The 113,235-nt window shown below is 68.6% G+C and carries 107 protein-coding genes, 3 tRNA genes, 1 pseudogene and 1 riboswitch (1 of these 112 running past the window's edge); of the genes and pseudogenes, 44 read left to right on the top strand and 67 right to left on the bottom strand.

The annotated features are described in order from the left end of the window. The 3 genes from msrA to ASG69_RS02625 all read right to left on the bottom strand — a co-directional run. Window positions 1-245: the beginning of a peptide-methionine (S)-S-oxide reductase MsrA gene (gene msrA, locus ASG69_RS02635; RefSeq protein WP_056447231.1), read on the bottom strand. The gene continues 292 nt to the left of window position 1, outside the view; only the first 245 of its 537 coding nucleotides appear in the window; it begins with the start codon at window positions 243-245; the stop codon falls past the left edge of the window. Between the two features lie 98 nt (window positions 246-343). Then, on the bottom strand, window positions 344-1,144 hold the full coding sequence (locus tag ASG69_RS02630; protein ID WP_235578816.1) for a GAF and ANTAR domain-containing protein: 801 nt from the start codon (window positions 1,142-1,144) through the stop codon (window positions 344-346). Window positions 1,145-1,253: 109 nt separating this feature from the next. Next, window positions 1,254-1,769: a winged helix-turn-helix transcriptional regulator gene (locus tag ASG69_RS02625; RefSeq protein ID WP_056447228.1), complete on the bottom strand. Its 516-nt coding sequence runs from the start codon at window positions 1,767-1,769 to the stop codon at window positions 1,254-1,256. Window positions 1,770-1,849: 80 nt separating this feature from the next. Here ASG69_RS02625 and ASG69_RS02620 point away from each other — a divergent pair, with 80 nt between their 5' ends. Then, a complete protein-coding gene (locus tag ASG69_RS02620; protein ID WP_056447225.1) occupies window positions 1,850-3,223 on the top strand; it encodes an MFS transporter in 1,374 nt (457 codons plus the stop codon). A gap of 185 nt (window positions 3,224-3,408) precedes the next feature. Here the strand turns inward: ASG69_RS02620 and ASG69_RS02615 are convergent, their stop codons facing one another. Genes ASG69_RS02615 through ASG69_RS02580 form a run of 8 tightly spaced genes read right to left on the bottom strand, consistent with a single transcriptional unit; the run spans window position 3,409 to window position 11,822 of the window. Beyond that, a complete protein-coding gene (locus ASG69_RS02615) occupies window positions 3,409-5,034 on the bottom strand; it encodes a dipeptide ABC transporter ATP-binding protein (protein ID WP_056447222.1) in 1,626 nt (541 codons plus the stop codon). Then, a complete protein-coding gene (locus tag ASG69_RS02610; RefSeq protein ID WP_056447219.1) occupies window positions 5,031-5,915 on the bottom strand; it encodes an ABC transporter permease in 885 nt (294 codons plus the stop codon). The genes ASG69_RS02615 and ASG69_RS02610 overlap by 4 nt, the downstream gene beginning before the upstream one ends. Next, a complete protein-coding gene (locus ASG69_RS02605) occupies window positions 5,908-6,879 on the bottom strand; it encodes an ABC transporter permease (RefSeq protein WP_056447215.1) in 972 nt (323 codons plus the stop codon). Before ASG69_RS02605 ends, ASG69_RS02610 begins: the two co-directional genes overlap by 8 nt. A gap of 1 nt (window position 6,880) precedes the next feature. After that, a complete protein-coding gene (locus ASG69_RS02600; RefSeq protein WP_082544610.1) occupies window positions 6,881-8,509 on the bottom strand; it encodes an ABC transporter substrate-binding protein in 1,629 nt (542 codons plus the stop codon). Between the two features lie 45 nt (window positions 8,510-8,554). After that, window positions 8,555-9,058, bottom strand: a complete 504-nt coding sequence (locus ASG69_RS02595; RefSeq protein ID WP_051612945.1) for a GNAT family N-acetyltransferase — start codon at window positions 9,056-9,058, stop codon at window positions 8,555-8,557. A gap of 23 nt (window positions 9,059-9,081) precedes the next feature. Then, window positions 9,082-10,050 carry an ABC transporter substrate-binding protein gene (locus ASG69_RS02590; RefSeq protein WP_056447212.1) on the bottom strand — a complete coding sequence of 323 codons (969 nt, stop codon included), beginning with the start codon at window positions 10,048-10,050 and terminating at the stop codon, window positions 9,082-9,084. Window positions 10,051-10,086: 36 nt separating this feature from the next. Further along, complete coding sequence (locus ASG69_RS02585; RefSeq protein WP_027504018.1) at window positions 10,087-10,869, bottom strand: amino acid ABC transporter ATP-binding protein; 783 nt, start codon at window positions 10,867-10,869, stop codon at window positions 10,087-10,089. Beyond that, window positions 10,866-11,822: an amino acid ABC transporter permease gene (locus tag ASG69_RS02580; RefSeq protein WP_235578815.1), complete on the bottom strand. Its 957-nt coding sequence runs from the start codon at window positions 11,820-11,822 to the stop codon at window positions 10,866-10,868. Before ASG69_RS02580 ends, ASG69_RS02585 begins: the two co-directional genes overlap by 4 nt. Before the next feature lie 169 nt (window positions 11,823-11,991). After that, window positions 11,992-12,088: riboswitch (SAM riboswitch) on the bottom strand. A gap of 254 nt (window positions 12,089-12,342) precedes the next feature. Between ASG69_RS02580 and ASG69_RS02575 the strand changes: the two genes are divergently transcribed. Then, entirely contained in the window at window positions 12,343-13,896 is a 1,554-nt protein-coding gene (locus tag ASG69_RS02575; RefSeq protein ID WP_156380412.1) for a GGDEF domain-containing protein, read from the top strand. Window positions 13,897-13,944: 48 nt separating this feature from the next. Then, window positions 13,945-14,018 (top strand) — tRNA-Cys (locus ASG69_RS02570). Window positions 14,019-14,026: 8 nt separating this feature from the next. On the opposite strand, the gene ASG69_RS02565 is transcribed toward ASG69_RS02570, so the two are convergent. After that, window positions 14,027-15,649 carry a GMC oxidoreductase gene (locus ASG69_RS02565; RefSeq protein WP_056447580.1) on the bottom strand — a complete coding sequence of 541 codons (1,623 nt, stop codon included), beginning with the start codon at window positions 15,647-15,649 and terminating at the stop codon, window positions 14,027-14,029. 350 nt (window positions 15,650-15,999) lie between these two features. Here ASG69_RS02565 and ASG69_RS02560 point away from each other — a divergent pair, with 350 nt between their 5' ends. Further along, window positions 16,000-17,079, top strand: coding sequence for an SDR family oxidoreductase (locus ASG69_RS02560; protein ID WP_056447203.1), 1,080 nt, complete (start codon window positions 16,000-16,002; stop codon window positions 17,077-17,079). Window positions 17,080-17,389: 310 nt separating this feature from the next. Here the strand turns inward: ASG69_RS02560 and ASG69_RS02555 are convergent, their stop codons facing one another. Further along, complete coding sequence (locus ASG69_RS02555) at window positions 17,390-18,472, bottom strand: tartrate dehydrogenase (RefSeq protein WP_056447200.1); 1,083 nt, start codon at window positions 18,470-18,472, stop codon at window positions 17,390-17,392. Window positions 18,473-18,614: 142 nt separating this feature from the next. On the opposite strand from ASG69_RS02555, the gene ASG69_RS02550 reads away from it, so the two are divergent. Further along, window positions 18,615-20,213 carry a GMC oxidoreductase gene (locus tag ASG69_RS02550; RefSeq protein WP_082544609.1) on the top strand — a complete coding sequence of 533 codons (1,599 nt, stop codon included), beginning with the start codon at window positions 18,615-18,617 and terminating at the stop codon, window positions 20,211-20,213. 7 nt (window positions 20,214-20,220) lie between these two features. Here the strand turns inward: ASG69_RS02550 and ASG69_RS02545 are convergent, their stop codons facing one another. Next, window positions 20,221-20,859 (bottom strand): ANTAR domain-containing protein, encoded by a 639-nt coding sequence (locus ASG69_RS02545; RefSeq protein WP_056447197.1) that lies wholly within the window; start codon window positions 20,857-20,859, stop codon window positions 20,221-20,223. Between the two features lie 45 nt (window positions 20,860-20,904). Continuing rightward, complete coding sequence (locus ASG69_RS02540) at window positions 20,905-21,882, bottom strand: Gfo/Idh/MocA family oxidoreductase (protein ID WP_056447194.1); 978 nt, start codon at window positions 21,880-21,882, stop codon at window positions 20,905-20,907. Window positions 21,883-21,944: 62 nt separating this feature from the next. Here ASG69_RS02540 and ASG69_RS02535 point away from each other — a divergent pair, with 62 nt between their 5' ends. Further along, window positions 21,945-22,955, top strand: a complete 1,011-nt coding sequence (locus ASG69_RS02535; protein ID WP_056447192.1) for a Gfo/Idh/MocA family protein — start codon at window positions 21,945-21,947, stop codon at window positions 22,953-22,955. On the opposite strand, the gene ASG69_RS02530 is transcribed toward ASG69_RS02535, so the two are convergent. From ASG69_RS02530 to ASG69_RS02520, 3 genes are all read right to left on the bottom strand, one after another. Beyond that, window positions 22,948-23,577, bottom strand: a complete 630-nt coding sequence (locus tag ASG69_RS02530; RefSeq protein ID WP_056447189.1) for a class F sortase — start codon at window positions 23,575-23,577, stop codon at window positions 22,948-22,950. The genes ASG69_RS02535 and ASG69_RS02530 overlap by 8 nt on opposite strands. A 1-nt stretch (window position 23,578) precedes the next feature. Next, a complete protein-coding gene (locus ASG69_RS02525; protein WP_056447186.1) occupies window positions 23,579-24,835 on the bottom strand; it encodes an ice-binding family protein in 1,257 nt (418 codons plus the stop codon). A gap of 445 nt (window positions 24,836-25,280) precedes the next feature. After that, entirely contained in the window at window positions 25,281-26,033 is a 753-nt protein-coding gene (locus ASG69_RS02520; RefSeq protein WP_056447183.1) for an IclR family transcriptional regulator, read from the bottom strand. A 193-nt stretch (window positions 26,034-26,226) separates the two neighbouring features. On the opposite strand from ASG69_RS02520, the gene ASG69_RS02515 reads away from it, so the two are divergent. Both ASG69_RS02515 and ASG69_RS02510 read left to right on the top strand, forming a co-directional pair. Then, window positions 26,227-26,991, top strand: coding sequence for a CoA transferase subunit A (locus ASG69_RS02515; protein ID WP_056447180.1), 765 nt, complete (start codon window positions 26,227-26,229; stop codon window positions 26,989-26,991). Further along, window positions 26,988-27,653: a 3-oxoacid CoA-transferase subunit B gene (locus ASG69_RS02510; protein WP_056447177.1), complete on the top strand. Its 666-nt coding sequence runs from the start codon at window positions 26,988-26,990 to the stop codon at window positions 27,651-27,653. Before ASG69_RS02515 ends, ASG69_RS02510 begins: the two co-directional genes overlap by 4 nt. Window positions 27,654-27,670: 17 nt before the next feature. On the opposite strand, the gene ASG69_RS02505 is transcribed toward ASG69_RS02510, so the two are convergent. From ASG69_RS02505 to ASG69_RS02495, 3 genes are read right to left on the bottom strand one after another with little or no spacing between them, the layout of a single operon-like run. Next, window positions 27,671-28,696, bottom strand: coding sequence for an NAD(P)-dependent alcohol dehydrogenase (locus tag ASG69_RS02505; protein ID WP_056447576.1), 1,026 nt, complete (start codon window positions 28,694-28,696; stop codon window positions 27,671-27,673). Window positions 28,697-28,733: 37 nt separating this feature from the next. Next, on the bottom strand, window positions 28,734-29,438 hold the full coding sequence (locus ASG69_RS02500) for an iron-sulfur cluster assembly protein (protein WP_056447574.1): 705 nt from the start codon (window positions 29,436-29,438) through the stop codon (window positions 28,734-28,736). A 1-nt stretch (window position 29,439) separates the two neighbouring features. Next, window positions 29,440-30,492, bottom strand: a complete 1,053-nt coding sequence (locus ASG69_RS02495; RefSeq protein WP_056447174.1) for an amidohydrolase family protein — start codon at window positions 30,490-30,492, stop codon at window positions 29,440-29,442. Window positions 30,493-30,660: 168 nt separating this feature from the next. Here ASG69_RS02495 and ASG69_RS02490 point away from each other — a divergent pair, with 168 nt between their 5' ends. Together ASG69_RS02490 and ASG69_RS02485 are read left to right on the top strand one after the other, a co-directional pair. Then, window positions 30,661-32,124, top strand: coding sequence for a helix-turn-helix domain-containing protein (locus tag ASG69_RS02490; protein WP_082544608.1), 1,464 nt, complete (start codon window positions 30,661-30,663; stop codon window positions 32,122-32,124). A 59-nt stretch (window positions 32,125-32,183) separates the two neighbouring features. Further along, window positions 32,184-32,951: an ANTAR domain-containing protein gene (locus ASG69_RS02485; protein WP_056447171.1), complete on the top strand. Its 768-nt coding sequence runs from the start codon at window positions 32,184-32,186 to the stop codon at window positions 32,949-32,951. Window positions 32,952-32,958: 7 nt separating this feature from the next. Here the strand turns inward: ASG69_RS02485 and ASG69_RS02480 are convergent, their stop codons facing one another. Together ASG69_RS02480 and ASG69_RS02475 are read right to left on the bottom strand one after the other, a co-directional pair. Further along, on the bottom strand, window positions 32,959-33,738 hold the full coding sequence (locus ASG69_RS02480) for a TIM barrel protein (RefSeq protein WP_027504036.1): 780 nt from the start codon (window positions 33,736-33,738) through the stop codon (window positions 32,959-32,961). Then, window positions 33,735-34,781, bottom strand: a complete 1,047-nt coding sequence (locus ASG69_RS02475) for a Gfo/Idh/MocA family oxidoreductase (RefSeq protein WP_056447168.1) — start codon at window positions 34,779-34,781, stop codon at window positions 33,735-33,737. Before ASG69_RS02475 ends, ASG69_RS02480 begins: the two co-directional genes overlap by 4 nt. Before the next feature lie 126 nt (window positions 34,782-34,907). Between ASG69_RS02475 and ASG69_RS02470 the strand changes: the two genes are divergently transcribed. Continuing rightward, entirely contained in the window at window positions 34,908-35,885 is a 978-nt protein-coding gene (locus ASG69_RS02470) for a LacI family DNA-binding transcriptional regulator (RefSeq protein ID WP_056447165.1), read from the top strand. Here the strand turns inward: ASG69_RS02470 and ASG69_RS02465 are convergent. Continuing rightward, window positions 35,875-36,531 (bottom strand): TetR/AcrR family transcriptional regulator, encoded by a 657-nt coding sequence (locus tag ASG69_RS02465; RefSeq protein WP_235578814.1) that lies wholly within the window; start codon window positions 36,529-36,531, stop codon window positions 35,875-35,877. The genes ASG69_RS02470 and ASG69_RS02465 overlap by 11 nt on opposite strands. Before the next feature lie 112 nt (window positions 36,532-36,643). Here ASG69_RS02465 and ASG69_RS02460 point away from each other — a divergent pair, with 112 nt between their 5' ends. Together ASG69_RS02460 and ASG69_RS02455 are read left to right on the top strand one after the other, a co-directional pair. Continuing rightward, the gene (locus ASG69_RS02460) at window positions 36,644-38,098 is read left to right on the top strand and encodes an MDR family MFS transporter (RefSeq protein WP_051612949.1); all 1,455 of its coding nucleotides are present in this window, start codon (window positions 36,644-36,646) and stop codon (window positions 38,096-38,098) included. A 48-nt stretch (window positions 38,099-38,146) separates the two neighbouring features. After that, a complete protein-coding gene (locus ASG69_RS02455; protein ID WP_056447162.1) occupies window positions 38,147-38,899 on the top strand; it encodes a GAF and ANTAR domain-containing protein in 753 nt (250 codons plus the stop codon). Between the two features lie 16 nt (window positions 38,900-38,915). On the opposite strand, the gene ASG69_RS02450 is transcribed toward ASG69_RS02455, so the two are convergent. The 5 genes from ASG69_RS02450 to ASG69_RS02430 form a co-directional block, all read right to left on the bottom strand. Further along, entirely contained in the window at window positions 38,916-39,758 is an 843-nt protein-coding gene (locus ASG69_RS02450) for a pentapeptide repeat-containing protein (RefSeq protein ID WP_056447159.1), read from the bottom strand. A 177-nt stretch (window positions 39,759-39,935) separates the two neighbouring features. After that, the gene (locus tag ASG69_RS02445; RefSeq protein WP_082544607.1) at window positions 39,936-40,547 is read right to left on the bottom strand and encodes a vitamin K epoxide reductase family protein; all 612 of its coding nucleotides are present in this window, start codon (window positions 40,545-40,547) and stop codon (window positions 39,936-39,938) included. 81 nt (window positions 40,548-40,628) lie between these two features. After that, window positions 40,629-42,170 carry an AMP-binding protein gene (locus tag ASG69_RS02440; protein ID WP_056447155.1) on the bottom strand — a complete coding sequence of 514 codons (1,542 nt, stop codon included), beginning with the start codon at window positions 42,168-42,170 and terminating at the stop codon, window positions 40,629-40,631. 40 nt (window positions 42,171-42,210) lie between these two features. Further along, window positions 42,211-42,795 carry a TetR/AcrR family transcriptional regulator gene (locus tag ASG69_RS02435; protein WP_027504042.1) on the bottom strand — a complete coding sequence of 195 codons (585 nt, stop codon included), beginning with the start codon at window positions 42,793-42,795 and terminating at the stop codon, window positions 42,211-42,213. 48 nt (window positions 42,796-42,843) lie between these two features. Beyond that, on the bottom strand, window positions 42,844-43,692 hold the full coding sequence (locus ASG69_RS02430; RefSeq protein WP_056447152.1) for an SDR family oxidoreductase: 849 nt from the start codon (window positions 43,690-43,692) through the stop codon (window positions 42,844-42,846). A gap of 58 nt (window positions 43,693-43,750) precedes the next feature. Here ASG69_RS02430 and ASG69_RS02425 point away from each other — a divergent pair, with 58 nt between their 5' ends. Beyond that, window positions 43,751-44,647 (top strand): alpha/beta hydrolase fold domain-containing protein, encoded by an 897-nt coding sequence (locus ASG69_RS02425; protein WP_056447149.1) that lies wholly within the window; start codon window positions 43,751-43,753, stop codon window positions 44,645-44,647. Window positions 44,648-44,657: 10 nt separating this feature from the next. Here the strand turns inward: ASG69_RS02425 and ASG69_RS02420 are convergent, their stop codons facing one another. Then, window positions 44,658-44,891, bottom strand: coding sequence for a hypothetical protein (locus ASG69_RS02420; RefSeq protein ID WP_155956902.1), 234 nt, complete (start codon window positions 44,889-44,891; stop codon window positions 44,658-44,660). Between the two features lie 156 nt (window positions 44,892-45,047). Between ASG69_RS02420 and ASG69_RS02415 the strand changes: the two genes are divergently transcribed. From ASG69_RS02415 to ASG69_RS02405, 3 genes are read left to right on the top strand one after another with little or no spacing between them, the layout of a single operon-like run. After that, a complete protein-coding gene (locus ASG69_RS02415) occupies window positions 45,048-45,761 on the top strand; it encodes an SDR family oxidoreductase (protein WP_056447146.1) in 714 nt (237 codons plus the stop codon). Between the two features lie 33 nt (window positions 45,762-45,794). Continuing rightward, on the top strand, window positions 45,795-46,793 hold the full coding sequence (locus ASG69_RS02410; RefSeq protein ID WP_056447144.1) for an NADP-dependent oxidoreductase: 999 nt from the start codon (window positions 45,795-45,797) through the stop codon (window positions 46,791-46,793). Between the two features lie 30 nt (window positions 46,794-46,823). Beyond that, on the top strand, window positions 46,824-48,416 hold the full coding sequence (locus tag ASG69_RS02405) for an ABC-F family ATP-binding cassette domain-containing protein (RefSeq protein WP_056447141.1): 1,593 nt from the start codon (window positions 46,824-46,826) through the stop codon (window positions 48,414-48,416). A gap of 12 nt (window positions 48,417-48,428) precedes the next feature. Here the strand turns inward: ASG69_RS02405 and ASG69_RS02400 are convergent, their stop codons facing one another. Then, a complete protein-coding gene (locus tag ASG69_RS02400; RefSeq protein ID WP_235578813.1) occupies window positions 48,429-49,643 on the bottom strand; it encodes an EAL domain-containing protein in 1,215 nt (404 codons plus the stop codon). 158 nt (window positions 49,644-49,801) lie between these two features. On the opposite strand from ASG69_RS02400, the gene ASG69_RS23240 reads away from it, so the two are divergent. Then, window positions 49,802-51,076 (top strand): serine/threonine-protein kinase, encoded by a 1,275-nt coding sequence (locus ASG69_RS23240; protein ID WP_056447133.1) that lies wholly within the window; start codon window positions 49,802-49,804, stop codon window positions 51,074-51,076. Between the two features lie 46 nt (window positions 51,077-51,122). Next, window positions 51,123-51,461 (top strand): hypothetical protein, encoded by a 339-nt coding sequence (locus tag ASG69_RS02390; RefSeq protein ID WP_056447130.1) that lies wholly within the window; start codon window positions 51,123-51,125, stop codon window positions 51,459-51,461. Between the two features lie 22 nt (window positions 51,462-51,483). On the opposite strand, the gene ASG69_RS02385 is transcribed toward ASG69_RS02390, so the two are convergent. Next, window positions 51,484-51,900 carry a hypothetical protein gene (locus tag ASG69_RS02385; protein ID WP_027504051.1) on the bottom strand — a complete coding sequence of 139 codons (417 nt, stop codon included), beginning with the start codon at window positions 51,898-51,900 and terminating at the stop codon, window positions 51,484-51,486. Between the two features lie 24 nt (window positions 51,901-51,924). After that, on the bottom strand, window positions 51,925-52,854 hold the full coding sequence (locus ASG69_RS02380) for a glycoside hydrolase family 43 protein (RefSeq protein ID WP_056447128.1): 930 nt from the start codon (window positions 52,852-52,854) through the stop codon (window positions 51,925-51,927). Window positions 52,855-53,033: 179 nt separating this feature from the next. Here ASG69_RS02380 and ASG69_RS02375 point away from each other — a divergent pair. The 3 genes and pseudogenes from ASG69_RS02375 to ASG69_RS23000 all read left to right on the top strand — a co-directional run bounded on the left by ASG69_RS02375 (window position 53,034) and on the right by ASG69_RS23000 (window position 56,008). Next, window positions 53,034-54,270: pseudogene (locus ASG69_RS02375) on the top strand (DUF3500 domain-containing protein). Between the two features lie 48 nt (window positions 54,271-54,318). Beyond that, a complete protein-coding gene (locus ASG69_RS02370; RefSeq protein WP_056447565.1) occupies window positions 54,319-55,245 on the top strand; it encodes an aldo/keto reductase in 927 nt (308 codons plus the stop codon). A 100-nt stretch (window positions 55,246-55,345) separates the two neighbouring features. Continuing rightward, complete coding sequence (locus ASG69_RS23000; protein WP_235578812.1) at window positions 55,346-56,008, top strand: VOC family protein; 663 nt, start codon at window positions 55,346-55,348, stop codon at window positions 56,006-56,008. 139 nt (window positions 56,009-56,147) lie between these two features. On the opposite strand, the gene ASG69_RS02355 is transcribed toward ASG69_RS23000, so the two are convergent. From ASG69_RS02355 to ASG69_RS02325, 7 genes are all read right to left on the bottom strand, one after another. Further along, entirely contained in the window at window positions 56,148-56,828 is a 681-nt protein-coding gene (locus tag ASG69_RS02355; protein WP_056447125.1) for a haloacid dehalogenase type II, read from the bottom strand. A gap of 60 nt (window positions 56,829-56,888) precedes the next feature. After that, window positions 56,889-57,713, bottom strand: coding sequence for a GAF and ANTAR domain-containing protein (locus tag ASG69_RS02350; RefSeq protein ID WP_056447122.1), 825 nt, complete (start codon window positions 57,711-57,713; stop codon window positions 56,889-56,891). Window positions 57,714-57,730: 17 nt separating this feature from the next. Next, entirely contained in the window at window positions 57,731-57,982 is a 252-nt protein-coding gene (locus ASG69_RS02345) for a hypothetical protein (RefSeq protein WP_027504054.1), read from the bottom strand. Continuing rightward, window positions 57,979-58,176, bottom strand: a complete 198-nt coding sequence (locus ASG69_RS02340; protein ID WP_156380409.1) for a hypothetical protein — start codon at window positions 58,174-58,176, stop codon at window positions 57,979-57,981. Before ASG69_RS02340 ends, ASG69_RS02345 begins: the two co-directional genes overlap by 4 nt. A 199-nt stretch (window positions 58,177-58,375) precedes the next feature. Further along, a tRNA-Leu gene (locus ASG69_RS02335) sits at window positions 58,376-58,449 on the bottom strand. Between the two features lie 29 nt (window positions 58,450-58,478). Continuing rightward, window positions 58,479-59,318: a sulfurtransferase gene (locus ASG69_RS02330; protein WP_235578811.1), complete on the bottom strand. Its 840-nt coding sequence runs from the start codon at window positions 59,316-59,318 to the stop codon at window positions 58,479-58,481. 42 nt (window positions 59,319-59,360) lie between these two features. Further along, a complete protein-coding gene (locus ASG69_RS02325; protein WP_056447560.1) occupies window positions 59,361-60,794 on the bottom strand; it encodes a short-chain fatty acid transporter in 1,434 nt (477 codons plus the stop codon). 146 nt (window positions 60,795-60,940) lie between these two features. Here ASG69_RS02325 and ASG69_RS02320 point away from each other — a divergent pair, with 146 nt between their 5' ends. Continuing rightward, window positions 60,941-61,285 carry an MmcQ/YjbR family DNA-binding protein gene (locus ASG69_RS02320; protein WP_056447558.1) on the top strand — a complete coding sequence of 115 codons (345 nt, stop codon included), beginning with the start codon at window positions 60,941-60,943 and terminating at the stop codon, window positions 61,283-61,285. On the opposite strand, the gene ASG69_RS02315 is transcribed toward ASG69_RS02320, so the two are convergent. The 5 genes from ASG69_RS02315 to ASG69_RS02295 form a co-directional block, all read right to left on the bottom strand. Further along, window positions 61,286-62,233, bottom strand: coding sequence for a Ppx/GppA phosphatase family protein (locus tag ASG69_RS02315; protein WP_056447116.1), 948 nt, complete (start codon window positions 62,231-62,233; stop codon window positions 61,286-61,288). It lies immediately after the preceding gene. Continuing rightward, on the bottom strand, window positions 62,230-62,745 hold the full coding sequence (locus ASG69_RS02310) for a DUF501 domain-containing protein (RefSeq protein ID WP_027504060.1): 516 nt from the start codon (window positions 62,743-62,745) through the stop codon (window positions 62,230-62,232). The genes ASG69_RS02315 and ASG69_RS02310 overlap by 4 nt, the downstream gene beginning before the upstream one ends. Before the next feature lie 48 nt (window positions 62,746-62,793). Continuing rightward, entirely contained in the window at window positions 62,794-63,375 is a 582-nt protein-coding gene (locus ASG69_RS02305) for an FtsB family cell division protein (protein WP_056447114.1), read from the bottom strand. Between the two features lie 8 nt (window positions 63,376-63,383). Next, a complete protein-coding gene (eno, locus tag ASG69_RS02300; RefSeq protein ID WP_027504061.1) occupies window positions 63,384-64,679 on the bottom strand; it encodes a phosphopyruvate hydratase in 1,296 nt (431 codons plus the stop codon). 177 nt (window positions 64,680-64,856) lie between these two features. Beyond that, a complete protein-coding gene (locus tag ASG69_RS02295) occupies window positions 64,857-65,612 on the bottom strand; it encodes a lytic transglycosylase domain-containing protein (protein WP_056447111.1) in 756 nt (251 codons plus the stop codon). A gap of 203 nt (window positions 65,613-65,815) precedes the next feature. Here ASG69_RS02295 and efeU point away from each other — a divergent pair, with 203 nt between their 5' ends. The 3 genes from efeU (at window position 65,816) to efeB (ending at window position 69,154) form a co-directional block, all read left to right on the top strand. Further along, entirely contained in the window at window positions 65,816-66,658 is an 843-nt protein-coding gene (efeU, locus tag ASG69_RS02290; RefSeq protein WP_081821100.1) for an iron uptake transporter permease EfeU, read from the top strand. 95 nt (window positions 66,659-66,753) lie between these two features. Continuing rightward, entirely contained in the window at window positions 66,754-67,893 is a 1,140-nt protein-coding gene (gene efeO / locus ASG69_RS02285; RefSeq protein ID WP_056447106.1) for an iron uptake system protein EfeO, read from the top strand. Further along, window positions 67,874-69,154: an iron uptake transporter deferrochelatase/peroxidase subunit gene (gene efeB / locus ASG69_RS02280; protein WP_056447103.1), complete on the top strand. Its 1,281-nt coding sequence runs from the start codon at window positions 67,874-67,876 to the stop codon at window positions 69,152-69,154. Before efeO ends, efeB begins: the two co-directional genes overlap by 20 nt. Before the next feature lie 4 nt (window positions 69,155-69,158). Here efeB and ASG69_RS02275 read toward each other — a convergent pair whose 3' ends face one another. From ASG69_RS02275 to ASG69_RS02260, 4 genes are all read right to left on the bottom strand, one after another. Further along, window positions 69,159-70,166 (bottom strand): MazG family protein, encoded by a 1,008-nt coding sequence (locus ASG69_RS02275; RefSeq protein WP_082544605.1) that lies wholly within the window; start codon window positions 70,164-70,166, stop codon window positions 69,159-69,161. A 7-nt stretch (window positions 70,167-70,173) separates the two neighbouring features. Next, complete coding sequence (mfd, locus tag ASG69_RS02270) at window positions 70,174-73,863, bottom strand: transcription-repair coupling factor (protein WP_374198521.1); 3,690 nt, start codon at window positions 73,861-73,863, stop codon at window positions 70,174-70,176. A 165-nt stretch (window positions 73,864-74,028) separates the two neighbouring features. Beyond that, on the bottom strand, window positions 74,029-74,673 hold the full coding sequence (locus ASG69_RS02265) for a ScbR family autoregulator-binding transcription factor (RefSeq protein WP_027504067.1): 645 nt from the start codon (window positions 74,671-74,673) through the stop codon (window positions 74,029-74,031). Window positions 74,674-74,835: 162 nt separating this feature from the next. Continuing rightward, the gene (locus ASG69_RS02260) at window positions 74,836-75,426 is read right to left on the bottom strand and encodes a TetR/AcrR family transcriptional regulator (RefSeq protein WP_027504068.1); all 591 of its coding nucleotides are present in this window, start codon (window positions 75,424-75,426) and stop codon (window positions 74,836-74,838) included. A 206-nt stretch (window positions 75,427-75,632) separates the two neighbouring features. Here ASG69_RS02260 and ASG69_RS02255 point away from each other — a divergent pair. The 3 genes from ASG69_RS02255 to ASG69_RS02245 all read left to right on the top strand — a co-directional run bounded on the left by ASG69_RS02255 (window position 75,633) and on the right by ASG69_RS02245 (window position 78,277). Continuing rightward, a tRNA-Gln gene (locus ASG69_RS02255) sits at window positions 75,633-75,703 on the top strand. A 107-nt stretch (window positions 75,704-75,810) separates the two neighbouring features. Next, window positions 75,811-77,289 (top strand): bifunctional UDP-N-acetylglucosamine diphosphorylase/glucosamine-1-phosphate N-acetyltransferase GlmU, encoded by a 1,479-nt coding sequence (gene glmU, locus ASG69_RS02250; RefSeq protein WP_056447100.1) that lies wholly within the window; start codon window positions 75,811-75,813, stop codon window positions 77,287-77,289. A 4-nt stretch (window positions 77,290-77,293) separates the two neighbouring features. Continuing rightward, window positions 77,294-78,277 (top strand): ribose-phosphate diphosphokinase, encoded by a 984-nt coding sequence (locus tag ASG69_RS02245; protein ID WP_027504070.1) that lies wholly within the window; start codon window positions 77,294-77,296, stop codon window positions 78,275-78,277. A 66-nt stretch (window positions 78,278-78,343) separates the two neighbouring features. Here ASG69_RS02245 and egtD read toward each other — a convergent pair whose 3' ends face one another. From egtD to egtA, 4 genes are read right to left on the bottom strand one after another with little or no spacing between them, the layout of a single operon-like run. Beyond that, window positions 78,344-79,330, bottom strand: coding sequence for an L-histidine N(alpha)-methyltransferase (egtD, locus tag ASG69_RS02240; RefSeq protein ID WP_027504071.1), 987 nt, complete (start codon window positions 79,328-79,330; stop codon window positions 78,344-78,346). A 49-nt stretch (window positions 79,331-79,379) separates the two neighbouring features. Beyond that, window positions 79,380-80,111, bottom strand: a complete 732-nt coding sequence (gene egtC / locus ASG69_RS02235; protein WP_056447097.1) for an ergothioneine biosynthesis protein EgtC — start codon at window positions 80,109-80,111, stop codon at window positions 79,380-79,382. 3 nt (window positions 80,112-80,114) lie between these two features. After that, the gene (gene egtB / locus ASG69_RS02230; RefSeq protein WP_056447096.1) at window positions 80,115-81,443 is read right to left on the bottom strand and encodes an ergothioneine biosynthesis protein EgtB; all 1,329 of its coding nucleotides are present in this window, start codon (window positions 81,441-81,443) and stop codon (window positions 80,115-80,117) included. Then, window positions 81,440-82,693, bottom strand: coding sequence for an ergothioneine biosynthesis glutamate--cysteine ligase EgtA (gene egtA, locus ASG69_RS02225; RefSeq protein ID WP_056447093.1), 1,254 nt, complete (start codon window positions 82,691-82,693; stop codon window positions 81,440-81,442). Before egtA ends, egtB begins: the two co-directional genes overlap by 4 nt. Window positions 82,694-82,845: 152 nt before the next feature. Here egtA and ASG69_RS02220 point away from each other — a divergent pair, with 152 nt between their 5' ends. From ASG69_RS02220 to pth, 3 genes are all read left to right on the top strand, one after another. Further along, window positions 82,846-84,051 (top strand): aminotransferase class V-fold PLP-dependent enzyme, encoded by a 1,206-nt coding sequence (locus tag ASG69_RS02220; RefSeq protein WP_056447091.1) that lies wholly within the window; start codon window positions 82,846-82,848, stop codon window positions 84,049-84,051. Window positions 84,052-84,297: 246 nt separating this feature from the next. After that, complete coding sequence (locus tag ASG69_RS02215) at window positions 84,298-84,957, top strand: 50S ribosomal protein L25/general stress protein Ctc (protein WP_056447089.1); 660 nt, start codon at window positions 84,298-84,300, stop codon at window positions 84,955-84,957. Between the two features lie 106 nt (window positions 84,958-85,063). Further along, the gene (pth, locus tag ASG69_RS02210) at window positions 85,064-85,642 is read left to right on the top strand and encodes an aminoacyl-tRNA hydrolase (RefSeq protein WP_056447086.1); all 579 of its coding nucleotides are present in this window, start codon (window positions 85,064-85,066) and stop codon (window positions 85,640-85,642) included. Window positions 85,643-85,652: 10 nt separating this feature from the next. Here pth and ASG69_RS02205 read toward each other — a convergent pair whose 3' ends face one another. Then, window positions 85,653-87,287: a fatty acyl-AMP ligase gene (locus ASG69_RS02205; RefSeq protein ID WP_056447553.1), complete on the bottom strand. Its 1,635-nt coding sequence runs from the start codon at window positions 87,285-87,287 to the stop codon at window positions 85,653-85,655. A gap of 164 nt (window positions 87,288-87,451) precedes the next feature. On the opposite strand from ASG69_RS02205, the gene ASG69_RS02200 reads away from it, so the two are divergent. Both ASG69_RS02200 and ASG69_RS02195 read left to right on the top strand, forming a co-directional pair. Further along, the gene (locus ASG69_RS02200; protein WP_056447083.1) at window positions 87,452-89,092 is read left to right on the top strand and encodes a peptide chain release factor 3; all 1,641 of its coding nucleotides are present in this window, start codon (window positions 87,452-87,454) and stop codon (window positions 89,090-89,092) included. 290 nt (window positions 89,093-89,382) lie between these two features. Then, window positions 89,383-89,727: a hypothetical protein gene (locus ASG69_RS02195; protein ID WP_231476131.1), complete on the top strand. Its 345-nt coding sequence runs from the start codon at window positions 89,383-89,385 to the stop codon at window positions 89,725-89,727. Window positions 89,728-89,921: 194 nt separating this feature from the next. On the opposite strand, the gene ASG69_RS02190 is transcribed toward ASG69_RS02195, so the two are convergent. The 4 genes from ASG69_RS02190 to ASG69_RS02175 form a co-directional block, all read right to left on the bottom strand. Beyond that, window positions 89,922-90,602 carry a fasciclin domain-containing protein gene (locus ASG69_RS02190; protein WP_027504081.1) on the bottom strand — a complete coding sequence of 227 codons (681 nt, stop codon included), beginning with the start codon at window positions 90,600-90,602 and terminating at the stop codon, window positions 89,922-89,924. Window positions 90,603-90,765: 163 nt separating this feature from the next. Continuing rightward, window positions 90,766-91,440 carry a DUF4166 domain-containing protein gene (locus ASG69_RS02185; RefSeq protein WP_027504082.1) on the bottom strand — a complete coding sequence of 225 codons (675 nt, stop codon included), beginning with the start codon at window positions 91,438-91,440 and terminating at the stop codon, window positions 90,766-90,768. Window positions 91,441-91,501: 61 nt separating this feature from the next. Beyond that, window positions 91,502-93,286, bottom strand: a complete 1,785-nt coding sequence (locus ASG69_RS02180) for an ABC-F family ATP-binding cassette domain-containing protein (protein ID WP_027504083.1) — start codon at window positions 93,284-93,286, stop codon at window positions 91,502-91,504. Beyond that, window positions 93,286-94,236, bottom strand: coding sequence for a 4-(cytidine 5'-diphospho)-2-C-methyl-D-erythritol kinase (locus ASG69_RS02175; protein WP_027504084.1), 951 nt, complete (start codon window positions 94,234-94,236; stop codon window positions 93,286-93,288). Before ASG69_RS02175 ends, ASG69_RS02180 begins: the two co-directional genes overlap by 1 nt. Before the next feature lie 85 nt (window positions 94,237-94,321). Here ASG69_RS02175 and ASG69_RS02170 point away from each other — a divergent pair, with 85 nt between their 5' ends. Next, a complete protein-coding gene (locus ASG69_RS02170) occupies window positions 94,322-95,320 on the top strand; it encodes a helix-turn-helix transcriptional regulator (protein WP_056447551.1) in 999 nt (332 codons plus the stop codon). Here ASG69_RS02170 and rsmA read toward each other — a convergent pair. Continuing rightward, on the bottom strand, window positions 95,308-96,165 hold the full coding sequence (gene rsmA, locus ASG69_RS02165) for a 16S rRNA (adenine(1518)-N(6)/adenine(1519)-N(6))-dimethyltransferase RsmA (RefSeq protein WP_051613059.1): 858 nt from the start codon (window positions 96,163-96,165) through the stop codon (window positions 95,308-95,310). The two genes, ASG69_RS02170 and rsmA, sit on opposite strands and share 13 nt — an antisense overlap. Before the next feature lie 92 nt (window positions 96,166-96,257). Next, complete coding sequence (locus ASG69_RS02160; RefSeq protein WP_027504087.1) at window positions 96,258-97,385, bottom strand: resuscitation-promoting factor; 1,128 nt, start codon at window positions 97,383-97,385, stop codon at window positions 96,258-96,260. A 379-nt stretch (window positions 97,386-97,764) separates the two neighbouring features. Between ASG69_RS02160 and ASG69_RS02155 the strand changes: the two genes are divergently transcribed. The 4 genes from ASG69_RS02155 (at window position 97,765) to ASG69_RS02140 (ending at window position 100,990) form a co-directional block, all read left to right on the top strand. Continuing rightward, window positions 97,765-99,153: an amino acid ABC transporter substrate-binding protein/permease gene (locus ASG69_RS02155; RefSeq protein WP_373425295.1), complete on the top strand. Its 1,389-nt coding sequence runs from the start codon at window positions 97,765-97,767 to the stop codon at window positions 99,151-99,153. Further along, a complete protein-coding gene (locus tag ASG69_RS02150) occupies window positions 99,150-99,917 on the top strand; it encodes an amino acid ABC transporter ATP-binding protein (protein WP_082544604.1) in 768 nt (255 codons plus the stop codon). The genes ASG69_RS02155 and ASG69_RS02150 overlap by 4 nt, the downstream gene beginning before the upstream one ends. A gap of 49 nt (window positions 99,918-99,966) precedes the next feature. Continuing rightward, window positions 99,967-100,227: a hypothetical protein gene (locus ASG69_RS02145; protein WP_027504090.1), complete on the top strand. Its 261-nt coding sequence runs from the start codon at window positions 99,967-99,969 to the stop codon at window positions 100,225-100,227. 112 nt (window positions 100,228-100,339) lie between these two features. Further along, window positions 100,340-100,990: an LppP/LprE family lipoprotein gene (locus tag ASG69_RS02140; protein WP_156380408.1), complete on the top strand. Its 651-nt coding sequence runs from the start codon at window positions 100,340-100,342 to the stop codon at window positions 100,988-100,990. Here the strand turns inward: ASG69_RS02140 and ASG69_RS02135 are convergent. Then, window positions 100,987-101,817 carry a TatD family hydrolase gene (locus ASG69_RS02135; protein ID WP_200933708.1) on the bottom strand — a complete coding sequence of 277 codons (831 nt, stop codon included), beginning with the start codon at window positions 101,815-101,817 and terminating at the stop codon, window positions 100,987-100,989. The two genes, ASG69_RS02140 and ASG69_RS02135, sit on opposite strands and share 4 nt — an antisense overlap. Window positions 101,818-101,838: 21 nt before the next feature. Between ASG69_RS02135 and metG the strand changes: the two genes are divergently transcribed. Next, window positions 101,839-103,392, top strand: a complete 1,554-nt coding sequence (gene metG / locus ASG69_RS02130; protein ID WP_027504092.1) for a methionine--tRNA ligase — start codon at window positions 101,839-101,841, stop codon at window positions 103,390-103,392. Here the strand turns inward: metG and ASG69_RS02125 are convergent. Further along, window positions 103,371-104,540 carry a low temperature requirement protein A gene (locus ASG69_RS02125; RefSeq protein WP_235578810.1) on the bottom strand — a complete coding sequence of 390 codons (1,170 nt, stop codon included), beginning with the start codon at window positions 104,538-104,540 and terminating at the stop codon, window positions 103,371-103,373. The two genes, metG and ASG69_RS02125, sit on opposite strands and share 22 nt — an antisense overlap. Continuing rightward, window positions 104,537-105,928 (bottom strand): WS/DGAT/MGAT family O-acyltransferase, encoded by a 1,392-nt coding sequence (locus ASG69_RS02120; protein ID WP_056447074.1) that lies wholly within the window; start codon window positions 105,926-105,928, stop codon window positions 104,537-104,539. The genes ASG69_RS02125 and ASG69_RS02120 overlap by 4 nt, the downstream gene beginning before the upstream one ends. A 336-nt stretch (window positions 105,929-106,264) precedes the next feature. On the opposite strand from ASG69_RS02120, the gene ASG69_RS02115 reads away from it, so the two are divergent. Beyond that, window positions 106,265-107,260 (top strand): alpha/beta hydrolase, encoded by a 996-nt coding sequence (locus tag ASG69_RS02115; RefSeq protein WP_156380421.1) that lies wholly within the window; start codon window positions 106,265-106,267, stop codon window positions 107,258-107,260. 56 nt (window positions 107,261-107,316) lie between these two features. Further along, window positions 107,317-107,745, top strand: a complete 429-nt coding sequence (locus tag ASG69_RS02110; protein WP_056447544.1) for an SRPBCC family protein — start codon at window positions 107,317-107,319, stop codon at window positions 107,743-107,745. 16 nt (window positions 107,746-107,761) lie between these two features. On the opposite strand, the gene rsmI is transcribed toward ASG69_RS02110, so the two are convergent. After that, window positions 107,762-108,589 carry a 16S rRNA (cytidine(1402)-2'-O)-methyltransferase gene (gene rsmI, locus ASG69_RS02105; RefSeq protein ID WP_027504096.1) on the bottom strand — a complete coding sequence of 276 codons (828 nt, stop codon included), beginning with the start codon at window positions 108,587-108,589 and terminating at the stop codon, window positions 107,762-107,764. 176 nt (window positions 108,590-108,765) lie between these two features. Here rsmI and ASG69_RS02100 point away from each other — a divergent pair, with 176 nt between their 5' ends. Next, window positions 108,766-110,232 (top strand): dolichyl-phosphate-mannose--protein mannosyltransferase, encoded by a 1,467-nt coding sequence (locus tag ASG69_RS02100; protein ID WP_082544625.1) that lies wholly within the window; start codon window positions 108,766-108,768, stop codon window positions 110,230-110,232. 4 nt (window positions 110,233-110,236) lie between these two features. On the opposite strand, the gene ASG69_RS02095 is transcribed toward ASG69_RS02100, so the two are convergent. From ASG69_RS02095 to ASG69_RS02085, 3 genes are all read right to left on the bottom strand, one after another. Further along, window positions 110,237-111,925 carry a BCCT family transporter gene (locus ASG69_RS02095; RefSeq protein WP_373428308.1) on the bottom strand — a complete coding sequence of 563 codons (1,689 nt, stop codon included), beginning with the start codon at window positions 111,923-111,925 and terminating at the stop codon, window positions 110,237-110,239. 59 nt (window positions 111,926-111,984) lie between these two features. Then, the gene (locus tag ASG69_RS02090) at window positions 111,985-112,419 is read right to left on the bottom strand and encodes a DoxX family protein (RefSeq protein ID WP_027504098.1); all 435 of its coding nucleotides are present in this window, start codon (window positions 112,417-112,419) and stop codon (window positions 111,985-111,987) included. A gap of 76 nt (window positions 112,420-112,495) precedes the next feature. Next, on the bottom strand, window positions 112,496-112,855 hold the full coding sequence (locus ASG69_RS02085; protein WP_027504099.1) for a GntR family transcriptional regulator: 360 nt from the start codon (window positions 112,853-112,855) through the stop codon (window positions 112,496-112,498). Between the two features lie 27 nt (window positions 112,856-112,882). Between ASG69_RS02085 and arsC the strand changes: the two genes are divergently transcribed. Then, window positions 112,883-113,224, top strand: a complete 342-nt coding sequence (gene arsC / locus ASG69_RS02080) for an arsenate reductase (glutaredoxin) (protein ID WP_027504100.1) — start codon at window positions 112,883-112,885, stop codon at window positions 113,222-113,224. The last annotated feature ends 11 nt before the right edge of the window (window positions 113,225-113,235 follow it).

The raw sequence follows: 113,235 nt of genomic DNA, 5'->3' as shown, positions 1-113,235 counted from the left end.
ATCTGGAAGAAGAACTCCAGGATGTCGCGGTAGGTCGTCCGGGTCGGGTCGAACACGATCTCGACCGCCTCGGCGTGCGTGCCGTGGTTCCGGTACGTCGCGTTCGGCACGTCTCCGCCCGAGTACCCGACGCGCGTGGAGAGCACGCCCGGCTGCTTGCGGATCAGTTCCTCGACACCCCAGAAGCATCCACCCGCCAGGATGGCCGTCTCGGTCGTGGAACCTGCCTGTGTGCTGTCCGCCATGGTGTCTCCTCTTGTCGCAGTAACACTCTGTTCCGACAACGTCCGCGCGCACCGCGTTGTTCCGACGGGCAGTTCCGACGGGCAGTTCCGGCGGGCCGTCACGCGACGGGCGGAACCTCGACGGACCTCGTGGGATGCGACTCCTCGATCAGAGACAGCGCGACCTCCCGCAGCGGGCGGTTCTCGGACTGGGAGATGTGGGCCAGCATCGTGAAGGCCTGCACGGCATCGACGTCGAATCGCTCCATGAGGATCCCCTTGGCCTGGCCGATGATGTCGCGACTCGCGAGGCCGTCCCGGAAGTTCTGGTCGTCGCGGGCACTGAGCAGCGCCACCGCGCCGTGGGCGGCGAGCGCGGATCCGACCATCTGAGCATCGGCGTCGAAGGTGTCGGCAGTCCTGCTGAACAGCAGTAACACGCCGAGATCACGCGCCGACGGATCGGTGTAGAGGCGGAACGCCGCCATCGACTCGATTCCCCTGTCGCGTGCGGCCGCGGCGAAGGAGGGCCACCGCCGCTCGCTGCCGAGATTCTCGGCCACGACGGTGTCGATCTGCCAGATCTCGTTCTCGGTGGGCCCCTCACCCAGTTCGAACTGCACACGGCAGAGATCGGCGGCGACGTCGTCGGTGCGGGCGTGGATGGTGCGCCGCGCACCGGTCATCACGGTGACGCACGCATGGTCGACGCCGGGCATGAGCTGCGTGGCCGACCGCACCAGGGCTGTCAGCGTGTCGTCCACCGATCGACGGGTTCCGCGGAGAGTGCGGGCCATCTCGGCGATTTTGCCGAGCGCCGACGCCTGCTGATCGACGGAGGTGTCCTCGTCGATGGTGCGGACGAGATCGCCGCGATCGCCGTACGGCACCGTCATGTGTTCCCCACTCTCGACGCCCATGACAACCGACCGTGTCGCGGACCTGTGTTTCCGACCCGGTCCAGAATAGAGCGAGGCCCCGGGGGCCGTCGCGCGACCGCCCCCCTTCACCTCGCGCCGGGTGTCGCCGTCACCTGATCGGCTCGAGCAACCGACGAGGTGCGCGGAGCGCGCGGGACACGGTGTTCGGCCGCGGGGTCGCGGTCACACCCGGCCCCGGCGACATGACGACCCGACCGGCAGCGGGCACGGTCCCGCACTGCGGGCAGCTGCCGTGATCGTCGAGCTCACCGCCGCACGGTTCGTGTCGGAACACCCGACGGGGGCCGTCCTGCGCGGGCACTGCTCGTTCACCCCACACCGTCAGCGCGTGCAGCGCGGGCCACAGGTCGACGAGGATCTCGGTGGGACGATATTCCTCACGCCCACCGACACGTTCCCTGCTCAGCAACCCGTGGTCCACCAGGGCCGACAGGCGCTGCGACAGCACTGCCTTCGACATGCCGAGGTGGTGCTGGAAGTCGGAGAACCGGCGTACACCGAACAGGGAGTCCCGCACGACGAGCAGTGTCCACCGCTCCCCCACGATCTCCAGGGCGCGAGCGAGCGAGCAGTCCTGCGCGGCGTAATCCGTTCCCATCGCCATGGCCCGAGCCTACCTCGAACGGTCTGTTGACCGAACCATATCGGCGGGTTACGGTTCGCTCACCGAACCGAAGGACGGGCATGACTCAGCAGCGATCCGCACCACCTCTCGCCCGTCCCCTGCCCGTCGCAGCGTTCGGGACCCTCCTCGCCCTGGCTGCGTTCACGTTTCCCCTGGCGACCATCGGCAGCACCGCCGCGACGCTCGGGAGCGACGCGTCGGGCAGAACCTGGATCCTGAGCTCGATGAGCATCGGCCTCAGTGCCGCGTTGCTGGTGTCCGGCGCACTCGCCGACGACATCGGCCGTCGCCGCACCTTCGTTCTCGGTCTCGTCGTCCTCGCCCTCGCGTCCGCTGTGTGCGCGGCCGCGCCGTCCACGCTCGTGTTCGTCCTCGCCCGCGTGGTCCAGGGCGTCGGGGCGGGCGCGGTGCTGGCGTCGAGTCTCGGCGTCATCGCGCACGCCTTCGAACCCGGCCCGCTGCGCGCCCGTGCCAGCGGCATCTGGGGCGCGGCCGTCGGCGCGGGCATCACCCTCGGGCCCCTGCTGTCCGCGACCTCGGATCGTCTCGCCACGTGGCGCGAGGGGTACTGGTTGCTCACCGCGCTGACACTCGTCGCCGCGGTCGTCGCAGGGCGCCTCCTCGCCGAATCCCGCACGGAGACACCGCGCGGGCTGGACCTGATCGGCGCGGTCGCCCTGTCCGGGGGTCTGTCGGCCCTCCTCGCCGCGCTCGTCGAGGGCCGTGCCGGGTGGACGCGATCCTTACCCCTGGTCCTGCTCGCCGTGGCCGCGCTGTTGCTCGCGGGTTTCGTTCTGCACGAACGCCGGACCGCGTCGCCCATGCTCGATCTCACGCTGCTGCGCCAACCCGCCTTCCTCGCCGCCACCGTCGCCGCACTCGCCACCGGAGCCGGGGTGATCGCTCTGATGTCGTACATGGCCGGATTCGTCGGCGCCGCATTCGGTCTGGACGCACTCCACAGCGCCTTCCTGCTCTTCGGCTGGTCGGCGACGAGCGTGATCACCGCCCTGCTCGCACGGCGCATACCCGCGTCCGTCTCCGGCCGAACGCAACTGGCCCTGGGCCTCGTCGGTGTCGCCGTCGGGACGGGGCTGTTACTCGGACTGTCCGAGACGTCGTCGCCCCTGCGCCTCGTGCCGGGTCTCGTCCTGGCCGGCGCCGCGACAGGAATAGTCAACGCCGCCCTCGGCCGCGAGGCCGTCGCGAGCGTCCCAGCCGGGCGCGCCGCCATGGGAAGCGGGGCGAACAACACCGCGCGCTACCTCGGCTCGGCGATCGGCGTGACCGTGGTGTCGGTGGTGGTCCTGTCGGCCGGCACCGCGCCGTCCGCGGTGTTCGACGGCTGGAACCACGCCGTGATCGTCGTCATGGCGATCACCGCGCTGGGGGCCGCGGTCGTCGCGGCGACACGGCCGAGAGCCGCACGCTGACAGCGTCGTCGCGCGCCCTCAGAACGAGGTGCGCACCGCGGCCTCGACGCAGCCGGCGGCAGACTCGTCGCTCCAGTCGGACACCCAGTGACGAATCGAATCGATGATCGAGTTCCAGGTCATGGCCCGACGCTAGAGCCGCGCGGCGCGCGGAGACACACTTCTGCTCGGCGTGATCGGAAAGGTCACGACGGTCGTGCGTCGACTCCCGTTCCCGGAACGGCGTTGCGCAGTTCCCTGGTGTACTCGTGCTGCGGTCGATCGAACACGTCCTCCGCCGACCCGGACTCGACCACTCGCCCGTTGCGCATCACCAGCACCGTGTCGCTGATCTGCCGCACGACCGCGAGATCGTGGGAGATGAACAGATAGCTCAGATCCAGCTCGTCCTGCAGCCGAGTGAGGAGTTCGAGAATCTGCGCCTGCACCGAGACGTCCAGTGCGGACACCGGTTCGTCGAGCACGAGCAACTCCGGGTGGAGAGCCAGCGCGCGGGCGATGGCGACCCGCTGGCGCTGCCCACCGGACAGCTCGGCGGGGCGCCTGTCGAGGTACTCCGGCGCCAGGGCGACCTGCTCGAGCAGTTCGGCCACCCGGGCGGGACGCGTGGAGCGTGATCCGAGCCCGAACGCGACGAGCGGTTCCGCCACGATGTCCCGCACGCGCAGTGCGGGATTCAGCGATGCGTACGGGTTCTGATACACGATCTGGAAGCGTCGCCTGAGGGTGCGCAACTCCCTGCCGCGTGCGGACGTGATGTCGTCGCCGTCGAAGACGACCGACCCCGCCGACGGGTTCTCGAGCCGTAGGGCGATGCGAGCGGTGGTGGACTTTCCCGAGCCGCTCTCCCCGACGATCGACACCGTCCGTCCGCGCTCGACGTCGAGCGACACCCCGTCCACCGCCGTCAGGTTCTGCCCACGACCGATGCGGAACGACTTGGACACGTGTCTCAGCGACAACAGGACCGGCTGCGCCTCGCGCGTCGCACGCGGCAGCCGTACCGACGTCAGAGACGGCGCGGACGCGATCAGGCTTCTCGTGTAGTCGGCGGTCGGGTTCTCCAACACCTCTCGCGCCGGCCCGATCTCGACGATCTCACCGTCACGCATGACGGCGATCCGATCGGCGCGGTCGGCCGCGACCCCGAGGTCGTGCGTGATCAGCAGTACCGAGGTGCCGTGCTCGGCGATCCGATCCGCGAGGTGGTCGAGAATGCGGCGCTGCACGGTCACGTCCAGAGCGCTGGTCGGCTCGTCGGCGATCACCAGCTCCGGCTCGCACGCCAGCGCGACACCGATGAGCACGCGCTGACGCTGCCCGCCGGACAGGTCTTGCGGATACTGCCGAGCACGGAGCTCCGGATTGTCGATCCCCGCCTCGTCGAGTATCCGCACGGCCGCCGCGGCGCTGCGCCGGTCGGCCCGGCCGTGGATGCGGAGCACCTCTGCGACCTGCTCCCCCACTCGCTTCACGGGATTGAGCGACGTGGTCGGGTCCTGCGGCACCAGACCGATGTGCGCACCGCGAAGCTTCTCCCACCGACGGTGTCCCGCGTCGTCGACACGTTCACCGTCGAACGTGACGGTGCCCCCGGTGACGGTGCCCGATCCGGCGAGGAGACCGATGATCGCCTGGGCCGTGGTCGTCTTGCCGCTGCCGGACTCGCCGACCAGGGCGAGCACCTCACCCCGCGCGATCTCGAAGTCGACACCCCGCACTGCCTCTGTCGCCCCGTACGACACGCGCAGACCGTCGACCCTGAGCAGGCTCGTCCGGGTCGTTCCGCCGGCTCCACTCCTGCTGCTCATGCTCGATCACCCCGATCCAGCGCGTGGCCGACTCTGTGTGCCGACAGCACGACCGCCACGATGACGAGACCGGGCAGCGTGGTGAGCCACCAGGAGGTGGCGAGGAAGTTGCGCCCCTCCGACACGAGCGAACCCCACTCCGGTGTGGGCGGTACCGCTCCGAAACCGAGGAAACTGAGCGACGACACCGCGAGCACGGCCATGCCGAACTGCACTGCCGCCAGGGCGATCACGGGTGGGTACGCGTTCCGGAGAATGTGGGTCCACAGCACGGTGTGCCACCGCGAACCCGACGCGAAGGCGGCCTCCACGTACAGCGACCGCCTTACGCGCAGCACCTCGGACCGCATCACGCGCGCGAAGCTCGCGACGAGGGTGACACCGACCGCGATCGCGACGTTCACGGTTCCGAAACCGAGAGCGGTGACCAGGGCCAGGGCCAGCAGCAGAGTCGGGATGGACAACAGCACGTCGACGAGACGCATGAGCACCGCGTCGACGGTTCCGCCGACAGCGCCTCCGATCAGGCCGAGAATCGATCCCGCCACGAGCGCGATGGCCACGGCCATCAGCGTCGCGCTGAGCGACAACCCGGCGCCGTGCACGACCCGGGTCCAGACGTCGCGGCCGATGTTGTCGGTGCCGAACCAGTGAGCGGCGCTGGGTCCCTGCAACTTCTCCGCCGGGACGCCGCGCAAGGGATCCCCACTGGCGAACAGAGACGGGACGACGGCGAACCCGACGGCGACGATCAGGACGGCCACCGACACCGCCACGCCGATCCTGCCGCCGACGGCCCGCGGGGTCACTCGCCGTCGACGGGACGTCGGCTCGGGCGAGACGTTCGCGTGGACCGTCTCTCGTACCAGGACGTCAGACATGGGCCGGCTCCTTCGTGGGTCGGGTGGTGCGCTGGACGATCCGGGGATCGATCAGGGGGTACACGATGTCCACGGCCAGCGTGACGACCACGAACACCAGCGACGTGAGGACCACGATTCCCTGCACCACCGGGATGTCCTGCGCGAGAACCGATGTCTGCGTCAGTCGGCCCACGCCGGCCCGGGAGAACACGGTCTCGACGACCACCGAACCGGCCAACAGTTCGCCGACGAGGACGCCGGCGATGGTGAACGCCGGCACGCTGGCCAGGCGCAGCACGTGGCGAGTCTGGATCCGCCACCGGGACGCACCCTTCGCCTCGGCCGCGGTGGTGAACGGTTGCCGCCACGTCGTGGTCAGGCTGGTCGCGAGCACCTGCGCGATGACGGCCCCGGTCGGTACCGCCAGCGTGATCGCCGGCAGCACCAGCGATCCGAACCCGCGGTCGCCGAACGCCGGGAAGATCGGCAGCCCGAACGAGAACACCTGCAGGAGCAGGAGTCCCACCCAGAACGTCGGCACCGCGACGCCCAGCGGAGGGAGGGAGAGCAGCGCGGTACGCAACCATCGTGCGCGGGTGTAGGTAGCGAGGAAGGCGAGCCCCCCACCGACACCGACGGCGAGCATCAGCGCGAGACCGGCCAGGGCGAGGGTGCTCGGAACGGCGTCCAGGATCGCGGTGGTCACCGGCTGACCCGTGGAGATGGACGTGCCGAAGTCACCGCGGATCGCGCTGGTGAGCGATGTCCAGTACTGCTCGAGGACAGGCTTGTCCAGTCCGTACCGGGCCTGCAGCTCGGCGACCGCGGCCGCGTCCACCGGGGTGCCACTGCCGCCGCCGGAATCGACCGCGATGCTCACCGGATCGGAGGGCAGCAGGAACAGCACCACGAAGGAGATGGTGAACGCGGCCCACAGGACACCGATCGCCTGCAGGACGCGCAGGCCGAGGTAGCGAAGCATGTCAGCTCCTGCTCAACCAGGTGTCGAAGAACTGCAGCCGAGCAGACGCGTCGAACCTCTGGTCCTGCACCGCCGAGCTCGCGCCGACCGCCTGCGACAGTTCGACGGTCGGGATCCACAGTCCGTTGTCGAGCACCTGCTGCTGTGCGTTCGCCAGGTACTCGCCGCGCTGCGTCGTGTCCGTCGTGCGCAGCTGATCGGTCAACGAGGCATCCAGATCGGCGATCGGGCCACGCTGGTTGAGATTTCGGCCGTCCGCCGCGAACGACGTCCGCAGGATGTCGCCGTCGGCACGCGTGCTGTTGTAGTACGTCGCGTCGAAGTCACCGGCGTTCTGTCGTGCGATCGACTCGGGCACGGACGTCAGCTCGAGCCGGGCATCGACACCGACGTCCCGCAACTGCTGCTGCAGCAACTCGAGAATTGCCTGGTTGCCCGCGAACACGGCGCTGAACAGGATCGAGAAGCTGAGCCGCTGACCGTCCTTCTCGCGGATCCCGTCCGCGGCCGGTACCCAACCCGCACGGTCGAGCACGGTCCGCGCCGCGTCGGCGTCGAAGGTCACGTCGGGCAGCGACACGTAGCCGGGCGTCCTGCTCGCGAGAGTGCTGGTCGCCGGCAGGAAGTTCGGGCCGAGGACGGTGTCGACCAACTGCTGACGGTCGATCGCGGGGACGAGTGCGCGGCGCACGTCCGGGTCGGCCAGTACGCCTCGCGAGACATTGGGCGCGATACCGAAGGGTGTTCCGGGATTCGACGTCGTCAGCACTCGACCGCCGGTCGCCTCGATGGTCGGTGCGTCCTGCGGGAGCGCGTCGCTGACGGCGTCGAGCTGACCCGACGACAGGCTTCCGGTCCGGACGCCCGATTCCGGCACCACCGTGAACTCGATGCCGTCAAGGTAGGCCTCACCGGTGTGACCGAACGCCGGCGAACCCCAGGAGTAGCCGGCTCGCCTGGCCACACTCACCGATCGATCCTGCTGGTAGTCGGTGTACGTGAACGGGCCACTGCCGATGTTTCCGCCCTGGCAGCGCTCCTCGGCGGACAGCGACGTGGTGGCATCGGCCTGCAGTCCCAGCTGTGAGGTCGCCGATGCCTGCAGGAACTGCGCATTGGGCGACGAGAAGGTCACCTGCGCGGTCCGCGGGTCGACCACGGTCGTCCCGACGTATCCCGCGAGATAGCTGGCGGCGAGCGGCGCCTTCGCCGCCCCGAGCGTGCCCACGATGGCGTCGAAGTTGTTCTTGACCGACTGCGCGGTGACCGGTGTGCCGTCGCTGAACGACACCCCGTCCTTCAGTGTGAACGTGAACGACGTCGCATCCGCGTCGGTCTCCCACTTCTCGGCGAGCCACGGCACGATCTCGCCAGTGTCGGGATCCTGATCGGTGAGTGAGTCGACCACGGCGCGCGTGACGTAGATCGTCTGGTTGGTCCCTGCCTGCGCGGGATCCGAGCACGTCGGCGCTGTGGAGAGTCCGTAGTTCAGGGTGCCTCCCGGCTGAGCGGGGCCGGCGTCGGCGCCCGCCGAACCAGCAGCGCCGCCGCAGGCGGTGAGGGCCGTGGTCAGGGCGACGAGGCCGATCGCAGCACTGACGGCGGGTGTCCGTTGATGGCGGTCGATCACTGGGTCAACTCCAAGAGGTGTGTGTGCAGGAACGAAGAACGGGGGTCAGTTGGTGGGTCGAGTCGTCTTCCGGAACGCACGGGGCACGCCCTCGGCCGGCGGGGCCACCGGGTCGAACAGCGGTGTGTACCCCGCCGCCAGATACAGGCCGACAGCCTCCGGTTGGCGCCACCCGGTGGTGAGGTGGATGCTCTCGTAGTTTCGGACAGCGATCTCCGATTCGAGTTCGGTGAGAACGCGCCGAGCGAGTCCTCGTCGGCGGTGCGATGCGGACGTCCAGATGCGCTTCAGTTCGGCGGTCTGCTCGTCGTGACGCCGAAACGCCCCGCCGGCAACAGGTTCACCGTTCTCGAGGAGCACGATCAGCCCGCCGTGCGGCGGCGCGAAGTCCTCTGCCGGATGGGTGGACAGAGCCGAGTACATCTGGTCGGCGGTCCCGCCGTAGCGGGTGCTGTACTCGATCGCCAGCTCCGCGAGCAGGGGTCGTGCCAGCGGATCGCCCTGGTCGACTCGCGCGACCTCGAGCTGCGGGCGATCGCTGCCGGCCACGGGTGCTCCTTGTCGGACCGAGGTCACTTCTTCGGGAGCCCGGGTGGATTGATCTCCGAGGCCGACACGGCCTCGCCGCCGAGCCCCCACTTGTCCAGCACCTGCTGGTAGGTCCCGTTCTCGATGGTGTGATCGATGGCGTCCGCGAACGCCTCGGCGAGCCCGCTGTCCTTCTTCACCAGGACGGCGATCTCACCCTGGAGCGCCTCGCCCGCACCGGAGAAGGTGCCGATGATCTTCGACTCCCCTGTGCTCGACGAGTGGTACTGCGCGGACGGATTGGGTCCGAGGTACCCGTCGATGCGCTTCGAGGACAGGGCGAGGTAGTAGTCGGCGGCGTTCTGGTAGTAGACGATCTCGGCGGGCGCGATGCCCTCCGCCCCGTTCTGCGTGTTCCAGTCGACGAGCAGTTGTTCCTGGTTGGTACCGGACGAGACACCGATCTTCTTGCCGGCGATGTCCTTGCGGTCGGTGAACGTCCAGTCGGAGTCCGTCGGAACCTCGAGGGCGACGTTGTCGAGGCGGTAGGTGGCGAAGTCGTACTTCTCCTTGCGCTCCTCCGTGACCGTCACGTTCGAGATGAAGGCGTCGTTCTCGCCCGAATCGATCTTCACGAAGTTCTGGGCCCAGTCCGCGGTGCGGCGGTCGACCGAGAGACCGAGGACGTCGGCGAAGAGGCTCGCGAGATCGATCTCGGATCCGACGACGGTGGTGTCGTCGGTGGCATAGAAGCCGAGAGGCGGAGTCGCACCCGCTGTTCCGGTGACGACGAGGGTTCCGCGATCACGGATTGCCTGCGGCACCTTCGCCGCGATGTCGTCCACCTTCTCGGTGTGGATGCGCCCGGACTGCTCGGGCGAGAGATCATAGGAGACACCGGCTTCGGACACCACGGTGTTCTCGGCTGCGGGTTCGCCGCACGCGGACGCGACGAGCGCGAGGACGGTGACGGAGGACAGGACCGACGCGAGGCGACGGGACGATCGAGACATGGGAGAGGTCACTTTCGGGAGAGGTGTGCGTGGGAATCAGAGAACCCGGGAGAGGAATTCTCGAGTGCGACTGTGGGTCGGGGTGTCGAACACCTCTACAGGAGAACCCTGTTCGAGGACGACGCCGCCGTCCATGAACACCACGGTGTCGGCGACCTCGCGTGCGAAGCCGACCTCGTGCGTGACGATGACGAGAGTCGCGCCGTCTGCGGCGAGACCGCGGATGACATCGAGCACCTCGCCCACCAGCTCGGGATCGAGTGCCGACGTGGGTTCGTCGAACAGGATCACCTTCGGGCGCAGCGCCAGCGCCCGGGCGATCGCGACGCGTTGCTGTTGTCCGCCGGACAACCGCCGCGGGTAGTCGTGCGCCTTGTCAGCGACACCGACCCGCGACAGGAGTGCGAGAGCCTCGGGTTCCACCTCCGACCGCGGACGTCGCTGTGCGGACACGGGTGCCTCGACCACGTTCTCGAGCACCGTGAGGTGCGGGAACAGGGTGAAGTTCTGGAAGACGAAGCCGATCTGCGAGCGCTGGCGCCGGATCTCCTTCGGCGTCAGTTCGTGCAGTTTCCGGCCTCTGCGGCGGTATCCCACGAGGGCACCGTCCACTCGGACGGATCCGGCGTCGACCTTCTCGAGGTGGTTCACCGTGCGCAGCAGAGTGGACTTGCCCGACCCCGAGGGTCCGAGAATGGCCGTGACCTCCCCCGGCCGCACGGCCAGGTCCACGCCTTTCAGGACCTCGAGGGCACCGTAGGACTTGTGCACTCCCCGTACCTCGACCGCATACCGCGCAGTCTCGATCTCGGCGGTCATCGAGTTGCTCCCCTCGGTGACAGCGGCAGCGCGGCGATGCGCGAACGCAACTTCTGGATCGGCGTGAGCGGCACCGTGCGCAGTGCACCCTTGGAGTAGTGCCGCTCGACGTAGAACTGCACCACGGACAGGACGGACGTCAGAATCACGTACCAGACCGTCGCGACCATGAGCATCGGGACGACGCGGCCGGTCCGTCCGTAGATCACCTGGACCTGATAGAACAGCTCGGCGATGGCCATGACCGAGACGATCGAGGTGCCCTTGAAGAGACTGATCACCTCGTTGGCCGCGTTGGGGAGGATTCCCCTCATGGCCTGCGGCAGCACGATCGCGAAGAATTCGCGTCGCTTCGGGATCCCCAGCGCCGCAGCGGCTTCGAGCTGCCCCTGATCGACCGAGATGATGCCGGCGCGCACGATCTCCGCCGAGTACGCCGCCTGATGCAGGGCCAGACCGATGATCGCCGCCGTGGACCCGCTGATGACACTGTTGACGTCGAACTCGACGAAGCTCGGTCCGAACGGAATGCCCAGGGACAACCGCTGATACAGGTAGGCGATGTTGAACCAGAACAGCAGTTGCACGATCAGCGGGATCGACCGGAACGCCCAGATGTAGAACCAGGAGATGATCTGCAGGACCGGGTTCTGCGACAACCGCGCCGCCGCGAGAGCGATGCCGAGTGCGAACCCGATGAGGGTGCCCCAGAAGGTCAGCTGGATCGTGAGCCACAGAGCAGTGACGACGGACCGCGCCGTGAAGTACTGAGCGAAGGTGCCCCAGTCCCAGCCGGCGTTGGTGACCAGCCCGTGGACGAACTGTGCGAGAAGGACCAGGGTCGCGACGGCGATGATCCACCGCCACGGGTGCACCGTGCGTGCGACGACGAGGTCGTGATCCGAGACGTCACCGGCGTCGGTGGTGACCGGTCGATCGTGGAGTTGAGTCACCGGCTGCACCGGTGCGTGAGGGCAGCGAACATCGCTGTGCCTTTCGAGAGGACGAAGTGAGGGACCCGGTCAGCGCCGCGTACAGGCGCAGCAGCACTCTCGACACGACTCGAGGTGCAGGCGAAGGACGTGCGGGCGTCGGGTCGTCACAGTGTTCATCGGCGGATCTCCTCCATCGGTCCTGGCGGTAGCACCCACACACTCGAACTCGAGGCGGGTTGCTGCGACGTCGACGAGCCAGGTCTCTCGGTCGCTCTGGATGGTGAGGAAAATGTAGCGCCGACGTCTCGAGACGTCAAATCGCGCAACAGTTTTCGGCTCCGTCGAGTTCGAATCAGGATGACCGGAAAGGGTGACAACCGCACCGACCGCGTGTTCGCGGTGGTCACGCGCCCGAGGTCTCACGGCCAGACGTGCGCCGGATCGCCGCGACGGAACCGTCCCGGTCGGTACATTCACGGGGTACACGGTGGAGGTCAGCCGACGACGGATCACCGGTGACGGGGACCGGGGTGCTCGCGTGACGCCACACATCGACAGAGCGCACCGCGGCGCGCGGACGTCGCTCACCGAGTCGCCTCTCGAGACACCCGCACGGCAGGTGCTCGACATCCGGTCGATCGCGATGGGAACGGCGATCACCGGTTCCGCCCTGTCACTGGGAGCGGGCTGGGTGGTGCCCGGGCTGTTCTTCCCCGGCATCGCCCCGATGCTCGCCACCGCTCTCGCCGTCGCTGCGGCCGTGGTGGGAGCCGGCATCATCTGGCGCTCGGGGCGGCTGACCGAACGCCAGTTCGTCGCCATGGGCATGGTGATGCTGTGCGGTACGACGTTCTCCGCGGTGGCGGTGACCGATCCGGCGGGTTCCCTCGCGATCGCCGCGCTGCTCACCATCGTCCCGGTGCTCTCCGCGGCCGCGTCGCCGCCCGCGACCGCGTGGTCGTTCACCGTGGGTGCCGGTGGCGCCGCCGTCGTCGTGTCGTTCGCCTCGGCAGGGTCTGCGGCCATCGCGTTCATCAGTGCCGGCGCGTCCCTGACCATCGTCGTCGTCCCCGTCGTGTTGGTGTGGGGCCTGCGGCGGTCGATGGTGCGGGTGAGTCACCGATTCGACGTGCTCGCGCGCACGGACGTCCTGACCGGCCTGTTGAACCGCCGGGGCGCACTCCCCCGTCTGACGGAACTGCTGGGTGCCGCGGCGTCGCGGCACGAATCGGTCACCACCCTCGTCATCGACATCGACAACTTCAAGGCCGTCAACGACACCCACGGACACACCCACGGTGATCGGACGCTGCAGTCCGTCGCGCGAGCGGTGGTGCTGGCGACTCCGGCGGGCGCCGTCGTCTCTCGTCTCGGCGGCGAGGAGTTCCTGGTCGTCGCCCGCGGTGCGCGTACGGCCGATCTCGCGGACCGTGTCCTGCGATCGGTGCGCACACGGTGCTCGGTGACGGTGAGCATCGGCACCACGACGGCCGTGGCCACGGCTCCCGACGGCGCCGCGCTCGCCCTCGGCGACGTGGAGTCGACGCTCGACTCCTTCATCTCCTGCGCGGACGATGCGATGTACCGGGCGAAGCGTCTCGGTCGTGACCGCGTCGAGCACGGCGACACCACTCGGTTCCACCCGCCGTCACTGCTGCGAGCACGGTCGTCCGAGCACCTCCGGTCCCGTCGACGGCAGGCTGTGCAGAGACGCGCGCGCACCGAGGCCGCCGCGGCGGTCGCTGCCACCCTCGTCGCGCTCCAGACCCACGGACACGGGCCGGAACACACGGCCGTCCGACTCGCGATGCTGTCTCGGCGCCTCGAGAAGGAGATCGACGTGGCGACGACGTCCCGTTCGGATCGATACTCCGCGGCACTGCGCTCCGCGGCCTCGCTCGATCAGAGCATCGGCATGGCGATGGAACACCTCGCGGTGGACCGGGACACCGCGGCGGCACTCCTGCAGTCGGCCGCGCACGCCGAGGGAACTTCACTCGGCGCACTGTGTCGAGCGCTGGCGTCTCTGGCGGACGAGAACCCGGCGGAGGCCGCGAGGTATCTCACCGCGACAGCCCGAGAATCACCGTGAGCGCAACTCTGTCCCGACAGGTCCGGGTTTCCCGACGTGGGACTCACTGCGGATGTGGGCGAGTGGTGAGACAACGGCCTGCACAGCCGTGCACACGGGTTCGATTCCCGTCATTCGCTCCACGGGGCGCTCAGCGATCGGCGATCACCGTCGCGATGTTGCGTTCGGCGAGCGCCGCGATGGTGAGCGACGGATTGACTCTGCCGGTGCTGCCCGGGATCAGCGCTCCGTCGACGACGTGCAACCGGTCGTGGCCGAGGACGCGGCCGTGCGCGTCGGTGGCTCGGCCCAGCACCACCCCTCCCAACGGGTGCGCCGTGAACGAGGTGTTCACGTCCGGAACCCGCAGGGGCGGATACCCCACACCGATTCCGGAGCGCTCCGCGATGCGGTCGTGCACCGGTCGCAGGGCGTCCGAGACGGCGATGTTGCCGGCCTCCGGCCAGTCGAGCCGTACCGACCGCGTCGACTCGTCCCACACGAACCGCCCTCTCGTCGGGTCCATGACCATGCCCAACGAGCCGATCAGCGTCAGATCGACGGGCGATCCGGGGACGAACCAGTTCTCGAGGGTGAGCGGGGCGCCCGAGTCGTCGGAGATCCTCGACGCCGAGGGCGACGCCTGCACGATGCCGTTGCCCTCCGGGCTCATGCCGCGGACGAGTGCCGCGTCACCATTGGTGCCCCATCCCTCACCGACGTGTTCGTTCAGGTCGGGGAGCAGTCCGGTGTCGCGGGCATGCACGAGAAGCCGCGACGTTCCCATCGACCCGGCTCCCAGGAACAGGTCGTCGCAGGTCACCGTGCGGGTGGAGAGGACCTCGGCGGACGGGTCGAGCAGATCCACGGTCAGCGAATAGCGACCGTCCGCCTCCCTGGTCACGGCGGTGACCTCGTGACGCGCATGGATCGTGCACCGGCCAGTGGCGCGAGCAGCGGCCAGATAGTTGCGGTTGAGGTCGAACTTGGCGCCGTTGGAGTTGCCGAGATTCGACTCCCCGATGATCGCGGACGGACGGGACCGACCGGCCATCTCTCCGCGCACCACGTCCCAGTCCCAGATACCGTCGATGCGCTGTGGTGTGTACCCGGCGCGGCGGACCTGGTGATCCCACACCCGTGAATGCGTGAACGGCAGCGACTGATAGACGTCCTCCGGCATCGGTGCGAGCCGCAGCTCGGAACGGACGAGCGGGTAGTGCAGCGCCTGCATCTCGTCGTACGAGACGAGCCCGGTGAAGAGCTGGTCGAAGAACCGTCGTTCGGGGGCGATCATCACGCCGGTGAACACCAACGAACCACCGCCGACCGCGGCTCCGGACCACACGTCGATGGTGCCGTGTTCACTCACGTCGAAGATGCCGCCGAAGCGGTCGGTGGGAACCGTGGGCAGTCCGGTCAGCGGAGCAGTGCCACCGCGACGCCAGAACGCGCGCCCGTCCGGCAGGAAGTCGTTGGCGAAGATCTGTCGACGCGGATCCGTGGGCCACTGCGACCCGCGCTCCAGGACGGTGACGCGAACGCCGGCCTCGGCGAGGCGCCGCGCGGTGACCGCGGCACCGAAGCCCGACCCGACCACCACGGCCTCCGAATGCGACGGCGCCGGATCGATCGGTGCATAGAGCTCGGGCACCGCCGACCGGTACAGACCGTCGAGTATCGGAGCCGCGCGGGACACCGCTCCCGGTCCCGTCGACCCGATCAGGCCCGCGACGCCCATCGCGCCCAGGAACTGTCTTCTCGACCACTGCATGTCGACGCTTCTCTCCACCCGGTGCAGGTGATCGCGGTTGTCGCGGACGGGCAGCGGATGCGCTGACGCTTCCTTACTCGCCGGTAAGTTGTCCACTTCGCCCGGCTCGATGAGAGGCGATCGGCCGTGACGTCGACGAGTGCGCCGCACCACTCGAGCTGTTCCGACGCCCGCGCGCTGCGCACGGCGTTCCGCGCACGGTGCAGCGCGCGCTCGGCATCGGGCGGTGCGCTCGGCGCCTCGTAGCGGACCAGTGCGCCGCGCCACTCGGCCCCACTGGTTGCTCCGTTGCCCCCATGGGTAGCCCATGCAGGATCGAGACACGATCACCGATCGGAGGCATCACACACATGGCAGCACGAAGTCCGGGCACGGCGCTCGTCGTCGGAGCCACCGGCATCTCGGGGCAGACCATCTGTCGACGACTCGTCGACGCGGGGTGGCGCACCTACGGGTTGTCGCGCAAGACCGAGTTGCCGGTCGACGGCGTGACACCCGTGACGGCCGACCTTCTCGACGCCGATGCTCTGAGTGAGGCACTGCGCGGAACGGCGCCCGACCTCGTGTTCTTCACGGCGTGGATGATGCAGGACTCGGAGGCGGAGAACATCGAGGTGAACACCGCCACCCTCCGGAACACGTTCGACGCGCTGGCACCGGAGAACTCGGTGAAGCACGTCGCTCTCATGACGGGTCTGAAGCACTACCTCGGCCCGTTCGACGCCTACGGCGCCGCGGTGACGGCGGAGACCCCGTTCCACGAGAGCGAGGAGCGCCTCGACACACCGAACTTCTACTACGCCCAGGAGGACGAGTTGTTCTCGGGCGCAGAGCGACTGGGCTTCACCTGGAGCGTGCACCGGGCACACACCATCTTCGGGTTCGCCGTGGGCAACGCCATGAACATGGCACTCACCCTGTCGGTGTACGCCACTCTCTGCAAGGAGACCGGCGAGCCGTTCGTCTTCCCCGGTTCGGAGACCCAGTGGAACGGTCTGACCGATGTCACCGATGCCGATCTGCTCGCCGAGCAGATGATCTGGGCCGCCACGAACGAGAACGGCGCCGACGAGCCATTCAATGTCGCGAACGGCGACGTGTTCCGTTGGCGATGGCTGTGGCCGCGCATCGCCGACCATTTCGGTGTCGAACCCGTCGGTTTCGACACCGAACCGCGACCGTTGGCGACGCGAATGGACGATGCACCCGACGCGTGGCGGCGCATCGCCGAGAAGTACGACCTCGTCGAGTCGGACGTGACTCGACTCGCATCGTGGTGGCACACCGACGGCGACCTCGGCCGCGACATGGAGTGCCTGACCGACATGACGAAGAGCCGCAAGGCGGGGTTCCTCGGATTCCGCTCGACCAGTGAGAGTTTCGCGGAGAACCTCGCTCGGTACCGGGACGCGCGGATCATTCCTCGCTGACGTCGGACGCAACGGCCGGGCGGGTGGACCCGCCCGGCCGTCGGCGTCAGGACGCGATCGAGAGGCTCTTCAGAATGTTCAGGAAATCGGTCAGAGGCAGCAGATCTCCGAACGAGAAATTGAGGAAGCTGAGGCCGTTGAGAATGCTGAGCATGATGTCTCCCGAGTGAGTGATGTCGCGATTGTTTCGCGCACACAGATCATGAAGGACCCGTCGTCACGGACGACGATGAACGGTGTGGTGACCTGTCACTGACTTGGTCGTGCTCACAGACAACGCCCCGAGACGGTGTCAATTTCGAGAACATCATCAGCGAGCGAGAGCGGTCACCTCGTCCGCGATGATGCGCCCCAACTCGTCGGTCCCCGACGTTCCGCCCATGTCCGCGGTGAGCGCGGCGCCGCCCCGTGCCAACACGTTCTCGACCGCGGTCAGGACCGTACGCGCGGCATCGGGTTCGCCGAGGTGATCGAGCATCATGCTGCCGCTCCAGATCTGTCCGATCGGATTGGCGACGTTCTTGCCCGCGATACCCGGTGCCGATCCGTGCACCGGCTCGAACAGACTGGGAAAGAGCCCCTCCGGGTTGATGTTTCCACTCGGGGCGATGCCGATGGTGCCCGCGATCGCCGGTCCGAGATCGGACAGGATGTCCCCGAACAGATTGCTCGCGACGACCACGTCGAACCAGTCCGGGTGCAGCACGAAGTTCGCCGTGAGGATGTCGATGTGATAGCTGTCGACGTCCACCGTGGGGTGATGCGACGCCATGGCGGCGACCCGCTCGTCCCAGTACGGCATCGAGATGGAGATGCCGTTGCTCTTGGTCGCGGACGTCAGGTGGCGTTTCGGCCTGGTCTCGGCGAGTTCGAAGGCGTACTTCAGGATTCGGTCGACGCCGATGCGCGACATGACCGTCTCCTGGATCACCGTCTCACGCTCGGTCCCCGCGAACATCCGGCCGCCGAGATCGGTGTACTCCCCCTCGGTGTTCTCCCGCACCACGTAGAAGTCGATGTCGCCGACCTCGCGTCCCGCGAGCGGGCTGGTGACGCCCGGCATGAGCCGGATGGGCCGCAGATTCACGTACTGGTCGAAGTGACGTCGGAACTGGAGCAGACTGCCCCACAACGAGATGTGGTCCGGCACCACCTCCGGCCAGCCCACCGCTCCGAAGAAGATCGCGTCGAACGGTCGGAGCTCCTCGAACCAGCCGTCGGGAAGCATCTTTCCGTGCTCGACGTAGTAGTCGGCGCTGGCGTAGTCGAAGTACTCGTACTCGAGGTCGAGGTCGAACGCCGCCGCCGCGGCGTCCAGTACTTCGATACCGGCGGGAACCACCTCCTTGCCGATGCCGTCACCCGGGATCACTGCGATGCGTCTGGTAGCCATCGTTCGAGCCTAGTCGGGGCGAAACCTTGACACTCGCTGACAGAACTGTCTAGGTTCTGAGCACCCGGCATCGAGATCGGGTGTTCGCCGGGGGGTGCCCACAGGTATCGGCGGACTCCACGAACGATCCGGGGGAAGCCGCATGTCACCGTTCACTCGCCGCACGTTCCTCTCCGGCACCGCCGCGGCCGGCGGTGCGCTGATCGCCGGCAACCATGCCGCCCGCGCCTCTGCTCACGGCATCGCCGCACGCACACAACGAGTTCCGCTCTCCCGCGAGGATCACCGCGTGGTGATCGTCGGCTCCGGGTTCGGCGGCGGCGTCGCCGCACTGCGCCTCGCACAGGCAGGCGTTCCGGTGACCGTGCTCGAGCGCGGTCTGCGATGGCCGACCGGTCCGAACGCCGAGACCTTTCCGCACGCTCGCTCACCCGACGGTCGTTTCCTCTGGTACGGATCCGCGAAGAACGTGTTCGGACGTCCGATCGACGTCCCGGCGTACACCGGCCTCGTCGAGGCGGTTCCCGGCGAGAACATGACCGCGCTGTGTGCGGCCGGGGTCGGCGGCGGGTCCCTCGTCTATCAGGGGATGACGCTGCAGCCGGCCGAGGCGGTGTTCGCGTCGCAGTTCCCCGGCGCACTGGACTGGGGCCTGCTCGATCACGTCCATTACCCGCGGGTCGCCCGGATGCTGCACCTCGCGGTCGCGCCCGACGAGTTGGTCGACAGCCCCAATTACGCTGCACCACGAGCATTCCGGGACAGTGCACGACGACTCGGACTCCCCGTGTCGAAGATCCCGATGCCCATCGACTGGAACTTCGCGCTCGACGAACTTCGTGGCGAAATGGCCCCGTCCTACACCAACGGCGACGGCGCCATCGGCGTCAACAACGGCGGCAAGTTCTCCGTGGACGTCACGTACATCGCCGAGGCGGAGGCGACCGGGCTGGCGACGGTACAGACCCTGCACCAGGTCACCGACGTCGAACGGGCGTCCGACGGCCGGTGGACGGTCTACGTCGACCGCATCGACACCTCGGGGGCGGTCGTGGAGAACAAGATCCTCACCACGCCGACCCTGATCATGGCTGCGGGCAGCATGAACACCACGCGACTGCTGATGCGGGCGGCAGCGTCCGGCCGGATCCCGGACATGCCGGACGCGCTCGGCGACGGCTGGGGCACCAACGCGGACAGGATCTACTCGTGGACGACGTTCGACCAGGACTTCGGACCCGCACAGGGCGGCCCGGTGGTCTTCGGCAGTCTCGACTGGGCGGACCCGTCCCGCGCGATGACGGTCATCCAGGCGTCGTTCCCCCCTCTCGGGGTGGATGCCCGAACCACCGTTCTGGTCGGCTACGGCGTCAGCGACGCCCGTGGGCGTTTCGTCTACGACGGTGCGCGGGACGATGCGATCCTGCGGTGGCCGCACGAGGGGGATGCGGCCATCCAGAGTCACCTCGACCCGCGCGTGCGCGCGATCGCCGGACCGAACAGCCTCGTCGTGGACACCAACGCGGTGTTCCCGTCCACCTGGCACCCGCTCGGCGGGGCCAACATGGGAACGGTCTGCGATCTGGAGGGTCGAGTCCAGGGACAGCGCGGCCTCTACGTTCTCGACGGCGCCCTGATCCCGGGCAACTGCGCCGCCTGCAATCCGTCGATGACCATCGCCGCAGTCGCGGAGCACGCTCTCGACAGCATCGTGGCCACCGACGTCGGCACCGTCATCTGAGCCGGCGTCAGTCCAGCATGGCATCGGTCAGCTCGACCCGCCGCGCGACGATGTCGTCCGCGAGCTGGGTGACGCGGACCCCGTCTGCGTAGGCGAGGGACCGGAGCCGAACCACGGCCTCGTCGGCGGTGATCCGGAACCGTGCTGCCATCATGCCGGCAGCCACGTGCACGGAGGCGCGGGACAGCGGATCGTCCGCGCCGTCCCCCACTCCGGCGACGTCGCGGCGCACCGCGGACGCGAGTTCCCCGGCGCACCGCGCGGCACGCGCCGCGGTCACCGGCGACCACGGATGCGCGTCGCGGCGGTAGAGCTCGAGCACGCCCACCGTCGGCTCCGTGCCCACCGGAAGCGCGAACACGGCACCCACGTCGAGAGCTCGAACGGCGACGTCGAACAGCGGCCACGGCGAGCCCTTGTCGGTACCGACCATGCTGATCATCGTCTGTTCACTCTGGAAGGCATCGAGGCACGGCCCGGTTCCCAGCGTGAACTGCAGTTCGTCGATGCGGGTCGCGACGTCGTCGCTGCTGTAGACGAGGTCGCGGATCGCCGCGGTCACGATGACTGCCACCGCGATCCCGTCCACACCCAGCGACGGCGCGTACCGCTCCACCACGGCGCGGGTGGCGTCGAAGGAATCCATGGATTCTGGTGCCCGAGTCGGACATGGATAAACGTACCGCCGAGATCACTCCACGACGACAGTTCGGCCGCCCTCGTTCATCGAAGCGACGAGAGCGTCGGCGACGAGACCTGCACGCAGCCCCGCGTCCGCGTCGGCGAGCTCCGAGACCCGGCCGGCCTCGAGGGAATCGACCCACTCCTGGAGTTGCAGGCGATACGCGTCCGCATAGCGGGGAACCCAGTCGGCCGGGTAGGCCACGGACCGCCGGCGGTCGCGGTCGGTGACCACGTGAGTGGGCAGCACGAGCGCAGACGCTCCGATATCGCCCACCACCTCGCACCTCGTGTCGTATCCGTAGCGGGCGTTGAGGAAGATCTCGACCGTCACCAGAACGTCGGACTCGGTCCGCAACAGCATGATCTGCGGATCCTGGCGCGTTCCGGAGTGCGCGGACGTACGACCCGCGTGCCAACTCACCTCCGTGATCGGCGACGACAGCAACCACGGCACGATGTCGAGTTCGTGAATCGCGGAGTTGGTGATGGTCGACGCGGACGTGCCGCCGGGGTAGGCCTCGACGGTGCGACTCACGCAGTGGGCGACGAGTGGTTCACCCAGTTCACCGGACGACACCACACGCTTCAGTTCCACGTAGGCCGGATCGAACCGACGCATGAAGCCGACCGTGATCAAGGTGCGTTCGCCCTGCGCGGCGATGATCTCGCGGCACTCCGCCGCCGTGGGCGCGAGCGGCTTCTCGCACAGCACCGGCTTGCCCGCGGCCAGCGCCAGGTGCACCAGTTCGGCGTGGGTCGAATCGTGCGAGGCGATGACGACGGCGTCGACGTCGTCGCGCTCGATCAGCGCCGGGCCGTCCGCCGCGACGGTGGCGCCGCGCAGGGTGGAGGCGACTGCACTCGCCCGTGCTGCGTCGAAGTCGGCGACAGCGGTCACCGCCGCGCCCGACACCCGCCGATCGAGGGACAGGGCATGGTCCGCTCCCATGACGCCGACACCGATGATTCCAACCCGCACAGTCATGATCGAAAGTATTACATCTTAATGTCCTGACAAATGTGCTTTCGTCTGATTGGCTCTGCCGCATGACGCAGAGCGCCTCCCTCCCCCTGTCACGAGTTCCCGATCCCCGTGACGCGCCCGTGCTCCGGTGGGCAGTCCTCGGGCCGGGCTGGATCGCGCACCGGTTCGTCGAGTCACTGCACCGGCACACGACCCAGACCGTCGTCGCGGTGGGATCCCGCTCACCGGAGCGCGCACGCGCCTTCGCCGACGAGCACGGCGTCGACCGCGCGCACGGCACCTACGAGGACGTCTTCGCCGACGACGACGTCGACATCGTGTACATCGCCACGCCGCACACCGAGCACCTCGCGAACGCCCTCGACGCCATCGCCGCGGGCAAGCACGTGCTCGTCGAGAAGCCGCTCGCCGTCGACGCGGCCGGCGCGGCCCGTATCGCGGAGGCCGCACGGTCGGCAGGAGTGTTCGCGGGAGAAGCGATGTGGACGAAATTCCTGCCGAAGTTCGACGTGATAGAGCAGGTGCTCCGCAGCGGCGTCCTCGGACCGATCCACACGGTGCTCGCGGATCACGGCGAGTTCTTCACCACCGATCACCGCATCTACGATCCGGCGCTGGCCGGTGGCCCGCTCCTGGATCTGGGAACGTACGTCGCGTCCTTCGCCTACTCGGTTCTCGGTGCACCGGAGACGGTGGATGCCCGGAGTCGACCTGCCGACGACGAGATCGACGGTCAGATCTCGGCCCTTCTCACCGGCGAGTCCGGACATGCGGTGCTCAACACCACGATCCTGACGAACACGCCGACGACGGCGGTCGTGTGCGGCCGGGACGGCACGCTCACCATCGCCGGGCCCTTCTTCATGCCGGGGCCGTTCACCGTCGCACTCCGCGACGGCATCACCCTCGCCTACGACGAGACCCCCGGCCTCCAGGTCGACGGACTGCATCTCGCCGCGGTGGAGGCTGCGAGAAGGATTTCCGTCGGCGAGGTCGAGTCCGCCGTCCATCCCCTCGCCGACGCGGTCGCGACCCTGGAGATCATCGACCGGATTCGCGACCGGATCAGCTGATCAGATCGGCGTAGACCACGATGTTGTCGTCGTAACTGGCTGCGTCGCTGTCGAATCGACCGCCACACGTGATCAGCCGGAGTCCCGGGTGGTCGATGTCGCCGTACACCGTGGTCGTCGGGAACTCGGCCTTCGGGTACTGATCGACCTCCATGACCCGGAAGCGCGACATGGTGCCGTCCTGCAGAGTGACGATCACGTCGTCGTCCGGGACGAGGTCACCGAGCCGGGAGAACACGCCCGGCGCACCGTCCCAGTCCACGTGACCGGCGATCACGGACGGCCCCATCGCGCCGGGAATCGGTGAACCCGTGTACCACCCGGCCGGAAACGCGCCGGGTGGTACCTCCATCGTCCCGTCCTGCTGCAGACCCAGGCCCATGAGGTCGGAACTCACGGAGATCGCGGGAACGTCGATGCGGACCGGCGGCGACGAGACGGCCACGGCATCAGGGACACCGGTGGTGCCCTCGTCGACCACGCCGACGTCCGCCGACTCGGTCGCGGCCGGCGCCGGCGGGGCGGTGCCGGCAGCAGTGGAGCATCCGGAGATCAGCGCCAGCGCGAGCAGCACCGCAGCGCACAGTGAGCGCGCCGCGGTGGTGACGGAACGTGATGCCATGTCAGCTCTTTCGACGACGCAGCACCAGGGCCGACCCGATGATCGCCGCGGCCGCGAGGCCGATCGACGCGGGCCGCCAGTAGTCGGCCGACCGGACGGTGCTGCCGTCACCCGTGTCGACGCCACCACCCGGGACCTGAGTGATCTGGCTGCCCGGCGAGTACCGGCCCGGCGCGTCCGGACCCGTGGGGACACCGGGGGTTCCGGGCGTGTTCGGGGTTCCGGGAGTGTTCGGGGTTCCGGGAGTGTTCGGGGTTCCGGGCGTGTTCGGGGTTCCCGGCGTACCGGGGGTGTTCGGGGTTCCCGGCGTACCGGGAGTGTCCGAGGTGGGCGGGACCGCCGGTGCGGTGGGCACCGACGAGGTGGGCGGTGTACCCGGCAACCCCGGAAGACCCGGGATGGTGATCACGGGCGGGACACCGGGGATCGACGGCAGTCCCGGGATCGACGGGATCGGAATCACGATGGGAGGCACCACGACTCCCCCGTCGCCGACCGGGGTGGTGGTCGTCCGCGGGGAGCAGTCGTTCGCCGTGATCACGTTGTCGTCCAGGGTCACCGCGCCGTTGCGCGCCAACACACGTCCGGAGACGGTCGCACCGTTCTGGACGCTGATCGAGGTGAGCGCCAGTACCGTTCCGACGAACGTCGTGGAGGTACCGATGGTCGCCGAGCTGCCCACCTGCCAGAAGACGTTGCAGGGATTCACGTTGATCAGTGCCACTCTGCTGCCGGACCCCGTGATCAATGTGGACGGTGCCTGAAAGACGAAGACGGCGTCGGGATCCGATCCACCGTCCAACGTGACGGTGCCGTTCAGGGCCAGTGCGCTGGAAGCCTTGTAGACCCCCGGGGCGAGGGTGCTGCCGGTGATGTCGGCAGCGACGTTCGCCGAGATCGGCTCCGCACTCGCCTGGTCGTATGCCGTGGTGAGGTCCGACTGCGCCTGCAGCGCAACCGCGTCGGCGGCATGGATCGTGCCGTTGTTCACGAGACCGGGAGGGAACCCCGTGACGGCCGCGGTCGGACTGGTTCCGAGGTCACCCGAGATGACCGACGGGCCGGTGTTGGTCACGCCCGCACCGGCCAGGACCGCGTAACTGGCAGCGGTGCCGAGTCCCACCGGAGTGGCGGCGTCGGCGGTGCTCGCGCCGACGATCATCAGAGCCGCCGTGGCGACGGCGACGGTACCCAGTGCGGGGAGGCGGCCTCGCTTCGCGGCGTCGAAGGGAGAGCGGTCGAGGTGTGTCCTGATCATGCGGTTCCTTGCGCGATGTGGTGAATGTGCCGCATCCGAGATGCAGCACATGTGGTGCGCAGACTCTGTCCCCGACGACGCAGAGCGGTGCGATGACGCCCCCGCGACGTCGGCGCGTCGATGACCGTCCGAGAAGACGACCGCGGTGCCGAGGTGTGGCGGGGGCAGGTGTGAGATCGAGCCGACTCCGTCGAATGCGACGTAGATTTACGGCATAAATGAGAGTGAACAGGACGATAACGGTAATGTCAATGCATGCCGGAATTGCGACATTCTGTCGAGTCCGGACAATCACGTGATGGACGACTGACATCTCTGTGCGACAACGATTCTCGGACTCTGATGTCGACATCGATACGATATCGGGCATGCATTCGCGATATAACGGGTGAATAACTTGGATGTACCGCCTCAGTTCTGTCCGACCGACCGCATCGACCTCCGATCACCGCAGACGCGAGGTCAACGCGTGTGCGGCCCGCAGCAGCTGTTCGCCGAGAACAGGGCGCCGGACATCGTCGAAACGGCCGGCGACGCCCGTCAGACTCAGCGCCCACGCCGGGGCGTCGCGGCGATCGAACACCGCGGCCCCGAGACCCCAGCTACCTTCCACCAACAACCCGGGATTCACCGAGTATCCCTGCACCAGAACTTGTTCCACCCGTTCGGCGATCTCGCGCGGCGCGTGACGTTCTCCCCAGCCGCCGAGCTCTGCACGGTCGAGGTACTCCCTCCGCTCACGTTCGGGCAGGTGCGCGAGGATGACCAACCCGGCGGACGCGACTCCGAGGGGCATGCGCAGGCCGACGTGCAGGACGTGCGAGCGCAGCGGGAAACTGCCCTCCTCGCTCGCGATGCAGACCGTCTCGTCGCCCCGACGTGCCGACAGGAAGGCGCTCTCCCCCGTCGTTCGGGCCAGATCGCGCAGGATGTCTCCTGCGCTCGACGTGATGTCGTACCGCTCCGCTGCCATCGATCCGAGAAGGAAGGTCTCGGGCCCCAGCGCCCACCGGCCCGACTCGTGCCGATCGACGAAGCCCTCCGCCGCCAACGCGGTGACCATCCGGTGCACGGTGGGCCGCGCCAACCCGGCGGTCCTGGCGATGTCGGTGGTCGACGCGCCGTCCGGCTCGTGATCACCGACGGCACGCATCACGGCCGCGACTCGCGCGATGACCGACCTCGCTGCCTCCGCCATCACCACAGTCTAGGGCTCGCGGGGTGTCCACTCAGTGAACACCGTGCCGCCGATCGTTCCACGAGTCGAGCAGTTCGCCGTCCGGACCCCGTATCGCCTGCGAAGACGCCGTGGTCCTGATCGAATGCAGAGAGTGCGCACGTCCACTCACCGGACCGTACATCTGATCAGTACTCGATCTCAGGAGGAACTCGTGGCCACCGAAGTCCTGTCCACCCCCGCCGACGCGATACGCGGCGTCACGGACGGCGCCACCCTGGCCGTCGGCGGCTTCGGGCTCTGCGGCATCCCGGACGCACTGATCGACGCCCTCGCCGCCACCGACGTCACCGATCTGGAGGTCTTCTCCAACAACTGCGGAGTGGACGACCATGGCCTCGGCATCCTGCTCGCAGCGCACCGGATCCGTCGCGTCACCGCGTCCTACGTCGGCGAGAACAAGGAATTCGCCCGGCAGTACCTGTCCGGCGAGCTCGAGGTCGAGCTCACTCCCCAGGGCACTCTCGCCGAACGACTACGCGCCGGGGGCGCGGGCATCCCGGCGTTCTTCACCCCGGCCGGTGTCGGCAGCCCCATCGCCGACGGCGGGCTCCCGTGGCGCTACGCCGCCGACGGATCCGTCGCACTCGCGTCCCCCCCGAAGGAGACCCGCGTCTTCGGCGACAAGCGGTACGTCCTCGAGGAGGGCATCCGCGCCGACTTCGCGCTCGTGCACGCGCACCTGGGTGACACCGACGGAAACCTCGTCTTCGACAAGGCAGCCATGAACTTCAACCCGCTCGCCGCCATGGCCGGCCGCATCACCGTCGCTCAGGTCGAGCATCTCGTGCAGCCGGGCGAGATCGACCCGGCGCACGTGCACCTGCCCGGCGTGTTCGTCCAGCGCATCGTGGAGACCGGCCCACAGACACCCCGCATCGAGAAGCGCACCACCCGACCCGCAGGAGACGCACGATGAGCACCGACACCGGATGGACCCGCGAGAACATGGCTCGGCGCGCGGCGGCCGAACTGCGCGACGGTGATTACGTGAACCTCGGCATCGGGCTGCCCACACTGATTCCCGGCTTCCTCGATCCCGCGATCCGCGTCACGCTGCACTCCGAGAACGGCATCCTCGGTACCGGCCCCTACCCCACCGAGGACGAGGTCGACGCGAATCTCATCAACGCCGGCAAGGAAACCGTCACCACCCTGCCCGGCGCGGCGTTCTTCGACTCCGCGCTGTCCTTCGGCATGATCCGCGGCAGCCACATCGACACCGCCGTCCTCGGCGGCATGCAGGTCTCGGCGACCGGCGACCTCGCCAACTGGATGGTCCCGGGAAAGATGGTCAAGGGCATGGGCGGCGCCATGGACCTCGTCCACGGCGCCGCGCGCGTCATCGTCGTCATGGAGCACACCGATCGGGACGGCAACCCCAAGATCGTCGACGCGTGCACGCTCCCCCTCACCGGTCAGGCCGTCGTCGACCGTGTCATCACCGACTACGCCGTCATCGACGTCGTCGGCGACGGCACCCTGGTCCTGCGGGAGACCGCGCCCGGTGTCACGGCGACGCAGGTACACGACGCCACCGGCGCCACCCTCACCGACGCCGACGACCTCGTCACGCACTGACCGGCGGCGGGCCGTTCTCACGGCGTGAGGATGGCCCGCCCTCGCACCGTGCCCGCGTCCAGATCGTCGATGGCGCTCTGGAAGTCGTCGAGTGCGTACTTCGCGGTGTGCAGAACGACGGACCCGCGTGCCGCGAGAGCCATGAGGTCGCACAGGTCGTTGTAGGACCCGACCAGGTTGCCGATGACGTTGATCTCCGACGACACGATGTCGATTGTCGGCACGTCGATGTTCTCGCCGTATCCGACGACGTGGTAATTGCCCGCCTGCCGCAACATCGCGATGCCCTCCGCCGTCGCGCCGCCTTCACCGACGAAATCGATGACCGCTTCGCCGCCCTGCCCGCCGGTGAGCTCGAGCACCTGCTCGATGTGGGTGCCGTCGGCGACGACGCCGTGATCCGCCCCGATGGACAGGGCCAGCTTCACCGCGTCGGCGTTACGGTCGACGACCACGATCTCGGCCGCGGTCAGCGCCTTCAGCACCTGAATCCCGATGTGCCCCAGCCCGCCTGCGCCGATCACCACGACGCGGTCGCGGGGAGTCAGATGCCGGGAAGCCTTCGACGCGGCGTGATAGGCCGTCAGTCCGGCATCGGCGAGGGCAGCCACGTCCGCCGGCTCCAGCGAGTCGTCCAGCTTCACCACACTGCGTGCCGACGTCTTCAGGTACTCCGCGTAGCCACCGTTCGTGTCGATGCCGGGAAACTGGTTGATCTCGCAGTGCACGTCGTCGCCGGATCGGCAGGCGCGGCAGAGCCCGCACGTGATGAGCGGGTGGACGATGACCTTGTCACCCTCCTGCACGTTCGTCACGGCGGAACCGACGGCGTGGACCCAGCCGGCGTTCTCGTGACCGATCGTGTACGGCAGGGTCACGTTCGACTTCTCGGCCCACTGCCCCTCGAGGATGTGCAGATCGGTACGGCACACCCCCGCTCCACCGATCCGGACGACCACGTCGAACGGCCCCGTGGGAGTGGGAACGGGCACCTCGGTCATTCGGAGTTTCTCGTGGTACCCCACGACCTGGACTGCGCGCATGGTGCTCATGATGTGTCTCCTCGGCTTCTCGGGAAGGTCAGGCGTCGACCGTCGTGCGGTCCGGGTCGTCGTAGCGGGTACGGAGCAGTCCCCGGCAGAAGTGGGCATTGCCGTCGATCGAGATGCGGGTCGATCGAGCCCGACGCAGTGCGAGCGGCACGTCGAGCTGCGCATAGCCGGCTCCGGTGTGATCGACCATGACGATGCTGTCGGGCACGTCGTCCAGACCGAGGGACCGTCGCCGCGACCGCAGTGCCCTGGTGGTGTCGTCGTCCGGGAGATCGCCCAGCACAACGGTTCCCATGTCCTCCATGCGCCGGGACGGATCCCGCTTCAGCAGCGCGGTCAGGCACCGCTCCATCGCCGCGACGTGAGCCTTGCGCCGGAACGTCGTCCGGAGCTCCTCCAGATCGTTCTCCGCCTCGTGCGCGAAGGTGCCCCGGTACCCCGCGTCCGCGGCGAGTCCCGCGTTGATGATCGGTGAATCGTGGTGGTCGTCGAGTTCCACCGTCACGTTCCGCGTCCAGGGCAGGCCGGTGAGCACGTCCTTCGCGTCGGAGGCCATGAGGTAGGCGAAGTTCGGCGCGCAGAAGGACGTCGGCAAGCGCAGGTGCACCACGACGTCACGGTCCTCGGAGACGGTGAGCGACTGCACGAAGTCGAGGTCGGTGATCGGCTCGTCGAGCTCGGGATCGATCACCACGTCCAGAGCCCGCATCGCCGAGTCGGCACGGGTGGTCATCTCACGCTCCCACGAGAACGTCGTCGGCCGCACGGTCGGCGCCGCGCGGGCCGGTGGCCGTCTCGTCGGCATCGGCGATCTGCAGCTCCGCCGGAACCGGGATGTCGTACATCTTCGCGGCGTTCAGGCCCAGCACCTTGCGCTTCTGGTCCATCGTGATCTCCGGGTACTCGCTCAGCTCCGCCGGGATCTGGAAGTCGACGAACGACTCGATCAGCCAGCGCGGTGTCCAGAGGGCGTAGTCGGACGAGAACTGGATCCGGTCCTCACCGAGCCAGTAGAGCAACTCGCCCATGATCTGGCCGAAGTACTTCGGCCGGGAGTGGATGAACGGCATCGCGACGGCGAGCCCGGCATGCACGTTCGGCTCCTGGGTGGCGATCCAGCAGAAGTCCTCGAGCCGCGGGAGACCGCAGTGCTCGACGACGAAGTTCAGATCGGTGAAGTCGGTGGCGACATGATCGACGTCCGCCACGTCGAAGGCATCGCGATCGAGCGGCCTGATGGTCGGTCCCTTGTGGACGTGGATGTTGGTGATCCCGAGCTCGCGGCAGACCTCGAGGTAACGCCGGGTCCAGTCGTCGTCGAGCTTGTAGCCGCGAGAGTCTCCGTGCCACTCCGCCGTGTAGAGCTTGACGCCCTTCAGTCCGAACCGTTCGGCATCGGCGCGGAGCTGATCGAGCCCACGCTCGCCGTTGCGCGGATCGAAGTGGTGGTTGTAGGTGAGCTTGTCGGGATTCTGCGCCGTGAGGGCCCATGCCTCCTCCGTCTGCCCGAACCCGTTCACGTAGAACTCCCCGAGGTGGGCCGGCTGGAAGATCGCATGATCGACGTACCCGTCCTCGAAGAGGTCCTTCATCAGGCGGTCGCCGCCCTGGTAGAGGTACTCGTCGTACGGCCACAGCTCGCTCTCGGGCGACAGGTTGCGGTGGTAGTCGTAGAAGCAGTCGATGAACTGCTTGCCGTGGATGTTGCGCTGGTTCTCGGGCCGCGCGTCCCACAGCGCGACGTGCGCGTCGACGATGAAGAAGCTGTTGTCGCCCTTGGTGTACATCGAGGTCCCTTCGTCGTGTGACTGGCGTCACCTTCACTGGCTCGACGCTAGGGCGCGACGGACGGGAAGCGGGCGTCCCCGGCGTCTCAATCTGAGACGGTCGACCACCCCTCGGGCGCTGTAACCTGGATCACAACCCGACCCGCTTCGACCCACCAGGACGCCCGCGTGCCAGCACAGCTCCCCGAACACCGGACCGGCTCCGGCCGCGAGGTGGACCCGGTCGCCGGTGCGGTACCCCCTCGACTCCGCGCCTCCTGGCTTCGGAGTCGGCGCTATGGCATCCCGGTCGATCATGTCGAGCCGGTCTTCGCCGGGACGGAACGGCAGGAGTCGCTCTTTCGGCAGTGCGGTGACGAAGTGCTCGCCGACCTGCAGCGGACGCTCACCGCCGAGCCGGTGGGCCTCATGCTCACCGACGCCGACGGCCTCGTTCTGTCCCGCCTGAGCGGGGACCACACGTTGCTCCGCGCGCTCGACGACGTCCACCTCGCGCCCGGTTTCGGCTACTCGGAACGGGAGGTGGGGACCAACGGTCTGGGTCTCGCGCTGGCAGACCTGGCACCCACCCTGGTCCGAGCGGAACAGCACTACTCCCACAGCCTCACCGGCTTCACCTGCGCAGCCGCCCCGGTGCTGGATCCCGCGACGGGTCGTCTGCAGGGTGCCGTCAATCTCACCACCTGGTCCCGGACGTCGAGCGACCTCCTACTCACACTCGCACGGTCGGCCGCGAGCACCATCTCGCTGTCGATGTCGTCCCGATCGACCGGTCGACGAGAGCGACCGACGGTGCGTCGCAGCCTCTTCCGTATCGAGCACGGGTCCACCGGCACAGGCGTTCGACTCGGCGCGGAGTGGTCACGACTGGAGGCGGACGCCCACTCCGCGATGGCCGCGGGATCGACCGTCGCGGTGATCGGCCGCCCCGGCTCCGGCCGCTCGTCGCTGGTGACGCACGCTGCGCGGCGCGCCTTCCCGCGCCACCGCATTCTCTCGGCAGCGGCCCCCGCACCCGACGACGTCGACACGTGGCTCGACCTGTGGACGTACGAGGCGGATCGCACCGACACGGTCGTCGTCCTGCGCGACGTCGACACGCTCCCCGACTTCGCCGCGCAGTCACTCGTCGACCTGCTGCGGTCCGCCGAGACCCGGATGCCCTTCGCGGTCACCGCCGAACGACTGCACGACATCCCGGCCGCACTCGCCTCCGCGGTCGCATCGGTCGTGTCGCTGCCCCCACTGTCGGACCGACCGGACGACGTCGTGCCGTTGGCTCACGAGTTCGCGCGCGCGGTGCGCGGACGCGACGTGCACATCACCCCCGCGGCGGAACGCGCTCTGCAGCACCACGACTGGCCGCAGGGCGCGGCGGAGCTCCGCGAACTCGTCACGCGAGTCGCGTCGCGTGCGGACGTCGTCGACGTCGCGATGCTCCCCGCCGAACTGCTGGCGGGCCGGACGCGCCGGTTGTCGAGCATCGAGGCGTTCGAGCACGGGGAGATAGTGCGGGTCCTCGCGTCGGGCAAGGTCACGATGAGCCAGGCGGCCCGTCAGCTGGGGATGAGCCGCGCCACGCTCTACCGCAAGACGGCCTACTACAAGATCGATCCGCGGAACCCCGGCTGACGCACGTCGGCCGCGTAGTCTCGTCCCGGACGACTCGATCTCACGGGAGGGGCGCGGACATGGACGACGAACTCACGCGACGTCTGTTCGCACTGCGCGACCTCCCCCACTTCCGTCGGGCCCGCGAACGGGACTCGACGGCGACGACCACGGTCTCCGATTTTCTGACCGGCTCGGTGGACGACGATGCCGCTCTGCTCGTCGTGCTCGAGCAGGGCGCGGCGGCGGCGGTCCGATCACTCGACGGCGTGGCGCACGCCGGCATCACCGCCACCGTGGACGGCCACCCCTTCACCGTGTCCCCCACCGACGCCGTCGTGTTCGCGCTCGACGCCCAGCAGTACGACCTCGACGACGGACCCTGCCTGCGCGCGCTGCGGACACACTCGTCGCTGCACTTCTCCCACGACGAGGTGGCCCGACTCTGGCCGACCCTTGCCGCCCTCGCGGCGAGGGCCGGCGTGGACCGGGTGCACGCGTGCGCGCTGACCGTCGACGAGGCGGCCGCCGGATCGGTCAACCTGTACGCCGCGGGGCCTCCCCTGTCCTCCGCGCAGGTCGAGGCCGAGGACGATCTGGTGTGCGTCCTCGTGGACCACCTCGACACCGCCCTGTGGTCCTACGGCCGCGGGCGCGACCTCGTCGCCGGAGTCCGACGGATCGGTGCGGCCATGGCGGACCGCCGGGTCGTCGGCATCGCGGTCGGCATCCTCATGGTGCGGGACGATCTCGACATGGGCGAGGCCCGAGCACTACTCGAGAAAGCCGCTGCCGCAGCGGAACTGCCACTCGTCGACGTGGCCCGCCGGATCACCGAGGACAGCTGACCGACGATCACGGCGCCGTGAACGCCGCCTCGAAGGCGTCGAGTGCCTCGTCGGGATCGGCGCGTGCCCACCCCTCGAGACCGACGACACCGTCGTACCCCATCTCGCGCAGTGCGGCGGCGACGACCGGGTAGGCAATCTCCCCGGTGCCCGGTTCGCAGCGCCCCGGAACGTCGGCCACCTGGATCTCGCCGATCCAGGGAAGCGAGCGCCGCACCGTCTCGATGAGGTTCCCCTCGCCGATCTGAGCGTGGTACAGGTCCAGATTCAGGCGCAGGGCCGCACTGTCCACCGCGGACACGAGTGCGAGCGTGTCCGCCGCGGTGGCGAACGGTGTACCGGGGTGATCGACCGCGGTGTTGAGGTTCTCGAGGGTGAACACGCGACCGGCACGCTCGCCCAGCTCCGCGACCCGGCGCAGTGTGTCGGCCGCCCGGAGCCACATGTCGGGGGTCACCGTGTGCTCGGGGTGGACCGGCAACCCTTCGGAATCGAGACCTGTGCCGTGCAGATTCAGGCGCGGGCAGTCGAGCCGATCGGCCACGCGCAGCGACTCCGCGGCGGTGCGGAGCAACTCGTCGATGCCGTCCGGGTCGGTGAGGCTTCCGCTCAGGTACCCGGTCATCGAGGAGAACCGGGCACCCGTGGCCCGCAGATCGTCGATGTTCTTCGTCGACCAGTTCCAGATCTCGACCTGCAGGCCGCGGTCCGCGATCCGTCGGACCCGATCGACGAACGGCAGATCGAGGTGGAGCATCTCGGCGCTGGCCGCCAGCGTGTACGTCATCGGACACCGTCCGAGTCGAGATCCGCGACGGTGACCGCGGCGCCGGACCGCACGCTCTCCATCGCGGCGAGCGCGATCGACAGGGCTACCCGTGCGTCGGCTCCACCGACGACCGCGGGCGTCGAGTCGCGGACCGAGGACACGAACGCGGTGAATTCTCCGATGTAGGCCTCGCGCAGCAGATCGGTGTCGCGACGGGCGGTGTCCACGGTGATCCCGCGAGCGTCGTACAGGGTCATGTCGCTCGACGCCGTGGTGCCGGCAGTGATCATGCCGCCGGATCCGAACACCTCTCCGCGGACGTCGTAGCCGTACAGCGCGGAGAAGTTGGCCTCGGCCGTCGCGAGGGCGCCGTTGTCGAACGCGATGGTGACGACGGCGGTGTCGAGGAAGCCGTCGTCCCTGGCCTCGGGCCGGATCAACGCGTCGGCCATGGCGTGCACGCGCACCGGAGCGGATCCCGGGTTGAGGAAGCACAGCGTGTCGAAGTCGTGGATCAGCGTCTCCAGGAAGATGGTCCACGCTGGAACGCGGCTCGGATCTCCACCCCACGGGCCGGGATCACGGGTGAGCGACCGCAGCAGCTGGGGCGTACCGATCCTGCCCTCGTCGACGGCCCGACGTGCCGCCGCGAATCCCGGCGCGAAGCGTCGGTTGAAGCCCACCTGGAGTGTCACTCCCGCGGCCCGTGCGGCGGCGATGGCACGGTCCGCGTCCTCGAGGGTCACGGCCATCGGCTTCTCGACGAACACGTGCTTCCCGGCCTCCGCGGCCGCGACGACGAGTTCGGTGTGACTCCGCGCGGGGGCGGAGATCACGACCGCGTCGACGTCGTCACGCCGCAGGGTCTCGTGGATGTCGGTGGACGCCGTCGGTGCACCGAGTTCCCCGGCGAGCCTGTCGGCGGCGCCGGGCACCGGATCCGCCACTGCCCGCAGTGCGGCACCCGGTACCCGGCGCGCGACGATCTCGGCGTGGTTGGCGCCGATCCTGCCCGCACCGAGCACCGCGATGCCCACCACCTCCGAACGATCGACTGCCATGACGCCTCCTACTAGTACGTTCTAGTTTGCCTGTTCGCAGAGGCTAGAACGTACTAGACGCCGGCGTCAACACCCCCGTACGATCGGTGCGTGACCACCAGGAGACGAACCGAGCGTCCCGTCACGATGACCGACGTGGCACGGGCGGCGGGAGTCTCGACCGCCCTGGTGTCCATCGTCTTCCGCGACTCCCCCGGTGCCAGCGACGCGACCCGCGCACGGGTACGCGAGATCGCCGACGAACTGGGATACGTCCGCGATCGACGGGCGAGCAGTCTGCGGCAGTCGCACTCCCGGCTTCTCGGGGTCGTCTTCGAGCTGCAACAACCGTTCCACGGGGATCTGGTCGAACACGTCTATTCCGCCGCGGCTCGACGGGGCTACGAGGTGGCTCTCAGCGCCGTCGCACCCAGCAGAGGTGAGACAGCGGCCATCGACTCCCTTCGTCACGATCGCTGCGAGGCAACGATCCTCCTCGGCAGCCGACTGCCGGAGGACGAGCTGGCCGCGCTCGCCCGCACCGTTCCCACCGTCGTCGTCGCTCGCCGTGTCGACACCCCGGACACGGTGACGGTGCGCAGCGACGACGTCGCCGGCATCACGCTGGCGGTACGGCATCTCGAGGAGCTCGGCCATCGGCGCATCGCCTTCGTCGACGGCGACGGCGCACCGGGCAGCGAGGACCGATCCGCCGGTTTCCTGGACGCCCTGTCCCACATCGACGACGCCCGAGCCGAGGTGGTGCGGGGCGGCCTCACGGAGGACGACGGAGCGCGAGCAGTCGAGGGACTCCTCGACACAGAGCACCCTCCCACCGCCGTGATCGCCTTCAACGACCGGTGCGCCACAGGCGTTCTCGCCGCACTGGTCGCTCGCGGACTCGCCGTGCCGCGGGACATGTCGGTGATCGGGTACGACGACTCGCGCGTCGCCGGACTGGACCACGTCGCACTCACCACGGTGTCCCAGGACGCCGAGAGCCTGGCCGACGCGGCGGTGGACGCCGCACTCACCCTCACCGTCGACGACAGTGCGCCGAGCATCGTGCTGACGCCCAGCCTGGTGTCACGGTCGACCACCGGCGCACCGAGGGCTACGTCGTGACGTCCGGGGCGGCACCGGTCACGACGGTCCGCAGATCACGGCACGCGACGCGATAGATCTCCGCCAGGTCGGCGTCCTGATCCCCGTCGTCCACGCGCGCCGCCCACGAGTCGAACGCGACCCGGACGGTCATGATCGCCGTCTCGGCGGTCAGGCGGGAGGGCGATCGCGGAACTCGCGCCGCCAGCGCGTCGGCCAGGCGAGCGATGACCACTTCGTCGAGGGCGATCGCCGCGGACCGTAGGTGCGCATCCGACACGATCAGCCGACGGATGCGCATCACGCGGTCGGACGACGCCGTGTTCGCCGCACTCATGCGCCGGAGGAACCGCTCCACGATGTCCTCGATGCCGGCCAGACCGACACCCGCGAGGTCGGCCTCGGTCACCCACGCCAGGATCTCGCGCTCGAGCCCGGCATCGAAGCCGACGACGGACTGCTCCTTCGTGGGGAAGTGACGGAAGTACGTGCTCTGCGAGATACCCGCGTCGCGAGCGATGTCGCCGACGGTGGTGGACGCGAATCCCTGACGCTCGAAGAGTTCCAGCGCCGCCAGTGAGATCTCGGAACACATGTCGCGACGCCGACGTTCCCGCAGATCGGGCACCGGTGTCGCCGCCACCTCGGTCGAGCCGTCTCCACTCACGACATCACTCCTCTCCGAATGGCCGTCACCCTACATCAACAACCAGTTTGACAGTGACTGTCATGCAGGAAGACACTGTTACCACACCGAACGACAGAGAGGCCCCACGACGATGCAGGTTCAGCAGACAGAGGTGGACGCGCCGCGCGTCACGGACGGGCCTCTGCCACGGAGCAGTCGGCTGTTGATCGCGGTGCTCGTGGTGTCGGCATTCGTCATGATCCTCAACGAGACGATCATGAGCGTCGCGCTGCCCACCCTGATGGTCGATCTCGCCATCGACGCCGGCACCGCGCAGTGGCTCACCACCGGCTTCCTCCTGACCATGGCCATCGTCATCCCGACCACGGGCTTCCTCTTCCAGCGCTTCACTCTCCGCCAGGTCTTCTTCGCGGCGATGTCGCTGTTCTCCGTGGGCACCGTTCTCGCCGCGTCGGCGCCCGGCTTCCCGCTGCTGCTCACCGGTCGAGTCGTCCAGGCAGGCGGCACGGCGATCATGCTTCCCCTGCTGATGACGACCGTGCTGCGACTGGTTCCCGCCGATCGGCGCGGCCGCATGATGGGCGTCATCTCCATCGTCATCGCCGTGGCTCCGGCCGTGGGGCCGACCATCTCGGGTGTCATCCTCAGTGCACTCGACTGGCGGTGGATGTTCTGGCTCGTGCTCCCGATCGCGTTGCTGGCCTTCGCGATCGGATCCCGCCTGGTGGAGAACGCCACCGCGGCGAGCACGGTGGCCCCGTTCGACGCCGTCTCGGTGGTGCTGTCCGCGCTGGCGTTCGGCGGCATCGTGTACGGACTCGGCAGCCTGGGTCACGCCGCCGAGGGCACCGCGGTCCCCGTGTGGATCCCGTTGGGTGTCGGCGTCGTCGCACTGGTCGTGTTCGTCCTCCGGCAGATCGCTCGTCAGGACTCGGGCCGGGCCCTGCTCGACCTGCGTCCGCTGCGCACCCCCACGTTCAGCATCGGCCTGGGCATGCTCTCCATCAGCATGATGGCGCTGTTCGGTGCCCTCATCCTGCTGCCGATGTATCTGCAGAACGTCCGCGGGCTGGACACGTTGACCACGGGCCTGATGCTCCTTCCCGGCGGTCTGATCATGGGCGGTCTCGCTCCCGTCGTCGGACGGGTCTTCGACCGGGTCGGCCCCCGCCCACTGGTGGTCCCGGGCGCCGTCGTCGTCAGCGCCGCACTGTGGTCGATGACGATCCTCACGGCCGACACCGCCCTCCCCGTGGTCGTCGCGATCCACTCGCTGCTCAGCGTCGGACTCGCTCTGATCATGACTCCGCTGATGACCTCCTCACTGGGTTCGGTTCCGCCGCAGCTGTACTCGCACGGCAGCGCGATCTTCAACACCGTGCAGCAGTTGGCGGGAGCGGCCGGCACCGCGCTGTTCGTGACCGTGATGTCCACCGCTGCGGCCTCCCGACTGGCCGGTGGCGTGGGCGACGTGGCGGCGCAGCAGTCGGGGATCCACACCGCGTTCCTGTGCGGCGGTGCCGTGTCCCTGCTGGCAGTGGGCGCCTCGTTCTTCATCCGTACGCCTGCGGCCGACCGGGGGTGACCTGGTCGTTGCCGGAAGGTTGTCGCCCCGTCGTGGTGCAATGGTGCCGTGAACTCCTCTGACTCCTTGCCGCTCGCGGTCGTGATCGGTAACGCCGTCCGCTCGTTGAGCGCGGCGGGCACCGACGACGACCATGCTGCGGAGTTGATGCACCGGCTGGTCGACGCCGCCTGCGCGTGCATCCCCGACACGGACATGTGCGGAGTCACCGTCGAGCTGAACGGCGCACCCTTCGCGGCCGCGACGTCGTCGGCCACCGTCTCCGCCATCGACCTCGAGCAGTACGACGCGGACAGCGGTCCGTGCCTGCACGCCGCTCGCGAGGGCGAGACGGTGCTGGTCGACTGCGAGGCGGGAGACGCCCGGTGGCCGGAATTCGGCACCACTGCGCGCGCCGCGGGGATCGCCGCGATGATGTGCACCCCGGTGCGGGTGGGTGACCGCACCATCGGTTCGCTCACCCTCTTCGCCCACACCCCGCACTCGTTCGACGACCTGGACCGTCAGGTTCTCAGCACGCTGGTCGGCGCCGTCTCGGACGCGCTGGAGCGCGACGACCAGCACCGCGACCTCTCGACCACCGTCGACGGCCTCCGCGATGCCATGGCCCACCGCGCACCCATCGAGCAGGCCAAGGGCATCCTCATGGCCCTGCGCGGCATCGACGACGCCGCGGCGTTCGAGGTGCTCTCGACCGAGTCGCAGCGCACCAACCGCCGACTGCGGGACATCGCCCGCGAATTTGTGTCGTCGGTGACGGACGTCGCGCCGGCCGAGATGACCGGCGCGCGCCCCGCCTGACGCACAGTTCGACCGGTCACCACCCGGGCGGAACCTCCAGGTCGACCGGAACTCGGGTGTCCCGGTTCCCGCTCGCGGACGCCAGTTGCGTCCGGGTGAGAAACAGCGCGTCACGCAGGTCCGCACCCCGGACGTCCGCGCCGCGCAGATCGGCCCCGAGAAGGTCGCATCCGGTGAAGTCGGAACGGCGCAGATCCGCCCCCACCAGTGACGCCCCGCGCAGGTCGGCACCGACGAGCCACACGTCACGCAGGTCGGCGCCCGCCAGGTCCGCTCGCGGGACGAGCCGTGCGTCCGTCGCCGCCCCGTCCGCGAAGTAGGCCGCGCGCACCTCGGCGCTCACGGTGTCGAGCACCTGCCGTACGCGCCCTCGAACGAACGTCACGTCCACCGCGAGAACCGAGGTGGCGCCGGCGTCGACGGCGGCAGAGATCTCCGCGCACAGCAGATCGACCTCGTCGGTCAGGTCGCTGTCGTGGGAACGCGTGCGCACCCGCGTCAGATGCCACAGCATCTCGTGCAGGTCCATCACGACCTCGAAGGCCGAGAAGACGGTGCGCGCGGTCGCGTCACCGTCGCGCCACGACGCGGCAGGGAACATCGTCGTGCTGACGCGTTGGCCGGCTCCGAAACAATCGAAGGACACGCAACCGCGGTACCCGCGTCGAGGCAGAGCGGAGTGGATCGAACACCGGAACGTCGTGTCCAGATGGGCACACGGGACGCCCGGTGGTTTGTCGGTCGCGAACTCCACCGATCGCGAGAATCCGAGGGCGGTGCAGCACAGGCCGGTGCACCGCGCGCAGTCGGCGCGCAGTGTGGACGGATGCGGGACAGGGGCCGAGAACGGCTCGTTCATGAGGTACTCCGGAGAGAAGTGACAGGGGCCGGAGGCGGCGGAGCCCTCGGAAGGGTCCGCCGACACCGGCGCACGCAGTCACCACCGAACGCACGGAGTGCGCTCGGTCGGAGCCACAGGGCCTGGTCAGGACATCATGAAGAGATCACTGCGCGCAGAGTAGCGCACCGACCCCGGTCAGCCGAGCACGAACCTCTGCACGACGAGTCCTGCCAGCACGAGATACCAGAGGACGAGGGGGACGGCGTGGTACCGCGTCAGCAGGTCTCTCGTCCGGCCCGGTCCCGCCAGAGCCGACACGTTCACCACCGTCACGTACCAGAAGACGGGCACCGTGACGGCCCACACCACCATGCAGTACGGGCAGAGCGCACCGATCTCGTACAGGCTCTGCACGATGAGCCAGTGCACGAAGGCGACGGCCGCGGTGACCCCCACCTGCAGCCCTGCCCAGAACCACCGATCGAGACGCGTGCGCATCAGCAGGGCGACGCCCACCATGGCGACGATGGCGAAGCCGCCCACCCCCATGAAGGAGTTGGGGAATCCGAGGACGGCCGCCTGGCGTGATGCCATGACCGAGCCGCAGTTGACCACGGCGTTGAGGTTGCACGTCGGCGCGTACGACGGGTCCGCCGTCAGTCGTATCTTCTCGTAGGTCAGCACACAGGCGGCCGCGAATCCGACGACCCCGCCGATCAGCAGGACCCACGGCAGCACGCGCGCCGGGGTTCCGCGAGACGGACGGTCCACATCGACGTCGTCGTCGGACAGCGAGGACATCGTCATCGGTGGGATCCCGTCGGAGAGTCGGAGAGTGGTCGAGTCCCCGAGTGTAAACAGCCTCCCTGAGAGATCGGCTCCGGCGAGTCAGTTGACCTCGCGGTCCATCCCGTCCCAGTAGGGCGTGCGTAACTTGAACTTCTGCAGCTTGCCGGTGGCCGTGCGCGCCAACTCGTCCCGGAACTCCACGGTGGTCGGCGCCTTGTACCCGGCCAGTCGCTGCTTGCACCACGCGATGAGGTCGACCTCCGTCTCCGGGCCGGCGTCCACGTCCGGCGCGAGCACCACCAAGGCCTTGATCGTCTCGCCCCACTTCTCGCTCGGCACCCCGATGACGGCGACCTCGCTCACCGAGGGATGGGAGAAGAGGCAGTCCTCGACCTCGATGGACGAGACGTTCTCGCCGCCGGTGATGATCACGTCCTTCTTGCGGTCGGCGATGGTGAGATAGCCGTCGTCGCCGATGAGGCCGCCGTCACCGGTGTGGAACCAGCCGCCGTCCAGCGTTCTGGCGCTCTCCTCGGGCCGCCCCCAGTAGCCCTCCATGACGACGTTGGATCGCGCCAACACCTCGCCGGTCGGGTCGACGTCGAGTCGGACACCCAGTGCGGGGGCGCCGGCCCGAGTGAGCTTCGCGGCACGCTCCTCGGGTTCCAGATCGTCCCACTCCTGGCGAGTGCGGTTGACGGTCAGCAGAGGGGACGTCTCGGTGAGCCCGTAGATCTGGATGAACTCCCACCCCAGTTCACGCTCCACGCGCGCAACGGTCTTCGTCGGTGGCGGCGCACCGGCCATGATGATGCGCACCCGATCCCGGCCGGGGATCTCGCCCTCCCACGACTGCGCGGCATCGAGCACGGCTGCCGCGACGGCGGGGGCCGCACACATCACCGTCACGCCGTGATCGCGCACGCGGCGCAGGATCTCGGCGCCGTCGACCTTGCGCAGGACGATGTGCTGCGCACCGACTCCCGTCATCGCGAACGGCTGTCCCCAGCCGTTCGCGTGGAACATGGGCAGGGTGTGGAGGTAGACGTCGCGATCGCTGACGCCGACGTGCATGCCGAAGGTGACCGCGTTGACCCAGATGTTGCGGTGCGTGATCTGGACGCCCTTGGGGCGAGCCGTGGTCCCCGACGTGTAGTTGATGGCAGCGGTCGCGTTCTCGTCCGGATCCCACGGTGCCGGAGTCGATCCCGGCGGAGCGTACAGATTCTGGTCGTCACCGAGAACGACGACGTGTTCGCACTCGACGTCGCCGAGCGAGTCCTTCAGCTCCGGATCGATGTAGAGCACGCGCGCACCGGAGTCCTCGACGATGTACCGCACCTCGTCCGGCCGGAGTCGAAAATTGACGGGAACGATGACGCGGCCCCAACCACTGATTCCGTAGAACGACGTGAGCAGACGGCCCGCGTTGTGGCTGACGATCGCCACTCGATCGCCACGCTCGATACCCAGATCGTCGAGTTTCACGGCCTGCCGCCGGGCGAGGTCCGCCATCTCGGCATAGGTCGGAGATCCGAGGCTCGGAGCGGGCTGATCGGGCTCGTCGACGAACCCGACCCGGTCTCCGTACACGGCGGCGGCGCGGTCGAGGAAGTCGGTGACACTGAACGGGACGAACATTCGACCGACACTAACAAGGCTCCGCGCCGTGCGGCGCAGTTCACCGAGAGGCGGTGCCCAGCAGGTCGGCCATCATGCCGACGAGCCACTCCTCGACGACGTCGAGCGGCCGCGTGCTCCGTTGCGCCTTGCACATGAGGAGGGCGCCCTCGATGGCCGACAGGGCAAGGGTCGCACCGCGTTCCGCGTCGTCACGAGCGACACCGCGCTCGCACAGAGAGTCCGCGATGATCTTCTCCCACGACGTGAAGGCCGCACCTGCCGCGTCGCGGGCACCCGGGGTGTTGGGCCCCTCGACGGCCGCCGCACCGACGGGACACCCCGCGACGTGATCCGTCGCGACGAGTTGGTCACGGAACGACCCGACGATGGAGGCCATGGTGTGCTCGGGTCCCCGCGACGCGAGACCCGCCGAGATCATCGATCCCATGAAGTCACCCGCGCCCCGTGTCGCTTCCTCGACGAGCTGCGGGCGCCCTCCGGGAAAGTGGTGGTAGATCGATCCGCGCGGCGCATGGGCATGCTCGATGACGTCGGCCACCGAGGTGGCCTCGACACCCTTCTCCCGAAACAGCAGCGCCGCGCTGCGCAACATGTCGGTACGGGCGGTGCTCTGCCTGGGCATGCGATTCCTCTCGTTCTATGCAGTGCACTATACCGACCGTGCTCGTGCTCAGCCGACGGTGAGAAACTCCCGGAACGAGAGCGGTCGGCGTCCGATGATCTCCTCCACGTCACCCGAGACGTCGGCGAGAGCTCCCGAGGCGATGGCCGTGTACGTCGACACCCACGCGTCGTTCTGCCAGGCGGGTGCCGCCCACCGTGCCCTCGACTCGTAGGCCTCCGCCACCGTCTCGTCGTGAAACCGCACGTCGACTCCCCGGACGTCGGACAGTGTGGCGGCCACCTCCGTCATCGACAGCGCCTCGGGCCCGGTCAGATCGTAGGTCCGGCCGAGGTGACGGGCCGGGTCGCTCAGCACCGCCGCAGCGGTGCGCGCTACGTCGACGCGGGCGACGAGCGCGGCACGCCCCTCCCCCGCCGGTCCGCGCAGAACACCGTCCTCCCCCACGAAGTGCTCCATGACGTCGAGGTAGAAGTTGTCCCGGAGGAACGTGAACCCGATACCCGTGGACCGGATGTGACTCTCCGTGGCGTGGTGATCTCGGGCCAGGGTGAAGACGGCGTCCGGCGCGGCGCCGACGAACGACGTGTAGACGATGTGGCGCACGCCGGCGGCGACCGCCGAGTCGACGAACGTCCTCTGCTGGTCGACACGATCGGCGCTCTCGGAGGCCGAGACCATGAACAGGACCTCGATCCCGGCGAGTGCCTGCACCGCGGCGGTCGCGTCCGAGTAGGAACACTGCGCGACGTCGGCACCCGGGTGTGACGGCGCGCGAACGGCGTTCCGCACCAGCAGACGCTGCGACGCGCCCGCAGCGGCGAGCGACGCGGCGACGGCGCCGCCGAGTGCGCCGGTCGATCCGGTGACCGCGACGGGAGTTCGGGTGACGTTCATGGGCTTTCCTCTCGTGACACGATGGCCGCCGGACGATCACCGACCAGGAGACTTTTTCATGGCGACGTGGCAGATGCGCGCGGTGGCGCTGTACATGCGGGCGACGGCGAAGCGGACGATGGCGTCCGAGGCTCGTGCCGACCGCCGGATGCGGCGGCCGAAGGACTCTCCGACTCCGCCGGCGCGCATGGCGGGACGGCACGACATCGAGCGGTTCGAGGTCGCGGGACGGCCCGTCGACGTGGTGCGTCCGCGCGACCGACCCTGCGTCGGCGGTGTCCTGCATCTCCACGGCGGAGCGTTCGTCAGCGAGATCGCCGCTCAGCACTGGTCGCTCGTCGATCAGCTCACCGAGGCGGGGCTCGCTGTCGCGGTACCGCACTACGGTCTGGCTCCGGATCACACCGTGGACGACGCCTACCCCCTCTTGACGTCGGTCCACGAACGGATGGTGTCCGAGCACGGGATCGACCACACCGCGATCATGGGCGATTCCGCCGGCGGCACCCTCGCCCTCGGGCTCGCGCAACGGCTCGCGGCAGCCGGCAGACCGGGGTCTCATCTCTGCCTGATCTCCCCGTGGCTCGATCTCGCGCTGACGAACCCGGCGATCCCCGATGTCGAGGCGCGCGACCCGTGGTTGTCGAGCGTCGGCCTGCGACATCTGGCGCGGACGTGGTCGAACGGTCGAGACCTCGACGATCCCGTGGTCAGTCCACTACGCGGGCCCACGCGCGGACTACCGCCCGTTCACGTCCTGATCGGGGATAGAGATCTGTTCCTGCCCGACGTCCGGGCGTTCGTGGACGAGGCGCGCGCAGCGGGCGTCGACATCCGCAGCACCGAGTGTCCCGGGGCGATCCACGTCTACCCCCTGCTTCCCACACCCGAGGGGGCGAGCGCGCGGCGCAGCATCGTCGACGCCCTGATACGCGATCTCACGACCGCGCCCTGACGTCGCTGCGTCAGGTGTCGCTCACCGCATCACGACGCGCGCGGAGACGCCGAAGACGAACGACGACGACCACGGCGAGCAACAACCACCCGGCGCCGATCACACTGCAGCCGACCACGACCATGGTGCGCAACGGATGATCCTGGTCGAGGCGTGCACCGACGAGCGCCCAGAACAGGCCCAGCACCGCGAACAAGGCCATCGCCTGCGCGACGGATCGCTTGAACGTCACTCGTCTCGTCACCAGCGGGGTGTACCCCGCACCGGGCGCGGACTACCCCCGAGGGGGGTGCGAGTCTCGTCACGCGGGAACGACGACGGTGCAGCAGCGCGGAACAAAACATGACCGTGCTCGGTTCTGAGTACAGTCATATAAACCCGTCACAGAATCGAGCTCGTCATGACCGCTCTCGCCGGATCCGTCGTCCTCGTCACCGGAGCCAACGGTGGCATCGGTACGCAGTTCGTCCACGACGCCCTCGCCCGCGGCGCCGCCAAGGTGTACGCCAGCGCCCGGACGCCGCGCGACTGGGACGACGACCGCATCGTTCCCGTCACCCTGGACGTGACCGACCCCACGTCCGTCGAGGCCGCCGCCGCACAGGCCGCGGACGTCACGGTGCTGATCAACAACGCGGGCGCACTTCCGCCCGGCGCCAGCCTGCTCGACGTCGAGGTCGCCGACATCCGCGCCACCATGGAGGTGAACTTCTTCGGTCCCCTGCTCGTGGCGCGAGCTTTCGCGCCGGCACTGACAGCTCACGGCGCGGGCGTGCTGATCGACGTGCACTCGGTCGCCAGCTGGTACCACTTCGGTGGCGCGTACAGCGCGTCCAAGGCGGCCCTCTGGGCGGCCACCAATTCCCTGCGTCTCGAACTGGCGCCCCGAGGCGTGCTCGTCACCGGTGTGCACATGGGGTACGTCGACACCGCGATGGCGGCGGGCGCCGACGGGCCGAAGTTGACGACCGAGCAGCTCGTCGCGGCCGTTCTGGACGGAGTCGAGGCGGGTGAGACGGAGGTGCTCGCCGACGAGCTGACCGTCGGCGCCAAGGCCGCACTGGCCGGACCACTCGACGCCCTGTACCCCGGATCCCGGCCCACCACAGTCTGATTCGACCGGCCGAGAGAAATCAGGAGACTCACGATGCGCGCACTCGTCCTCACCCGCTACAAGCACCCTCTCGTCGAACGGGATGTTCCGGAGCCGACCGTCTGTGATCACGACGTCCTGATCCGAGTGGAGGCGGCCGGTCTCAACGTGCTCGACGAGAAGATCCGTCTCGGCGAGTTCACACAGATACTTCCGTACACCCTTCCCCGCACACTCGGTCACGACGTCGCCGGCACCGTTCTCGCAGTCGGCCCGGCGGTGCGGTCCTTCGCACCGGGGGACGAGGTCTGGTCGCGGCCACCGACCGATCACATCGGCACCTTCGCCGAGCGCATCGCCGTTCCCGAGTCCGACGTGGCACCGAAGCCGGCCGGCATCAGCATGGCCGAGGCCGGGTCGCTGCCCCTCGTCGCGCTCACCGCGTGGCAGGCGTTGGTCGAGCGAGGCGGTCTACAGGCAGGTCAGACGGTGCTGATCCATGCGGGGGCCGGTGGTGTGGGCACCATCGCCGTCCAGCTCGCGAAACATCTGGGAGCGACCGTGGTGACCACGGCCAGTGCGCGCAACGCCGACTTCCTGCGGGAACTGGGCGCCGACGTCGTGATCGATTACCACACCGACGATCTCGACACCCTGTCCGGCGTCGACCTCGTGCTCGACAGCGTCGGCGGTGAGACACTCGAGACCTCGCTCCGCGTGCTGAAGCGAGGTGGCAAGGCCATCGGGATCACCGGCCCGCCGGACCCCGCCTTCGCCTCCGACGCAGGCCTGAACATCGTCGTCCGCACGGCCATCGCGGTGATCAGCCGGAAGATTCGTCGACAGGCGGCGAAAGCCGATGTGTCGTACGAATTCCTGTTCATGCACGCGGACGGCGGTCAGCTACGGGAGATCGCCGCCCTGATCGAGAACGGGGCGCTCCGGCCCGTCGTCGGCCGCACCATCACCTTCGACGAGATCCCCGAGGCGCTGTCGACGATGTCCGCCGGCGGCAACCGTGGAAAGATCGTGGCCACCCTTCCCGTCACCTGACCGACGGCGGCTCCCGGTAGCGTCGTCGCGATGAGCTGGATTCGCATGAACGACGTCACCGCCGGGTACGAGCAGAAAGTCGTTCTCCGCGAGGTGTTCTTCCGTCTCTCCGACGGAGACAGGGTGGGCCTCACCGGCCGTAACGGGTCGGGCAAGACCACGCTCCTGCAGCTGCTCCTGGGTCGCGTCGCGCCGGACTCCGGCACGGTGGACGTCACCGAGGGTGCTCGGATCGGCTACTTCTCCCAGTTCTCCGAGCTCGACGGCGATCGCAGCATCACCGCCGAGCTCGAGTCGCTCTTCGGGGACATCAGGGCGGTGGAGACCGAACTGGCCGAGGTCGAGACGGCGCTCGGAGGCGACATCGACGAGAAGGAGATGTACCGCCTCGTCGACCGCCAGGCCGAGCTGCTCGAGCAGATGGAGGTCGGCGGTGGATGGACGTACCACCAGCAGATCGACACCGCCCTGTCGATGCTGGGTTTCGACGCCGAGCGTCGAGAACTGCCGGTGGACAAGCTGTCCGGTGGATGGCGCAACCGAGCCGCGCTGGCCCGCATCGTCCTGGAATCGCCCGACGTCCTCCTTCTGGACGAGCCCACAAACTTCCTCGACGTAGCCGGGATCACGTGGCTGGAGCGGTGGCTCCGTGACTTCCGCGGCGCACTGCTCCTCGTCTCCCACGATCGCCATTTTCTCGAGCAGGTGGTGACCACCATCGTCGAGATCGAGAACAACCGGTTGCACACCTACGACGGGAGCTACTCGGACTACGTGCAGCAGAAGCAGTTCCGACTGAAGAACCTCGAGAAGGAGTTCAGCACCGAGCAGCAACTCCTGGCCTACGAGCAGGACGCGATCACCGACCGGAAGGAAGCCGCGAAGAATCCGAGCGGCGTGCTGAAGCGGCGACTGGCGTCGATCAAGAAGAGCAAGACCCCTCGACCGGTCGATCAGATCATCACGTCGATCTACGGCGGACTGCACGTGCACCACGACCTCTGCGTCGTCGACGGCGTCACGAAGGGGCACGGCGGCGATCCACTGTTCGCGGATCTCTCCTTCGAGATCCATCGGGGCGACCGCATCGCGATCACCGGCCCCAACGGCTGCGGGAAGTCCACGCTCCTCGACGTGCTGACCGGGCTCGCACCCGCCGACTCCGGAACGGTGAAGTGGAAGGTCAAGGCGCCCGCGTTCATTCACTACAACACGGTGCTCGCGAACCTCGATCCGGACGACACCGTCACGCACGCGGTCAACGCGATGCCGGACAGTCTGGCACTGACCGCGACCCGGAAGGACGTGGCGCGCTTCCTCGCTCTGCTGCAGTTCTCCGAGGCCGAACAGAAGCAGCGCATCGGAACGCTGTCCGGAGGTCAACAGGCACGCGTCGCGTTGGCCCAGTGTCTCCTGTTCGGAGCCGGCGTCATCGTGCTGGACGAGCCGACCAACCATCTCGACCTCCCGAGCGCGCACGTCCTCGAGCGAGCGCTGACGGCGTTCCCCGGGGCCGTCGTGGTGGTGAGCCACGACCGCTTCTTCATCGAGAAGGTGGCCTTCCGCCAACTCGCCTTCGACGGCCGGGGCGGAGTGCAGAAGATCGCCGGCGTGCAGATGTAGCCCGGGGTTCGCTCAGCGCGGCGGCACCCGGTGCAGAAGCAGCGTGGCCGCGTCGAGCACCTGATCACGGTCGCGGGTGAGTCGATACTCCACACACGGCTCCCCGTCCGCGGTGCACGGCACCGCGGTCAGCGCCGCGGCGAATTCCGGGTCCACCACCACGATCGAGTGTTCTCTCGCCAGCGGCTCGCTCTGTCCGATCACGACGAGTCGATGGTGGCCGGCAATCGATCGCGCGTCTCCCGCGGTGAACAGCACGGTCAGAGCACTTCGCTCGGACAGCTGATCGAGCAGCTGCCGCCGAGTCCCGATCATCGTCTCCGGCTCCGGGACCGTGACGAGCACCAACGATGTCGGCCCACACTCCAGGGCACGACGGAGCAGATCCGCCTCCAGGTCGGCCAGCGCGGCCGGGGTGGTCCGCACCGCGGACCCGCGGCCGTGAGTGAGCCCGAAGGGTGTCACGGCCACCGGGGCACGCACCGTCACAGCGGGGCCGGCCAGCCCTGGATGCGGTCGACGCGGCACGGCGTCGAAACGCGGTAGCGGGCCGGGTGCGCCGAAGTACCAGCCCTGCCCCCACGAGGCACCGAGCTCGAGGGCGCGGGCCTCGTGCGCAGCATTCTCGATTCCCTCGGCGACGACGACGGAGCCCGTTCGCGCGGTCTCCGCGGCCACCGCGGCGAGGAGCGCGATCGTCTCCGGCGTGGAAGGTTGCTGGACCAGGCGCATCTCCAGCTTGACGACGTCCGGTCGCAGCAACGCCAGCAGCGCGAGGCTCGACGAGTCCGCCCCCACGTCGTCGACGGCGATACGCCACCCCAGGTCTCGGGCGTGCGCGACCGCACGCAGTATTCCGGCCGGATCCGCCATCAGGTCACGCTCGGTGATCTCCACGACGATGGACTGGTCGGCGGCGTCCACGAGCGCACCGCGTGCAAAATCCGGCGGTGGGGCGTCCAGGGCGGCGGGTTCGGAGTTCACGAACAACGCCAGTTCACTCGGGAGTCCCGCTTCCGCTGCGCCACGCACTGCGGACACGCGGCAGAGCCAATCGAACTCGGCGGTCACACCCCGGCGCTCGGCCTCGGCGAACAAGTCCTCGGGTGAGCCGCCGGACGCCGGCCTGGTCAAAGCCTCGTAGCCGACGATCGAGCGATTCCTCAGATCGACGATGGGCTGATAGACGGTGTCGATCGGTCCGGGAAGAAGAGGGGGTGCGTCCACCACATGCCCTTTCCGATCCACAACTGCTCCGACGTCCCCACCCGGCCACACAGTGTGCCTCGAGTTCCGTTCGAGTCGGACATCGCGGCTCTGCGTGACCAATGGCCGACCCGCCCTAGGATCAATGCCCATGGTGAACCGGTCGACAGGTGCGATGAATGGCTGAGCAGGTGGCCGCACCCCGCATCGTCGCCGGTCGCTACCTCCTCGGACCTGTCCTGGGCCGCGGTGGCGTCTCGGACGTGTTCCGGGCGACCGATCGGACGCTGGGCCGGGCCGTGGCGGTGAAGTTGTTCCGCAGCGACGACCACACGCCGCACGACCGTCGACGCATCGACAGCGAGATGCGCACCCTCGCGTCGCTGACCCACCCCGGCCTGGTCACGCTCCACGACGCCGGCTCCGAGTCCGACGTCGTCGGCTACGACGGGCCCTACCTGGTGATGGAGTTCGTGGACGGCACCACGCTGTCCACGTTCCGCGCGGGCGGCACCCTGCCGCCCGAGGTGATCCGGCAGATAGGCCACCAGGTGGCGCAGGCACTGGCACACATCCACGCGTCGGGCATCGTCCACCGCGACGTCAAGCCTGCCAACATCCTGATCACCCGCGACGACGACGCGGGACTGCGAGCGAAGCTCACCGACTTCGGTATCGCGCGCATCGTCGACTCCGACCCGATGACCGAGCACGGCACCGCCGTCGGGACGGCGCACTACCTCAGCCCGGAGCAGGCGACCGGCGAGGCGACGGGGCCGGCCTCCGACGTCTACTCGCTGGGCCTTGTCCTGACCGAGTGCCTCACGGGACGAATGGTGTTCGAGGGCAGCGCGATCGCCGCCGCGATAGCCCGTCTGCATCGCGACCCGGTGATCCCCGTCGAACTCGGGCCTACGTGGGTGTCGCTGCTGACCGACATGACCTCCCGGACGCCGACGGCGCGCCCGACCGCCGCCGACGTGGCTCACCGGCTGCACACCCTCACCGAGGACACCGACACCGCGGTCCTCGCGACCCCGATGGCGACGCCGGCCGCCGTCGTGTCGGGCCGTCGATCCGCCGTGCCGTGGGTACTCGCCGCGCTGGGAATCTGCGCGGCGCTCGTCACGGTGCTCGCGATCCGCGGAGCGGGGTCGGACGGTGAACCGACGACGGAGCCGCCGCTGCCGAGCACGTCCGTGGTGGTCGAGACGACGTCGGAGCCGACGGCCACCCCTGTCCCGGTTCCCGAGACGGTCCCGGAGGTCGCGCCACCAGTCGTCGAGACGACGACGGTCGCTCCCGCACCCGTCGTTCCGCAACCCGCAGCACCCGGCAACGGCAACTCCGGGAACGGCAACTCTGGCAACGGCAATTCCGGGAACGGCAACTCGGGCAACGGCAATCCCGGGAACGGCAACGGTAACTCCGGGAACGGTAATGGCAATCGCTGACTGATCACCCTCGTTTGTGGCGTGACAGCTCGGGTAGGCCGCACCCATGACTGCAGACGACGCGACCACACCACTACCCGACTACGACCAGCTCACGGTGGGGACCATTCAGCACCGTTGCCGATCGCTCGATCAGGATCAGATGGAGCGGCTGATCGCTCACGAGCGCGATGCGGCGAACCGCCCTCAGGTGCTTCAGATTCTCACTGCTCGTCTCGGCGAACTGCGCGCCGGAGCCGAACCCTCCGGAGGGGACCCGTCCGCCGCTCCCGAGGTGTCGGACACCCCGCGGCAGTCGAACGTCGGTCCGGAGCACTCCCCCACCGACCACACGCCGCTCCGGCACGGCGTCGCGCACCAGACCCCGGCACGCGGCAAGCCCTGACGACGCTGGGTCCGCGCGGCGTTCACCGGTCGGTGTGCGCCCAGCGTCGTGCGCCGGCGAAGGTGCTCGCGAGGACGAGCACGACGACGATCGTCAGGGCGGACCACATGGTCACGGACGCGTCGAAGGAGAACAGCAGGCCTGCTCCCAGTGCGGCCGCCGTCGCGACCACCGCGCCGAGGGGAAGCGCCACTGCCACCGCCGTCGTCGTGCGCCGGACCAGAGGATCGGAGGTCAGCCTCAGCGTCAGGAACACGGCGAGCAGCGCGAGAACGTATGCCGCCGCGACGCTCCCCACGTAGAGGATGAGCAACCCGTCCACGGGGAACGCCACGGACGCGTCGGGCGGCAGACCGACGAAGGCGGACACGATCCACAGCAGCCCGGGCAGCAGACCGAGCAGGACACCGGTGAGTCCCGCGGCGACGACTCGTCCCACGTCGTCAGCGACGTCCGGTGCGGATCACGCGGGTTCTCGCATCACACCGAAGTGCCGCGCGGTTCCGGACACCCCGGGCAGCTCCTGCACCGGGGACCATGTGGCGAGACCGTCCGTGCTGTCGGAGTACAGGTACTTCCCGTCGATGTAGGCATCGAGGTAGATGCGCCACACGTCGTTCGGCAGCTGGACCAGAGCCGGACCCTCGACCATGGAACCCCACGCGCCGGGGGCGACGAAGCGGTAGGGCCCGAGCACGGTCGGCGCGACGGCATGCTCGACGAACTTCTTCGTCTCGTTCTTGGTGAACGCGTGGTACGTGGATCCGACCTTCACGATCGTCGTGTCGATGTGGTCGGCTCCGATCCCGTCGAGTGGCACCGGAATGCTCCACGAACTCAGAGAGTCGTCGAGTGCCGTCATCAGGTACGGCACGAAGCCGCCACCGGTCGACAACGACAGGACGACGTGCACCCTGTCGCCGTCGACGAACCATTCCGGAGCCCAGGCCTTGGTGACGAACGGCGACAGCGACGGGCCGTCGGCGAAGCCTGCCGACTCGGAGAAGAACGGGATGCGTGGGCCCTTGCCGTCTCCGGTGCCGGGCATGAACGCGCAACAGAACGGCACCGGCTGGGTACCTGTGAACGTCCAGTTCACCCGGTCCGGGCTGCGAGCGAAGCCGATGTTCGCACCGTCGGCCGTCGTGTAGGTGAGGCGGTACGACCCGTCGATGTGGCGAAAGATGCTGGGGTCCCGCATCAGTCCCGACGGCGGTCGGAACGCGGACGTACGCTCCGGCGTGAACGTGGTCCCGTCCGACGACCGATACACGTCGAGGTCACGGTCGCTGGCATTGCTGAACGCGACCATCGTGTAGGTCCATTCCGCTGGAGCGGCAGCACTGCTCGCCGGGGCGGCGACGAGCAGGCTCGCCACGGCGAGAAGCACCATCGGTAGGCCGGACAGTCGCCTGCGTCGGAGGGTCGTCACCGATGCAGTCTCCCAGTCCCATCTGTCTCATCCGCACCAGGATTCACATCGGTGCTGGATCGTTACGCAGGTCGTTCACAGGAAACGTCCAGCGTCCTCGCACCGCGGGTGCAGGAAGCATTCGTAACGTCCGACCCATGATGTTCTACAGAACTCCCACACCCGCCGGTTTCCCGCGAGGCGGCCGCACGGCCCTCGCCTCTGTTCTCGTGGCCGGCAGTCTGCTGCTCGGCGGCTGCAGCGCCGCCACCGAGAACGCGGCGACACCGGCCTCCGCCACCACGAGCCAGGAGGCCGCCGTGTCCACCGCCTCCGTCACCGACGGCGCGACCACCACCGCGGCCACGATCAGCGACAGCGCCACGGCCACCGAGGCTTTCCTGGCGACGCTCACCGACGCTCACCGACGCGCAGCGCGAGCAGGTCACCTATGCCTACGACGACGAGACCAAGACGACGTCCTGGTCCAACTTCCCCGTCACCTTCATCGACCGCGCCGGCCTGAACCTCGCCGACCTCACCGACGAGCAGCGCGCCGCCGCCATGACCGTGCTCGAGTCGCTGCTCGGCGACGACGCCTACTCGACCGTCACCGGCATCATGGGCGGCGACGAGTACCTGCACGAGAACAGCACCTCCACCGAGGACTCACTCGGCCAGTACTACATCGCCTTCTTCGGCGACCCGTCCGCCACCAGCGCCTGGGAGATCCAGTTCGGCGGACACCACCTCGGCATCAACGCCACCCTCGACGGCGCCGCCGACGCCGTCACCTTCGCCCCCACCCACCTCGGCGTCCAACCCGCCGAGTACACCACTGCCGACGGCACCGACGTGCAGCCGTTCGACGGCATCTACACCGACGCCTTCGCCTTCTACGACAGCCTCACCGACGAGCAGAAGACCACCCTCTACCAGGGATCGGACGTCGCGGCCATGGTGTGCGCGCCCGGCAGCACCTGCGACTTCCCCACCGGCAGCGGACTTTCCGGCGCCGACCTCACCGACGAGCAGAAGCAACTGCTCCTGCAGGTCATCGCGAACTGGGCCGGCATGGCCGACGAGGAGACCACCGCCGACGCGCTCGCGACCATCGAGGCGACGCTCGACACGACCTACGTGAACTGGTCCGGCGCGACCACCTACGACATGAGCCAGGGCGACGGAATCCACTTCCAGATCAGCGGACCGGACGTCTACGTCGAGTTCGCAGCACAGCAGGGCTCGGCCGGGGCGGACGTCGCGGGCGTCACCACCTCGAGGTGGGGCCACGTCCACACCATCTACCGCGACCCGAGCAACGACTACGCGAACAGTGTCACGCAACAGGAATCGACCGGAATGGGCGGCGGCACGATGCCGGGTGGGGGCTTCTGACGATTCCTCGGTTGCGCCGGGCGGTTCGCGGCGGGTAGTCAGGTGCAGATGAAGACCTACGAGCTACCCGGCACCGATCTCCGCGCGTCCAGCGTCGTGCTCGGCCTCATGCGCATCGAGACGCTGAGCGACGAGGAGATCCGAATACTCGTCGGCACCGCGCGTGATGTGGGAGTGTCGGTCTTCGACCACGCGGACATCTACGGCAGCGATCGTCACGCCTGCGAGCGCAGGTTCGGCGACGCCGTGTCGTTCGCGTCGGATCGAGACGACGTCATCGTCCAGAGCAAGGTGGGCATCCGAGAAGGGTTCTACGACTTCTCGTCCGAGCACATCCTGACCACCGTCGACGAGTCTCTCGCCGCCTTGCGTACCGATCACCTCGACGTCCTGTTGCTGCACCGGCCGGACACCCTCGTGGAGCCGGCCGAAGTCGCGGCGGCCTTCGACACGCTGCACACGGCGGGCAAGGTGCGGCATTTCGGAGTCTCGAACCACACTCCCGGACAGATCGAGGTGCTGAAGACCGAGGTGCGACAGCCCCTGATCGTGAACCAGGTCCAGCTGAGCATCACGCATGCACCGCTCGTGGCGGCCGGTCTCGCGGCGAACATCGCCGGGCTCGAGCAGTCGGTCGACCGCGACAACGGTCTGCTCGATCACGCGCGACTGAACGGCGTCACTCTGCAGGCGTGGTCACCGTTCCAGAAGGGGACGTCGGACGGCGTGTTCCTCGGTGATCGCGAGAACTACCCCGAACTGGACGACGCGCTCCGCGAGCTCGCCTCCCAGTTCGGAACCACGCCCACCGCGATCGCCACCGCGTGGATCACCCGGCACCCGGCGAACATTCAAGTGGTGCTCGGAACTACCAACCCCGGCCGCGTGCGGGAAGCTGCCGCCGGTTCGGACGTGGTTCTGAGCCGGGAGCAGTGGTACCGCCTCTTCCGCGCTGCAGGGCACACGTTGCCGTGATGCCGGTGAACCATGCACTCCCGAACACCGGGATTCCCGCGCCCGCAGGAGAGAATCGTCGTCGAACACCCCTCAGCAGCACATCGACGAGGAGCAGCGCATGCGCCCGCACGTCCACCTCAGCGGTCAGCTGATCTGTCGGGACGATGCCGAGTCGGCCGTCGTGTCGGAGTGTCTGCCCCGCCATGTCGAGCTGACGCGGGCCGAGCCCGGTTGCGTGTCCTTCGACGTCCAGCAGAGCGACGACCCCCTCGTGTGGCAGGTGGACGAGTACTTCACCGACGACGCCGCCTTCGCACGACATCAGGAGCGAGTCTCGTCGAGTGAGTGGGGCAGACGGACGGCGGGCATCGAACGGCGGTACGTCGTGGAGCGCGACGTCGCCCCGGCGACGAGGGGACCGTTACGCACCGCAGGCATCTCTCTGGATTGTGCCGATCCGGAAGAACTCGTTCGGTTCTATCTGGCCCTCCTCGGTGGTCGTCGACTCTGGGGTGACGACCAGGCGTCCGGGATGCGCACCGATGAGGGGCTCGTCCTGGTGGCGCAGAAGGTCGAGGAGTACACACCTCCCGAGTGGCCCGGAACCGCCGTGGTGCATCTGGACATCGACGCGGGCTACGACCTGGCCGGTGCAGTCCGGTTCGCAGAATCCTGTGGCGCGCGACAGTCCAAGTCACAGGTCGATTCTCGGTGGGCTGTTCTCCTCGATCCGGCCGGACATCCGTTCTGCATCACGACGATGGTGTGGTCCGACCGATGACGAGTCCGGCGCGGTGGCCCCAGCGCTCGATCGGGCGGTGGGATTCGGTGCAGCAGTCCGCGCTGTACGCGGTTCAGTGCACCGGATTCGCTCTGCGCGGCCGGCGTGCCGCGTTTCGTCGTCGATTGGCAGTGGCTGCTCACTCGTCGGTCGAGTCGAACAGTGCACGCACCACACCGTCGAGCGTCTGTGACGAGACGTCGGCCTCGCCGAAGGCGGCACTGGGCACCTTCTCCTCGCGGCGGCACCATCCGGTGCGCATTCCCGCGCGTCCTGCGCCCTGGAGATCCCAGGAGTGCACCGCCACCATCGCGCACCGGTCCGCGGTGACTCCGGCGCTCGACACCGCCAGCTCGTACGGCGCCGCTGCCGGCTTCCACGCGCGGACGTCGTCGATGCTGAGCACTCGTTCGACCCGATCGGACACACCCGCCCGGTCGAGGAACCCTGCTGTCGAGTCCGCGCTTCCATTGGACAGGGTGAACACTCGCGCACCACTGGCGACAGCGGCGTCGAGTGCCGCGACGACGTCCGGGTGCGGTGTCGTCTCGGCGAACCCTCCGACGACGTGCTCGATGTCGGCGTCGGAGACGAACCCACGGGTGTACGTCCGCAGAGCGGACGATGCCACGATGGCGAAAGGCTCGTACGCACCGGACAGGGTCAGCGCCATGCCGTCACGCAACAGGTGCGCGAACCATCCGTCGAACGACGACGACGGCGGCGCCACCGAGATGAACCTGTCACGGACGATGCCGAGATCGGCGAATGTGCCGACCACATCGAACACGACGACGTCAGGACCAACGGGTTCTGCCATGCCACCGGCGTACCCGACGCGGGGAGACGCCAACCCCGGGCCCATCCGTGTCGCCGACTGTCACCCGCCCGCCGCCACCCGGGTGTGCGCGGTCATGAGGACGGTTCCCACAGTGGACTCGAGTCCCTCTCCCAGTGGTTCAGCACTGAGATCGGCGAGGATCTGTCTGCACAACAGCCGAACTGGAGTATTCGTCTCCTGCGACCGCCACCTGATCAGTGCGAAAGCCTGATCGTCCGTGATGTCGAGGACGACCATGACGATGCCCTTGCACTGATCGATGACCGCGCGTGACTCGAGCGCCGCTCGAAGACCGTCCACCTGACGTTGGGCGTCGTCGGCTCGCCGGGCGATCGCGAGCAACGACTCCACCACGGTGACACAGATCGTCGACGTGTCCGCGTGCTCGAACCCGTGATCGCTCCGGCTGTAGAGGTTGAGAGCCCCGTAGCGCTCATCGCCCACCGACACCGGTGTGGACAGGAAGCTCCGCATTCCCGTGTCCGCGTTCCGTGTCCAGAACTCGGGATACCTCTGCGCGGCAACCCCGCTCGTCACACGGACCGGCGTCCGGGTCGCCGCGGCCTCCAGGCACGGGCCCTCGTCGGCGTCGTACTGAGCACGGTCGACAGCTCGGACGCACCCGTCGGTGACCACGATCGTCACCGGTCTTCCCCGTCGAATGACTGTCACGCCTGCCGCGTCGGCTCCGGGTACGGCGTCGACGAGGTTGTCGCACATCTGCTCCAACGTCGCGTCCACGTCTCCGATGGATTCGAGGAACGAGGTCATCTTCCCGACCACCTCGGCGACGGAGGTCAGAGCCGCATCCGAGGGGCTCCGAGCCATGTGCCGTGCGTCGTCCTCACAGTGCTTCTCGAGCATGAGATCACCGAGTCCTTTCAGGGCTCGTCGGTTGCCGCGTCTCCGGTGTCCGATCGGGCCACGCCCACGGTGAAGGCATTCGCCAACTCGTCGAGCACTCGCTCCGCTCGCGCGGCGCGCCAGGTGTCACCGCACTCGACCAACCTGTCGCGGTGCGATGCGAAGTGGGCGCTGAGCAACGGGATGAGGTCGACCGGGATGTACATCGATCCCCGTGACGGCCGGGCCTCGAACACCTGGTCCACCTCGACGCCGATGTCCCCGGTCATGACGCATCGCTCAGCGTCGCGGGCAGCCCGCCGCCCGTTCGACGACGCTCGGCGAGCAGTCGCTCGAGTGCCATCAATCTGAACACCTCTTCTGCGGGGGCGTTCTCTCGTACGGCAGCGCGTCGTCTCTGCATAATCGCCACCACGTCGTCGACGTCGGCCGTCCGGTCCATGTCGTCTGCTCTCGACACCATGGCGTTCTCCCTTTCCGACACCGGACGAGTCGTGGAACAGTCGGGCCGATGCCTGGTCTCCGGCCGTCGCCCGGCCGGGAACGAGCGCGCGGCTCAGAGCGTCGACCGCGCTGGGTCAGGTCGATACCCGTAGGGAGTTCCTGTAAACACGACGAGCGTATCGACGTGACGTGCCGAGAGGACGGAAGGACGGTGTCGGTGCCCCCACCGGGACTCGAACCCGGAACACAAGGATTTTAAGTCCTCTGCCTCTGCCAATTGGGCTATAGGGGCCTGCTCGAGGCCAGCCTATCGTGGGCCGTTCAGGAGACGCCTGGTCCCGTCTCGACCGGTCGCGCGGGATCCGACGACCACGCGGACCAGGATCCCGGGAACAAGGCCGCATCGATACCGGCGAGTGCGAGCGCTGCGATCTCGTGCGCCGCGGTCACACCGGAACCGCAGTAGACGGCCACCTCGTCACCGGGTCGAATACCCATGGTATTGAACCGATCTCGCAGGACAGCAGGCGCAGCGAAGGTCCCGTCGACGGTCACGTTGTCCGACGTCGGCGCGCTGAGAGCGCCGGGAATGTGGCCGGCACGGGGATCGACGGGCTCGACCTCGCCGAGGTACCGCTCCCCCGCACGTGCGTCCAGAAGACGGCCGGGGAATGTCGCGGCCTCGTCTGCCGTCACCGTCGGCAGATGGCCCTCGGACAGCGTCACGTCCCCAGCTCGCGGCGCCCTCTCCTCGCCCGACCGCGTGGGTAGTTCGGCCGCCTGCCACGCGCCGAGTCCACCGTCGAGCATGCGCACGGTCTCGACGCCCGCCCAGCGCAGCAGCCACCACGCCCGAGCCGCAGCCATGTTGCCGGTGGCGTCGTAGACGACGACGGACGAGTCGGCGTCGATGCCCCACTGCCGCGCATACATCTGCAGATCGTCGAGTCGGGGCAAGGGGTGCCGCCCTTCGGTGGGCTCCCCGTGACCGGCGAGTTCCGAGCCCAGGTCGACGAACACGGCGCCGGGGATGTGCGCGTCGAGGTAGTGCTGGTGGTTGTCGGGATCACCCAGTGCCCACCTGACGTCGAGCAGCACGGGCGGACGCGGCGACGTCAGCGCTGCGGACAACTCCGACACGGTCACCAGGATCTCCGACATGGCGATCAGAGTACGACTCGGTGTGCCGCGCGCACCGCTCGGTCAGGCAGGGATCACGGGCGGCTCGAAGGTGAACGTCGTCCCGAGCAGCCAGACGAGCAGCAGCACCACCGGGAAGTGGAAGAGGAACTGCAGGAACGTGAATCCGATGAGATCGCGCGCCCGCAGACCCAGGACGGCGAGCAACGGCAGCATGAAGAACGGGTTGATCAGGTTGGGCAGCGCCTCGGCCACGTTGTAGATCTGCACGGTCCAGCCGAGGTTCATCTGCACGTCGGTGGCGGACTGCATGACGTACGGCGCCTCGACCAACCACTTGCCTCCGCCCGACGGGACGAAGAGTCCCAGGATCACGGTGTAGACGGCGATGACCACAGCGAAGGCTCCGCCACCGCCGACCTCGGTGAAGAACGTGGCCAGGTGCTCGGACACCGTGACTCCGCCCCGCCCTTCGGATGTGGTCAGAATCGCGGCCATCGCGGCGTACAGCGGGAACTGCACCAGGATCCCCGCCGTGGCGGGCACGGCCTTGGCGACGGCATCGAGGAACCGTCGCGGTGTGCCGTGCAGCACGAGTCCCAGCATCAGGAACACCAGCAGGTAGCCGTTGAGGCTGCTCACCACCGACAGCACGGGCTTCGAGAGCAGTTGCGACACCAGCCATCCCAGCGTCATCGCCCCGGCGAGGATCGGGAGGATGCGGCTGTACTCGAGCCACTCGCCCGGACGGGTGCGCGTCGGCGGCTCGGCGATGGTGTCGTCGAGGTTCACGTCCATGGCCTCGGCGGTCTTGATCGCCGCACCGGTGGGAGCGGAGAGGTGCGCGATGATCACCGTCAGCACGATGATGATCACGCACATGACCAGTGACTGCCAGGTGAAGATGGTGGTGCCGAAGTCCAGGACTCCGGTGATGCGGAGCAGAGCCGGCGGGAGCGAGCTCGCGGTGGCCTGGAGCTGCGCCGCGGACGACGACATGCCCAGTGCCCACACCGCGCCCAGGCCCATGAACGCCGCGGCGCCGAGCGCGCGGTAGTCGACGCTCAGATCGCGTCGCCGGGCGATGGCACGAGCGAGCAGTCCACCGAAGACGAGGCTGAGACCCCAGTTCAGGAACGACACCGAGCACGACATGAGCGCGACGAAGCTGACCGCCGTGCGTGGATTGTTCGGCAGCGCGGCCAGTCTCGTGATCAGCCGCGCCACGGGTGGCGACGTGGCCACGACGTACCCGGTGAGCACGACCATGGCCATCTGCAGAGTGAACGCCGTCAGGTCCCAGAATCCGTTGCCGAACGCGTCGACCACGTTCTGCGGCGACGATCCGTTCGCGAACGCGGCGATCGCCACCACGAGCACGCCGACCAGCGCGAAGATGTAGGCGTCGGGGAACCACTTTTCGGTGCCGCGGGCCAGTGCCTGGGCTGTTCGCGCCAGCCCCTTCTCCGCGGGTGCGTCGGTGTCGCGGACTGCCATGGTGACCTCCTGGTCGTCGAGCGATCGGTGTGTCGGGGACCACAACGGCCTCGATCGACCCTTCCCGTGCGTCCGCCCGAAGGCAAGAGGCATCACTGCACCCTCGATCTGCGGCGATGCAGGACTGCAGGTGGCACACTGCGTCCATGGCGACAGAGGACGACGTCCGACGTATCGCACTCGCGCTGCGCGAGGTGACGGAGAAGCCGTCGTACGGCACTCCCGGCTTCCGCGTGAAGGACCGACTGTTCGCACGGGTCCACGAGATGCCCGACGTTCTGCTGCTCCGCAGACCGAGCGTCGAGGACCGCGAGGCCCTCATCAGCTCGAACCCGGCAGCGTTCTTCACCACTGATCACTACGAGGGTCACGCGTCGGTGCTCGTGCGACTGCCCGAGGTGGACGTCGACGAGCTTCGTGACCTGATCGAGGAAGCGTGGGAGTGCCGCGCTCCGGTGACCGTCAGGAAGCTCGGGCCGAGACCGGAGTGATCATCGCCCGGCGACGCTGAGAGCGATCCCGTCGAGGATGTCGTGCTCGCTCACGACCAGGCTGTCGATTCCGGCTTCGGCACCGATGTGCTCGGCGAGTGTGGCCGCGACGAGGGATCCTCCGCCGATGACGTCGACGCGACCGGGATGCATCGGGCCGAGCACGGCACGGTCCGCTCTCGTCATGCCGAGCAGACGATCACAGACGTCGCGCAGATCGGTGAACGGGATGCGCGACAAGTGGATCGCGTCCGGATCGTAGGCGGGAAGATTCTGTGCCACGGCCGAGAGGGTGGTCATGGTCCCGGCAACCCCGACCCAGGTGCGGGCATCTTTCACGGGTACCGCGTCGAACGCCGGCTGGAGGCGCTCCGAGGTGAAGGCCTGCCCTGCCCTGCGCTCGGCCTCGGTGGGTGGATCGGTGTGCAGGCACCGCTCGGTGAGCCGAACACATCCGATGTCGGCGGAGAAGGCTGCGCGCACGCCGTCGGCATCTCCGAGCACCAGCTCGGTGGAGCCGCCGCCGAGATCGACCACCAGGAACGGCCCCTCGTCCGGATCCAGATCGCCGACCGCCCCGGCGAAGGACAGACGAGCCTCCTCGTCGCCCGAGATGACCTCGGCCACTGCGCCGTCCGCGACGGAGGCGAGGGTCCGGCGCGTCATGTCGAAGAACAGATCACGATTGTCGGCGTCGCGCGTGGCCGACGTCGCGACCATGCGCACCGCGTCGACACCGCCCAGCTCGGTGATGATGTCGACGTACTCGAGCAGCGCTGCCTCGGTGCGGTCGATCGCCTCGGGTGCGAACGACCCGGTCGCGTCGACACCCTGCCCCAGCCGGACCACACGCATCTCACGCGCGAGGTCTCGGAGACCGTCGTCGTCCACGTCGGCCACGAGCAGGCGGATGGAGTTGGTTCCGCAGTCGATCGCAGCGACCCTCATGCTCGGAGCTCCTCGATGGTGGGCCAGTCCGCGGGCAGGGCCGTGCCACGCAGGGGCCCCTCGGCGGCCAGCGCCACCGACTCGTCGCCCAGCGGATTGGCACCCGGCCCCTTGGCCAGCGAGTGCGCCATCAACACGTGCAGACACTTGACCCGGTCCGGCATCCCGCCGCCGGTGAAATCGGTTCCGAGCGACTCGATCTCGTTGCGCTCGGCCAGATACGCCTCGTGGGCACGCAGGTAGGCCGCCGCGAGCTCCTCGTCCTGCTGCAGCCGCTCGGTCATCTCGCGCATGACACCGGCGGATTCCTGGCGGCTCGCCTCGGCCGTCAGACGCGGATCCGTGAGGTAGAAGAGGGTGGGGAACGGCGTGCCGTCGGGCAGCTTCGGCGCCGTCCTGACGACGGCGGGACGGCCGTCCGGGGTGCGGTAGGCGATCTCGAGCACGCCGCGCGGCTCTCGTCCGAGCTGGGCGGACACGGCGTCGAGGTCTTCGCGCGACACGTCGCTCACTGGGTCTGACTCATTTCCGGATCGGGTGGATCGGCGTGCGCCGAGGCGTCACCGTGGGGTGGTCGCCGTGGACCACAGGTCGCTGTACCAGGGTCCGGGCGGGGGCGGCGGCGGATCGTTCTCGATGTCCGATCGTGCACGCGCGCCGGGCAACTGGACTTGATAGGGGGTCTCGCCGGGCATGACGTAACCGAGGCGCTCGCGTGCCTGTGCGGTGATGTAGGCCGGATCGTCGGTCTGGTCCTTGCGGATCTGGAGCTCGGCCACGCGCTGTTCCAGGGCCACTCGCTCGGCGGCCACCTGGGCGGCGTCCCCGCGCTGGGAGATGTACGTCCGCAACGGAACTGCGAGAGTCAGGGCGAGAGCGCAGATCACCACGGCGAGAACGACGGCCTTGCCCGTCGACAGGCCGAGGAACGTGCGCTCCTTCTTCTCGCCGCCGCGGCGGCGTCCGCGCCGACCGACCAGTGCGGCACCCTCGGTGACGACGTCGTTGACCGCGCCGGCGACGGTCCGGGGCTGCGAGGACCCGGACCCGTCGCGGCGCGTGGATCGACCGGGACGCGCGTCACGGCGCGGCGAACGGCCACCCGGCCGTGCCGCACTGCGTCGAGAGTCCCGGTCCGCCATCGGTGAGCTCAGCTGTCCTTCGAGGTGAAGTCGAGCCGCGGGAACGCCAGCTCGCCCGAGTAGCGCGCGGCGTCGCCGAGTGCCTCCTCGATGCGCAGCAGCTGGTTGTACTTGGCGACACGCTCGCTGCGAGCCGGGGCACCGGTCTTGATCTGTCCGCTGCCCACGGCGACGGCGAGATCGGCGATGGTGGTGTCCTCGGTCTCGCCGCTGCGGTGGCTCATCATCGTGCGGTAGCCACTGCGGTGCGCGAGATCGACGGCGTCGAGGGTCTCGGTCAGCGTGCCGATCTGGTTGACCTTCACCAGGAGAGCGTTGGCGGCTCCCTTGACGATGCCCTCCTCGAGGCGCTCCGGGTTGGTGACGAACAGATCGTCGCCGACGATCTGGACCCGGTCACCGATGCTGTCGGTGAGGGCGACCCAGCCGTCCCAGTCGTTCTCGTCGAGCGGATCCTCGATGGAGACGAGCGGGTACTGGTTCAGCAGGTCCGCGTAGAACGCCGACATCTCCTCCGCGGTGCGGGTGTTGCCCTCGAAGGCGTATCCCGTCCCGGCGGTGAAGAACTCGGTGGCGGCGACATCGAGCGCGAGAGCGATGTCGGAGCCCAGCGTGAGGCCGGTCTTGCCGACGGCCTCCGAGATGAGGTCGAGTGCGGCCTTGGTGCCCGCGAGGTCGGGGGCGAAACCGCCCTCGTCGCCGAGCCCGGTCGACAGGCCCTTGGCCTTGAGGACCGACTTCAGTGCGTGGTAGACCTCGGCGCCCCAGCGTAGGGCCTCCTTGAAGGTCGGCGCACCGATGGGGGCGATCATGAATTCCTGCACGTCGACGCCGCTGTCGGCGTGGGCGCCACCGTTGATGATGTTCATCATCGGCACCGGCAGGATGTGGGCGTTGGGTCCGCCCAGGTAACGGAAGAGCTCCAGTCCGGCGGACTCCGCGGCACCCTTGGCCACGGCGAGCGAGACACCGAGCAGGGCGTTCGCGCCGAGGCGCGACTTGTCGGCGGTGCCGTCGAGGTCGAGCAGTGCCTGGTCGACCGTGCGCTGCTCGATGGCGTCGAGGCCGATGACGGCCGGAGCGATCTCGTCGAGCACGGCGTTGACGGCCTTCTCGACACCCTTGCCGCCGTAGCGATCGCCGCCGTCGCGGAGCTCGACGGCCTCGTGCTCACCGGTGGAGGCGCCCGAGGGCACCGCTGCACGGGTCAGCGTGCCGTCGTCGAGCGCGACCTCGACCTCGACCGTGGGGTTGCCACGTGAGTCGAGGATCTCGCGAGCTCCGACCTGTTCGATGATGGCCACGAATGAACTCCTAGTCAGGCGTTGAACACACAGCTTCGGGCGCGAACCGGTCACCCGTGGTCGGGCGCGGCTCGAAGACAGACTAGCCGTCGCAGCCGCCGCGCTCGATATTCGACGCGCAGGCGGGCAGGCCGGAGGAGGTCGGTAGTCAGGCGGGCAGGCCGGAGGAGGTCGACGTCAGGACGGCCGGGCACCGACGGAGTAGGCGGAGGCCGCGTCGCGGACGTCCCTCAGGTAGACCCCCGACAGGTTGTAGGCCATGAGGGCGGCCTGCCACCCCTCCGCGGTGGTGAGGTCTCCCCCACGGGCGCAGAGGTAACGCCCCGCGGTGAGCGCGGCGTCGTCGAGGTTGTCGGGGTCGGCGCGGCCGTCCCCGTTGGCGTCCACGCCCCACTTGCGCCAGGTCTCGGGGATGAACTGCATGGGTCCCATGGCGCGGTCGAAGACGGTGTCGCCGTCCAGTTCTCCGCCGTCGGTGTCGGCGATCTCCGCGTTGCCGGCGGTGCCGTCGAGGGGCACTCCGCGGATGGGCGGGGTCGCGGTGCCGTCGGGACCGACGGACGATCCACCGAAGGTGCCGTGACGACTCTCGATACGGCCGATCCCGGCGAGAGTGGTCCAGGCCAGACCGCACCCTGGTGACGAGCGGGCCATGACCGCGGCCGCGTGGCCGTAGGCCTCGAGCGCGGTGCGGCCGATTCCGGTGGGGTCGACCAGCGGTTCCGCCCAGCCGGCGAGCAGGTCGGCCGAGCGACCGGGCGCGTCCACGTCGATCGGCGGCACGGGCGCTCCGGGCCCCGGCGGGATTCCCTCGGGGATCTCCACCGCGGGTCTGCCCGGATCCAGATCGAGGGCACCACAGCCGGAGACGACGGCGGCCGTGGCGAGCGCAGCCGCGACGACGCGCAGGCGCCGGGAGCGCGGTGGGAGCATGCCTCCATCATCCCGAGTCAAAGTAATAGAAGGGTAAAGGTCTTCAAAAGTCCTGGTCGGCGGCTGTTTCGCACCCCGAAGCCGGTGTATGTTCACCTTTCGTATGAGGGTCGCCTTGCCTAAGACGCCCACTCCACTCGAGCCCGGGAGATCCCGCCGTGTCCACAGTCGTCGTCGCATCCGCGCCGTCCGTCGTGACGCAGATGGTCGGCAGTGGACTGATCGGGGTGCGGGAGGGACTCGAGACCGGCATCGTCGTGATGATCCTGGTCGCGTTCCTCGTGAAGTCCGACCGCCGCGACGCGCTGAAGTGGGTGTGGACGGGTGTCTCGGCCGCCGTGGGCATGGTCGCCGTCGTGTTCGCCGTCATCCACCTCGGCACCTCGACGGTCACGGGCCTCACCGCCGAGATCATCGCCGGCATCGCCTCGCTGATCGCCGTCGCGATCGTCACCGGCATGGTGTTGTGGATGCGGTCGGCCGCCGCCTCCATCTCCGGCACGTTGAAGGCCGGCATGGCCCGCGCGCTCGACGTCGGGCCGGTGGCCGTCACATCGCTCGCCTTTCTGGCGGTCGGGCGCGAAGGAATCGAGACGGCGCTCCTCATGGTCGGCTACGCGGAGAACACCAACGGCAGTTCCTGGCCGCTGCTGGGTCTGCTGGCCGGAATCGCCGTCGCTGCATTCCTCACCGTCCTCCTGTACTTCGGAGCAGTACGCATCGACTTCGCCCGGTTCTTCCGCTGGACGGGCGTCTTCCTCGTGTTCGTCGCCGCCGGAATCCTGGCGTACGGACTGCGGGCTCTGCAGATCGGCGGAATCCTCCCGGGCGGCAGCGCGACCGCGTTCGACATCAGCGACACCTGGGACGCGGGCAGTTGGTACGGCACCGTCGTCGCCGGCATCTTCAACTTCCGCCCCGAGCCCACCGTTCTGCAGGTCGCGGCCTGGGTGCTCTACCTCGTCGTCGTCCTGCCCCTGTTCCTCCGGCGGCCGAAGGCCGTGCCACGAGTCACCGCACCGCAGCCACAACCCGCCGCGTCCTGACCTACACACAACTCCCTGCTCCAAGAACCTCCGGCCTTCCCGCTCCACTACCGACCGGCCTCCGGCCTTCCCGCTCCCGAAAGGGCACCACTGAAATGCGCACCACCACCCGCCTCCTCTTCTGCGCCGCCGCGCTGCCGCTGGCACTCACGGCCTGCACCGAGAAGGAGGCCGCGACCTCGGCCGAGGGCGGCGACATCGTGGTCGACGCGACCGACAGCTCGTGCGACGTCGGTACGACGAGTGCACAGACGGGCAGCTCCACCTTCCAGGTGACCAACAACGGCTCCAAGGTCACCGAGTTCTACGTCTACGGCGAGGGCGACCGCGTCATGGGCGAGATCGAGAACATCGGGCCCGGCGTCTCCCGCCAGCTCATCGTCGCGCTGCCCGAGCCCGCCACGTACCAGACCGCGTGCAAGCCGGGCATGGTCGGCGACGGCCTCCGCGGCGACTTCGTCGTCACGGGTGACGCCAAGGAGTCCGACGCCGACGGGACGCTCGCCGAGGCGGCCGACGGTTACAAGCGCTACGTCGTCAGCCAGGTCACGGCGTTGCAGGAGACGACGGCGTCGTTCGTCACCGCGGTCACGTCCGGCGACGTCGAGGGCGCCAAGGCCCAGTTCCCGCTCGTCCGCACCTACTACGAGCGCATCGAACCCGTCGCGGAGAGCTTCCCCGACGATCTCGACCCCCGCATCGACCTGCGCGAGCCGGACGTCGAGCCGGGTGCCGAGTGGACCGGGTTCCACCGCCTGGAGAAGGACCTGTGGGCACAGGGGCTCCAGCCGGACACGAACGCGATCGCCGAGCAGTTGAAGGCGGACGTCGACGAACTGGTCGCGGGCGTGCAGTCCCCCGACTTCGTGATCGACCCGATCACGGTGGCGGGCGGCGCACAGGGCCTCCTCGACGAGGTCGCCCAGACGAAGATCACCGGTGAGGAGGACTTCTTCTCCCACACCGACCTGTACGACTTCCAGGCGAACGTCGACGGATCGCAGGCAGCGGTGGCGGCTCTCGCTCCGGTGCTGTCCGAGCGGGACCCGGAACTCGCGGCCACCATCGAGCAGCGCTTCGCGGAACTCGACACCGAGCTCGCGAAGTACCGCCAGGGTGACGGCTTCGTCTCCTACGACACGGTCACCGAGCCGCAGCGCCAGGACCTGTCGAAGAAGATCGACGCCCTGTCCGCGTCGGTGAGCCAGGTCCAGGGTGTCGTCGCAGGCGCCTGAGCGGACGTCCGACACGGACGCCGCCGCCACCCCGCCGAGTCGACGCCTCTCGCGCCGCGCGCTCTTCGGTGGCGTGGGAGCCGGCGCACTCGCGGTCGGCGCCGGTGCCGCGCTGGGCCGGTCGACCGCACCCGAACCCGCGGTCGCCGACGCGGCCGAGGCCGTGGTGCCGTTCCGCGGCGTCCACCAGGCGGGCATCGTCACGCCCGCACAGGACCGCATGCACTTCGTCACCTTCGACGTGACGACCACCTCGCGCGACGAGATCGTCGCGATGCTCACGAAGTGGACGGCGATGGCCGAACGTCTCACCGTCGGCGCCGAGTCGGTGCCCGGTGGCGTGGTCGGCGGCGGACAGTACGAGCCGCCCGGTGACACCGGCGAGGCCTACGGTCTGATGCCGTCCAACCTCACGCTGACCATCGGCTTCGGCCCGTCATTCTTCGACAAGTTCGACTTGGGTGACCGCAGACCGGCTGCACTGCAGGATCTTCCGCGATTCCCCGGCGACGACCTCGACCCGGCGCGGAGCGGTGGCGACATCGCGGTGCAGGCCTGCGCCGACGATCCGCAGGTGGCGGTGCACGCCATCCGCAATCTCGCGCGCATCGCGTTCGGCACCGCGTCGGTGCGGTGGTCGCAGCTCGGCTTCGGTCGCACCGCGTCGACGTCGACCGCCCAGGCGACACCGCGCAACCTCTTCGGCTTCAAGGACGGCACGAACAACATCAAGGCCGAGGAAGCGGCGACCGTCGACGAGCACGTGTGGGTGAACGGCGGCGAGTCCGACTGGATGACGGGCGGCACCTACCTCGTGGCGCGGCGCATCCGGATGAAGATCGAACCGTGGGACCGCGCGGTGCTCGGCGAACAGGAACGCGTCATCGGTCGGTCCAAGGCCACCGGCGCGCCACTGGGCGGTACGGCCGAGTTCGACACCGTCGATCTCGGCTCCTCGACCATCGCGAAGGACGCGCACGTACGACTGGCGTCGTCGGAGTCGTTGGGCGGCATCAAGATTCTTCGCCGCGGGTACAACTTCACCGACGGCTCCGACGGCTTCGGCCACCTCGACGCGGGGCTCTTCTTCGTCGCTTTCTGCAGCGATCCGCAGACCCAGTTCGTGCCGATGCAGCAAGCTCTCGCGCGACGAGATGCCCTGAACGAGTACATCTCCCACGTCGGCTCGGCGGTCTTCGCCTGCCCACCGGGAGTTCCGGAAGGCACCGAGGACTACTGGGGCTCGACGCTCTTCGGCTAGACGGTCAGCGGTTCTTCTCGTCCGCCTGCGGCCGATGGTGGGACGCGGCGACGCGTGCGTCGTCCGTCCCCGTCGCCGCGAGCGGTCGGCCGAACATGTCGGTTCCCGGCCAGTACTTGGACCACGCTCGTGAGTCCATCTCGGCCGATCGGACTCCGTCCATGGCGGCGCCGCGCTCCGCGGCCCGTACGTCGGCCACGAACTCGTTGACGGTGCGGCGCAGCGAGTCCTCGGCGCTGGTGGCGCCGTGATCACCCGAGATGTCGATGCGCACCGAGAGCATGGACTCCGGGACGAAGTCCTGAGGGAGCCCGGCCTTGACCGCTCGGGTGATGACCTGCTGGGCGAGCGCGAGCGACGGCTGCGCCATGGCGATGCCGTCGAGACACGACGCGCGTACCTTCTCCGCGGCCTTGCGCTCCTCCCAGGCCTTCTCCTGCGCACCGATGTCGATCGGTGCGCCGGACGTGTCGGCCAGGTGCGGGCTGCGGTGGGTCAACTTGGCCACCAGGGTGGACGCCACGTCGTCGATGTCGAACGCCTCGGCGCCCGCGTCCTTGGCGATGCGCGCGTGGAAGATGACCTGCAGCAGCAGATCGCCGAGCTCCTCCCGGATGGAGTCCGCATCGCCGGTCTCGATGGCATCGAGCAGTTCGTAGGTCTCCTCGAGGAGGTACCCGCGCAGCGACTCGTGCGTCTGCTGCGCCTCCCATCCGCCGAGTGAGCGCAGTTTGTCGATGACGAAGACGGCCTCGGCGAGGTTGCCGCCGCGGGGTACCGGCACCTCGATGACGTCCTCGCCGCGCGTGATGCGTTCCTGGACGTCGGGGTTGTCGCGGCTGGTGCTGATGAGCACCTCGGGCTCGTCGTCGCCCGCGGAGGTGAACCCCGTGAGGCGCCAGCGGATGGAGACCGGCACCTCTTCGGTGAAGCCCACGGGCTTGTCCAGCAACGTCACGGCCTGCACCGGCACCATGGTGGGCCGCAGGGGATCCAGCAGCAGAATCGTCATCGCGCGCTCACACCCCGATCGGTTGCTCGACTCGTACGGAGCCCGCGGGCTGCCCGTCCATCGCGAGCAGCACGTCGGCGACGAACTGCAGAAGTTCCTCGTCGCGGACACGGGCCGATCCGACTCCACCACCTGCCACACGCGGAATCGGGATCTGCACCGTGCCGGTGGTCGCCCGATACTGTGCGCTGGGGTAGAGCCGCTTCAACCGTATCTGCTTGGAGTCGGGTAGGTCCATCGGCGCCAACTTCACCATGGTCCCCGCCATCTGCACGTCCACGATGCCGTAGGAACGGCACAGGATGCGCAGGACGGCGACGGCCACGAGCCGGGCGACCTCGGCCGGCACCGGCCCGTAGCGGTCGGTCAGCTCGTCGATGACCGCACGGATCTCGGCGTCGTTCTGCGCCGCGGCCAGCTTGCGGTACGCCTCGAGTCGGAGCCTGTCGCTGGTGACGTAGTCCGGCGGGATGTGGGCATCGACGGGGAGGTCGATGCGCACCTCCTTGGGCGCCTCGTCGGTGGTGACGGGGCGGCCGTCGGCCACGGCGCGGTACGCCTCCACCGCCTCGCCGACCAGTCGGACGTACAGGTCGAATCCCACACCGGCGACGTGGCCGGACTGCTCCGCGCCCAGCACGTTTCCCGCGCCGCGGATCTCGAGGTCCTTCATCGCCACCGCCATACCGGCGCCCAGGTCGGAGTTCTGCGAGATGGTGGCCAACCGGTCGTACGCCGTCTCGGTGAGCGGCTTCTCCGGCGGGTAGAGGAAGTACGCGTAGCCACGGTCCCGGCTGCGACCCACACGCCCACGCAACTGGTGGAGCTGGGACAGACCCAACGAATCGGCTCGCTCGACGATCAGCGTGTTCGCATTGGAGATGTCGAGGCCCGTCTCGATGATGGTGGTGCAGACCAGGATGTCGAACTCACGCTCCCAGAACCCCTGCACCGTCTTCTCGAGCGCGTCCTCGTTCATCTGACCGTGTGCGACCACGACGCGCGCTTCCGGCACCAGCCGACGGATGTTCGCGGCGGCCTTGTCGATACTGCTCACGCGGTTGTGAACGTAGAAGACCTGGCCGTCACGGAGCAGCTCACGGCGGATCGCCGCCGCCACCTGCTTCTCCTGATAGGCACCGACGTAGGTCAGGACGGGGTGACGCTCCTCGGGCGGCGTCAGGATGGTCGACATCTCGCGGATGCCCGCCATGCTCATCTCGAGCGTGCGCGGAATCGGTGTCGCCGACATCGTCAGGACGTCGACGTGCGTGCGCAGCGCCTTGATGTGCTCCTTGTGCTCGACGCCGAAGCGCTGCTCCTCGTCGACGATGACCAGCCCGAGGTCCTTCCACTGCACACCGGTCTGCAGCAATCGGTGCGTGCCCACGACGATGTCCACCGTGCCGTCCGCGAGGCCGGCGAACGTCTCCCGCGACTCGGCGGCGTCGGAGAACCGGGACAGCCCCTTGACCGTCACCGGGAAGTTGGCCATCCGCTCGGTGAAGGTCTGCAGATGCTGCTGGGCCAGCAGGGTGGTGGGAACGAGCACCGCCACCTGCTTGCCGTCCTGGACGGCCTTGAACGCCGCCCGGACGCCGACCTCGGTCTTGCCGTAACCGACGTCGCCGATGACCACTCGGTCCATCGGGACGGGCTTCTCCATGTCCGCCTTGACCTCGTCGATGACGGTCATCTGGTCGACGGTCTCGGTGAACGCGAAGGCGTCCTCCATCTCCTTCTGCCACGGGGTGTCCGGCCCGTACGCGTGACCGGGCGCCGCCTGCCGCGCCGCGTAGAGCTGGACGAGCTCCCCTGCGATCTCGCGGACGGCCTTGCGGGCCTTGCGCTTGGTGTTGGTCCAGTCGGATCCGCCCAGCTTGCTCAGGCTCGGCATCTCCCCGCCGACGTAGCGGGACAACTGGTCGAGCGACTCCATGGGAACGAAGAGGCGGTCGCCCGGGTGGCCGCGCTTGCTGGGCGCGTACTCGACGACGAGGTACTCACGGCGTGCCCCGCCGATGGTCCGCTCGACCATCTCGACGAAGCGGCCGATGCCGTGCTGGTCGTGGACCACCATGTCGCCGGCCGTCAACGCGAGCGGATCGACCTGATTGCGACGCTTGGCGGGCAAGCGTTTGCCGTCGCCGGCCGCGGCGACCCGGTTGCCGGTGAGATCGGCCTCCGTCACCACCACCAGGCCGGCGTCACGCAGGACGAGACCCGAGTGCAACGACCCGCACATCACGCCGACGACGTCGGGGCCGGGCTCGGCACCGGCATCGAGAGGGAGCGCCGGCACACCGGCCTCCCGCAGGCGTTCGACCGTGCGCTGCGCCGTTCCCGCGCCTGCGACGACGACGGCTACGCGGCCGCCGGACGCGAGGTGCGCCGTGAACATCTGGAAGAGCGTCGCGAGTGCCTCCTCGGAGCCGCGCACGTCCGGCGCCGCGTCGACGTCGAGCACGATCTCCTCGTCACTGCCCGAGGCGAGCGGGCCCACGGTCCACCACGGCCGACCGGCCGCCTCCGCAGACTCTCGGACCTGCCGCAGCGACCGGTACGCGGACGCGCTGAGATCGAGGTCGAGGACGGCGCTCTCGTCCGTCACGCTGCTGGTGTCCAGCGCTGCGGTGTCGAGCGGTGCGGCCGCACCGATGCTCGCGGCCGTCCACGACGCCTCGAGGAACTCCTTGCCGGTCCGCACCAGATCCGTCGCGCGCGTACGCACCTTCTCCGGATCGCAGACCAGCACGTGTGCGCCGTCGGGCAGCGCGTCGGTCAGCAGTTCGAGGCCGCCGGCCTTCAGCACCGGCAGCAACGCCTCCATGCCCTCGACCGGAACGCCGGCGGAGATCTTCTCGAGCATCTCCACCAGGATCGGGTCGCCGGTGTTGTCGGCGGCGAGACGCGCCGCGCGCTCCCGTACGGCCTCGTCGAGAATCATCTCCCGGCACGGCGGCGCGATGACCGTGTCGACCTCCACGTCGGGGATGGAGCGCTGGTCCGCGACCGAGAAGGCGCGCAGGTCCGTGACCTCGTCACCCCAGAACTCGACACGGACGGGGTGATCCGCCGTCGGCGAGAACAGGTCGAGGATGCCGCCGCGCACCGCGAACTCACCGCGTTTGCCGACCATGTCGACACGCGTGTAGGCCAGCTCGACCAGTCGCTTCTGCAACTCCTCGAAGTCGAACTCCGCCCCCACGCGCAGGCCGACGGGCTCGATCTCGCCCAGTCCACGCGCCATCGGCTGGAGCACCGAGCGCACCGTGGTGACGATGATCTTCAGCGGGACGCCGTAGTCGGCGTCCTCCGGCCGGGCGAGGCGCCGCAGCACCTCGATACGACGACCGACGGTGTCCGCTCCGGGAGACAGACGCTCGTGCGGCAGCGTCTCCCAGGACGGGAACTGCGCCACGGCGCCGCCCACCATCTCCGTGAGCTCGGCCGTCAGATCGTCGGCCTCGCGGCCCGTCGCGGTGACGAGCAGGACCGGTGTGGTGCGGGACATGGCCGCAGCGATGAACGCCCGTGCCGGAGTGGGTGCCACCAGGGTGGCCTCGCGGCGGCCGGACAGATCGACGATCTGCGCCAGCGACGCGTCACGCAGTGCGAATTCCAGCAGGCCCGACATCCGGCCCGCACCGTCGTCCGGGGTCTGCGCGGGAGAAACATGGACGGACGGCGAGGACACCAGCAGAACTCCTGACGGAAAGACGACACGGTCGTGCACCCGCAACGCTCGACACCCCTCACGGAGATCGATCGGTCGGCGACGACTCGGTATCGATTCTAGGAGCAGTCGCCGACAGAAACGACCGTGGGCCGACCGAGGCGACCGCGACGTGGCCGCTCGTCGTCAGGCGCCGTAGCGCAGGACCCGGCGGGCGGCGAACTCACGGAAGTAGTCGAGCTTGCGACCGGGGACCAGCGACGGGAGCAGGTAGTGCCACAGCCGCTCCATGCGCGCCGACAACTCCTTGGTGCTGTCGGTGGCCACCGCGACCATGTGGGCGCCGACGATGACCTCCAGGAACAGCATTCCGGTGGTCACGGGGTCGAGGTCGGCCTCGAGGTCACCCTCGTCGATCGCCCGACGCGCCAGGCCGGTGTGGTACTCGGCCCAGCCCTCCATGACGTTCTCACCGGTACCGCGGTAGTCGCCGATCTGATGCTTGAGCCGGAACATCGCGGCGACCATCGGATCCGTGATCGCCAGATCGACCGTGATGTACGAGACACCGATCTCGGCCTCGAGAGCGGGGATCCGGCCGTCGTCCAGGGCGCGGCACGCCGTGGTGAGCCGCCGCACGCCCTCGTCGATGACGGCGCGAGCCAGCTCCTCCTTCGACCCGAAGTGGAAGTAGAGAGCTCCCTTGGTGACCTGCGACTGCGAAATGATCTCGCTGAGGCTGGCATTGGCGTACCCGAGCCGTAGAAAGACATGGGCGGCCCCCGCGAGCACCGTGTCTCTGGTGATCTCGGCGCGTGCCTGTCTGACCATGCGATCCGCCTCGAAAGTTTGGGGCATTCAATCCGTGAACAACGCGAGAACGGTACCACTGGACCACTACACAGCACGAGCACTCGTCCCGGAGTCCGAGCGTCGTGTCGTCACGACCGACGAGGTGGTCCACCGTGACCACCTCCGGTGACACTCGCGCTTTCAGCTCCCCAACCGGGGATCGGGCTCCAGATTCGTGAGCCCGTTCCAGCACAGGTTCACGATGTGCGCGGCCACCACCTCTTTCGAGGGAGACCGTTCGTCCAGCCACCATTGCGCCGTCATCGACACCATTCCGACCAATGCCTGGGCGTACAGCTGGGCATTGGCCGGGTCGATGTCTCGGCGGGAGAAGTCACCCGCCAGGATGTGCCCCACCTGGCCGACGGCGTCGTTCAGCAGGCTCGAGTACGTCCCCTCGGCCGCGGCGACCGGGGAGTCGCGCACGAGGATGCGGAACCCGTCGCTGCGCTCCTCGACGTACGTCAACAGGGCCAGCGCCACCCGTTCGACCCGGATCCGGGACCGGTTCTCGGTCAGCGACGACGTGATCATGGACAGCAGCGTGGACATCTCGCGGTCCACCACCACGGCGTAGAGACCCTCCTTGCCGCCGAAGTGCTCGTACACGACCGGCTTGCTCACCTGCGCGCGTTGCGCGATCTCCTCGATGGACGTGGCCTCGTAGCCACGCTCGGCGAACAGCGTGCGGCCGATCTCGATCAACTGGGCCCGGCGCGCGGTCCCCGTCATCCGGACGCGGGGCGCACGATCCGGTAGGGCGGCGTCACCGGGTGCACGCGGCTGATCGGGCTCGCGGGGCGCGTCGGGCGTCGAGGTCATGGAATCACTGTGACACGCGAGCACTGCGCGGCGAGTGAGGCCTGCGGAGCGTTTTACGGAGCGGGTGCACTCGTGCGAGGATCGACGCGCTCGGCGCACGCCAGCCGAGGCTGTGATCCGCCGTGGTGTAATGGCAGCACCTCTGATTTTGGTTCAGATAGTTCAGGTTCGAATCCTGGCGGCGGAGCCGTGACGCCACAGCGGCGGAGCTGCTGTCGTAGGGCGGCGGAGCCGTGGCGACGAGTGTGGCGGGTCCCCCACCCGGGGCACATCCGAAGTCGGTCGAGGAGATTCATGACGTCGAAGGTCGCTGTAGTCGTGCTCGCCGCGGGGGCGGGAACCCGAATGCGATCTAAGATTCCGAAGGTTCTGCACGAACTGGCCGGTCGGTCCATGCTCGCGCACGCTCTGCACGCGGCCGACGGGGTGGACCCCGATCACCTCGTCACCGTCGTCGGGCACGACCGCGAGAAGGTCTCGGCCGCCGTCGCCGATCTGGCCGAGACGTTGGGTCGCACCATCGACATCGCGGTGCAGGCCGAACAGCACGGCACCGGTCACGCGGTGCAGTGCGGCCTCGCGTCGCTGCCCGCCGACTTCGACGGCACCGTGGTGGTCACCGCGGGGGACGTGCCGCTGCTCGACGCCCACACTCTGCAGGCACTGCTGCACGATCACCACTCCTCCGCGGAGCCCGTCGCGGTGTCGGTGCTCACCTTCGTCCCCGACGACGCGAACGGCTACGGCCGCATCGTCCGCGACGGGTCCGGCCAGGTCCAGGAGATCGTCGAGCACGCCGACGCGACTCCCGATCAGCTGACCATCACCGAGGTGAACTCGGGTGTCTACGCCTTCGACGCGCAGTCGCTGCGGGTGGCTCTCGACTCGCTCGGCACCGACAACGCGCAGCACGAGCTGTACCTGACCGACGTCCTGAAGATCTCGCGCCGACGCGGCCTGCCGGTGTTCAGCACCCAGCTCACCGACCCGTCGCTGGTGCGCGGCGTGAACGACCGAGTGCAGCTGTCCGAGGTCACCCGCATCCTCAACGAGCACATCCTCGCCCGCCACATGCGCGCCGGCGTGACCGTGATCGACCCGTCGTCGACGTGGGTGGACATCGAGGTCGCCGTCGGACGCGACGCCGTGCTGCACCCCGGCACGCAGTTGCACGGATGCACCGTCATCGGTGAGGACGCGATCATCGGGCCCGACACGACACTCACCGACGTGTCGGTCGGCGAGGGCGCGACGGTGGTCCGCTCGCACGGATCCGACTCGGTGATCGGTGCCGGAGCGACGGTCGGGCCCTTCACCTACCTGCGGCCGAACAGCGAACTCGGCGACCACGGCAAGCTCGGCGCCTTTGTGGAGACCAAGAACGCGACCATCGGAGCGCACTCCAAGGTGCCGCACCTGACCTACGTCGGCGACGCCAGCATCGGCGAGCACTCCAACATCGGTGCGTCCAGCGTCTTCGTCAACTACGACGGCGTCGGCAAGAGCCGCACCGAGATCGGTTCGCACGTGCGCACCGGTTCCGACACCATGTTCATCGCGCCGGTGCGCGTGGGCGACGGGGCCTACACGGGCGCCGGAACCGTCCTACGCCATGATGTACCGGCGGGAGCGCTCGCCGTCTCCGGTGGTCCGCAACGGATCATCGAGGGCTGGGTGCAGAAGAAACGTCCGGGAACGCCGGCGGCAGAGGCCGCCGAACGCGCCCGTTCGACCGAGGAATCACACGTGCACGAACCGAAGGACGGCGAGTAGAGCAGTGACCACAGCCAACTGGATCGACAACCAGAAGAACTTGATGCTCTTCTCCGGTCGCGCTCATCCCGAGCTCGCCGAGCAGGTGGCGAAGGAACTCGGGATCGAGGTCACCCCGCAGACCGCCCGCGACTTCGCCAACGGCGAGATCTTCGTCCGCTTCGAGGAGTCCGTCCGCGGCTCCGACGCCTTCGTGCTCCAGAGCCACCCGTTCCCGTTGAACACGTGGCTCATGGAACAGCTCATCATGATCGACGCGCTCAAGCGCGGATCCGCGAAGCGCATCACCGCGATCCTGCCGTTCTACCCCTACGCCCGCCAGGACAAGAAGCACCGCGGCCGCGAGCCCATCTCTGCACGCCTGGTCGCCGATCTGCTCAAGACGGCCGGCGCCGACCGCATCATCACGGTCGATCTCCACACCGACCAGATCCAGGGCTTCTTCGACGGCCCGGTCGACCACATGCACGCGCACAGCCAGCTCGCCGACCACATCCGTGAGGGCTACAACCTCGAGCACATCACCGTGGTCTCCCCCGACTCCGGCCGCGTGCGCGTCGCGGAGAAGTGGGCCGACTCGCTCGGCGGGGCGCCGCTGGCGTTCATTCACAAGACGCGAGATCCGTTGGTGCCCAACCAGGTCAAGTCGAATCGAGTCGTCGGTGACGTCGAGGGACGCACCTGCATCCTGATCGACGACATGATCGACACCGGTGGCACCATCGCCGGCGCGGTGAAGGTGCTCGAGGAGGCCGGCGCGGGCGACGTCGTCATCGCCGCCACGCACGGCGTGCTGAGCCACCCGGCCGCCGAGCGCCTCGCGTCGTGCGGCGCCAAGGAGGTCGTCGTGACCAACACGCTGCCCATCAGTGACGACAAGCTGTTCCCGTCGCTGACTGTGCTCTCCATCGCACCCCTGCTCGGCAAGACCATCCGTGAGGTCTTCGAGAACGGGTCCGTCACCAGCCTGTTCAACGGCAACGCCTGAGAGACGACGTCACCGACCGACACTCCCCGCGGACCTCGTCCGCGGGGAGTGTCGTCGTCGGGCGCCCTACTTCCGGGCCAGCACCAGGGCGAAGCGCTCGTCGGAATCGGTCCAGAACTCGTCGACCGTCAGCCCCGCCGCGGCCAGTTCGCCGGTGATCGACTCGCGTCGGAACTTGGCGGAGATCTCGGTCCGCATCTCCTCGCCCGCCGCGAACTGCACGTCCAGGTCGAGGTCCGCGACGCGCACCGTGTGGTCGCGACGTGCGCGCAGCCGCATCTCGATCCACTCGTTGCGCTCGTCCCACACGGCGACGTGCTCGAAGTCGTCCACGTCGAAGTCGGCGTTCAGCTGCCCGTTCAACACGGAGAGCACGTTCAGGTCGAACTGCGCCGTCACTCCCTGCGCGTCGTCGTACGCGGGCACCAGAACCGCGGGGTCGATGACCAGCCCGACCCCGAGCAACAGGAACTCCCCCGTGTCGAGGGTGTTCGAGATGGCGGAGAGGAACTCGGCGCGCTCCTGCGGCACGAGGTTCCCCAGCGTGCCGCCCAGGAACGCCAACGTCCTGCGCCCGCCGGTGGGGACCCAGAACAGACCACTGTCCGGGCCGCCGGTGCTCGTGAAATCGCTCACCACACCGTGGATCTCGAGATCCGGGTACTGGCGCGACAACTCCTCCATCGCACCGGTCAACGCCGACGGCGACACGTCCTGCGGGACGTAGCGACGCAGGGTGCCGTGTTCCAGACCCGCGGACAGCAGCACCCGGGTCTTGTCCGACGATCCGGAGCCCAACTCGACCAGCACCTCCACTCCCGTCACGCGGGCGATCTCCGCGGCCCGTTCGGTCAGCAGGGCGCGCTCGGTGCGCGTCGGGTAGTACTCGTCCAACTCGGTGATGCGCTCGAACAGTTCGCTGCCCACGGCATCGTAGAAGTACTTCGGCGGCAACCATTTCGGCGTCGCGGTGAGCCCGCGGCGGGCATCTTCCCGCAGCGATTCCTGTAGATCACCCTCGGTGATGTGGATGTCCAGTGACGGCGCTGTCATGACGAACTCCTCGGTGCTGACGAGCATGGAAGGTGCAGGGGTGGAGCGGTCAGAAGGTGGTGATGTCCACGGATCCCGGTCGGGCGGAGACGAGGCACCGATCGGGCACCTGCTGCCATCCGGGCAGATCGTCGAGCGGTTCGGACGCGAGGACGACGCTGTCCTCGTCGTACCGGACGGAGAGCGAGTGGTAAAGCGTCGTCGCCCAGAGCGACTCGCCATCGCCGAGCAGCAGGTTGACGCGCGAGTCCGGAGCGGCGGCGTCGACGTCCGCCAGCAGACCGGCGAGTGCGTCCGCCGGATCGCGGTCCAGTAGCCGCTGCTGCAGAATCGCCCACAGCACAGCGGAATCCGTGGGTGCCGCCAACCGCAGCAGCGACTCGACGGGCACCTTCTCGGCGAGCGCGGAGACCGACTGCGGCCATCCGCGCACGACACCGTTGTGGCTGAACGCCCATCGACCCTCGACGAAGGGCGCGCACGCCGACCGCTCGACGGGCATGCCGACGGTGGCGGACCGCACGGCCCCCATCACCGCCACCGAGCGGATGTGGGTGAGCGTGTCGGTGACGGCCCGGTCACCCCACATCGGCATCGCGCTCCGATACGACGACGCGGTGCCGTTCGACCACCAGGCCGCACCGAAGCCGTCCGCGTTGATCGTGCCGCCGCCGCGCATCTCGCGGGGTGCGTACGACTGGGTGAGCAGCGATGTCGGGCCCGCGGTGAGCACGTCTCCGACGGTGCGCGCGGGTCCGAGATAGCCGACGTGTCGGCACATCCGCTACCGGTGTCCCACGTCGCGGGCGCACCGGAAGCCGGCGAAGATCTGGCGCCGGATCGGGTGGTCCCAGTTGCGGAACGTCGCGCGGACCACCGTCTGGTCGGTGCCGAACGAGCCGCCGCGCAACACCTTGTAGTCGCCGCCGAAGAACACCTCGGAGTATTCCGGGTAGGGGAACATCTCGAACCCGGGGTACGGCTCGAAGTCGGACGACGTCCACTCCCAGACGTCCCCCATCAGCTGTTCGACGCCGAGCGGCGAGGCTCCCTCGGGATACGCGCCGACGTCGGCGGGTTCGAGGTGGCGTTGACCGAGGTTCGCGTGCCGTTCATCGGCGTCGTCGTCGCCCCAGGGGTTGCGCCGGGAGAGCCCGGACGCGGGGTCGAAGCGTGCCGCCTTCTCCCATTCCGCCTCGGTCGGCAGGCGCTTGCCGGCCCAGCGGGCGTAGGCGTCGGCTTCGAACCAGCTGACGTGAACCACGGGCTGCGTTGCTCGAATCTGCTTCGCACGTCCGAAGACTCGACGCCACCACACACCGTCGTCGTCCTGCGACCAGAACTGCGGCGCGGTGAGACCGGCCTCGGTGCGGTGTGCCCAGCCGCGTTCGGTCCACAGCTCCTCGCGGTCGTAGCCACCGTCGGCGATGAACTGGAGGTACTCGCCGTTGGTCACCGGAGCCGCGTCGATCGCGAAGGTGGGCACCTCGACAGTGTGCGCGGGCCGCTCGTTGTCGAGGGCCCACGGATCGTCGCCGGTTCCCATCTCGAACGCGCCACCGGGGACGATGACCTCGACGTCGTGGGCGGGCGGCAGCTGGGCGCGGGGAGCGTCGGGTGCCTCCAGCACGGCGTCGCCGGTGCGCAGCTGATGTGTCGCCAGCATCGTCTCGTCGTGCTGCTGTTCGTGCTGCGCGACCATCGCGAAGACGAAGCCGTTCTCCACCAGCCGACTCTCGTCGAAGGTGCAGCGCTGCAGCGCATCCAGTGACAGGGCGCGCACGGTGTCGACGTAGGCACGCGCCTCGTCGGGCGACAGCAGATCCAGCCCCGGCCGGGTGGACCGTGCGTGGCGGAACGCGTCGTAGAGGTCGTCGATCTCCGGGTGCACCGCGTCTCGGCCGCCCACGTCGCGGACCAGCCACAGCTCTTCCTGGTTGCCGATGTGGGCGAGATCCCAGACCAGTGGGCTCATCAACGGCGACACCTGCTCGCGCAGCCCGTCCTCGTCGAGGCACCGGGTGAGCGCCAGGGTCCGGGCTCGGCTACGCACCAGCATCGACTCGAGCCGGCCGCGCAGCGCCACCGCGTCGACCGTCGTGTTCGCCGTCATCGTGAGAACTCCTTCCGAGCATCGCTTCGTGGTGGTGTCGCCGCTGTCCCTGGTGCCGTCGGCGGCCGGGCGGCGGAGCAGCGCGTCGCCGCGCGGCCCAGGGCTTCACGCGCCTCGCCGTGGCTGGAGTCGGCCGCGAGTGTCAGCAGCTCCACCGCAGCGCGCCGCAGCGCCTGGTCGGCGAGTCCGTCCCGCGCCGCGTCCTCCCACCTGTTCAGGGTGGGTTCCGCCAGGTCCAGCGCCTGATCGGCCACCGAGTCGGAGGACAGCAGGGCGTCCACCGCGTACATCGGCACCTCCCACGTCCCGTCGGGTTGGCCGTCGAGGTACCGGATCTCGAGGTGGCCGCTCGCACGCACGAGGGGAAACACCGTCGTCAGGTGGTAGTCCAGGTCGGCCGTCGTGGGGCGCCGACCCATGTCGTCGTCCAGGTCACCCTCGAGCCACTGGGCGAACGTGGCCTCGCGCGGCGGCGCGGCGAGGCGCCCGTCGCGTCGCACACACAGGAGCGGGACGTCCATCACCCAGCGTGCGTAGTCGCGGACGGGATCGACCCCGAGCGGAACACGCGTGCGAGTGCGGTCCAGTTCGAACCAGGTGCGCATGCGCTGCGAGGCCCACCGACCGTCGGGAACGCCGTACAGAGCGGGCGTGGTCGCGAACGCCGCCAGTAACGCCGGACCCACGGCATGCACTGTGGCCCAGCGCCGTCGGATCTGCTCGTCGTCGCCGCCGGCGTCCACACTGACCTGGACCGCGGCCGTGTTGCACATCATCAGCTTGCCGTACGGGCCGTACTGCTCGAAGCGCTGCTCCATCGCGCAGTAGCGCGGCAGCGTGAGCAGGCGGTCGGGAGGTCGTAGCGTGTCCGCGCCGCCTCCGGCGAGGGAGATCCCGTGCGAGTCGAGCAGGCGGGTCAACGTCCGCTCGTCGTCGCGCAACGCCTCGACGACGGAGGGGAGGGACGTGGCGGGCGAGGACGACAATTCGATCTGACCACCGGGCTCGACGGAGACGACACTTCCGGAGCGGAGGGCGAGTGCGGGGGACTCGGGCCGAAGGGACTGCGGGGTGTGAGCACCCAGTGCCTCGGCGAGCGAGTCGAGAGTGGGACGTGCACCGGACGGGCTCCGGGTGAACCATTCGAGTTCTGCGCCGATCAGAGTCGGCGGCCCCACCTTGAAACAGACCCGGGCGAGGTATGCCTCGGCGGCGGGCCGCGAACTGAGAGTGCCGGAAACGGCCGTCATGGATGCCTCCGCGGGGTGACGGTGGAGCGTGAAGTGGAACGGGTACTGCGTACGGGAAGAGGAACGGACACTGCGTGTCCGGATGACGTCTACCCCCGCCCTTCACAGACTAATCGCTCCCGCGCGCGGTCGCCGGTAGTGTCGGCGTCACTGTGAACGCCACCCCCGAGACGGACACCGTCGACGTGCTCGCTGCCCGCGCGGACACCCCTGCCGCCGAGCACGGGGTGTTCCTCGACAGCGCCGGCTCGTCGCTGCCGCCACAGCGCGTCGTCGAGACGGTCGTCGAGCACCTGCGCCGTGAGGCCGAGGTGGGCGGATACCGCGCAGCGCGTGAACGCTCGGAGGATCTCGCCGCGGTGCGCACGTCCGTGGAGATACTGATCGGAGCCCCGACCGGCACCGTGGCACTGTCCGACAGCGCCACGCGGGCCTGGTGCGACTTCTTCTACGCGGTACCGCTCTCCCCCGGTGACCGCATCCTGGTCTCCACCGTCGAGTACGCCACCAACGCGATCGCCGCACTGCAGCGGGCGCGGGCTACCGGCGCGGTGGTCGACACCATTCCCGTGGACCCGTCCGGACGCATCGATCTCGAGGCTCTCGAGCGGATGATGGACGACCGCGTCGCGCTGGTCTCGCTCGTGCACGCGCCGACCAACGGCGGCCTGCTGAACCCGGTCCGGGAGATCGTCGACCTGGCCCACCGTCACGGGGCCCTCGTGCTGCTGGACGCCTGTCAGTCGGTGGGCCAGATCGCCCTCGACGTGGCGGAGCTCGGTGTGGACGCTCTCTCCGCGACGGGACGCAAGTGGCTGCGAGGACCGCGCGGCACCGGTTTCCTTCACGTCGCCCCGTCGGTGCTCGACACCCTGGAGCCGCGATCTCTGGATCTGCACAGTGCGTCCTGGACCGGCCCCGACTCCTACACCGTCGCCGACGACGCGCGCCGGTTCGAGACGTGGGAACACGACGTCGCGGCCCGGCTCGGTCTCGGCGCCGCCGTCGATCTCCTGCTCGAACTCGGGCCGAGCGCGGTGGAGGCCGCGGTGCGTGTGCGGGCCGAGCGGCTGCGGAACGCCCTCGCCGAGGTGCACGGCATCGCGGTGCACGACCTGGGCGACCACCACACCGGCATCGTGACCTTCACCGTCGAGGGCGTCGCGCCCGCCGCGGTGAAGGACGCACTGGCGGAGCGCGACATCACCGTCTCCGTCAGCCCGTCGTCGTCGACTCTGCTCGACATGACGGCCCGCGGACTGGACTCCGTCGTCCGGGCATCTCCCCACTACTTCCTGACCCTCGATCAGATCGATCACGCCGTGGACGAGTGCCGGGCTCTGACGTCGGAGCGGTGACCCGCCGCCAACGGTGACGAGCAGGGGCGATTCGCGGCCGATCGGCGCGTTCGGGTAGTGTTCACGCCGTTGTCTCGGCGAGGGTGACGAGTGCGCAGTGCGTACGTCACCGTGATCGACGCAGGCGCGGTCTCGCAGCCGTCCTCGTTCGTGTCCACGCCGAGCGAGTAGTACCCGCAGCAGTCACACCGGACCGCAGCCGTTTCAGACCGCAGTCACACCAGATCTTCCGAGGAGCCCCGTCCCATGGCCAACGTTCTCAACGCCACCGTCCGCACCGAGTTCGGCAAGGGCGCAGCCCGCCGCACCCGCCGCGACGGTCTCGTCCCCGCCGTCCTGTACGGACACGCCACCGAGCCCAAGCACCTCTCGCTCCCGTCCCGCGAGTTCGCCGCCGTGCTCCGCGCCGACGGCACCAACGCCGTCATCGAGCTCCAGGTCGACGGCGAGAAGCACCTCGCCCTCACCAAGTCGGTCGTGGTCCACCCGATCCGTAACTACATCGAGCACGCCGACCTCCTCGTCATCCGTCGCGGCGAGAAGGTCACCGTCGAGATCAACGTCGTCGTCACCGGCGACGCGGCGCCCGGCGCCCTCGTCACCACCGATGCCAACGTCATCGAGATCGAGGTCGACGCGACCCAGATCCCCGAGCAGTTCGAGGTCTCCGTCGAGGACGCCGAGATCGGCACCCAGATCCTCGCCTCGTCGATCGAGCTGCCGTCCGGCGCGACGCTGATCTCCGATCCCGAGCTCCTCCTCGTCAACGTCGTCGAGGCGCCCAGCGAGGCTGCACTCGAGGCCGAGGGCGCGGGCGATCTCGCCAGCAACGTCGCCGCCGAGGAAGAGGAGGCTGTCGAGGACAGCTCCGCCGCCGACGAGGCCGCAGCAGCAGACGAGAACTGATCCACCGAGCACCACCGCGGCGCGCCTCCCTCACCGGAGGCGCGCCGTTTCTCGTTCCCCACTCCGCACGACCCCGCACGCCACGAGCTGAAAGCGACTGCCGCACATGACCGATCGCACTGCTCTCGTCATCGGCCTGGGCAATCCCGGGCCGCAGTACGAGCGCACCCGACACAACGTCGGCGCCGTCGTCGTCGACACCCTGGCGGAGCGGATGCGAGGGTCGTTCTCGTCGCACAAGCGCAGCAACTCCGACGTGCTCCAGGCACGGCTCGGAACTCGCCCGGTCGTGCTGGGGAAGCCGCGGTCGTACATGAACGAGTCCGGGGGCCCGGTCGCCAACCTGGCCCGGTTCTTCTCCGTGGCGCCGGCGGACATCATCGTCGTGCACGACGAACTCGACGTCGATCTGGGTCAGGTGCGGCTCAAGGTCGGCGGCGGGGAGGGCGGGCACAACGGGCTGCGCTCGATCTCGAAGTCGTTGTCCACCAAGGACTACCTCCGTGTCCGGGTCGGGGTGGGGCGACCGCCAGGCCGGATGGATCCGGCGTCGTACGTGCTCAAGCCGTTCGCCGCGTCCGAGCGCGACGAGGTGGCGGTCGTGCTGGAGGAGGCCGCGGACGCAGTGGAGCTGCTCCTGAAGGGCAGCCTCGAGAACGCGCAGAACCGCATCCACCGACCCTGATGCGCTGAGCTCAGCCGAGGAGCGACGCCGAGTTCGCGCGGCGGAGCTTGCCCGAGGACGTCTTCGGAATGGTGCCGGGACCGAGCACCGCGACCGTGCGAGGACGAACCCCCACTTCCGAGAACACCGCGTGCACGATGTCGTGCTCGATGCGCTTGACCGCATCCGGGTCGGCGATCTCGTTGGTCTCCGCCGCGACCGCGAAGCTCTCCCGCTTCTGCCCCGCGTCGAGACGGATCGCGACGGCATTGCCCGGCCGGACGCCCGCGACGGTGCCCACGGCACGTTCGATGTCGGTCGGATAGATGTTGCGGCCGCCCATGATGATGACGTCCTTGATGCGCCCGCAGACGACGACCAGGCCTTCCTCCGTGAAGTACCCGATGTCGCCGGTGTCGAGCCACCCGTCGTCGTCCTGCGCGGACACCGAGCCCTCCACCGTGATGTATCCGGGCGTCACCGCCGGCCCCCGCACGTGGATGACACCGACACCGCGGCTCGGGAGCACCTGGCCCTCGGCGTCGACGACGCGCCCCTCGAGATTCGGCACCATCCGCCCGAGCGTCGCGAGACGACGGACGTTGCCCTTGGTCGACGGAACGGCGCGGCCCATCACCTCGAGCAGGTCCGCGTCGACCACGTCGAGCACCTGGCCCTGATCGCGTACCGGGATCGACACCGCGAGCGTGGTCTCCGCCATCCCGTAGACGGGTGCGAGAGCGGTCGGGGCGAGCCTGAACCGGGCGCCCGCCTCTGCGAGGGCGAGCATCGTGTCGGGATCCACCGGCTCGGCACCGTTCCACGCGTAGCGCAACGACGACAGATCGAGGGCCGTGTCGGCGGACGCCTGCTTCAGCCTGCGCGCGAGCAACGAGTACGCGAAGTTGGGAGCGGCGGTGACGGTGCCGCGGTACTTGTCGATCAGCTGGGCCCACAGCAGCGGAGAACGCAGGAAGTCGATCGGCGTGATGCTGACGACCTCGGCTCCGACCTGCATCGGCACCGACAGGAACCCGACCATCCCCATGTCGTGGAACAGCGGGAGCCAGCTGACCATCACGTCGTCCTCGAGCGAGTACTCGATCCGATCGATCATCGCGTAGGCGTTGACGTAGAAGTTCTCGTGGGTGATGCGCACGGCCTTGGGAGATCCGGTGGACCCGGACGTGAGCTGCTGCAGCGCGATGTCGGACTCGTCGGTGGGCACGGGATCGGTGTCCTCACCGCCGCGAAGGTCGTCGATCGTCAGCACGGTGATCCCGCGTTCCTCCAGGATGGGCGCCGCGGCGTCGAACGGCGCACCGAGCACCACCGCGGCGGCGTCGATCATCCGGATGACGGTCTCGGTGTCGGCACCCCACACGGCGAGATCGGTGCGCGGCGTCGGCTGATGCAGCATGGTCACGGACGCGCCGCGCATCCACGCCGCCTGGCACGACGGCGCGATGTCCACCGGCTGACCGGCCAGGATGCCGATCGCGTCCCCGCGAGAGACGCCTGCCGCGGCGAGCCCGCCGGCCATCCGACGCGCGACCGCATGGATGTCGCCCCACGTCTGCCGCAACGGTGCGTCGGGCTCACCGGTGACGAGACCCCGCTCGGTCGTGGCCGCGGTCGCGTACATCTCCTCGGTGAACCTGCTCAACGTCACTCCCTCGTCGGTGGTGCGTGCCGGGTGCGCGCACCACTGTTACATCCGGACGACGGTGACCGCTGTTACGGACGGACGGGCTCGGCGTGTCGGCCGAGTACCCTGGGTACGTTCCGACCAGTGATCCGCACAGCTGCGGTCACCGAAGAAAGGCCTTCGTGAGCACCCCGTCCGTCGACACCGACACCACCACCGCGGTCACCGCCGCCGGCACCACCCCGCCGAAGAACCTCCGGCGCGAGGTGGAGCGTCGTCGCACCTTCGCGGTGATCTCGCACCCCGACGCGGGCAAGTCGACGCTCACCGAGGCCCTGGCTCTGCACGCGCGGAAGATCTCCGAGGCCGGTGCGATCCACGGGAAGTCGGGTCGCCGCTCGACCGTCTCCGACTGGATGGAGATGGAGAAGGCGCGCGGTATCTCCGTGAGTTCGACGGCGCTGCAGTTCGACTACGCCGATCACACCATCAACCTGGTGGACACCCCGGGTCACGCCGACTTCTCGGAGGACACCTACCGCGTGCTGACCGCCGTGGACGCCGCCGTGATGCTGATCGACGCGGCGAAGGGTCTGGAACCGCAGACGCTGAAGCTGTTCCAGGTGTGTCGACACCGCGGCATCCCGGTCATCACCGTCGTCAACAAGTGGGACCGGCCGGGCCGCTCTCCCCTCGAGCTGCTCGACGAGATCGAGGAGCGCATCGGTCTGACGCCGACCCCGCTGTACTGGCCCGTCGGTATCGCGGGTGACTTCCGCGGACTGCTCGACGTGTCGGAGCACCAGTACATCCACTTCACCCGCACGGCCGGTGGCGCGACCATCGCACCCGAGGAGTTCATGGACTCCGAGGCGGCGCAGTCCCGTGAGGGCGACGACTGGACCACCGCCGTCGAGGAGAGCGAGTTGCTCGTCGAGAGCGGGCAGCGCCACGACGAGGACGAGTTCCTCGCGGGCCGGACGTCTCCGGTGATCTTCGCGTCGGCGATGCTGAACTTCGGCGTGCACCAGATCCTCGACACCCTCGTCTCGTTCGCTCCGGCCCCGGGCCCCCGTCCCGATGTGGCCGGTGGTGAGCGCGAGGTCACCGACCCCTTCAGCGCGGTCGTGTTCAAGGTGCAGGCCGGCATGGACACCGCACACCGCGACCGCCTCGCCTTCATGCGCGTGGTCTCCGGAGTCTTCGAGCGCGGCATGGTGGTCACCCATGCCCAGACGGGCAAACCGTTCACGACGAAGTACGCGCTGACGGTGTTCGGCCGCGAGCGCACCACGGTGGAGAACGCCTACCCCGGCGACGTCGTCGGGCTGGTCAACGCCACCGCGCTCGCTCCCGGCCACACGTTGTACGCGGATCGCAAGGTCGAGTTCCCGCCGATCCCGTCCTTCGCTCCCGAGCACTTCGCCGTCCTCCGTGCGGAGAGCGCGAGCAAGTACAAGCAGTTCCGTCGCGCCGTGGACCAGATGGATCAGGAGGGTGTCGTCCAGATCCTGCGCAACGACATCCGCGGAGACGCGTCACCCGTCCTCGCCGCCGTGGGGCCGATGCAGTTCGAGGTGGTGTCCGCGCGCATGAAGTCCGAGTTCGGCGTCGAGGCGCGCATGGAGCCCCTGGGCTACTCGATCGCTCGACGCACCGACGCGGCGTCCGCCGGGGAGCTCGGTCGCCAGCGCGGCGTCGAGGTGTTCACCCGCACGGACGGCGTGATGTTGGCGCTGGTCAGTGACAAGTGGCGGCTGCAGTACATCCAGAAGGAGCTGCCGGACCTGCTGCTCGAGCCGCTGGTCGCCGCAGCCGACTGATCCTCTGGGACATCTCCACACCACCTCACCCCAAGATTGGTGTCATCTCCAATCCATAGGGTCAAAACTGTTCGCTGTTTCCTTCCCGTGGTACTTTTTCTCTGTTCGAACGTACTTCTGGTTTGTTCTTCGGAAGTACTCGAGTCACGTACCGAGACGATCGAGGAGCAGTCCGAGTAATGAGCGATGGATCAAGTGGGCCCCTCACGGGGATCAAGATCGGCAAGGCACCAGCCCACCGATCCAACGGGACACCTTCGAGCGTCACTCCGAGCAAAAGTGAGGTCGACATGACAACCAGTGATCAGATTTCCGAACACGCGTTGCCTGGCGGCAGCACGTCCACCAACGGATCGTCGAACGGCAGCAGCTTCGCCTCGGGTCGTCACCCGAGCCCCGATCGCCGCACGGCCATGGGCATCGCGTCCATCCGCATCGCGGGACGGCTGACCCAGAACGAGATCACCAGCCGCGACACGCGCCCGATGGATTCCTCCACCGGACCCGACGAGCTGCTGCAGCTCCTCGGTGAGTACCTCACCTCCGGTGGGCTCGCGAGCCCCGAGCTGCACGTGCGTTCCAACGGCACGACGGTGGTGCTCGATCTGCAGAACCCCGCCAAGGGCTTCCGCTGATCCTCTCCTGACACACGAGAATGGCCCCCGGCATCGCCGGGGGCCATTCTCGTGCTCTCGTCATCCGTCCCCGTGACGCACGAAGGCGACCCGAGAAGAATCTCGGGTCGCCTCGTACTACTTCACGACGGACACAGTCGGGGGACGACCGCCGCGAAGAGAGTGTTCGTCCTCATGATCCCTGTGGAAAAGGATCAGGCGGGGGGCATCATGACCGAGTCGACCAGGTAGACGGTCGCGTTGGCGGTCTTGACGCCACCGCAGACCAGGTTCGAGTCGTTGAACTTCAGCGTGTCGCCCTCACCGGTGACGTTGACTGCCTGGCCCTCGACCGAGGTCTGCTCGCCGGCGATCGCGTCGGGAGCGATCTGGCCGGGGATCACGTGGTACGTGAGGATCTTGGTGAGCAGCGCGGAATCGGTCTTCAGCGTCTCGATGGTGGCCGGGTCGATCTTCGCGAACGCGTCGTCGGTCGGGGCGATGACGGTGAACTCGGAGCCGTTCAGCGTGTCGACCAGGTTGACGCCCGGGTTCAGGCCACCGGAGACCGCTGCGGTCAGGGTGGTGAGGATCGGGTTGTTGGAGGCGGCGACGGCGACCGGATCGGCAGCCATTCCGCTCACGGAGCCCGCACCGTCCGGGACCTGCTCGGCGTAGGCAGCGCAGCCCGAGCCGACGAGGTTGGAGGCCGGATCGGCACTCGAGTTCATCGCGGTGGAGGAGGACATGGCCGACGAGGTCATCGACTCCATGCTGCTGCTCGCGGTGGTCTCGGTGGTGCTGCTGCTGTCGTCGGACGAACATGCGGACAGTCCGAGGAGTGCAACTGCTGCGAAGCCGACTGCTACTGCACTCTTGCTCTTGGTGACGCTCATGGCGAGAACCCTTCTTGTACGGATCTGATAGCCGCTCACCGCCGGTGATGATCACCGGCCGCTGTCGGTTGTGTCATCCACCATTCGGATCCGGGTCCCATGGGGGATTGGTGACGGTTGTGAGAAAAATTCCCCACCAGTCACTTCGGGGTCCGACCAGGGATCACTCCCTGGGATCGGTACGCCCCGGCCCCAATTCGGCGGGCAGATCGGTCGGAAGGCAGGTTTCCTGTGTGGCCGTGAACCATCCGGTGTAGCGGAACAACCGCCCGAGCGTGCGGCCACGCACCTCGATGTCGATGCGGTGGCGCTGCTGCTCCTCGTCCCACCACTCGCGGCCGATGGTCTCCGCCGACAGGAGACCCGGCGGCTTGATCGACCCACGCGGAGCGAGGAACCGGGGCAGACCGCTGTCGAGCCGCAGGCCGCCGTCGGCGTCCGCGGAGCACTGGGTGTGCACCACCATGTCGGGGCCGGCACCGATGTAGTCGAGTGCGCCGCGCGATCCCACGACCATCACCGAGTCGAGTGCCACCTCGTGGCCGGGGAACTGGAACCGTCGGACGAACGCCAGCGTGGGCCTGCCCAGCTCGTCCGTGTACGCGTAGTTGGCGATGGTGAAGGGGATGTTCTCGCCCGAGTCGGAGGGGACCATCCGCCGCTTGCCACCGAGCCACAGGGCCGGCGGCGGCAGCAGCGGAGAGTGCGTGATGGTCTCCATGACACCGGTGCCGAACTGCGCCACATGATCGTCCGCACCGAAACCGAAGCGCCACTGCACCTTCGGGTGAAGCTTCTCGAACTCCGAGCCCATGACCTCGGACACGACGGATGTCATCGTCACTCCTCGCGCAGAACGCGGTCGCCGATCGACCGCCTGAACGCGAGGGTAGACCGTGTCAGCCCAGTTCCTCGGCCAGCTCCATCCAGCGCTCTTCGACGGAGTCCTTCTCCGCGACGACGGTGAGCAACTCGGCGTTCAGCGACTGCAACGTCGCCGGGTCCGTCGCCGCCTCGGCCAGCGAGACGTGCAGTGCGCGCACCCGATCGTCGAGCTTGACCAGGGAGCGCTCGAGCTTCGAGAGTTCCTTGCGAGCGGCGCGCTCGTCGGCACCGCCCTTGGCCGCGGCCGGCTTCGCTCCCCCGCCCGACGTCATCCCCGGAGCCGCGTCGTCGGCTGCGGCGATTCGCGCGCGACGCCGCAGGTACTCCTCGATGCCACCCGGCAGGTTGGTGAGCTTGCCGTCGCCGAACAGAGCCCACGTCGAGTCGCAGACGCGCTCGATGAGGTACCGGTCGTGACTGATGACGATCATGGTGCCGGCCCAGCCGTCGAGCAGATCCTCGAGCTGCTGCAGCGTGTCGATGTCGAGGTCGTTGGTCGGCTCGTCGAGGAGCAGGACGTTCGGCTCGGACATCAGCACGCGTGTCAGCTGCAGTCGACGGCGCTCGCCACCCGACAGGTCACCGACGGGCGTGCGCTGCCGTGCAGGCGTGAAGCCCAGCCGCTCGGCGAGCTGTCCGGCAGAGATCTCCCTGTCACCCAACTGAATTCGTTCCGCGACGTCCTGGACCGCCTCGAGCACGCGCATCCCGACGGGCAGGTCGTCGAGTTCCTGGCGGAGCCAGCCGATGCGCACCGTCTTGCCCTCGATGCGGCGGCCCTTGGCGGGTTCGAGCTCGCCGGCGATGGTGCGGAGCAACGTCGTCTTGCCGGAGCCGTTGACACCGACGAGACCGATGCGCTCCCCCGGCGCGAGGCGCCACGTGAAGTCCTCCACCAGTACGCGACCGTCCGGGGTCGCCAGCGTCGCGTCCTCGAGCTCGATGACGATGCGGCCCAGCCGGGTCTGCGCGAACTTCGACAACGCGACCGAGTCGCGCGGCGGCGGCACGTCCGAGATGAGGGCCTCGGCGGCCTCGATGCGGTAGCGCGGCTTCGAGGTTCGAGCGGGCGGGCCGCGGCGCAGCCAGGCCAGCTCCTTGCGGGCGAGGTTGCGGCGACGATCCTCCGCGGCATCGGCCTGGCGAGAGCGCTCCGCGCGAGCGAAGATCCAGTCGGCATAGCCGCCCTCGTACGTCTCGACCTGACCGTTCACCACTTCCCAGGTGCGGGTGGCAACGGTGTCGAGGAACCACCGGTCGTGGGTGACGACGACCAGTGCGGACCGCCGGTTCACCAGATGCTCGGCCAGCCACTGGACGCCCTCGACGTCGAGATGGTTGGTCGGCTCGTCGAGCACGAGCAGGTCGAGGTCCTGCACCAGCGCGGCGGCGAGCGCCGTGCGTCGGCGCTCACCGCCCGACAACTGCTCGACCGGTGCGTCGAGCCCGAGACCGGTGATGCCGATGCCGTCCAGAACGCTGCGGATCCGGGCGTCACCGGCCCACTCGTGCTCGGCGACACCGAGCGGTGCGAGGACGATGTCCCCGATGGTGGACCCGGGCGGCAGGACGCCACGCTGCGTCACGACGGCCATCCGGAGTCCGCCCACGCGACTCACCCGGCCCGAGTCGGGCTGCTCGACGCCCGCGAGCACCTCGAGCATGGTGGTCTTGCCGTTGCCGTTCAGGCCCACGACGCCGATGCGCTCGTTCTCCTGGACACCGAGCGAGACGCCGTCGAGGAGCGGCTTCACGCCGAAGGATTTGGAGACCTGCTCCAGGTTGATCAGGTTGGCCATCAGTGTTGTCCCCGGTTCGTGTCGTTCTGGTCGCGTTCGGTGCGCACTCGCGCTCCGCTCACCGGTCCACGTGCCACGCGTACCGTGCGGCAGACGCCGGCGCCGGACAGTTCCGCGCCGACCTCGACCGCATGGTCGGCAGAGGCGCAGAGGAAGGCGCAGGTGGGGCCGGACCCGGAGACGATGCCGGCGATGGCACCCGCCTCGGTGCCGGCGCGCAGGGTGCGGCGAAGGCCTGGTTCGAGGGACAGCGCCGCGGCCTGGAGGTCGTTGCCCAGGAGCGGCCCGACCCGCGCCGGATCGCCCGACGCCAGGGCCTGCATCAGCTCGTCGGGTGCGCCGAGGCGCGGCGGCGCTCCCCGTTCGCGCAGCCGGTCGAGTTCGCGGTAGACCGCGGGAGTCGAGAGGCCGCCCTTCGCGAGAGCGAGCACCCAGTGGAAGGAGTTGCGTGAGAGCACCGGCAGCAGCTTCTCGCCGCGACCCGTGCCGACGGCCGTGCCACCGGCGACGGAGAACGGAACGTCGCTGCCGAGCTGCGCCGCGAAGTCCATGATCTTCTCGCGGGACAGGCCGAGGTTCCAGAGCGCGTCCAGCGCGACGACGGTCGCGGCCGCGTCGGCGCTGCCCCCGGCCATGCCCCCCGCGACGGGAATGCCCTTGTCGATGCTGATGGCGACGGCCGGCCGACGACCGGCATGGGCGGCGACGAGTTCGGCCGCCTTCCATGCCAGGTTGGTGTGGTCGGTGGGAACGATGCCCGCATCGTCCCCGTACACGCTGACGGACAGTGTCTCCGCGGCCACGACGGAGACGTCGTCGACGAGGGAGAGCGCGTGGAAGACGGTGGTGAGTTCGTGGTAGCCGTCGGGGCGCAGGTCACCCACGGCAAGGTGCAGATTGACCTTGGCGGGAGCGCGGACCGAGACCGGCCGCGGAACGACTGTGAGCACGTCTCACCACTGTAGTCGGCGTGCGCCCGAGTACCGAACCGGATCGAGGACCCGAACTGTCCGCTGTCGGGTGCATCATGTCGACATGCGTGAGACGTCCGCTCGACTGCTGGCTCTGCTGTCGTTGCTGCAGACCCGGCGCGACTGGTCTGGGGCCGATCTGGCCGAACGGCTGCAGATCACCCCGCGCACCGTGCGCCGTGACGTCGACCGGCTGCGGTCGCTGGGCTATCCGGTGGACGGAACGGTCGGCGTCGGCGGCGGGTATCGGCTGGGTGCCGGCGCGGAGATGCCACCCCTGCTGCTGACGGACGACGAGGTGATCGCCGTGGCGCTCGGGCTGCAGAGCGGCGCGTCCGCGTCCGTCACCGGCACCGCGGAGTCGTCGATCGGGGCCCTCACCAAGCTGCGGCAGGTGATGCCGTCACGGTTGCGTCACCGACTCGACGCACTGCAGATCGACGTCGTGCAGTCACGTCCGGTGCAGTCGAGCGTCGACGCGTCGGTACTGACAGCAGTGGCGACCGTGTGCCAGAACCACGAACGCCTGCGGTTCGACTACCGCACCCACGGCGGGGACACCATGCGGCGTGAGGTGGAGCCGTACCGGCTCGTGCGGTCGGGGTTGCGGTGGTACCTCGTGGGCTGGGACCTCGCCCGTGAGGACTGGCGGTCGTTCCGCGTCGACCGCCTCGATCCGAAGGTGCCGACGGGGCCTCGCTTCACTCCTCGGGCCCTGCCCGAGGGCGGCGCCGCGGAGTTCGTGTCGAGGGGCATCGATCAGGCGTTCTCGGCCGCCCGCGGACGTGTCGTGCTGCACGTGCCGTTCGAACGGGTCGAGGACCGCGTCGATCCGCAGTGGGGCACCCTCGCCCGGCTCGACGACGAGCGGTGCGAGGTCTCGATCACCGCGGACACCTACCCGTCGATGGCGCGGTGGCTCGCCGCCTTCGACGTGGACTTCACGGTGTGCGGCCCACAGGAGTTGATCGACGCCTGCGAGGTCGAGTCACGGCGACTCGACCGTGTCGCCGCCAGATACGCCCGTGCCCGCGACGAGCACCGCCCGTGTCAGGACTCGTGACCACCGGTAGTCTGCGCCAGTCGGACGAACGCGGCGGCGTCGAGCGTCTCCCCGCGCGCCGACGGGTCGATCCCGGCCTCGACGAGCCGCGTCTCCGCCATGGCCGCCGATCCGGCCCACCCCGCCAGAGCCGCACGTAACGTCTTGCGCCGCTGCGCGAATGCCGCGTCCACGACGGCGAAAAGAGTGCGGCGGAACGTCTCGTCCATCGGCCACTGCGGATTCTCGTGCCGATCGACGCGCACCAGACCCGACTCCACCTGCGGCACCGGCCAGAACACCGAACGGCCCACGGCGCCCGCGCGGCGGACGTCGCCGAAGTACGCGGCCTTCACACTCGGCACCCCGTAGGTCTTGCTGCCGGGAGGAGCCGCCAGCCGGTCCGCCACCTCCGACTGCACCATCACCAGCGCGGTGCGCAGGGTGGGGATCAGGGCGAGCAGGTGCAGCAGCACCGGCACCGCCACGTTGTACGGGAGGTTGGCGACCAGTGCTGTCGGCGCGCCGGGAATCTCGTCGCGACGCACGCGCAGAGCGTCGGCACCGACCACCGCCAACCGGTCGACTCGCGACTCGGCGCGCTCGGCGACGGTCTGCGGAAGACGCTGCGCCAGAACGGGGTCGATCTCGACGGCGACCACGTCGTGCACGACGTCGAGCAACGCCAGGGTCAGCGATCCGAGTCCCGGCCCCACCTCGAGCACCGTGTCGTCCGGACCGACTCCGGCCGCGGTCACGATGCGTCGCACCGTGTTCGCGTCGTGGACGAAGTTCTGGCCGAGGGTCTTGGTGGGCCGGACGCCCAGCTCGGCCGCGAGGGTGCGCACCTCCGCGGGCCCCAGCAGGCGGACGCGTGCCGGGCCGGCTGCGGAATCGGACGCCGGCGAATCGGACGTCGGCGGGGAGACGGGAGGTTCGGACACGGGTGGAGCGTATGTCAGCGCAGCCCGAGCCTGCTGGTGCAGGAGGGCCAGGCGCCCCAGCCCTGGGTGCGCTGGGTCTGCGACGCGATCGCGATCTGCTCCTCGCGGGTGGCCAGGTCGGCGCGCGCCGCGTACTTGAGCCCGCCCTGCCGCTCCCAGGTGTTCTGGTCGAACTGCACGCCGCCGAAGAAGCCGTTGCCCGTGTTGATGGCCCAGTTCCCGGTGGCCTCGCACTGCGCGAGGGCGTCCCAGACGGCGCCGTTCTCGACCGGCGGCACCTCGGTGCCGGGCTTGGCACCGACGCGCACGGTCTTGGCGACCGGCGGTGTCGTGACGTCGGCCTTCACGAGCGTGCGGGAGACCTCGACACCGTTGACCTTGTTCACCGAGTAGGTCGCGTTCTGCTCGCCCGGAGCGCCGGCGGACTCCTCGATCGTCTTGCTCATGTTCATCGTCGGGTCCTCGATGCGCTGATCCGGCGCGACGACGGGTTCGGTGACGCTGACGGTCTCCGTCCGATCGCGGGTCACCGTGACCACGGCGCCCTCGACGAGCGGCTCGTCCGCCGCGGGGGCGACCGTATCGTTCTGTTCGAGAGGCGCACCGGCCGCGGCGAGGAACTCGCCGACGGTGGGTGCGGCGAGCCGCATCGGTGCGGGCGACGCGGCCCCGTCGGCGAGGGTCACGGACTTCGGCAGCACGACGTTGACGGAGGCACCGTCGAGCGGCAGCGGGTCGGACTCCGACTCGTCGATGTGGACGTCGGGAGCGATGCCCAACTGATCCTTGGCCTCGGCGACGGTGGAGGCGGTGGTCCACACCGTCGTCGGCGCACCGTCCACGGTGAGAGTCACCTCGCGAGCCCGCTTGAGCGTGACGGTCTCTCCGTCGGCGAGGGTCGCGTCCGCGGCGGGCGCGACCTCGTCCCGCTCGGTGGGCTGATAGCCGGCGGCCGCGAGGGCGCTGCGGACGTCGGTGGTCATCGTGGAGAGCTGGACCTGCTGCCCGTCGACGTCGATCGTGACGGTCTTGTGGCGGGCCACGGCGACGCTCGCTCCCACGACGAGTGTGGCGAGAAGCGCGGCCACCACGACGTACAGCAGGCGGGACCGGGCGGAGTTGAGTCTGGCGACGTGCGACATCGTCACCGCGCTCCCGCCCCGGTGGACACGACTGGTCGAACGGACATCACGGACGAATAACGCAACTTCGATTTCCTTGCCGGGTCGAGACGATCACGAGGCCGAGAGGCTCGCATCGGGGTCATACGATCACGATACGGTAACGAGCGGGCACAGGTTCGGCAACTTCACGGCCTCGAGCAGCCCGTCGACCGTTCCTACCTTCCGGTACGGGTCGTCGCGAGCCCCCCGGCCGATAGGGTCCGAGCCGACTGTTCACCTGCACCAGAACGGAAGGCTCTTCGTGAATCCGACCTCCCCACCGCGATCCGAACGCGGACGGTGGCACCGACTGCGCCGCCTCCCGGCGATCACCGCCGTCGTGGCACTCGTCGCGTTGGTGCTCGCACCCGCAGCGCAGGCCCAGCCGGCGCCCCCGAGCCCGGTGGAAGGTCGCACGTTCGCCATCGCCACCGACGTGACCTTCGCGCCGTTCGAGTTCCAGAACTCCGACGGCCAGTTCGTCGGCATCGACATGGACCTGATCCGAGCGATCGCGGAGGACCAGGGTTTCCAGGTCGACATCCGGCCCCTCGGGTTCGACGCGGCGTTGCAGGCAGTGCAGGCGAACCAGGCCGACGGCGTCATCGCCGGCATGACGATCACGCCGGCACGCGAGGCCGTGTTCGACTTCTCCGAGCCCTACTTCGAGTCCGGCGTGCAGATGGCCGTGCTCGAGAACTCGTCGATCACCTCGTACGACGATCTCTCCGGGCAGCAGGTCGCGGTCAAGAACGGCACCGAGGGCGCCGACTTCGCGGAGAGCATCAAGGCGCAGTACGGCTTCACGACGCGGTACTTCGCCGACTCCGCGAGCATGTACGACGAGGTGCGCACCGGGAACTCGGTCGCCGTGTTCGACGACTACCCGGTGCTGCAGTACGGCATCACCCAGGGGAACGGTCTGAAGACGGTCACGGAGAAGGAGTCGCCGAGCAACTACGGCTTCGCCGTGAACAAGGGCGCGAACCCCGAGCTGCTCGCCGCATTCGACACCGGACTGGCCAACCTGCGGTCGTCCGGCCAGTACGACGAGATCCTCGGCACCTACATCGGCGCCGCGGCGGACGAGACGGACAACTCGATCCCAGGACTGATCAAGAGCGAGTACAAGGAACTGCTGAAGGGCCTCTGGCTCACCATCGTCCTGACAGTCATCTCCATCGTGCTGGCCCTGATCCTCGGCGCCGTCTTCGGACTCTTCCGGGTGTCGACGAAGGCGTGGCTGCGCGGGATCGGCGCCACCTACGTGGCCATCTTCCGCGGCACGCCACTGCTGGTGCAGGCCTTCTTCATCTACTTCGGCATTCCCGCCGCGCTCAGCTTCCAGATGTCGGCGTTCACCGCCGGCATCATCACGCTGTCGCTCAACGCCGGTGCGTACATGGCGGAGATCGTCCGCGGCGGCATCCTGTCGGTGGACAAGGGGCAGATGGAGGCCTCGCGCAGTCTCGGTATCAGCTACCTGACGTCCATGCGCAAGGTCGTGATGCCACAGGCGATCCGGACGATGATCCCGTCGTACATCAATCAGTTCGTCATCACGCTGAAGGACACCTCGATCCTGTCGGTGATCGGCCTCGCCGAACTCACCCAGTCGGGGCGGATCATCATCGCCCGCAACTTCCAGTCGTTCAACATGTGGCTGATCATCGGCGTCATGTACTTCGTCATCATCATGGCGTTGACGATGCTGTCGAACCGTCTCGAGAAGAGGATCAACAAGTGAGCACCGAGACCACCGCGCCCGACGCCGCTGCGGCCGAGGTCAAGATCCGCGCCATCGGACTGAAGAAGTCGTTCGGCGATCTCGAGGTGCTCAAGGGCCTCGACGTCGACGTCCACTCGGGCGAGGTGGTGTGTGTCATCGGCCCGTCCGGTTCCGGCAAGAGCACCTTCCTCCGGTGCCTCAACAAGCTCGAGGACATCACGGGCGGCACGGTCGTGGTCGACGGTTTCGACCTGACCGATCCGAAGGTGGACCTCGACTCCGTGCGCCAGCACATCGGCATGGTGTTCCAGCACTTCAACCTCTTCCCCCACATGAGCGTCATCGAGAACGTGATGCTCGCGCCCGTGGAGACGAAGAAGTCGGACAAGTCGAAGGCGCGCGAGAACGCCGTTCGTCTGCTGGCCCAGGTGGGCCTCGCCGACAAGGAGAACGCGAAGCCGGCGCAGTTGTCCGGTGGGCAGAAGCAGCGCGTCGCCATCGCACGTGCACTGGCGATGGACCCGGACATCATGCTGTTCGACGAGGCCACGAGTGCGCTGGACCCCGAGATGGTCGGCGAGGTCCTGCAGGTCCTCCGCGATCTGGCGAAGGGCGGCATGACGATGGTCGTCGTCACGCACGAGATGGGCTTCGCCCGCGAGGTGTCCGACCGTGTGATCTTCATGGCGGAGGGGTACATCGTCGAGGAGGGTTCGCCGGACGACCTGTTCGGTAACCCGCAGCACGAGCGAACGAAGGACTTCCTCGACAAGGTCCTGTGAGACGCGGGCCCCGCACCGAGAAGCCGCTACACCGACGAGAGGCACGACAGTGAGCGACGACCAAGAGATCATGCAGAAGATCACGGCGAAGATCGACGCTCGGTTGGGTGCGCAGACGAACGGTCTGCAGAACGAGGTGCCGCCCGGAGCGAGCACGCAGGACGACGACGAGGACGGTGAGCGCGGTCCCCTGGGCCGCGACTACCACCTCGCGGGCAAGTACGCGCAGGCTCTGGCCATCAACGAGCCCAGCGTGATCGACCGTGCCGAGTTCGATCGACTGGTGGAGACGTACGGGGACGACGACTGATCCGTCGCCGCGACCCGATCGTGACCTGAGCATCGGTAACGATCGGGTGGTGGTCACCGACACACCCTTCGACCGCCGAGCAGACGCTCGGTACGGACACCCTGGAGGCTCGGTGACCACTCTCCCGCGTTCGATGGCCGTTCTCGCCGTGGCGGCCTGCGCCGCCGCCGCCGTGTCGTGCGGTTCCGCCGGTACGACCGGGACGGCGCTCCCCGCCGACGACCCGGCACCCTCGTCGTCCGCTCCGGCCCCCGCACCGGCACCCGCGCCGGAGACGAGGGTGGAGACGAGGGTGGAGACGCAGACCGAGACGGTCACCGTGCCCGCACCCGCACCGGCGCAGCCGGCGCAGGTGGTGCCGTGCGTCGACCCGAGTTCGCTGAACGTGCGCACCGCCGTGGCGAACCTGGGCACCGACTCGCAGGGAGGGGCCTTCGTGATCGACGATCACACGCCCGGCACCAGCGCGGACGGATGTCCGACGCTCGAATGGGCGCGGGCGACGGGGACCGGCATCCGGAACGGCACCGTGCAGTCGCACGTCCTGTTCTTCACCAACTCGGGTGACTACCTCGGGACCGCGACGTCGGACGCGTACAGCTACACCTCGGTGGTCGGCGCGTCGGACAGCACCGTCACGGTGCGCTACCGGTGGTTGAACCCCGACGACGCGTTCTGCTGCCCGTCGAACACCTCGTTCGTCGAGTTCGACCTCACGGGGAACACCATCACCCCGTACGGCGAGTTCCCGCCCCCTAACTAGACCAGCCGGTAGACCCGTTCCGCCGTGGCGGTCGCCGACGCCGCGACCTCGTCGGCAGTTCGGCCGGTCGCCTCGGCCAGCGCACGGGCCGTGTAGGGCAGGCAGTACGGCTCGTTCGGAGCACCTCGGAACGGATGCGGTGTCAGGAACGGCGCGTCGGTCTCGAGCAGGTACTGCCCGTCCGGGACCAGCTGCGCCGCCTCCCGCAGGTCGTGCGAGTTCTTGAAGCTCACGGTGCCGGAGAAGCTGAGCACGTAGCCGGCGTCGACGCACACCTGCGCCATCTCGGGACCCGACGAGAAGCAGTGGAAGATCACCGTCTCCGGCGCGCCCTCGTCGAGGAGCACCGCGAGAACGTCGTGGTCCGCGTCGCGGTTGTGGATCATGAGCGGCTTGCCGACGCGCTTCGCCAGATCGATGTGCCAGCGGAAGCCCTCGACCTGCTCCTCCACCGCGGCGCAGCCGTCGAGCTTCCCCGGCCAGTAGTAGTCGAGCCCCGTCTCCCCCACGGCGACGGTGCGGGGATCGCGCGCGAGGCGCTCGATCTCGGCCTTCACCTCGTCGGTGAGCACGTTCGCGCGCGTCGGATGGATCGCGGTGGCGGCGTACACGCGGGAATCCCAGTGCGCGGCGGCGACGGCGAAGCGAGCAGCGTCCAGGTCGTCCGCGACGGTGACGACGCGTCCGACGCCCACCGATGCGGAACGATCGAGGATCGCCGCGACCGACGCTGCATCGGTGGCCCCGCACGCGTCGAGGTGCGTGTGCGCGTCCACGAGCGGTGCGAGCGGAGTGGGCAAGTCGGGGGCGGGACGGTCTCTCGGCACGAAAGATAGAGTAGGCGCACCATGACTGAGACCGGTTCGACCAAGCCTGCGTTCTACATCACGACCGCTATCGCCTACCCGAACGGTGATCCCCACATCGGCCACGCGTACGAGTACATCTCCACCGATGTCCTCGCTCGGTTCAAGCGGCTCGACGGGTTCGACGTGCGGTTCCTGACGGGAACGGACGAGCACGGTCTGAAGATGGCCCAGACGGCGTCGAAGGAGGGCATCTCCACCGCCGATCTGGCGCGCCGGAACTCGGACGCGTTCCAGGCCATGCAGGAGTCGCTGAAGATCACGTTCGACCGGTTCATCCGCACCACGGACGCCGACCACCTCGAGGCCAGCCGCGACCTGTGGCAGAAGATGACCGACAACGGCGACATCTACCTCGACTCGTACAGCGGGTGGTACTCGGTGCGGGACGAGGCGTACTACGCCGAGGGCGAGACCACGCTGCAGGACGACGGTTCCCGCATCGCGACCGAGTCGGGCACCCCGGTGGAGTGGACGGAGGAGTCGACGTACTTCTTCCGGCTGTCCGCGTACCAGGACAAGCTGCTCGCGCTGTACGAGGAGCGTCCCGAGTTCATTCTCCCGGCGGGTCGCCGCAACGAGGTGGCGAGCTTCGTGAAGTCCGGTCTCAAGGACCTGTCGATCTCACGGTCCACCTTCGACTGGGGTGTCCAGGTTCCCGGCGATCCCGACCACGTCATGTACGTGTGGGTCGACGCGTTGACGAACTACCTCACCGGCGTCGGCTACCCCGACACCGACAGCGAGTCGTTCCGGAAGTTCTGGCCGGCCGACGTCCACATGATCGGCAAGGACATCGTGCGATTCCACGCCGTGTTCTGGCCGGCGTTCCTGATGTCGGCAGGTGTCGAATTGCCGAAACGCGTGTTCGCGCACGGCTTCCTGACCAACAAGGGCGAGAAGATGTCCAAGTCGGTGGGCAACGTCGTCAGTCCGGCGGCCTTGATCGAGGAGTACGGCCTGGACTCGCTGCGCTTCTTCCTCCTGCGCGAGGTGTCGTTCGGACAGGACGGCAGCTACAGCCACGAGGCGATCGTCACCAGGATCAACGCCGACCTGGCCAACGAACTGGGGAACCTGGCTCAGCGGTCGCTGTCCATGGTGGCCAAGAACTGCGATGCGCAGGTGCCGACACCCGGCGAGTTCACCGCCGACGACGAGGCGATGCTCGCTCGCGTCGATGCCCTTCACGCCGTGGTGCGCGGCCACATGGACGCCGTCGAGATGCACCTGGCGCTCGACGCGATCTGGTCGGTACTCGCGGAGACCAACCGCTACTTCTCGTCGCAGGAACCGTGGGTTCTGCGCAAGACGGATCCGGCCCGCATGGCGACGGTGCTGTACGTGACCCTCGAGGTGCTCCGCGTGACCGTCCTGCTGACCCAGCCGTTCATGCCCGACAGCACAGCGAAGCTGCTCGACCTGCTCGGGGTGACGGAACGCGAGTTCGACTCGCTGACAACGCGTCTCACTCCCGGCGTCGCGCTGCCCAAGCCCACCGGCGTCTTCCCCCGCTACGTCGAACCGGAGGAGTGAGCGGACCGATCGGCGACCGTCGTTCCGACGACGACGAGCAGGGTCAGGGCCGTCACGGCCGCACTGACGACGGCCGATCCGGGTACCGCCGTGGCCGCGAGCACGGCGACACCGCCGACCGGCGTCACGATGTTCACCAGCCGTGACGACCGGCGGCGCATCGCCACCATCCAGAACCCCAGCACGAAGACCGCGACCGGAATCGTGATCGCGGCGGAGGACTGACGGTCCGACAGCACTCCGTCACCCTCGATGTGCGCGACGGCCACCTCGATACCCGCGGACACCGCGCCCGCGGCCGCGAACACGAAGTAATGCGTGTAGCCGAAGCTCAGCGAGCGGCCGAGTCTCGCCCCGACCGAATCCTCCTGCGACACCGAGAAGTACAGCCACCACATGCCGGCGACGACGACGAGCGTGGCCATCGCGAGGCCGACGAGTTCGACCGTGTGATCGTGTTCGTTGATGCCGCCGACAATGGCCGTCGCCGAGGCCAGCAACGACTCACCGAGCAGGATGAGGGTGAAGAGACCGTAGCGCTCTGCGATGTGCTCGCCGTGCAGCGGCGTCCGTCCCGCGCGCTCCGCCAGCACCGGGACGGCGAGCTCCGCGGCCACCAGCGCGACGAACCCGAGCACGGCGACGCTGTCGGGAAGCGCGAGTCGGGCGACCCACAACACCTGCACGACGGTGATGCCCACCGCGTATCGCATCGCAGTACCGCGGAACTTGCTGTTGCGCAGCCCCGCCCGTATCCACTGACTCACCATCGCCAGTCGCATCACGACATAGCCGATGGTCACCAGCGTGAAGTCGTAGTCGATCATCGCGTCGGAGACACCGCTGGCCAGGATCAGTACGCCGGCCATCTGCACGATGGTGGTGACGCGGTACAGCCAGTCGTCGGTGTCGAACGACGTGGCGAACCATGTGAAGTTCATCCACGCCCACCAGATGGCGAAGAACACCATCGCGTAGGCACCGATGCCCGACGCGATGTGGTCCTCCTCCAGCAGATGGGCGAGTTCCACGGAGGCGAACGACACCGCGACGACGAAGACCAGGTCGAAGAACAGTTCCAGCGAACTCGCCGCTCGATGTTCCTCGTTCGGGTCCCGCGGAACCATCGGCCGCAGCGCGAGACTCACCCGTCGGCCAGCTTCTCGAGTTCCTCGAGCGCGGTGTCGAGATGCGTGAGCATGCGCTGCAGCGACGGCACGCTACGCCGATCTCCGACGAGCCCGAAGTTGACGTTGTCGGCGTTGGTCGCGAGCGTGATGTTGAGCGCCTGCCCGTCCAGCACGATCGACGCCGGGTAGACACCGTCGAGTTTCGCACCGTTCCAGTACATCTCGGTCTTCGGACCGGGCACGTTCGAGATGATCACGTTGAACGGAGGCGGTGTGTTGCGCACGAAGCCCGGCACCGGTGTGAGCAGCAGCGGGGCCATCACGGCCGCGCCGTAGCTGAGCGCCTGTAGCGGAGACAGGGTGCGCATCATCGCCTTCGACTCGTTCATCGACGAGACGACGGCGGCGAGTCGGCGTTCCGGATCGGGTTGATCGGTACCGAGGTTGCAGAGCACCGTGGTGACGGCGTTACCGCCGTCCGCGTCCGCGCCGGCCTCCCGCATGGACACCGGCACCATGGCGATCAGCGGCTGGTCGGGCAGTGCGTTGCGGTCGATGAGATAGGACCGCAGCGCCCCGGAGCACATCGTCAGCACCACGTCGTTCAACGTGACCCCCAGCGCTGCCGCGATGTCCTTCATCCGCGACTTGGACCACTGCTGCGAGGCGAAGCGGCGTGCCCCGCCGATCGGCACGTTGAGCATCGTCCGCGGCGCGGTCAGAGGCAACACCATCTCGTTGCCGCGCAGCTTGTTCAGACCGATCCGGGCCGCGGCGGGTCCGACCCCGGCGAGCTCACCGGCCGCCTTGACGCCCGTGGACAGCAGCGACAGGACGCCACCGTCGTCGACCTTCGCGACCTCGGTGCTCTTCTTCTTCGGCCGCTCGAACAGCGCCGGGTCCCAGATCGGGCCGCAGTCACGGGCCTCGGGATCGGTGGTCAGGGTGCGCTCGAACAACTTGAGCGCCGAGACACCGTCGACCAGCGAGTGGTGGATCTTGCTGTAGAGCGCGACGCGGCCGTCGGCCAGGCCCTCGATGATGTGCAGCTCCCACATCGGGCGATGCCGATCGAGCGGCGCACTGTGCTCGGCGGAGATGTAGCGCAGCAGCTCGCGGATGCGGCCCGGCCGCGGCAGCATGATGCGCCGGACGTGATGCTCGAAGTCGAGCTCCTCGTCGTAGATCCAGCGCACGGTGCCCATGAAGTTCACCGGCGGCGCCGGCCGCTTGCGGAACAGTTTGTAGACGTCGGTGGCGGCCTGGAACGTCTCGTAGAGCTGCATCCCGAAGTCGTCGCCGGCGTCCTCCGGGGGCACGAACAGCTGCAGTCCCCCGACGTGCATGGGGTGCTCGCGCGTTTCGGCCAGTAGGAACATCGACTCTGTGACCGGCATGAAGGGCATGGGGGCGGACCTCTCTCGAACTGCGGAACCGCGTGGTCACGGTGCGGCTCACCTGCAGGTTCACTGTGCTACCCGGAAGTAACGAACCCACAACTATTGCGACAACGTGGGGTCACGGTGTGACCCCGGCAACAACTATTCCTCGAGAAGTGTTTCGTTTCGGCCCTATCGTGCGATTCCCAGTACGAGCAAGGAAGTGGAGGGCCACCCATGAGCATCGCCTCGGCCGAGATGACCGCACCGTCGTCGCTGACACGCACGTCCGCCAGTCGCCGGGTGCGACGCGCCCTCGGCGTCGGCACCGCCGTGGACCGCCAGGAGTTCGAGGGCGGCAGCATGCAGTCCAAGCTTCTCGCCGCGTACCTGCGCCGCACGGTCCGTCCCTTCCTGGGCGTGTGGGCCCGGACCCACAGCCTGCCGTGGCCCATGTCGATGGTCGACCGGGCCGGCCGACTCCTCCCACCCGTGGGTGACACCACCGTCGCGCCCGTGCGGCTCGACGAGTGCCGGGCCGAGTGGGTCCGCACGGACAGCCCGCGTCGTGTCGGTGCCGACGGCAGGTCCGAGCGACCGACCCGCCGCGCGGACCGCGATCGCGTGATCCTGTATCTCCACGGCGGCGCGTTCGTGGTGTGCGGCCTCAACAGCCACCGCCGGCTCGTCTCGCGCATCGCCCAGTCCACCGGTGCCGACGTGCTGTCGGTCGACTACCGGATGATGCCGCGCAACCCCATCTCGCACGCGGTGGAGGACGGGGTCGACGGCTTCCGCTACCTGCTCGACGCGGGGTACCTGCCCGAACAGATCTTCATCGCCGGTGACTCCGCCGGCGGTTACCTGGCCTTCATGGTGGCGCTCGCCCTGCAGAGCCAGGGTCTGCCGCCCGCGGGCGGCATCATCGCCCTGTCTCCGCTCACCGATCTCGATCCGACGCGGAAGATGTTGCATCCCAACGCGTCCCTGTGCTCGGTCTTCCCCAAGGGCGCCGTGCCGGCGCTCACCGAGCTGGCGGACGAGGTCGAGGCCCGCATCGTCGTGGACGGCAAGCGTGGTCCCCGCGTCTGTCCCGTCGACGCGGACCTGTCCGCCCTCCCGCCGGTCCTGATCCAGGTCGGATCCACCGAGATGGTCTACGCCGACTCGGAACTGATGGCGGAGCGCCTGGCTGACGCCGGAATCGAGTGCCGTCTCCAGGTGTGGCAGGACCAGGTGCACGTGTTCCACGCCGCGGACTTCGTTCCCGAGTCGGCGCGGGCGATCTCGGAGATCGCCGTCTTCGTCGACGAGCAGGTCCGCCGCGGCACAGTTCCCCTGGCCGGCACCGGGACATGATCACGACACCGACCCAAACCGCCCTGTAGGTGTGGACGGTCGGTTACATTCACGCCATGGCTGTCAGCGGAAACAGAGAAGTCGAGATCGAGGCACCACCGGCCGACGTGCTCGCGGTCATCGCGGACCTCGAGGGTCTGCCGGCATGGTCGTCGATCCACAAGAAGGTCTCGGTGCGCGAGCGTGACGATGAGGGTCGTCCCGTCCTCGCCGAGATGACCGTCGCCGTCATGGGATTCACCGACGAGCAGGTGCTGCGCTTCACGTGGTCCGACATGTCGGTGGCGTGGGACGTCGTCGAGAGCACCCAGCAGAAGTCGCAGCACGCGGAGTACCGCCTCAGCGAGACCGACAAGGGCACCCACCTCGAGTTCGAGATCACGCTCGACCCGAAGATCCCCGTGCCGGGATTCATCGTCAAGCGCGGGACCAAGTCCGTCCTCGAGACGGCGACCGACGGACTGCGCCAGCAGGTCGTCGGCTGACGTCGCGGCGTCGGCGTCAGCCGCGCGCGGCCAGCACCGCTTCGTAGAGCGCACGCTTGGACACGTCCGCCGCCGTCGTGGTGGCCACCCGTGCGCACGCGTCCTTGAGGCCGAGTCCGGCGGACACGAGATCCTCCACCTCCGCGACGAGGTCGGCGGGATCCGCACTGACGGGCTCGGCTCCGGCCAGGACCACCGTGATCTCGCCGCGCACGCCGTCGGCGGCCCACGCGGCCAACTCCCCCAGCGTCCCTCGCTTCACTTCCTCGTAGGTCTTGGTCAATTCCCGGCACACCGCGGCGCGCCGATCGGGGCCGAGTACCTCGGACGCGTCGGCGAGGCAGTCCGCGATGCGGTGCGGGGCCTCGAAGAACACGACGGCGCGGCTCTCCGTCGTCAGCGTGCGCATCCACGCCTGCCGGGGACCACGCTTGCGAGGGGCGAATCCGTCGAAGCAGAAGCGCTCCACCGGCAACCCCGACAGGGCCAGTGCGGTGGTCACGGCGGACGGCCCGGGCAGGCAGGTCACGCCGATCCCCGCCTCGGCGCACGCGGCGACCAGTCGGTAACCCGGGTCGCTCACGGAGGGCATACCGGCGTCGGTGACCAGCAGGACCCGCCGTCCCTCGCGCATCTCGGCGAGCAGCAGGGGAACCCGATCGACCTCGACCTGGTCGTAGAAACTGACGACGCGACCGGTGATCTGCACACCGAGTGCCGTGGCCAGGGACTTCGTGCGGCGCGTGTCCTCCGCCGCGACGACGTCGGCCGTGGCCAGTGCGTCGCGCAGTCGGGGCGACGCGTCTGCGGGGTCCCCCATCGGTGTCGCACCGAGTACCAGCACGCGTCGTCCTCATCTCGCTCGTCGGTCACGACCGCGGTCGCCGTCGGCATCTAGCCTACGATCGAATCGTGACCCTCGTGACCGCGCGTATCCCCACCGGTCGCGACGGTTCCGACGAGTACCTCACCGCGCCGCGCCCCGCTCTCCCGCCCGCAGTATTCGGGCCCACCGACCGCATGCGCGGATGGATCGTCACCGCGGTCCTCACGGTCCTCGCGGCCGTCACCCGCTTCACGATGCTCGGCTATCCGACCGACGCCGGCACCCCGGTGTTCGACGAGAAGCACTACGCCCCGCAGGGCTACCAGGTGCTCACCGGCGGCGGCGTCGAGGACAACCCGGCCTACGGCCTCGTCGTCCACCCGCCCGTCGGCAAGCAGCTGATCGCCGTCGGCGAGGCACTGTTCGGCTACACCGGATGGGGTTGGCGGCTGTCGTCGGCCGTCTTCGGTGTGATCCTCGTTCTCCTCGTCGTCCGCATCGTGCGCCGCATGACGCGCTCGACGCTGCTGGGCGCGATCGCCGGGATCCTCATGATCGTGGACGGCGTCACGTTCGTGACGTCCCGAGTCGGCATGCTCGACATCTTCATGGTGGTGTTCGTCGTCGCCGCGTTCGGCGCTCTGGTCCGCGACCGGGACGACGTCCGGGAGCGGTTGCACCGGGTCGCCGTCGAGGGCCGCATGGAGATGACCACGTGGGGCCCGCGTCTCGGCGTCCGCTGGTGGCGGTTCGGCGGCGGACTCCTGCTCGGTCTGGCGTGCGGAACGAAGTGGTCGGGTATCTACTTCGTCGCGTTCTTCGGACTGCTCAGCGTCGCCTTCGACGTCGCGGCGCGTCGCCAGTACGGGGTCACCCGGCCGTGGGTCGGCACCGCCGTGCGCGACGTCGGACCCGCGCTGTACGCGCTGGTGGCTATTCCACTCGTCGTCTATCTGGCCACCTACGCCGGCTGGTTCGCGAGTGAGACCGGCGTGGACCGGAACGCCGTGGGTACCGACATCGGGACGGGCGGACCGTTCTCGTTCGTGCCCGCCGCTCTGCGCTCGCTCTGGTACTACAGCGGCAACGTCCTCGACTTCCACGCCGGACTGACCAACTCGGCCGGTAACCGCCACCCGTGGGAGTCCAAGCCGTGGACGTGGCCGATGGGTCTGCGGCCGATGCTCTACTACTTCGCCGACGGGCAGCAGATCACCGGTTGTTCGACGGGCGGCAACTGCGTCAAGGCCGTCATGCTCATCGGCACGCCTGCTCTGTGGTGGGTCGCGTTCCCGATGCTCGGCTGGGCGCTGTGGAGCACCGTGGCCCGCCGCGACTGGCGCTACGCCGCCGTGCTCGTCGGCTACGGCGCCGGCATCCTGCCGTGGTTCCTGACCCTCGACCGTCAGATGTACTTCTTCTACGCCGCGGCGCTCGCGCCCTTCCTCGTCATGGGCGTCACCCTGGTCCTCGGCGACATCCTCGGGCGAGGACTCCGCGGTGGGCAGGGTCGCGAGCGCCGCACGCTCGGTCTGCTGCTGGTCTCGCTGTACGTCGCCGTGGTGATCGCCAACTTCGTGTGGCTCTGGCCGGTCCTCACGGGTCTGCCCATCAGTCAGGAGACGTGGCAGCAGCAGCTCTGGTTGCCGAGCTGGCGCTGACCGCTCAGAGCTCGGTGCGCCCGGCCTTCGTCAGCCGGAGACGTCGACGACGTTGCGTGAGCACCAGTGGATCGTGCGACAGGTCGCGGTAGAGCGACACCGACAGCCCGATCATGACCAGCACGAACGGTGCCGCGGCGATGATCGTCATGGTCTGCAAGCCGTTGAGCGCGTCCGCGCCGCCCGTCCACAGGATGATCGCGGCGGTGCCACCGGTGATGGCTCCCCAGAACACGACGACCCAGCGGCTGGGCTCGAGGGTTCCGCGCTGACTGAGGGTGCCCATGACCATGGACGCCGCGTCGGCACCGGAGACGAAGAAGACGGCCACGAGAATCATCACGACGACCGTGGACAGTCCGAAGAGCGGCAGGTTCTCGAGCATGCCGAACAGCTGGGACTCGCTGCTGCCGCGCGCGGCCAGGTCGATGCCGTCGCGCTGTTCGCCGATACCTGCTCCGCCGAAGATCGAGAACCACACCAGGCTCACGGCACTCGGGATCACGATGACACCGATGATGAACTCACGAACGGTGCGGCCACGGCTGATGCGGGCGAGGAACATGCCGACGAAGGGGGTCCAGGAGACCCACCAGGCCCAGTAGAAGATCGTCCACGACGACAGCCACGACGCGGTCTCCGGATCGGACGACGCCGCCGAGCGAGCCGACATGTGGAACAGCTGGCTCGCGTAGTCGCCGATGGTGGTGGGAATCAGGTTGAGGATCAACACCGTCGGGCCCAGCACGAACACGAAGAGTGCGAGGACGAGTGCCAGCACCATGTTGATGTTGGACAGCCACTGGATGCCCTTGGCGACGCCGGAGACCGCGGACGCGACGAAGGCGAGGGTCAACAGCGCGACGATGGCGACGAGCAGGAGCGTGCCGGCCTCACCGAGCCAGCCGATGACCTCGACACCCGAACCGATCTGCAGCGCACCGAGTCCGAGGGAGGCGGCGGTACCGAACAGCGTCGCGAAGATGGCGAGGATGTCGATGACCTTGCCGATCGGGCCCTCGGCGCGGCGACCGAGGAGCGGGAGGAAGGCGGAGCTGATGAGCTGACGACGGCCGCGGCGGTAGGTGCTGTACGCGACGGCGAGACCCATGACGGCGTAGATGGACCACGGATGCAGGCTCCAGTGGAACATCGTGGTGGCCATGGCCGTTCCGACACTGCTGTCGGTGCCGGGCGGCGGCGTGACGAAGTGCGTCAGCGGCTCGGAGACGCCGTAGAACATCAACCCGATTCCCATGCCGGCGCTGAACATCATGGCGATCCAGCTGACGGTCTTGAACTCCGGCTTCTCCCCGTCCTTGCCGAGCGGGATACGTCCGTACTTCGACATCGCCAGGTAGATGCAGAAGAGCACGAAACCGGTGGCGGAGATGATGAACAGCCAGCCCATGTTGGTGACGAGCCAGTCCAGCATCGAGGACGTCACGTTCTCGAGGCTCGTCGGTCCGGCCAGTCCCCAGACGATGATGCCCGTGACGACGGCTGCCGCGACGCCGAACACCACGGGGTCGAGGGTGGCGCGCCGCGGCGCCGGTTCCTGCGACCCGGGGTCCTGCGCATCGGGGTGCGCGGAGGTGGGCAGCACGGCAGATGCCGCGGACGAGGGAACGTCCGCGGCATCATCGCGTGGGGTGTCAGCCGGTCCTGTGTCCGTGTCCATACGCGATGTCATGAGACGTCACGTTGCTCGCCTCGACGCCCCGGTGCAAGTTCACAGACTGTTTTTGCAGGTCAGGACGATACGCGTGCACGTGACTTCGGACGGCGGAATGCGCGGTCGACACTGTACGTGCCCGAGCCGACTGCCGCGAGGAGAAGCGCTCCGGCGCCGAGTGCGACGACTAGTTCCCAGCCGCCCTCGCCGACGAACACGCCCTTGTCGAGGTGCACGAAGACGAGCGCGCCGACCATGTCGACGACCAGCAGCAGAGCCGCGACGGACGTCAGCACGCCCAGGATCAGAGCGGCTCCACCGATGAGCTCGACGAAGGTGGCGAAGTACGCCGACACCTGCGGGGCCGGAATGCCCATGCCCTCGAAGCCGGCGGTGGTGGCATCGAGCCCGTTGGTACGCAGTTTCTGCCACCCGTGGGCGACGAACACGACGCCCAGGGCGATGCGCGCGACGAGTGCGGCGATGTCTCGAACGACGACAGGTGTCTTCACAGTGATCCTCTGATGGGTCGGGGTGGATTCGGGATCACGATGACACACTTAGGTTGAAGCGTCAACCTTGGTGGTGTCAGGAGTCCGTGAGCGCCGTCCGGACGTAGCGCAGAGCCACCTCGTCGTCGATGCCGGCGCGACGCGCCGCGCGGACGTACTCCGTGGCCGCGAGTTGCACTGCCCCGGCCGAAGGATCGCCGCCGGCCGCCACGAAGGTGCCCGACCGCCCCCGGGTCTCGATCACGCCGTCCTTCTCGAGTTCGCGGTACGCCTTCGCCACCGTGTTGGGAGCGAGGTCCAGCGTCGCCGCGAGAGCTCGCACCGTCGGCAGTTTCGATCCCGCGATGAGCTGCCCCGACCGCACCGCGGCCACGATCTGCGACCGCACCTGGTCGAACGGCGCCGTCCCCGACGCACCGTCGATCGTGAACCTCATCGGTCCCACTCCCGCCATACTTGCTCCATGTCCGTCACGATCTATCACAACCCCCGGTGCTCGACGTCCCGCAACGTACTCGCGGCCATCCGCGACGCGGGGGTGGAGCCGACCATCGTGCCCTACCTGACCACCCCGCCGGACGAGGCGACGTTGCGAGCCCTCATCTCCGATGCCGGCCTCACCCCGCGCACCGCTGTACGCAAGCGCGAGACACTGTACAAGGAACTCGATCTCGCGAATGCCGACGACGAGACGGTCCTGCGCGCCATGCTGACGCATCCGGTACTCATCGAGCGGCCCTTCGTGGTCGGCGAGAAGGGCACCGTCCTGGCGCGCCCGGCGGCCACGGTGAGCACGGTCCTCTAGCCGGCCGGACA

Origin of the sequence: Rhodococcus sp. Leaf225 (assembly GCF_001426145.1) — a bacterium.
GTDB lineage: Bacteria > Actinomycetota > Actinomycetes > Mycobacteriales > Mycobacteriaceae > Rhodococcoides.
The sequence above is the reverse complement of the archived record's forward strand: the minus strand, read 5'-3'. Positions and strand labels throughout refer to the sequence as shown.

Bases quoted from the DNA above. Each gene is read 5' to 3' on its own strand.
- ASG69_RS02630 (WP_235578816.1), bottom strand. From the start codon at position 1,144: ATGGGCGTCGAGAGTGGGGAACACATGACGGTGCCGTACGGCGATCGC.
- ASG69_RS02625 (WP_056447228.1), bottom strand. From the start codon at position 1,769: ATGGCGATGGGAACGGATTACGCCGCGCAGGACTGCTCGCTCGCTCGC.
- ASG69_RS02620 (WP_056447225.1), top strand. From the start codon at position 1,850: ATGACTCAGCAGCGATCCGCACCACCTCTCGCCCGTCCCCTGCCCGTC.
- ASG69_RS02615 (WP_056447222.1), bottom strand. From the start codon at position 5,034: ATGAGCAGCAGGAGTGGAGCCGGCGGAACGACCCGGACGAGCCTGCTC.
- ASG69_RS02610 (WP_056447219.1), bottom strand. From the start codon at position 5,915: ATGTCTGACGTCCTGGTACGAGAGACGGTCCACGCGAACGTCTCGCCC.
- ASG69_RS02605 (WP_056447215.1), bottom strand. From the start codon at position 6,879: ATGCTTCGCTACCTCGGCCTGCGCGTCCTGCAGGCGATCGGTGTCCTG.
- ASG69_RS02590 (WP_056447212.1), bottom strand. From the start codon at position 10,050: ATGTCTCGATCGTCCCGTCGCCTCGCGTCGGTCCTGTCCTCCGTCACC.
- ASG69_RS02585 (WP_027504018.1), bottom strand. From the start codon at position 10,869: ATGACCGCCGAGATCGAGACTGCGCGGTATGCGGTCGAGGTACGGGGA.
- ASG69_RS02565 (WP_056447580.1), bottom strand. From the start codon at position 15,649: ATGCAGTGGTCGAGAAGACAGTTCCTGGGCGCGATGGGCGTCGCGGGC.
- ASG69_RS02560 (WP_056447203.1), top strand. From the start codon at position 16,000: ATGGCAGCACGAAGTCCGGGCACGGCGCTCGTCGTCGGAGCCACCGGC.
- ASG69_RS02555 (WP_056447200.1), bottom strand. From the start codon at position 18,472: ATGGCTACCAGACGCATCGCAGTGATCCCGGGTGACGGCATCGGCAAG.
- ASG69_RS02550 (WP_082544609.1), top strand. From the start codon at position 18,615: ATGTCACCGTTCACTCGCCGCACGTTCCTCTCCGGCACCGCCGCGGCC.
- ASG69_RS02545 (WP_056447197.1), bottom strand. From the start codon at position 20,859: ATGGATTCCTTCGACGCCACCCGCGCCGTGGTGGAGCGGTACGCGCCG.
- ASG69_RS02540 (WP_056447194.1), bottom strand. From the start codon at position 21,882: ATGACTGTGCGGGTTGGAATCATCGGTGTCGGCGTCATGGGAGCGGAC.
- ASG69_RS02535 (WP_056447192.1), top strand. From the start codon at position 21,945: ATGACGCAGAGCGCCTCCCTCCCCCTGTCACGAGTTCCCGATCCCCGT.
- ASG69_RS02530 (WP_056447189.1), bottom strand. From the start codon at position 23,577: ATGGCATCACGTTCCGTCACCACCGCGGCGCGCTCACTGTGCGCTGCG.
- ASG69_RS02525 (WP_056447186.1), bottom strand. From the start codon at position 24,835: ATGATCAGGACACACCTCGACCGCTCTCCCTTCGACGCCGCGAAGCGA.
- ASG69_RS02520 (WP_056447183.1), bottom strand. From the start codon at position 26,033: ATGGCGGAGGCAGCGAGGTCGGTCATCGCGCGAGTCGCGGCCGTGATG.
- ASG69_RS02510 (WP_056447177.1), top strand. From the start codon at position 26,988: ATGAGCACCGACACCGGATGGACCCGCGAGAACATGGCTCGGCGCGCG.
- ASG69_RS02505 (WP_056447576.1), bottom strand. From the start codon at position 28,696: ATGCGCGCAGTCCAGGTCGTGGGGTACCACGAGAAACTCCGAATGACC.
- ASG69_RS02500 (WP_056447574.1), bottom strand. From the start codon at position 29,438: ATGACCACCCGTGCCGACTCGGCGATGCGGGCTCTGGACGTGGTGATC.
- ASG69_RS02495 (WP_056447174.1), bottom strand. From the start codon at position 30,492: ATGTACACCAAGGGCGACAACAGCTTCTTCATCGTCGACGCGCACGTC.
- ASG69_RS02485 (WP_056447171.1), top strand. From the start codon at position 32,184: ATGGACGACGAACTCACGCGACGTCTGTTCGCACTGCGCGACCTCCCC.
- ASG69_RS02480 (WP_027504036.1), bottom strand. From the start codon at position 33,738: ATGACGTACACGCTGGCGGCCAGCGCCGAGATGCTCCACCTCGATCTG.
- ASG69_RS02475 (WP_056447168.1), bottom strand. From the start codon at position 34,781: ATGGCAGTCGATCGTTCGGAGGTGGTGGGCATCGCGGTGCTCGGTGCG.
- ASG69_RS02470 (WP_056447165.1), top strand. From the start codon at position 34,908: ATGACCGACGTGGCACGGGCGGCGGGAGTCTCGACCGCCCTGGTGTCC.
- ASG69_RS02460 (WP_051612949.1), top strand. From the start codon at position 36,644: ATGCAGGTTCAGCAGACAGAGGTGGACGCGCCGCGCGTCACGGACGGG.
- ASG69_RS02450 (WP_056447159.1), bottom strand. From the start codon at position 39,758: ATGAACGAGCCGTTCTCGGCCCCTGTCCCGCATCCGTCCACACTGCGC.
- ASG69_RS02445 (WP_082544607.1), bottom strand. From the start codon at position 40,547: ATGACGATGTCCTCGCTGTCCGACGACGACGTCGATGTGGACCGTCCG.
- ASG69_RS02440 (WP_056447155.1), bottom strand. From the start codon at position 42,170: ATGTTCGTCCCGTTCAGTGTCACCGACTTCCTCGACCGCGCCGCCGCC.
- ASG69_RS02435 (WP_027504042.1), bottom strand. From the start codon at position 42,795: ATGCCCAGGCAGAGCACCGCCCGTACCGACATGTTGCGCAGCGCGGCG.
- ASG69_RS02430 (WP_056447152.1), bottom strand. From the start codon at position 43,692: ATGAACGTCACCCGAACTCCCGTCGCGGTCACCGGATCGACCGGCGCA.
- ASG69_RS02425 (WP_056447149.1), top strand. From the start codon at position 43,751: ATGGCGACGTGGCAGATGCGCGCGGTGGCGCTGTACATGCGGGCGACG.
- ASG69_RS02415 (WP_056447146.1), top strand. From the start codon at position 45,048: ATGACCGCTCTCGCCGGATCCGTCGTCCTCGTCACCGGAGCCAACGGT.
- ASG69_RS02410 (WP_056447144.1), top strand. From the start codon at position 45,795: ATGCGCGCACTCGTCCTCACCCGCTACAAGCACCCTCTCGTCGAACGG.
- ASG69_RS02405 (WP_056447141.1), top strand. From the start codon at position 46,824: ATGAGCTGGATTCGCATGAACGACGTCACCGCCGGGTACGAGCAGAAA.
- ASG69_RS23240 (WP_056447133.1), top strand. From the start codon at position 49,802: ATGGCTGAGCAGGTGGCCGCACCCCGCATCGTCGCCGGTCGCTACCTC.
- ASG69_RS02390 (WP_056447130.1), top strand. From the start codon at position 51,123: ATGACTGCAGACGACGCGACCACACCACTACCCGACTACGACCAGCTC.
- ASG69_RS02380 (WP_056447128.1), bottom strand. From the start codon at position 52,854: ATGGTGCTTCTCGCCGTGGCGAGCCTGCTCGTCGCCGCCCCGGCGAGC.
- ASG69_RS02370 (WP_056447565.1), top strand. From the start codon at position 54,319: ATGAAGACCTACGAGCTACCCGGCACCGATCTCCGCGCGTCCAGCGTC.
- ASG69_RS23000 (WP_235578812.1), top strand. From the start codon at position 55,346: ATGCGCCCGCACGTCCACCTCAGCGGTCAGCTGATCTGTCGGGACGAT.
- ASG69_RS02355 (WP_056447125.1), bottom strand. From the start codon at position 56,828: ATGGCAGAACCCGTTGGTCCTGACGTCGTCGTGTTCGATGTGGTCGGC.
- ASG69_RS02350 (WP_056447122.1), bottom strand. From the start codon at position 57,713: ATGCTCGAGAAGCACTGTGAGGACGACGCACGGCACATGGCTCGGAGC.
- ASG69_RS02345 (WP_027504054.1), bottom strand. From the start codon at position 57,982: ATGACCGGGGACATCGGCGTCGAGGTGGACCAGGTGTTCGAGGCCCGG.
- ASG69_RS02340 (WP_156380409.1), bottom strand. From the start codon at position 58,176: ATGGTGTCGAGAGCAGACGACATGGACCGGACGGCCGACGTCGACGAC.
- ASG69_RS02330 (WP_235578811.1), bottom strand. From the start codon at position 59,318: ATGTCGGAGATCCTGGTGACCGTGTCGGAGTTGTCCGCAGCGCTGACG.
- ASG69_RS02325 (WP_056447560.1), bottom strand. From the start codon at position 60,794: ATGGCAGTCCGCGACACCGACGCACCCGCGGAGAAGGGGCTGGCGCGA.
- ASG69_RS02320 (WP_056447558.1), top strand. From the start codon at position 60,941: ATGGCGACAGAGGACGACGTCCGACGTATCGCACTCGCGCTGCGCGAG.
- ASG69_RS02315 (WP_056447116.1), bottom strand. From the start codon at position 62,233: ATGAGGGTCGCTGCGATCGACTGCGGAACCAACTCCATCCGCCTGCTC.
- ASG69_RS02305 (WP_056447114.1), bottom strand. From the start codon at position 63,375: ATGGCGGACCGGGACTCTCGACGCAGTGCGGCACGGCCGGGTGGCCGT.
- ASG69_RS02295 (WP_056447111.1), bottom strand. From the start codon at position 65,612: ATGCTCCCACCGCGCTCCCGGCGCCTGCGCGTCGTCGCGGCTGCGCTC.
- efeU (WP_081821100.1), top strand. From the start codon at position 65,816: ATGGTCGGCAGTGGACTGATCGGGGTGCGGGAGGGACTCGAGACCGGC.
- efeO (WP_056447106.1), top strand. From the start codon at position 66,754: ATGCGCACCACCACCCGCCTCCTCTTCTGCGCCGCCGCGCTGCCGCTG.
- ASG69_RS02275 (WP_082544605.1), bottom strand. From the start codon at position 70,166: ATGACGATTCTGCTGCTGGATCCCCTGCGGCCCACCATGGTGCCGGTG.
- ASG69_RS02265 (WP_027504067.1), bottom strand. From the start codon at position 74,673: ATGGTCAGACAGGCACGCGCCGAGATCACCAGAGACACGGTGCTCGCG.
- ASG69_RS02260 (WP_027504068.1), bottom strand. From the start codon at position 75,426: ATGACGGGGACCGCGCGCCGGGCCCAGTTGATCGAGATCGGCCGCACG.
- glmU (WP_056447100.1), top strand. From the start codon at position 75,811: ATGACGTCGAAGGTCGCTGTAGTCGTGCTCGCCGCGGGGGCGGGAACC.
- egtD (WP_027504071.1), bottom strand. From the start codon at position 79,330: ATGACAGCGCCGTCACTGGACATCCACATCACCGAGGGTGATCTACAG.
- egtC (WP_056447097.1), bottom strand. From the start codon at position 80,111: ATGTGCCGACACGTCGGCTATCTCGGACCCGCGCGCACCGTCGGAGAC.
- egtB (WP_056447096.1), bottom strand. From the start codon at position 81,443: ATGACGGCGAACACGACGGTCGACGCGGTGGCGCTGCGCGGCCGGCTC.
- egtA (WP_056447093.1), bottom strand. From the start codon at position 82,693: ATGACGGCCGTTTCCGGCACTCTCAGTTCGCGGCCCGCCGCCGAGGCA.
- ASG69_RS02215 (WP_056447089.1), top strand. From the start codon at position 84,298: ATGGCCAACGTTCTCAACGCCACCGTCCGCACCGAGTTCGGCAAGGGC.
- pth (WP_056447086.1), top strand. From the start codon at position 85,064: ATGACCGATCGCACTGCTCTCGTCATCGGCCTGGGCAATCCCGGGCCG.
- ASG69_RS02195 (WP_231476131.1), top strand. From the start codon at position 89,383: ATGACAACCAGTGATCAGATTTCCGAACACGCGTTGCCTGGCGGCAGC.
- ASG69_RS02190 (WP_027504081.1), bottom strand. From the start codon at position 90,602: ATGAGCGTCACCAAGAGCAAGAGTGCAGTAGCAGTCGGCTTCGCAGCA.
- ASG69_RS02185 (WP_027504082.1), bottom strand. From the start codon at position 91,440: ATGACATCCGTCGTGTCCGAGGTCATGGGCTCGGAGTTCGAGAAGCTT.
- ASG69_RS02180 (WP_027504083.1), bottom strand. From the start codon at position 93,286: ATGGCCAACCTGATCAACCTGGAGCAGGTCTCCAAATCCTTCGGCGTG.
- ASG69_RS02170 (WP_056447551.1), top strand. From the start codon at position 94,322: ATGCGTGAGACGTCCGCTCGACTGCTGGCTCTGCTGTCGTTGCTGCAG.
- ASG69_RS02160 (WP_027504087.1), bottom strand. From the start codon at position 97,385: ATGTCGCACGTCGCCAGACTCAACTCCGCCCGGTCCCGCCTGCTGTAC.
- metG (WP_027504092.1), top strand. From the start codon at position 101,839: ATGACTGAGACCGGTTCGACCAAGCCTGCGTTCTACATCACGACCGCT.
- ASG69_RS02120 (WP_056447074.1), bottom strand. From the start codon at position 105,928: ATGCCCTTCATGCCGGTCACAGAGTCGATGTTCCTACTGGCCGAAACG.
- ASG69_RS02115 (WP_156380421.1), top strand. From the start codon at position 106,265: ATGCAGTCCAAGCTTCTCGCCGCGTACCTGCGCCGCACGGTCCGTCCC.
- ASG69_RS02110 (WP_056447544.1), top strand. From the start codon at position 107,317: ATGGCTGTCAGCGGAAACAGAGAAGTCGAGATCGAGGCACCACCGGCC.
- ASG69_RS02100 (WP_082544625.1), top strand. From the start codon at position 108,766: ATGCGCGGATGGATCGTCACCGCGGTCCTCACGGTCCTCGCGGCCGTC.
- ASG69_RS02095 (WP_373428308.1), bottom strand. From the start codon at position 111,925: ATGACATCGCGTATGGACACGGACACAGGACCGGCTGACACCCCACGC.
- ASG69_RS02085 (WP_027504099.1), bottom strand. From the start codon at position 112,855: ATGAGGTTCACGATCGACGGTGCGTCGGGGACGGCGCCGTTCGACCAG.
- arsC (WP_027504100.1), top strand. From the start codon at position 112,883: ATGTCCGTCACGATCTATCACAACCCCCGGTGCTCGACGTCCCGCAAC.